The 115,343-nt window shown below is 53.3% G+C and carries 102 protein-coding genes, 1 pseudogene and 2 riboswitches (2 of these 105 running past the window's edge); of the genes and pseudogenes, 61 read left to right on the top strand and 42 right to left on the bottom strand.

Annotated features, from left to right (window positions below; genetic code table 11):
- The 5 genes from IPM31_04275 to IPM31_04255 form a co-directional block, all read right to left on the bottom strand.
- Window positions 1-1,348 carry the 5' portion of a hypothetical protein gene (locus tag IPM31_04275; protein ID MBK9006191.1) on the bottom strand. Its footprint begins 323 nt before the window's first position, so only the first 1,348 of its 1,671 coding nucleotides appear in the window; the start codon lies at window positions 1,346-1,348; the stop codon falls past the left edge of the window.
- Window positions 1,348-2,361, bottom strand: coding sequence for a P1 family peptidase (locus IPM31_04270; protein ID MBK9006190.1), 1,014 nt, complete (start codon window positions 2,359-2,361; stop codon window positions 1,348-1,350). Before IPM31_04270 ends, IPM31_04275 begins: the two co-directional genes overlap by 1 nt.
- An 86-nt stretch (window positions 2,362-2,447) precedes the next feature.
- Entirely contained in the window at window positions 2,448-2,633 is a 186-nt protein-coding gene (locus IPM31_04265) for a hypothetical protein (GenBank protein ID MBK9006189.1), read from the bottom strand.
- Complete coding sequence (locus IPM31_04260) at window positions 2,578-3,861, bottom strand: AI-2E family transporter (protein MBK9006188.1); 1,284 nt, start codon at window positions 3,859-3,861, stop codon at window positions 2,578-2,580. Before IPM31_04260 ends, IPM31_04265 begins: the two co-directional genes overlap by 56 nt.
- Window positions 3,862-3,984: 123 nt before the next feature.
- Window positions 3,985-4,557, bottom strand: coding sequence for an FHA domain-containing protein (locus IPM31_04255; protein ID MBK9006187.1), 573 nt, complete (start codon window positions 4,555-4,557; stop codon window positions 3,985-3,987).
- A 137-nt stretch (window positions 4,558-4,694) separates the two neighbouring features.
- Here IPM31_04255 and IPM31_04250 point away from each other — a divergent pair, with 137 nt between their 5' ends.
- Both IPM31_04250 and IPM31_04245 read left to right on the top strand, forming a co-directional pair.
- Complete coding sequence (locus IPM31_04250; protein MBK9006186.1) at window positions 4,695-5,711, top strand: isochorismatase; 1,017 nt, start codon at window positions 4,695-4,697, stop codon at window positions 5,709-5,711.
- A gap of 152 nt (window positions 5,712-5,863) precedes the next feature.
- The gene (locus IPM31_04245; GenBank protein MBK9006185.1) at window positions 5,864-7,207 is read left to right on the top strand and encodes a nicotinate phosphoribosyltransferase; all 1,344 of its coding nucleotides are present in this window, start codon (window positions 5,864-5,866) and stop codon (window positions 7,205-7,207) included.
- Window positions 7,208-7,214: 7 nt separating this feature from the next.
- Here the strand turns inward: IPM31_04245 and IPM31_04240 are convergent, their stop codons facing one another.
- Window positions 7,215-7,544 carry a type II toxin-antitoxin system PemK/MazF family toxin gene (locus IPM31_04240; protein ID MBK9006184.1) on the bottom strand — a complete coding sequence of 110 codons (330 nt, stop codon included), beginning with the start codon at window positions 7,542-7,544 and terminating at the stop codon, window positions 7,215-7,217.
- Window positions 7,532-7,780 carry an AbrB/MazE/SpoVT family DNA-binding domain-containing protein gene (locus IPM31_04235; GenBank protein MBK9006183.1) on the bottom strand — a complete coding sequence of 83 codons (249 nt, stop codon included), beginning with the start codon at window positions 7,778-7,780 and terminating at the stop codon, window positions 7,532-7,534. Before IPM31_04235 ends, IPM31_04240 begins: the two co-directional genes overlap by 13 nt.
- A gap of 166 nt (window positions 7,781-7,946) precedes the next feature.
- Between IPM31_04235 and IPM31_04230 the strand changes: the two genes are divergently transcribed.
- Entirely contained in the window at window positions 7,947-9,464 is a 1,518-nt protein-coding gene (locus IPM31_04230; GenBank protein MBK9006182.1) for a DUF1800 family protein, read from the top strand.
- Between the two features lie 476 nt (window positions 9,465-9,940).
- Window positions 9,941-11,194 carry a DUF1501 domain-containing protein gene (locus IPM31_04225; protein ID MBK9006181.1) on the top strand — a complete coding sequence of 418 codons (1,254 nt, stop codon included), beginning with the start codon at window positions 9,941-9,943 and terminating at the stop codon, window positions 11,192-11,194.
- 500 nt (window positions 11,195-11,694) lie between these two features.
- Here the strand turns inward: IPM31_04225 and IPM31_04220 are convergent.
- Window positions 11,695-12,521 (bottom strand): annotated as a pseudogene (locus IPM31_04220) (IS5 family transposase).
- A 294-nt stretch (window positions 12,522-12,815) separates the two neighbouring features.
- On the opposite strand from IPM31_04220, the gene IPM31_04215 reads away from it, so the two are divergent.
- From IPM31_04215 to IPM31_04205, 3 genes are all read left to right on the top strand, one after another.
- Window positions 12,816-13,790 carry an ABC transporter substrate-binding protein gene (locus tag IPM31_04215; GenBank protein MBK9006180.1) on the top strand — a complete coding sequence of 325 codons (975 nt, stop codon included), beginning with the start codon at window positions 12,816-12,818 and terminating at the stop codon, window positions 13,788-13,790.
- Between the two features lie 229 nt (window positions 13,791-14,019).
- Entirely contained in the window at window positions 14,020-14,502 is a 483-nt protein-coding gene (locus IPM31_04210; protein ID MBK9006179.1) for an Lrp/AsnC family transcriptional regulator, read from the top strand.
- A 125-nt stretch (window positions 14,503-14,627) separates the two neighbouring features.
- A complete protein-coding gene (locus IPM31_04205; protein ID MBK9006178.1) occupies window positions 14,628-16,040 on the top strand; it encodes a tyrosine phenol-lyase in 1,413 nt (470 codons plus the stop codon).
- 159 nt (window positions 16,041-16,199) lie between these two features.
- Here the strand turns inward: IPM31_04205 and IPM31_04200 are convergent, their stop codons facing one another.
- From IPM31_04200 to IPM31_04190, 3 genes are read right to left on the bottom strand one after another with little or no spacing between them, the layout of a single operon-like run.
- Window positions 16,200-16,646: a hypothetical protein gene (locus tag IPM31_04200; protein MBK9006177.1), complete on the bottom strand. Its 447-nt coding sequence runs from the start codon at window positions 16,644-16,646 to the stop codon at window positions 16,200-16,202.
- Between the two features lie 60 nt (window positions 16,647-16,706).
- Entirely contained in the window at window positions 16,707-17,537 is an 831-nt protein-coding gene (locus IPM31_04195; GenBank protein ID MBK9006176.1) for an alpha/beta hydrolase, read from the bottom strand.
- Window position 17,538: 1 nt separating this feature from the next.
- Window positions 17,539-17,904, bottom strand: coding sequence for a VOC family protein (locus IPM31_04190; GenBank protein MBK9006175.1), 366 nt, complete (start codon window positions 17,902-17,904; stop codon window positions 17,539-17,541).
- A gap of 193 nt (window positions 17,905-18,097) precedes the next feature.
- On the opposite strand from IPM31_04190, the gene IPM31_04185 reads away from it, so the two are divergent.
- Window positions 18,098-18,976: an NmrA family NAD(P)-binding protein gene (locus IPM31_04185; GenBank protein ID MBK9006174.1), complete on the top strand. Its 879-nt coding sequence runs from the start codon at window positions 18,098-18,100 to the stop codon at window positions 18,974-18,976.
- A 270-nt stretch (window positions 18,977-19,246) separates the two neighbouring features.
- On the opposite strand, the gene IPM31_04180 is transcribed toward IPM31_04185, so the two are convergent.
- The gene (locus IPM31_04180) at window positions 19,247-19,987 is read right to left on the bottom strand and encodes a class I SAM-dependent methyltransferase (protein MBK9006173.1); all 741 of its coding nucleotides are present in this window, start codon (window positions 19,985-19,987) and stop codon (window positions 19,247-19,249) included.
- Window positions 19,988-20,201: 214 nt separating this feature from the next.
- Complete coding sequence (locus tag IPM31_04175; GenBank protein ID MBK9006172.1) at window positions 20,202-21,635, bottom strand: glycosyltransferase; 1,434 nt, start codon at window positions 21,633-21,635, stop codon at window positions 20,202-20,204.
- Between the two features lie 136 nt (window positions 21,636-21,771).
- On the opposite strand from IPM31_04175, the gene IPM31_04170 reads away from it, so the two are divergent.
- From IPM31_04170 to add, 15 genes are all read left to right on the top strand, one after another.
- Window positions 21,772-24,330, top strand: coding sequence for a glycosyltransferase family 39 protein (locus tag IPM31_04170; protein ID MBK9006171.1), 2,559 nt, complete (start codon window positions 21,772-21,774; stop codon window positions 24,328-24,330).
- Window positions 24,331-24,556: 226 nt separating this feature from the next.
- Window positions 24,557-25,033 (top strand): winged helix-turn-helix transcriptional regulator, encoded by a 477-nt coding sequence (locus IPM31_04165; GenBank protein ID MBK9006170.1) that lies wholly within the window; start codon window positions 24,557-24,559, stop codon window positions 25,031-25,033.
- Window positions 25,030-26,034, top strand: coding sequence for an NAD(P)-dependent oxidoreductase (locus IPM31_04160; protein MBK9006169.1), 1,005 nt, complete (start codon window positions 25,030-25,032; stop codon window positions 26,032-26,034). The genes IPM31_04165 and IPM31_04160 overlap by 4 nt, the downstream gene beginning before the upstream one ends.
- Window positions 26,035-26,084: 50 nt before the next feature.
- Window positions 26,085-27,029, top strand: a complete 945-nt coding sequence (locus IPM31_04155; protein ID MBK9006168.1) for a GDP-L-fucose synthase — start codon at window positions 26,085-26,087, stop codon at window positions 27,027-27,029.
- Window positions 27,030-27,091: 62 nt separating this feature from the next.
- Window positions 27,092-27,922, top strand: coding sequence for an ABC transporter permease (locus IPM31_04150; GenBank protein ID MBK9006167.1), 831 nt, complete (start codon window positions 27,092-27,094; stop codon window positions 27,920-27,922).
- A 142-nt stretch (window positions 27,923-28,064) separates the two neighbouring features.
- Entirely contained in the window at window positions 28,065-29,357 is a 1,293-nt protein-coding gene (locus tag IPM31_04145) for an ABC transporter ATP-binding protein (GenBank protein ID MBK9006166.1), read from the top strand.
- 65 nt (window positions 29,358-29,422) lie between these two features.
- Entirely contained in the window at window positions 29,423-31,039 is a 1,617-nt protein-coding gene (locus IPM31_04140; GenBank protein MBK9006165.1) for a hypothetical protein, read from the top strand.
- 151 nt (window positions 31,040-31,190) lie between these two features.
- On the top strand, window positions 31,191-32,012 hold the full coding sequence (locus tag IPM31_04135) for a class I SAM-dependent methyltransferase (protein ID MBK9006164.1): 822 nt from the start codon (window positions 31,191-31,193) through the stop codon (window positions 32,010-32,012).
- Window positions 32,013-32,031: 19 nt separating this feature from the next.
- Window positions 32,032-32,832 carry a methyltransferase domain-containing protein gene (locus tag IPM31_04130; GenBank protein ID MBK9006163.1) on the top strand — a complete coding sequence of 267 codons (801 nt, stop codon included), beginning with the start codon at window positions 32,032-32,034 and terminating at the stop codon, window positions 32,830-32,832.
- A gap of 249 nt (window positions 32,833-33,081) precedes the next feature.
- Window positions 33,082-34,092, top strand: a complete 1,011-nt coding sequence (pseB, locus tag IPM31_04125; protein ID MBK9006162.1) for a UDP-N-acetylglucosamine 4,6-dehydratase (inverting) — start codon at window positions 33,082-33,084, stop codon at window positions 34,090-34,092.
- 85 nt (window positions 34,093-34,177) lie between these two features.
- The gene (locus IPM31_04120) at window positions 34,178-35,095 is read left to right on the top strand and encodes an SDR family oxidoreductase (protein MBK9006161.1); all 918 of its coding nucleotides are present in this window, start codon (window positions 34,178-34,180) and stop codon (window positions 35,093-35,095) included.
- Window positions 35,096-35,127: 32 nt separating this feature from the next.
- On the top strand, window positions 35,128-35,478 hold the full coding sequence (locus IPM31_04115) for a DUF4260 domain-containing protein (protein MBK9006160.1): 351 nt from the start codon (window positions 35,128-35,130) through the stop codon (window positions 35,476-35,478).
- 6 nt (window positions 35,479-35,484) lie between these two features.
- On the top strand, window positions 35,485-36,069 hold the full coding sequence (locus tag IPM31_04110; GenBank protein MBK9006159.1) for a hypothetical protein: 585 nt from the start codon (window positions 35,485-35,487) through the stop codon (window positions 36,067-36,069).
- A 4-nt stretch (window positions 36,070-36,073) separates the two neighbouring features.
- Window positions 36,074-36,292, top strand: coding sequence for a DUF4260 family protein (locus IPM31_04105; GenBank protein MBK9006158.1), 219 nt, complete (start codon window positions 36,074-36,076; stop codon window positions 36,290-36,292).
- A 3-nt stretch (window positions 36,293-36,295) separates the two neighbouring features.
- A complete protein-coding gene (gene add / locus IPM31_04100; GenBank protein ID MBK9006157.1) occupies window positions 36,296-37,366 on the top strand; it encodes an adenosine deaminase in 1,071 nt (356 codons plus the stop codon).
- A gap of 145 nt (window positions 37,367-37,511) precedes the next feature.
- On the opposite strand, the gene IPM31_04095 is transcribed toward add, so the two are convergent.
- On the bottom strand, window positions 37,512-37,850 hold the full coding sequence (locus IPM31_04095) for a hypothetical protein (protein ID MBK9006156.1): 339 nt from the start codon (window positions 37,848-37,850) through the stop codon (window positions 37,512-37,514).
- Entirely contained in the window at window positions 37,847-38,143 is a 297-nt protein-coding gene (locus tag IPM31_04090) for a hypothetical protein (GenBank protein ID MBK9006155.1), read from the bottom strand. Before IPM31_04090 ends, IPM31_04095 begins: the two co-directional genes overlap by 4 nt.
- Before the next feature lie 116 nt (window positions 38,144-38,259).
- On the opposite strand from IPM31_04090, the gene IPM31_04085 reads away from it, so the two are divergent.
- From IPM31_04085 to IPM31_04070, 4 genes are all read left to right on the top strand, one after another.
- Window positions 38,260-39,333: an N-acetylneuraminate synthase family protein gene (locus IPM31_04085; GenBank protein ID MBK9006154.1), complete on the top strand. Its 1,074-nt coding sequence runs from the start codon at window positions 38,260-38,262 to the stop codon at window positions 39,331-39,333.
- Window positions 39,334-39,349: 16 nt separating this feature from the next.
- Entirely contained in the window at window positions 39,350-39,649 is a 300-nt protein-coding gene (locus IPM31_04080; GenBank protein MBK9006153.1) for a hypothetical protein, read from the top strand.
- 18 nt (window positions 39,650-39,667) lie between these two features.
- Window positions 39,668-40,807 carry a glycosyltransferase family 4 protein gene (locus IPM31_04075; GenBank protein MBK9006152.1) on the top strand — a complete coding sequence of 380 codons (1,140 nt, stop codon included), beginning with the start codon at window positions 39,668-39,670 and terminating at the stop codon, window positions 40,805-40,807.
- A 179-nt stretch (window positions 40,808-40,986) separates the two neighbouring features.
- On the top strand, window positions 40,987-41,745 hold the full coding sequence (locus IPM31_04070) for an AAC(3) family N-acetyltransferase (GenBank protein MBK9006151.1): 759 nt from the start codon (window positions 40,987-40,989) through the stop codon (window positions 41,743-41,745).
- A gap of 35 nt (window positions 41,746-41,780) precedes the next feature.
- On the opposite strand, the gene IPM31_04065 is transcribed toward IPM31_04070, so the two are convergent.
- Complete coding sequence (locus IPM31_04065) at window positions 41,781-42,104, bottom strand: Txe/YoeB family addiction module toxin (GenBank protein ID MBK9006150.1); 324 nt, start codon at window positions 42,102-42,104, stop codon at window positions 41,781-41,783.
- Window positions 42,037-42,327, bottom strand: a complete 291-nt coding sequence (locus IPM31_04060) for a type II toxin-antitoxin system prevent-host-death family antitoxin (protein ID MBK9006149.1) — start codon at window positions 42,325-42,327, stop codon at window positions 42,037-42,039. Before IPM31_04060 ends, IPM31_04065 begins: the two co-directional genes overlap by 68 nt.
- A gap of 181 nt (window positions 42,328-42,508) precedes the next feature.
- Between IPM31_04060 and IPM31_04055 the strand changes: the two genes are divergently transcribed.
- The 19 genes from IPM31_04055 to IPM31_03965 all read left to right on the top strand — a co-directional run bounded on the left by IPM31_04055 (window position 42,509) and on the right by IPM31_03965 (window position 61,671).
- The gene (locus IPM31_04055; GenBank protein MBK9006148.1) at window positions 42,509-42,835 is read left to right on the top strand and encodes a hypothetical protein; all 327 of its coding nucleotides are present in this window, start codon (window positions 42,509-42,511) and stop codon (window positions 42,833-42,835) included.
- A gap of 11 nt (window positions 42,836-42,846) precedes the next feature.
- Window positions 42,847-43,464 (top strand): hypothetical protein, encoded by a 618-nt coding sequence (locus tag IPM31_04050; protein ID MBK9006147.1) that lies wholly within the window; start codon window positions 42,847-42,849, stop codon window positions 43,462-43,464.
- A gap of 169 nt (window positions 43,465-43,633) precedes the next feature.
- Complete coding sequence (locus IPM31_04045; protein ID MBK9006146.1) at window positions 43,634-44,959, top strand: DUF4910 domain-containing protein; 1,326 nt, start codon at window positions 43,634-43,636, stop codon at window positions 44,957-44,959.
- A gap of 31 nt (window positions 44,960-44,990) precedes the next feature.
- Complete coding sequence (locus IPM31_04040; GenBank protein MBK9006145.1) at window positions 44,991-45,812, top strand: glycosyltransferase family protein; 822 nt, start codon at window positions 44,991-44,993, stop codon at window positions 45,810-45,812.
- A 72-nt stretch (window positions 45,813-45,884) separates the two neighbouring features.
- Window positions 45,885-46,799 carry a hypothetical protein gene (locus IPM31_04035; GenBank protein MBK9006144.1) on the top strand — a complete coding sequence of 305 codons (915 nt, stop codon included), beginning with the start codon at window positions 45,885-45,887 and terminating at the stop codon, window positions 46,797-46,799.
- Window positions 46,800-46,813: 14 nt separating this feature from the next.
- Complete coding sequence (locus IPM31_04030; protein MBK9006143.1) at window positions 46,814-47,806, top strand: glycosyltransferase family 2 protein; 993 nt, start codon at window positions 46,814-46,816, stop codon at window positions 47,804-47,806.
- A 15-nt stretch (window positions 47,807-47,821) separates the two neighbouring features.
- Window positions 47,822-48,436 (top strand): DUF3800 domain-containing protein, encoded by a 615-nt coding sequence (locus IPM31_04025; protein MBK9006142.1) that lies wholly within the window; start codon window positions 47,822-47,824, stop codon window positions 48,434-48,436.
- Window positions 48,437-48,560: 124 nt separating this feature from the next.
- Complete coding sequence (locus IPM31_04020) at window positions 48,561-48,842, top strand: hypothetical protein (GenBank protein ID MBK9006141.1); 282 nt, start codon at window positions 48,561-48,563, stop codon at window positions 48,840-48,842.
- A 55-nt stretch (window positions 48,843-48,897) separates the two neighbouring features.
- Window positions 48,898-51,105, top strand: a complete 2,208-nt coding sequence (locus IPM31_04015) for a tetratricopeptide repeat protein (protein MBK9006140.1) — start codon at window positions 48,898-48,900, stop codon at window positions 51,103-51,105.
- 511 nt (window positions 51,106-51,616) lie between these two features.
- Window positions 51,617-53,074 (top strand): CDP-glycerol glycerophosphotransferase family protein, encoded by a 1,458-nt coding sequence (locus IPM31_04010; protein MBK9006139.1) that lies wholly within the window; start codon window positions 51,617-51,619, stop codon window positions 53,072-53,074.
- 91 nt (window positions 53,075-53,165) lie between these two features.
- Window positions 53,166-53,588, top strand: coding sequence for a hypothetical protein (locus IPM31_04005; protein ID MBK9006138.1), 423 nt, complete (start codon window positions 53,166-53,168; stop codon window positions 53,586-53,588).
- Between the two features lie 79 nt (window positions 53,589-53,667).
- Window positions 53,668-54,588 carry a dihydropteroate synthase gene (gene folP, locus IPM31_04000; GenBank protein MBK9006137.1) on the top strand — a complete coding sequence of 307 codons (921 nt, stop codon included), beginning with the start codon at window positions 53,668-53,670 and terminating at the stop codon, window positions 54,586-54,588.
- Window positions 54,585-56,408 (top strand): DUF2142 domain-containing protein, encoded by a 1,824-nt coding sequence (locus IPM31_03995; protein ID MBK9006136.1) that lies wholly within the window; start codon window positions 54,585-54,587, stop codon window positions 56,406-56,408. Before folP ends, IPM31_03995 begins: the two co-directional genes overlap by 4 nt.
- Window positions 56,409-56,422: 14 nt before the next feature.
- Window positions 56,423-57,748 (top strand): hypothetical protein, encoded by a 1,326-nt coding sequence (locus IPM31_03990; protein MBK9006135.1) that lies wholly within the window; start codon window positions 56,423-56,425, stop codon window positions 57,746-57,748.
- Window positions 57,749-57,763: 15 nt separating this feature from the next.
- Window positions 57,764-58,057 (top strand): nucleotidyltransferase family protein, encoded by a 294-nt coding sequence (locus IPM31_03985; protein ID MBK9006134.1) that lies wholly within the window; start codon window positions 57,764-57,766, stop codon window positions 58,055-58,057.
- Complete coding sequence (locus IPM31_03980; GenBank protein ID MBK9006133.1) at window positions 58,047-58,379, top strand: DUF86 domain-containing protein; 333 nt, start codon at window positions 58,047-58,049, stop codon at window positions 58,377-58,379. The genes IPM31_03985 and IPM31_03980 overlap by 11 nt, the downstream gene beginning before the upstream one ends.
- 158 nt (window positions 58,380-58,537) lie before the next feature.
- A complete protein-coding gene (locus IPM31_03975) occupies window positions 58,538-61,036 on the top strand; it encodes a transglycosylase domain-containing protein (protein MBK9006132.1) in 2,499 nt (832 codons plus the stop codon).
- Window positions 61,037-61,206: 170 nt separating this feature from the next.
- On the top strand, window positions 61,207-61,518 hold the full coding sequence (locus IPM31_03970) for a DUF3592 domain-containing protein (GenBank protein MBK9006131.1): 312 nt from the start codon (window positions 61,207-61,209) through the stop codon (window positions 61,516-61,518).
- 9 nt (window positions 61,519-61,527) lie between these two features.
- Entirely contained in the window at window positions 61,528-61,671 is a 144-nt protein-coding gene (locus IPM31_03965; GenBank protein ID MBK9006130.1) for a hypothetical protein, read from the top strand.
- 15 nt (window positions 61,672-61,686) lie between these two features.
- Here the strand turns inward: IPM31_03965 and IPM31_03960 are convergent, their stop codons facing one another.
- The 16 genes from IPM31_03960 to IPM31_03885 all read right to left on the bottom strand — a co-directional run bounded on the left by IPM31_03960 (window position 61,687) and on the right by IPM31_03885 (window position 78,816).
- The gene (locus tag IPM31_03960) at window positions 61,687-62,277 is read right to left on the bottom strand and encodes a hypothetical protein (protein MBK9006129.1); all 591 of its coding nucleotides are present in this window, start codon (window positions 62,275-62,277) and stop codon (window positions 61,687-61,689) included.
- Between the two features lie 63 nt (window positions 62,278-62,340).
- Entirely contained in the window at window positions 62,341-63,966 is a 1,626-nt protein-coding gene (locus IPM31_03955) for a cyclic nucleotide-binding domain-containing protein (GenBank protein MBK9006128.1), read from the bottom strand.
- A gap of 100 nt (window positions 63,967-64,066) precedes the next feature.
- The gene (locus IPM31_03950) at window positions 64,067-64,894 is read right to left on the bottom strand and encodes an SDR family oxidoreductase (GenBank protein MBK9006127.1); all 828 of its coding nucleotides are present in this window, start codon (window positions 64,892-64,894) and stop codon (window positions 64,067-64,069) included.
- Between the two features lie 154 nt (window positions 64,895-65,048).
- Window positions 65,049-65,972: a class I SAM-dependent methyltransferase gene (locus IPM31_03945; protein MBK9006126.1), complete on the bottom strand. Its 924-nt coding sequence runs from the start codon at window positions 65,970-65,972 to the stop codon at window positions 65,049-65,051.
- A 9-nt stretch (window positions 65,973-65,981) separates the two neighbouring features.
- Window positions 65,982-67,640, bottom strand: a complete 1,659-nt coding sequence (locus tag IPM31_03940) for a WD40 repeat domain-containing protein (GenBank protein MBK9006125.1) — start codon at window positions 67,638-67,640, stop codon at window positions 65,982-65,984.
- Between the two features lie 30 nt (window positions 67,641-67,670).
- On the bottom strand, window positions 67,671-68,375 hold the full coding sequence (locus tag IPM31_03935) for an alpha/beta fold hydrolase (protein MBK9006124.1): 705 nt from the start codon (window positions 68,373-68,375) through the stop codon (window positions 67,671-67,673).
- A 231-nt stretch (window positions 68,376-68,606) separates the two neighbouring features.
- A complete protein-coding gene (locus IPM31_03930; protein MBK9006123.1) occupies window positions 68,607-69,509 on the bottom strand; it encodes a DinB family protein in 903 nt (300 codons plus the stop codon).
- A 413-nt stretch (window positions 69,510-69,922) separates the two neighbouring features.
- Window positions 69,923-70,318: a glyoxalase gene (locus IPM31_03925; protein ID MBK9006122.1), complete on the bottom strand. Its 396-nt coding sequence runs from the start codon at window positions 70,316-70,318 to the stop codon at window positions 69,923-69,925.
- Between the two features lie 41 nt (window positions 70,319-70,359).
- A complete protein-coding gene (locus IPM31_03920; GenBank protein MBK9006121.1) occupies window positions 70,360-70,563 on the bottom strand; it encodes a hypothetical protein in 204 nt (67 codons plus the stop codon).
- An 89-nt stretch (window positions 70,564-70,652) separates the two neighbouring features.
- Window positions 70,653-70,796, bottom strand: coding sequence for a hypothetical protein (locus tag IPM31_03915; protein ID MBK9006120.1), 144 nt, complete (start codon window positions 70,794-70,796; stop codon window positions 70,653-70,655).
- Complete coding sequence (locus IPM31_03910) at window positions 70,789-71,766, bottom strand: aminopeptidase (protein MBK9006119.1); 978 nt, start codon at window positions 71,764-71,766, stop codon at window positions 70,789-70,791. Before IPM31_03910 ends, IPM31_03915 begins: the two co-directional genes overlap by 8 nt.
- A 68-nt stretch (window positions 71,767-71,834) precedes the next feature.
- The gene (locus IPM31_03905) at window positions 71,835-72,125 is read right to left on the bottom strand and encodes a nuclear transport factor 2 family protein (protein MBK9006118.1); all 291 of its coding nucleotides are present in this window, start codon (window positions 72,123-72,125) and stop codon (window positions 71,835-71,837) included.
- A 30-nt stretch (window positions 72,126-72,155) separates the two neighbouring features.
- Window positions 72,156-73,361 (bottom strand): sulfotransferase, encoded by a 1,206-nt coding sequence (locus IPM31_03900; GenBank protein MBK9006117.1) that lies wholly within the window; start codon window positions 73,359-73,361, stop codon window positions 72,156-72,158.
- Between the two features lie 12 nt (window positions 73,362-73,373).
- A complete protein-coding gene (locus tag IPM31_03895) occupies window positions 73,374-74,270 on the bottom strand; it encodes a hypothetical protein (protein ID MBK9006116.1) in 897 nt (298 codons plus the stop codon).
- Between the two features lie 16 nt (window positions 74,271-74,286).
- Window positions 74,287-77,337, bottom strand: coding sequence for an adenylate/guanylate cyclase domain-containing protein (locus IPM31_03890; protein MBK9006115.1), 3,051 nt, complete (start codon window positions 77,335-77,337; stop codon window positions 74,287-74,289).
- A 51-nt stretch (window positions 77,338-77,388) separates the two neighbouring features.
- On the bottom strand, window positions 77,389-78,816 hold the full coding sequence (locus tag IPM31_03885; protein ID MBK9006114.1) for an MFS transporter: 1,428 nt from the start codon (window positions 78,814-78,816) through the stop codon (window positions 77,389-77,391).
- Window positions 78,817-79,041: 225 nt separating this feature from the next.
- A riboswitch (cyclic di-GMP riboswitch) is annotated at window positions 79,042-79,133 on the top strand.
- Window positions 79,134-79,210: 77 nt separating this feature from the next.
- Window positions 79,211-79,303: riboswitch (cyclic di-GMP riboswitch) on the top strand.
- 57 nt (window positions 79,304-79,360) lie between these two features.
- Here IPM31_03885 and IPM31_03880 point away from each other — a divergent pair.
- The gene (locus IPM31_03880; GenBank protein ID MBK9006113.1) at window positions 79,361-80,017 is read left to right on the top strand and encodes a hypothetical protein; all 657 of its coding nucleotides are present in this window, start codon (window positions 79,361-79,363) and stop codon (window positions 80,015-80,017) included.
- A gap of 68 nt (window positions 80,018-80,085) precedes the next feature.
- Here IPM31_03880 and IPM31_03875 read toward each other — a convergent pair whose 3' ends face one another.
- The gene (locus IPM31_03875) at window positions 80,086-88,329 is read right to left on the bottom strand and encodes a sortase (protein ID MBK9006112.1); all 8,244 of its coding nucleotides are present in this window, start codon (window positions 88,327-88,329) and stop codon (window positions 80,086-80,088) included.
- A gap of 320 nt (window positions 88,330-88,649) precedes the next feature.
- Between IPM31_03875 and IPM31_03870 the strand changes: the two genes are divergently transcribed.
- The 9 genes from IPM31_03870 to IPM31_03830 all read left to right on the top strand — a co-directional run bounded on the left by IPM31_03870 (window position 88,650) and on the right by IPM31_03830 (window position 98,170).
- Window positions 88,650-89,879, top strand: a complete 1,230-nt coding sequence (locus IPM31_03870; GenBank protein ID MBK9006111.1) for a ribonuclease H-like domain-containing protein — start codon at window positions 88,650-88,652, stop codon at window positions 89,877-89,879.
- A gap of 31 nt (window positions 89,880-89,910) precedes the next feature.
- Window positions 89,911-90,321, top strand: coding sequence for an STAS domain-containing protein (locus IPM31_03865; protein MBK9006110.1), 411 nt, complete (start codon window positions 89,911-89,913; stop codon window positions 90,319-90,321).
- A 134-nt stretch (window positions 90,322-90,455) separates the two neighbouring features.
- A complete protein-coding gene (locus tag IPM31_03860) occupies window positions 90,456-91,739 on the top strand; it encodes a ferredoxin reductase family protein (GenBank protein MBK9006109.1) in 1,284 nt (427 codons plus the stop codon).
- A gap of 174 nt (window positions 91,740-91,913) precedes the next feature.
- The gene (locus IPM31_03855; protein ID MBK9006108.1) at window positions 91,914-92,462 is read left to right on the top strand and encodes a hypothetical protein; all 549 of its coding nucleotides are present in this window, start codon (window positions 91,914-91,916) and stop codon (window positions 92,460-92,462) included.
- Between the two features lie 27 nt (window positions 92,463-92,489).
- Window positions 92,490-94,988 (top strand): hypothetical protein, encoded by a 2,499-nt coding sequence (locus IPM31_03850; GenBank protein MBK9006107.1) that lies wholly within the window; start codon window positions 92,490-92,492, stop codon window positions 94,986-94,988.
- Window positions 94,989-95,018: 30 nt separating this feature from the next.
- Window positions 95,019-95,951 (top strand): zinc ABC transporter substrate-binding protein, encoded by a 933-nt coding sequence (locus IPM31_03845; GenBank protein ID MBK9006106.1) that lies wholly within the window; start codon window positions 95,019-95,021, stop codon window positions 95,949-95,951.
- A gap of 18 nt (window positions 95,952-95,969) precedes the next feature.
- Window positions 95,970-96,767: a metal ABC transporter ATP-binding protein gene (locus IPM31_03840; protein ID MBK9006105.1), complete on the top strand. Its 798-nt coding sequence runs from the start codon at window positions 95,970-95,972 to the stop codon at window positions 96,765-96,767.
- A 93-nt stretch (window positions 96,768-96,860) separates the two neighbouring features.
- The gene (locus IPM31_03835; GenBank protein MBK9006104.1) at window positions 96,861-97,217 is read left to right on the top strand and encodes a four helix bundle protein; all 357 of its coding nucleotides are present in this window, start codon (window positions 96,861-96,863) and stop codon (window positions 97,215-97,217) included.
- Between the two features lie 128 nt (window positions 97,218-97,345).
- The gene (locus IPM31_03830; protein ID MBK9006103.1) at window positions 97,346-98,170 is read left to right on the top strand and encodes a metal ABC transporter permease; all 825 of its coding nucleotides are present in this window, start codon (window positions 97,346-97,348) and stop codon (window positions 98,168-98,170) included.
- Between the two features lie 158 nt (window positions 98,171-98,328).
- On the opposite strand, the gene IPM31_03825 is transcribed toward IPM31_03830, so the two are convergent.
- From IPM31_03825 to IPM31_03815, 3 genes are read right to left on the bottom strand one after another with little or no spacing between them, the layout of a single operon-like run.
- A complete protein-coding gene (locus tag IPM31_03825) occupies window positions 98,329-99,282 on the bottom strand; it encodes a DUF4239 domain-containing protein (GenBank protein ID MBK9006102.1) in 954 nt (317 codons plus the stop codon).
- Window positions 99,283-99,308: 26 nt separating this feature from the next.
- On the bottom strand, window positions 99,309-99,488 hold the full coding sequence (locus tag IPM31_03820; GenBank protein MBK9006101.1) for a hypothetical protein: 180 nt from the start codon (window positions 99,486-99,488) through the stop codon (window positions 99,309-99,311).
- Between the two features lie 32 nt (window positions 99,489-99,520).
- The gene (locus IPM31_03815; GenBank protein MBK9006100.1) at window positions 99,521-100,234 is read right to left on the bottom strand and encodes a hypothetical protein; all 714 of its coding nucleotides are present in this window, start codon (window positions 100,232-100,234) and stop codon (window positions 99,521-99,523) included.
- A gap of 340 nt (window positions 100,235-100,574) precedes the next feature.
- Between IPM31_03815 and IPM31_03810 the strand changes: the two genes are divergently transcribed.
- From IPM31_03810 to IPM31_03800, 3 genes are all read left to right on the top strand, one after another.
- Entirely contained in the window at window positions 100,575-101,018 is a 444-nt protein-coding gene (locus tag IPM31_03810; protein ID MBK9006099.1) for an SRPBCC family protein, read from the top strand.
- An 89-nt stretch (window positions 101,019-101,107) separates the two neighbouring features.
- Entirely contained in the window at window positions 101,108-102,613 is a 1,506-nt protein-coding gene (locus IPM31_03805) for a M1 family metallopeptidase (GenBank protein MBK9006098.1), read from the top strand.
- Between the two features lie 150 nt (window positions 102,614-102,763).
- Complete coding sequence (locus IPM31_03800; GenBank protein ID MBK9006097.1) at window positions 102,764-104,287, top strand: M1 family metallopeptidase; 1,524 nt, start codon at window positions 102,764-102,766, stop codon at window positions 104,285-104,287.
- 6 nt (window positions 104,288-104,293) lie between these two features.
- Here the strand turns inward: IPM31_03800 and IPM31_03795 are convergent, their stop codons facing one another.
- Together IPM31_03795 and IPM31_03790 are read right to left on the bottom strand one after the other, a co-directional pair.
- Window positions 104,294-104,713: a putative toxin-antitoxin system toxin component, PIN family gene (locus IPM31_03795; GenBank protein MBK9006096.1), complete on the bottom strand. Its 420-nt coding sequence runs from the start codon at window positions 104,711-104,713 to the stop codon at window positions 104,294-104,296.
- Window positions 104,710-104,973 carry an AbrB/MazE/SpoVT family DNA-binding domain-containing protein gene (locus tag IPM31_03790; GenBank protein ID MBK9006095.1) on the bottom strand — a complete coding sequence of 88 codons (264 nt, stop codon included), beginning with the start codon at window positions 104,971-104,973 and terminating at the stop codon, window positions 104,710-104,712. The genes IPM31_03795 and IPM31_03790 overlap by 4 nt, the downstream gene beginning before the upstream one ends.
- Window positions 104,974-105,345: 372 nt before the next feature.
- Between IPM31_03790 and IPM31_03785 the strand changes: the two genes are divergently transcribed.
- The gene (locus IPM31_03785; protein ID MBK9006094.1) at window positions 105,346-106,227 is read left to right on the top strand and encodes an alpha/beta hydrolase; all 882 of its coding nucleotides are present in this window, start codon (window positions 105,346-105,348) and stop codon (window positions 106,225-106,227) included.
- Window positions 106,228-106,563: 336 nt separating this feature from the next.
- Here IPM31_03785 and IPM31_03780 read toward each other — a convergent pair whose 3' ends face one another.
- From IPM31_03780 to IPM31_03770, 3 genes are all read right to left on the bottom strand, one after another.
- Entirely contained in the window at window positions 106,564-108,186 is a 1,623-nt protein-coding gene (locus IPM31_03780; GenBank protein MBK9006093.1) for a serine/threonine protein kinase, read from the bottom strand.
- A 185-nt stretch (window positions 108,187-108,371) separates the two neighbouring features.
- Window positions 108,372-109,349 carry a hypothetical protein gene (locus tag IPM31_03775; GenBank protein MBK9006092.1) on the bottom strand — a complete coding sequence of 326 codons (978 nt, stop codon included), beginning with the start codon at window positions 109,347-109,349 and terminating at the stop codon, window positions 108,372-108,374.
- A gap of 4 nt (window positions 109,350-109,353) precedes the next feature.
- Window positions 109,354-112,557: an FHA domain-containing protein gene (locus IPM31_03770; GenBank protein ID MBK9006091.1), complete on the bottom strand. Its 3,204-nt coding sequence runs from the start codon at window positions 112,555-112,557 to the stop codon at window positions 109,354-109,356.
- A 199-nt stretch (window positions 112,558-112,756) separates the two neighbouring features.
- Here IPM31_03770 and IPM31_03765 point away from each other — a divergent pair, with 199 nt between their 5' ends.
- Window positions 112,757-115,343, top strand: the 5' portion of a protein-coding gene (locus IPM31_03765) for an amino acid adenylation domain-containing protein (protein MBK9006090.1). 7,220 nt of this gene lie beyond the right edge of the window; the window shows 2,587 of its 9,807 coding nt (coding positions 1-2,587); it begins with the start codon at window positions 112,757-112,759; its stop codon lies off the right edge, out of view.

Below are 115,343 nucleotides of genomic sequence, written 5' to 3'. Positions count from 1 at the left end.
CAAACACGAGCGCCCTGCCAAAACCCGCATAGGAACTGATGTGATAGGTCCCGCCCTTGTCGAAATAATAGACCATCGAGCACGGAAAGTTACAGCCGGTCTCCTCCAGCAAGATCAACGGCTGGGGCGCCACGAGGCTGAACATCAACATCGACCGCGCCAGCGCGTTGGCGCGTCCGCTCACGCTGTGGGGTTGCGCCTTGAAGAGGTCGAAGCGGTAATTTTCTTCTTGAGAATATGAGGAGGGGAGATAGAACGGGTCGCTGGATGGATAGAGCGCGTCTTGAACGAACGCGAGAGATACGGCAAGAAGCAGAACGATCAGAACATAATGGACGATGGCTTTGATCCGCGGGGTTGAGACGAAAAAAAGAATGCACGTTTGGATAAAATTCGTCATGGTGATGCCAAAGGATAGAAGCCCGGCAGGCGCAAGACGCGCCGGCGTTTTTTCTTCCCGTTGGAGCAAAAGCAAAAAGACGATCAATGCCGCCGCCGAAAACATGTACGACTCGAGAAAGACGCTCAGGATCAGATGCGAATTCGACAGGCCGAGCAAGCCCGCGATCAAAAGGGCGTAGGTTGAGTTGCTTGTCCGTTGGTTGAAGAATTTCCATGCGAGAAAGATGCACGCCCCGCCCAGCATCGAATTGAACAGGAGCGCCGCGTAGAATGTGTTGCCGTTTAGGACCAACGAAAACAGCCAGACTGGCGGACGAAAGATGAGAAAGGCGAGAGGGTGAACGGGCCGCATGACCGTCACATCATCCAAATTGGCTGTCAGGCGGTTCATCCAGTCTCCGGGGTCGGTGTCAAAGTAATTATCCGAGTATATAAATTCAGGATGACTGAATGTGGTTGCCAGGGCGAATGTGGCGGCGGCGATGGCTGACGCAAGAAATAAACCCGGCAGATTTTGAGACAACCATGCCGCAAAACGCGACTCGCGCCAACGACTCTCGCCTTGCTTTTGAAAGAGAAAAACCATCCCCGCCTTGGCGGCAATGGTCAAACCCAAAAACGCGGGGATGCGGCTTGGCTCAAGAAAAAAGAGTTCGCGCAAAAATAATTGTGGATAGTGAGACAGGAGTTGCATGGTGAGACCCAGGAAGACCACGCCCGCCGCCAACGCCAGCAGTCCAATCATCTCCTGCACCTTCCACAGAGCGACCATGCGCGCTTTGACGAGTTCAAAAAAATAGGCGCAGAGGATGTTGAGAAGAATTGTTAGCAGAATGAACCCCCAGAGCGATGGATAAAAGTGATGGAAAAAGCCTGCGGCAAAAAACGAAACGATCCCGCCTAACAATAAAGTTGCGACCTCCCAGCCTCTTATGCCGATCTTCATCAGGAAAAATTTTCGCGCGCCGAATCCATCAGCCCCGGCAACCCGCCGGCTGATTTTGCCGTTCGCGCCGCGCGGAGGATCGCCTCTGCCATCGCCTCGGCGGCGAACGCGCCAATCATGGAGACATCCGCTTGCTTTGTTCCCGTAGATAATGCAAAGATCGTGTCGCCGTCGAGCATGGTGTGCGCGGGTCGGATGGCTCGCGCGAGACCATCGTGCGCCATTTGCGCCACTTTGGTAGCCTGCGCTTTGGTCAAGCTTGCATTCGTCGCCACAACGCCGATGACCGTGTTGCCGCGCGATGCGAAACCGAGGATGCCGCGACCGATGGTTGTTTTCATCATTGCGAGCGTGTCGGCAAATGGATGCGTTTTCCCCACACGCAAGGGACCAACCCTGCCCGAACGAAGCCCCGCGATGATTTGCCCGGTGCGCGGATCGATCACATCGCCAATCGCGTTGACAGCGACCAGCGCGCCGACGATCACGCCCCCTCCCACGTGGAGGCTGGCTGTGCCCACCCCGGCTTTCATCGCCAGTGACGCGCCGAACATCTTGCCAACCGACGCGCCCGCGCCGACCCCGACGTTTCCCTCCGCAGGAGCGGCGGACGAGGCTCGGGATGCGGCGAGGTATCCCATGGCCGAATCGGGCCGAACGTCGGCGCGACCGAGGTTCAAGTCGTAGAGAATCGCCGCAGGGACGATGGGCACTTTCGCCGCGCCGGTGTTGAATCCGATTTTCTTTTCCTCGAGATATTTCATCACGCCGCTTGCCGCGTCGAGACCGAATGCCGAGCCGCCAGCCAATACAATGGCGTGAACTTTTTGCACGAGATTCATTGGATTCAATAGATCGGTTTCGCGCGTGCCGGGTCCGCCGCCGCGCACGTCCACGCCCGCCACCGCGCCTTTGCGGCAGAGGATGGCTGTGCACCCGGTGAGCGCGTCATCATCCTGCGCGTGCCCTACCTCGATGCCGCGCGCGTCGGTGATGGCGTTGTTGAGTTTCATTCTCGGATATGGAAAAAGTTTAGCCACAGAGCGCGTAGAGTTCTCTGAGTTTTTCTCAAACTCTCTGCGGTCTCTGTGGCTATGGGTTACTTCAGGTCGCGAATCAATTGCATGAACTCGCGCCACTCTTCCTCAAAAAAATGCACGGTGACGTTGTTCAACTCGATGTGATAGGTGGTTTCGCCGTCGGGCTCTTCGGCGCGCCATGCCATGAAGTTATCGGTTTCGGCGAGCGTTTCGGTTTGAGGTTCGCCGTGGTGGTTGTTGTTCATTGTTTTGCTCCTTGGGGATTTCGATCATCGGGACTTCTTGCGGTCCGAATTTCGATTTGAAAAATTTGGTAACGCGGCCGATCAGGTCTGGCTCCGTATCTTTTTGTTTGTCGTCTTCCGCCGGGAATGGGTCGAGGTCGAACATCTTGCGCGTGATGTATCTGCCCAGTAGCATGACTGTGGCAAGCAACGGCGCGGCGATCACCACGCCGATGATCCCCAGCAGGTTGGCGAAGATCAGCGCGGTGACCAACACCGCGGCGGGGTGCACCTTGAGCGCCCGCGCCATGATGCGCGGCGTGATGAGATTGTCGATGATATTGTCTATGGCTGAGGTGACAACAAGCACGATGACGGTATACCAGAGCGGCTCCAACCCAAAGGGTTTGGCAAGCTGGAAGTACGTGACCAGGGCGATGGTTGTGGAGGTGATGAGCGGTCCGATGTAGGGCAGGAACTTTGCCAGCCCCGCCATGAATGCCAACCCGATGGCGTACTTCACGCCCAGGATCGAGAAGAGGATGGTAAATACCACCGCGGCAAGCGCGAAGATGAAGAACTGCCCGCGCAGGAAGGCGTTCCAGATGCGGCTAAGTTCACTGCCCAGCCGGCGGAAATCCTCGTTGTAGCCGGGCACATCCACTTTGATCAAGTCGCTTTGCAAGCCGCTGGATTCCGCCATCACAAAATAGGAAACCAGCAGGATGAAGAACGTCCAGCCCAAGATCCCCGCCGCGCCGCCCGCGATTGTGCCTAGCAGGTTACCCGTTTGCCCGAGAAGCGGTTGCACGTAGGCAAGCAACCGCTGGCTGATGTCTTGCAAATCGACAGTGTGCATATCCAATTTGAATGGACCGATCTCAAAGACTCGCCCGGAAAGATCGCTGATGAAGCCGGGCAGATTCGCGAGGATATCCTGCACCGATGCGACCAGGCTTTGGATTTGCCCCACCAGCCCCACGCCGCCCAGCGTGAGCAGGCTTACGAGGAGGATCAGGAGCGCAAGAAACAGAAGGTTCACAGACGCCTTCCACGAAATGCGCAGGTTTTTTGAAATGAAGGAGGTGATCGGGTGCAGGAGATACGCAAAAATAAAGATGATCAGCAACGGCGTGATCAAGTTGGAGAAACGGGTGATCAAAAAGGTCACAATGCCGAGGATCACCAGCCCAGCCAGTAATTTTGTGGTTGACCCCCAGCGCGGGGAGGATGCAGAGTCTTGTGCCATGAGTTGTTCTCCAAGTGGATGCCCCTATTCTAGCCAAGAGAAGATGCTTTGGCAACGGTAAAAAAAGACTTCGGATGCCTGTTAGACATCCGAAGTCTCTATGGGTTTTACAATGGTTTTGGCTTAGCACCCGCCCAGGAACGGCAGGAAGGTGCACCACAGGAAGTTGGCATCGATATACCAAAGGATGCCGCCGCACACGCAAATCACCATCAATGCGCCGACGGCGATGATGATCGGGGTCAAGTTGGTTTTCTTCGCCGGCGCGGGCTCCATGACCGGGCTGGCTGGCACGTTCCCCGCGTATTGCGCGGGCGGAGGAGGCGGCGTCACCGGTCGTGACGCCGAAGGAACCGCCGCGGCGCGCGGAGAAGCAATCGTAGCGGCAGGATCGAACGTGGATGATTCAAACACCAACACGATCTGCTCGCCGAACGAAACCACCTCGCCCGCCTTCAACACGCGCGGACCCGCCAACCGCTGACCGTTCACAAACGTCCCGTTGGTCGAGCCGAGATCCTCCAACACGAATTTGCCGCCTTGAAACGTCAGGCGCGCATGACGGCGCGACACTTCCGCGTCGTTGATCGTGACCTCGTTGGTCGAATCGCGCCCGATGGTGAGTTGATCGCCCTCGAGGGCAAACACCGCGCCGGGGGTGGGACCTGTCCGCATGATGAGTTGGTACTGAGCCATGAGTTTTTCTCCTCGCTTCCGAAGTGTACAAGGTTCAAGAAAAAAAGTCAAACCCTGTTTATTAAAGCGTTATACTTGGAACAGGACGAATTGTATGCCAACAAGTTACCCTCGAGGCAGAAAATAACGGACGTGAAATGAACGAACGCAAATTGCCCATCCCTGAATTTTTCGATGCCGATAAAGTGGACACAGTTTGGAGAATTCCCTACGAAGAACGCGCCAAGCAAGCGCGGGACTGGGCGCGTCTGCACGCCCTTACATCTGCTTCAGTTTCCTCGACGCGTACTCACCTTCTGCTGATCGACGCGCAAAACACCTTCTGCATCCCCGAGTTCGAACTCTACGTCGGCGGTCGCAGTGGGCGCGGCGCCGTGGACGATAACATTCGCTTGTGCGAATTCATCTATCGCAACCTCGCGAACATCACCCACATCACCGCCACCATGGACACGCACCAGACGATGCAAATTTTTCACGCGATCTTTTTCGTGGATTCAGATGGCAATCACCCCACCCCGTACAGCGACATTCATGTCGCCAAACTACGCGATGGTACATGGAAATTCAACCCCGCCCTCGCCGATGAATTCAACCTCGCCCCCGAATACGGACAGCAAATGTTGATCCACTACGCCGAAGAGTTGGAGAAGAAAGGCAAATACGCGCTTACCGTCTGGCCCTATCACGCCATGCTCGGTGGAATCGGTCACGCGCTGGTCTCGTCTGTTGAAGAGGCATTGTTCTTCCATTCGATTGCGCGCAACACGCAATATGAAATCGCGATGAAGGGCGATAAACCCTTCACCGAAAACTACTCCGCGATCGGTCCCGAAGTGCTGACGGGTCCCATGGGCGAGACTCTTGGCACGCATAACCCAAAATTTATCCAGCAACTTCAACAAGTGGATAAACTCATCATCGCGGGTCAAGCCAAGAGTCACTGCGTCGCATGGACGGTGCAAGACCTGCTCAACGACATCCAAGCCACGGACTCATCCCTTGCGAAGAAAGTCTATCTGCTCGAAGATTGCTCCTCGCCCGTCGTCGTCCCCAACGTGGTAGACCACACCAACGCGGCAGACGCGGCATACGCGCGTTTTGCTGAGGCAGGCATGAACGTTGTGAAGTCGGTGGATGAGTTCTTGTCGTAAACAAGGAAACAAGTAGACAGGTAAGCACGTAGTAACTTGTAACCCACATCAGCCTCCAATCTCCAGTCTCTAATCTCAATCCTCCAATTCTCTAATTCTCCCAATTCTCCACCCCTCCTCAATTACCACTTACCAATTACTCCCCTCCCCCCATGACCATCTTCAACCTCTCCCGCCTCACCAACGACACCTTCAAACTCGATATCGAACGCATGCGCCGCGGCTGGTACTCGGACAAATATTTCGAGAACATCGGGCGGATGCTCACCGCGCTCGCCTCAGAAAAATATATCTATTCCGGTCAAAAGCATAATTTGCCTGTCGATGTTTCCGCGAAGAACATCGAAGTTGGCGACATCGAAGTGGAGATGCAATGGTTCACGCGCCGACTTGGCAACACGATCGTTGTCGGCATTGATAAATCGCTGGCGATGCTCCGTCATTGTACGGGGTATTGGGATGGCGATACTTTTGTAGACACGTCAGACAAACTCGAAGTGTGGGCGGTCCACGATGGGACGGTGGTCAAATCGGATGGCAACCCGTTGAACGCGGAGCCTGTTATCAAGGTGCGCGGGCGGTATCGCGATTTCGCGTTGCTTGAAACGCCGTCGCTGGGCGTGTTGACTCGTTCGAGTCGCGTGGCAACCAATGTCTACGAAACGCTGACCGCCGCGCGCGGCAAGCCAGTCCTATTTTTCCCTGCGCGGTTCGATCTGCACGAAGTCCAAGCCGCGGATGGATACGCCTACAATATCGCCATCAAACGCTTCAATGCAGATCACTCGCACGAGATCAGTTCATATGTTTCGACCGACGCGCAAGGCGATTGGTGGGGCGGCGCGGGCGGCGGAACGGTCGCGCACGCGGCGATCGCATCCTTCCTCGGCGACACAGCGGAAGCGATGATGCAATTCTCGCGCATCCTGCCTGCTGGCATCCCGCGCATTGCGCTGGTGGACTTCAACAACGATTCGGTGGGCGATACTCAGCGTGTGATGGAAAAAATGTTTGCGAAGTATAAAGAGTTGTGCGACCTCGGCGATGAAGCGGAAGCCTCGAAATATATTTTGTACGGAGTCCGTTTGGACACGAGTGGAACTTTGCGCGATGTGTCTGTCGAACCGCTGGGCGACCCCGCGCTCGATCTGGGAGTGAACCCGCGGCTGGTGTTCAACGTCCGTCAGGGGTTGGATTCGGCTTGGGAAAACTGGAGCATACCCCCCGTCTGGAAAGACGCGGCGCGTGAGTATTGTCGCAATGTCAAGATCGTCGTCTCGGGCGGGTTCGCTCCCGAGAAGATCCGCAAGTTCGAGAAGTTGGGAGTCCCTGCCGATATTTACGCGGTGGGTTCGTGGCTATTCAACAACAACGGCGGCACCGTGACGGATTTCACCGCCGACGTGGTGCGCGTGAAACTTCACGGCGAATGGGTGGACATGGCAAAGATCGGGCGAAGACCTTTGGCGAATGAAAATTTGGAACGCGTATGGTGAGGGGAATTTATTCTGCGAACATTTCAGCCAAAAGCGCAAGGACTTCTTTTTGTGTCGTTGTGCTAATCTGTCCCAGGCGCTTCACGAGACGAACTTTATCCACCGTGCGAATCTGGTCGAGAACGATCTGACCTCGCTTGCCTTGAAATGCGCATGCGACTCGAGTGGGGTATGCGTGACCGCGCGTTGTCATCGGCGCGATAATCACCGTGGAAATGTGCTCGTTCATTTCATTGGGTGAAACGATCAGGCAGGGGCGAGTCTTTTTGATCTCCCTGCCTTTGGTGGGGTCGAGACTGACAAGATAGACTTCGAATCGTTTGACTACCATACCCATTCGCTTCTATCCCACTTTGTTTGCGTCGGTTTATCGAGCAACTGATCGTCGCCTTGTTCCGCCATGGCGCGGAATTGCTCAGCCCAGCCGTTGCGCGGACGCGAAATAGAACGAATGACGATCGTCCCTCGTTGGACGGCGATCTCTACTTCGTTGCCGAGGCGCGTTTGATCGATGAAGGGTTTGGGGATGCGAACACCGCGCGAATTGCCGATCTTCACTACCTGGGTTCTAATGGAGTTCATAACTGCCTTTCCTGTTGTGTAAGCACATTGTACTTACGGAACGGAAATCGGTCAAATGCGAGAACGGGGAAATGGAACCTGCGTTTTTTACAAAGATTTTACAGCGGGGTAATTGCCTTTTCAAGGAATCCCTTTACACTTGGCGCAAGGAGTTGATATGACCCTCACCCGCCGCGATTTTCTCAAAATGTCTGGCATGTTCGCCGCATGGACCGCGCTCGCCTCCTGCGCGCCGAACGAGATGATGACGCACACACCGACAGCCGCGCCTGTCGGGACTGCGTTCCCAACCCTGCCGCCTCAACCGCTCGATGATGAAGCCTTGCTCGTTCACACGTTGAAGCGAATGACATTTGGCGCCACGCCCGCGATGATCGAGAAAGCGAAACGCATCGGACTCTCCGCATTCATCGAAGAACAACTTTTCCCCGAATCGATTCCCGATGACGCGACCGATAAGATGATGGATCAGTTCACCACATTCAGCATGACTCCTGCTGAGCGATTCAGATTGGAGAAAAAAGGCTTGCCCGTGCAGGAGTTGATCACAGCAACTCTGCTCCGCCAGCGATACAGCGAACGTCAACTCTTTGAAACGATGGTGGATTTTTGGGGAAATCACTTCAGCATCTACATTGCGAAGAACGCATGTAAAACTTTAAAGACCGATGACGACCTCAAGACCATCCGCCCGAACGCGTTTGCAAAATTCAGTGACCTGTTACACGCTTCCGCGCATAGCCCCGCCATGTTGGTCTTTCTCGATCAGGCGACCAGCATCGGCACAGCGCCGAATGAAAATTATGCGCGCGAGTTAATGGAATTACACAGCATCGGTGTGGACTCGGGATACTCGCATCATGATGTCGAAGAGGTGGCGCGCGCCCTCACAGGCTGGACGGTGGTTAGTCCGCGCGATCGAAAAAAGGAACCTGGCACGTACTTCTTCAATCCTGAGATTCACAACAGTGGAGAAAAACATGTTCTCGGCATGATGATCTCCTCTGGCGGCGAAGACGAGGGCATGATGATCCTCGATATGCTGGCGAGTCATCCCAGCGCGGCGAAGTTCATCAGCCATAAACTGGCGGTGCGATTCATTTCCGATTCACCCTCACCTGAAGTTGTGGACTCGCTCGCGCAAGTCTTTACCCAAACTGACGGTGATGTCCGTTCGCTTCTGCGCGCGATCGTTCAATCCGATTCGTTCAAGTCATCGGCGGGACAAAAATTCAAGAAGCCGTTGGACTTCTTCATTTCGACTTTGCGGCTCACCGATGCAACTCTGACAGTCAACGGGCGCAATGGACGCAAGATTCAAGAACATCTGCGCCTGCTCGGGCAGGTTCCGTTCACGTGGTCGCCGCCCAACGGTTTCCCCGACAACGAAGAATATTGGTCAACAACGAGCGGCTTGCTCGACCGTTGGAACTTCGGCTTGCTCCTCACCTCGAATCAGATCCGCGGCATGGAAGTGGACTTGAAAAATTTGACCCGCGACGCCGCCTCTGCCGAAGATGTTGTTGACGTGTTGAGCCTGCAATTCCTCGGTCAACGTTTGCCCGATAATGCCCGCGCGATTCTTGTTGACTTCGCATCTTCGGGTGATCTCGATAAAGATATTCCCTCCATCGCGGGCTTGATCCTCGGCTCGCCGCATTTTCAGATGAGGTAAGTGATGTTATGCAGTAGCAAACCATCCACGAATACTCACGAATAAACGAATAGGCGCGTCGCCATTCGAGAATTCGTGGCTTTATTCGTGGACGGTAGTCACTCTCACAAAAAATATTTCACGATCAGGAGCGTTCTTGCGTAACATCAGATGAGATAACTCACCTTGCGGAGAAATCGTGAGACCCCAAAGGGGTCAAATGATTATAGTAATGAAGGATGTATCACATTCAACCCCGAAGGGGTGTCAGTGCGTCAAAGAAATGTCATCTGTCGCCACGGCGCCACGCGACGCTTCGGGATTTGAATCCACAATCGCTATTTTCTATAACATTGCCATCCCTTCGGGATTAGAACGGGCATGTATTGAGGTAAGTTGGTCGTGCAAAGATCAGCCATAGAGGACACCGAGAGCATTGAGTTCCAAATTCTTTTCTCAGAGAACTCTGTGGCTAAGAATCACACAAAGGACAACGAATGAACACACAAATTTCACGCAGAGATTTTCTCAAACTCGCTGGCAGTTTCGCGGTCGCGCCCGCGCTCCCCGCATGGATGCCGCGCATGGCGTTCGCGCCGCAAGGCGTCCAGCCTGCTGGCGACATCCTCGTCGTCGTTTTCCAACGCGGCGGCATGGACGGCATCAGCGCGGTCATCCCGCACGGCGACCCGCATTATTACGAGAATCGTTCCGCGCTCGCGATCCCCGAACCCGAAGATGGAAGCGACAAAACTGGAATTGACCTCGATGGATTTTTCGGACTGCATCCCTCGCTTCGTCCGCTCAAAGATCTTTGGGATGAAAAGACGCTCGCCCTCGTCCATGCGGTTGGTTCGCCCGACCCGACTCACTCTCACTTCGACGCCATGGACTACATGGAGCGCGGCACGCCAGGCGAGAAATCAATTCCCACAGGCTGGATCGGTCGCCACTTGCAGACAGCCCCCTGGCAGAATGAATCGCCCTTCCGCGCGATCGGCATGGGAGGCGTGATGCAAGCCGCCCTGCGCGGACCGATCCCCGTCACGACTCTCAAATCCATTTCGGATTTTCACTTGCAGGGTGATGTTTCTCAACTGACGGAGATCCGCGCAAGACTCGAGTCGTTATATAACCTTGGCTCGTCGCTGGATGGGGACGCGGTGGAAACTTTTAACGCGGTGAACATTCTCGACAAGATTGACGTAAACAATTACACGCCTTCGGGCGGGGCGGCATACCCCGAAACGGAATTCGGCATGGCGATGAAACAAGTCGCGCAAATTGCCAAAGCCGAGATCGGACTCGAAGTCGCGTGCGTGGACATCGGCGGCTGGGACACGCACAACCAGCAGGGACAACTCGAAGGCGAATTGCCCACGTTGCTCAACGAATTTTCATCGGGCTTGGCTTCGCTGTATCACGATCTCGGCGATAGGGCAAAGAACGTGACCATCGTGACGATGTCTGAGTTTGGGCGGCGCGTGAAAGAAAACGCCTCCGACGGCACCGATCACGGACACGGCAACTGCATGTTCGTCCTCGGCGGCGGCGTGAACGGCGGAAAAGTTTATGGTCAATGGCCTGGTCTCGCGCCAGAGAATCTGTATGAAGGCATAGACCTCAACATCACCACCGATTACCGCGATGTGTTGGGAGAAGTTGTCGAAAAACGATTGAAGAATCCCGCGCTGGTTGATGTGTTCCCCATGTATACTGATTGGAAGAATCTTGGGGTCGTGCAGGGATAACAAGAGCATCTTTCACCGCCAAGTTCGCCAAGCACGCAAAGATTTAAAAAGTTCTTCTTGGCGAACTTCGCGCGCTTAGCGGTTAAAGAACTTACTTTTCATCATCCAAACCTCCCCGTCACGTAATCCTCCGTCTTCTTCTGCTTCGGCGCGGTGAAGAGTAATCGTGTGGTTGTCGTAAGAGAACGCGCCCTACACAGAATACGAGGTTATTTTCTCAAAGTTCATCAGGAGAGAGGGGAGAGGGATTTGAGTACCTCACCCCCGATTCCCTTGAGCAATCGGCTCATCCGTTAGCCTCTCTCTCAAGGGAGTTCAGGGTGGCGAGTCCTTTTCTGCGTGATGACGATGATGAATTTCCAAGTCAACGGTTTGTTTGAGGATGGTTTTTAGCTTCTCCCCCTGGAGGAGACGGAGGAGGGTTTTGAGACCTCACCCCGATTCGCTTGAATAATCGGCGCGCCCTTTTCCCCCTTCGAGCAGCGCTCTAAGAAATTATCTCAAAAGGCATTCTGAGCCAATCTGCGAAACCAAAGCATAGCGCAGGCAAACTGAAGCAGGGCGAGATAGTTTTTCGCTTTCTTTTCGTAACGGATCAACAAGCCGCGACACTTGGATAACCATGCTAACGTTCTTTCCACCACCCATCGTCGAGCAGGATGCTTTTTTTACCCCTGCTCAACTTCTCTTCACCAATACGGCGAACATGCCCCGTATAGCGGTGCTTCTCTATCGCCGCCTTGCCTGTTGGGTTGTCATAGCCTTTGTCCAAACAAAGATGTTGAGGCTTTGCTTTCGTTACTTTCGGTCGTTCCACCACAATGGCTTCAATCGTTTTGTCCAACAACTTCGTATCGTGAACATTTGCCCCCGCGACAATAATCGCAAGCGGCCCGCCCAACCGATCCGTCAAAAGGCTCTTTTTCGAGCCGTTTTTGCCTCGATCTGTCGGGTTGGCTCCAATTTCATCGCCTCCCGAACGAGCCTTGCCCAGCGTGCCATCCGCGGCTTGCCATTCCCAATCCACCAGCCCCAGTTCTTCACATTCCTCCAGCAACAATGCCCAAAGCTTGGGAAACAAATCGATTTCCACCCAATGTTGGAACGTTCGATGAATTGTAGAATCATCGCCATACACGCGTGGAATGTGATTCCATTGACACCCCGTGCGCATCCGAAAAATCAAGGCATCCAAAACATTGCGCGGATGGATGCGCGGTCTGCCCGTTTCTTTGGGTGGGTCAAATTCCAAGATGAGCGGTTCCATGCGCTTCCATAATTCATCGGGAACCTCCCAGATAGTGGGTAGTGGCGTCTTTTTCTTCATCGTTGGGTTTCCTTTGTTGGCACTGAAATTATATGCCCTCAAAGAGTTTTGAGATAGTTACTAAGGGCTCCAAACTTGTCCTGAGCCTGTCGAAGGGTGGAGAGGAAGTAGTGACGGATTCTTTACTGTGGGATGGCGAAGCAAGATTCCAAGCCTCTGAGTGATTCAATCCATCGGCTTTCTGTTTGGCGTAATTTACGGGTTTGTTAGCTTACTATTTTAAAAGTTGCATCAAGTAGATTGGTTTTACAATATTACTACTCGTGGTAGTTTATTCAAAAGGAGAAAACCATTATGTTCGCAAAACGAATTGTATTCTCTCTGTTGGTCATCAGCCTCCTCCTTGCTGGTTGCGGAGTGGCAAAACCCAAGACCTATACGGTTGGGGTGATCATGGAGTTGGCGTGGCTGGCGCCTGCCTACGATGGGTTCAAAACCTCAATGACCGAACTGGGCTATGTGGAAGGAGAGAACATTACCTACGTCTATAATGAAGAAGTGACAGGAGGCGACCAGGCGGCGTTCGATGCTGAAGCAAAAAGACTGGTGGAACAGAACGTGGACCTGATCTTTACGATTGGAACCCTGCCCACCAAAGCCGCCAAATCAGCCGTGGAAGGAACAGACATCCCGGTTGTGTTCGACCCGGTCATCAATCCAGTGGAAGAAGGCGTAGTGCAAAGCGTCGCCAATCCTGGCGGCAATGTGACCGGCATCCAAGTGGTGAACCGGGCAGATAAAGCCTTGGAGTGGGCGCTCAAGGTTATGCCGGAGACCCAATATGTTTATATTCCCTACAACCCTGATGATCCGTTTATCGTAATGGTCATGCAAAGCCTCTTTGACGGAATCCCACAACAGGGAGTGGAGTTGCTACCCGCCAGCGCGGTGACCACCCCAGAAAAGATGGCCGCGGCGGTGGAAACCCTGCCGGATGATACGATTATTTTCATCGGACTGCTTTCGGCAAACCTCGAAGCCGGCTTGGATATGCTTGTCGCGCAAGCCGACCAATACGATGTCCCCATCTTCGCCACTGGGCGCGGCGGAGATACAACATTCCCAATCACCGACTACACCACCACATTTTCCGGTCAAGCCGAACAGGGCGCCCAAATCGTAGACCGAATTTTCAAAGGCGCAAAGCCAGCCAACACACCGGTGGAAACGGCTGAATACTATCTCTTCGTCAACCTCAAAGCCGCCCAGGCGTACGGTGTCGAAGTATCCGACGATATTTTGAAGCAGGCAAACAGCATCACTCGTTGACCGTAGCCCGCGTTGTTGACTTACTTCGCTTCACTCCCAGCCGATGGTTGATCCCAACCATCGGCTTTTTGTTGCGTCTCGACTGAAGCAGGGAAAGTTTGCATTTCTTCGCCGTAGGCGCGTTTCCACTATTGAATTTGGAATGTTTATAAACTTTATCGGTTATGATTTCATTTTGTTTTGACTTTTCGCAAAAACATCGAATTTCCATTGAAATTGAGGTCTGAATATGATAAAAAATTCCAAGAACATGATGTTAGACCGCGTGGATAAATCGCTCTTGCGCGCGCTTCAAGCGGACGGGCGTTTGAGCAACGTCCAATTGGCGAAGAAGATCAGTTTATCGCCGCCCGCCACCCATTCCCGTTTGAAGCGGTTGGAGAAAGACGGCTACGTCCGCCAGTACGCCGCCATCGTGGATCGAGAAAAGGCTGGCTACGATCTGCTCTGCTTCATCCACATCAGTTTGCAAATGCACAAAGTGGAGCAAGTGGAAAAATTCCGCGAAGCCACGCGGCGGATGCCCGAAGTGCTGGAGTGTCATCACATCACGGGCGAGCATGATTATTTGTTGAAGGTCGTCCTGAAAAATCGCAAAGACCTGGAGCGTTTCGTGGTGGACAAGATCACCCCGATCCCAGGCGTGGCGCGGATTCAAACCAGCCTCGTCCTGACCGAAGTCAAAGCCACGATGGCGCTCCCGTTGGAATAAATTTTCAACCACGAAACTTGTAGTTTATAACCCGCCGCGCACAAGATTTCAAGAATGCGTCAGGCTAAAAGCCTGACCTACTTCGGACCCTTTGTGGTCAATCAAAAATTCAAGGAGAACATTTCATGACCAATCCAACGCCAAAGACCATGGGGCAACAATTCGGACGCCGCTCGTGGGCGGAACCCTGGAAGATCAAGATGGTGGAGCCGCTCACCGTCACCACCCGCGAAGAACGCGAGCAAGCCTTGCTCGAAGCGGGCTTCAACACCTTCCTGCTCAAATCGAAAGACGTATACATTGACTTGTTAACCGACAGCGGCACAGGCGCGATGAGCGACCGTCAGTGGGCGGGCATGATGCTCGGCGATGAAGCCTATGCGGGGAGCAGAAACTTCTATCACCTCGAAGAGGCGATCCAAAAATACTACGGCTATAAATATATCGTCCCCACCCATCAAGGGCGCGGCGCGGAACATCTCATCAGCCAGACGGTCATCAAAAAAGGGCAGATCGTGCCGGGCAACATGTACTTCACCACCACGCGTTTGCATCAAGAATTGGCGGGCGGCGTGTTCTACGATGTCATCATTGACGAAGCGCACGACCCCACAAGTTTGAAACCGTTCAAGGGCAACATTGATCTCAACAAAGTGCAGGCGCTGATTGATAAACACGGCGCGGATAATATCGCCTACATCAGCGTCGCTGGCACGGTCAATATGGCGGGCGGTCAACCCGTGAGTATGGAGAATATCAAAGCCTTGCGCGCGCTGTGCAACCAACACGGAATCAAAGTGTATCTCGACGCGACGCGCATGTTGGAAAACGCCTACTTCATTCAACAACGCGAAGAAGGCTATGCTAATAAGACCATCGCGCAAATTCTCAAAGAGTTTTGCAGTTACACCGACGCGGCGTGGATGAGCGCCAAAAAAGATAACCTCGTCAACATCGGCGGCTGGCTGGCGATCAACGATTACGAGATTTTTGAAGAACTCCGCAATTTGGTCGTTGTCTACGAAGGTCTGCACACCTACGGCGGACAAGCGGGACGCGACATGGAAGCGCTCGCCATCGGCATCGAAGAATCGGTCAACGACGACCACATCCGCACGCGCATCGGTCAGGTTTTGTACCTCGGTGAATTGCTCACGGAGTGGAACATCCCCATCGTTCAACCGATTGGCGGACACGCGATCTTCCTCGACGCGAAAGCGTTCTACCCGCACCTCAAACAAATTGAATTTCCATCCCAAACCCTCGCGGCGGAACTCTACCTCGATTCGGGCATCCGCTCGATGGAGCGCGGCATCGCCTCGGCGGGGCGCGACCCGAAGACGGGCGATCATTACTACCCCAAACTTGAGTTGACCCGCCTCACCATTCCGCGCCGCGTCTACACCCAAGCCCACATGGATGTCGTCGCTGAATCGGTCAAAGCCGTGTACGACCAACGCGAATCGACTCGCGGCTTGAAGATGGTCTACGAGCCGAAGTATCTGCGCTTCTTCCAGGCAAAATTTGAACGGCTTTAGCGCTTGAAATCAAAAGGTCATTGAGAATTTTCTCAATGACCTTTTGATCTCGCGAGTAGCCGCTATCGGAAATAATTCTTCGGATGCGGATTTGTTTTTTTTCAGCATCCATCCGCGTTCATCTGCGTCCCATAAAAGAACTTGGGCTTATTGATTTTCTCAATGTAATTTCTGCTTTGCAAAATATAAAAGCAAAACAGAATAAATTTGATGGAAGCCCAGCAGCGCGCGGAATCCGAAATCCAGACTCACGCTTCTCTTCGCAGGGACAACTGCCGACCCGAAGTAGAGTTTTGTCGCCGCCCCAACCTGGTCCACCATCAGCCATGAGCGCGTGCGAGTCATAAAATCGCACATCAGTAATTCGTGAGCGCCTCGCGCTTCGACAGTCCACGCCGCGAAAGAATCGATTTCAGCGTTCGCTAGTCGCCTCGCCTGTAAATCGGTGGATGGTTTATTGACAAGCGCTTTCAAAATCAAACGCTCTGTTTTGAAAAGCCAGGTTGTGTAAAACACCAAAATAAATTCAGGGAAGGAAACTTGCTTGTCAATCGTTGTAGTGTAACAATCTACGTAATTTCCATTTATCGAATACTTTTCAAGCAATGAGTTTTCAGGCGGCGGGCATTTTTCAATGGATGGCATGTTTGTTCAGCCGAAATGGCTTCAACTTGAAAAACTTTTCAAAAAATTTGTCACGATCCGCTGAAATTCTTCAGGGTGATCCATGTTGGGCAGGTGTGCCGCGTCTTCCATTTTCACTTTTTTCACGGAAGGAATATGCTCTGCCATATAGTCTGCCGCTCCCTGAATATACGGGACGTCATGCGCGCCGACGATCACCAGAACGGGAATCGTGAGGTTTGCCAAGCGATCAAACGCCAGAGTTTCCGTGTTCGGTAAGCGTTTGCCACGTTTCAGCGCTTCATACGCCAGCGCCTTCCGATTCATTTCATATAGCAATGTGCGCATTGCTTGATTCACTTGTTCGGACGTTCGATCCATGCCATCGAACCAGATCTGCGTTTCGATCTCACAGACAAGATCAAGATCGCCTGCCTCGAACGCTTTCTCTGCTTCGGCAAATTTCGCGGGCGTTGGCGCATCTAACTCCAAGCCGCTGGGACCTGAGCCAACCATGATCAACGCTTTGACTCTGGATGGATGCGTTAGCGCAAAATCCATCGCCAAGCCTCCGCCCATCGAACAGCCCATCATAATCAGTGGCTCGTGAATTCCAAGAGCATCAAGCGCCGCGACCAAATCACCCATGTGATTAAACTCGCCGTCAACGGGTTCGCTTTTCCCATAGCCGCGCATATCGTGGCGCAGAACCTGATACTTGTGTGCAAAAAATGCGAACTCGTTATTCCACTGGCGACTGTCCGCCACGCCAGCATGGATCATCACAAACGGCAACCCACTGCCAGCCGTTTCGTAATAAATCTGCGCGTTGCCGTTTTTCACAAAGCCAGAATTGAATTGCGGAGCGGTCACGTTATTGTCCAACCATTGGACTGATCAATTGAAAGAGATTTCCATCGGGATCAGCCAACGTGGCGATCCATCCGCCGCCCATATCGTATGGCTCTTTGACAACGGTTCCGCCAATGGACTTGATCCGCTCAAATTCCTCTCGGACCTGTTCTGTCTCGAAATTGATCATCACCCGCCCTGGGTCTTTGGCTCTGCCGCCCATCTCCGAATGCTCCAGCACGGACATGAATGCGCCGCCCACTTGCCATCCCCAAAAACCATGTTCTGCGTCCAGCATGTCCGCTGGCTTGCCTAAAACTTTTTCGTAAAATGCGGCTAATACTTGCGGTTGAGTCGTTCCGATCATTACCGAGTTGAGATTTAACATGTGTCACAGCCTTTCTGTTTGGAGGGGAATGGTAGACTTCTTGCATAAGTGAGTTTTGTTGAGCCACAGAGACCTTTGAGAAATGCTCTTTTTCTCCATGTTCTCTGTGGTGAAGGGCCTTTCGCAAGAAACCCATCGTGTTTCATTGTAGAACATATATTCTGATTTGGCAAGATGGAAATAGACTTCCAAAATGGATTATATTCAGAACATGATCCTCGTTACTGGCGCAAGTGGCAAGACAGGCAAGGCAATAACCAAGGCGCTTTCAAAAGTTGACAGCATATGCGCGTTTGTCCATCGCGAAGAACAGGTCGCTGTTTTGAAATCCCTCGGCGCGGTGAAGGTCATCGTCGGCGATCTGCGCCATCAGGTAGACATTCGGTCCGCGATGCGAGGCGCGCGGGCGGTCTATCACATTTGCCCGAACATGAGTCCCAGTGAAACGGTAATTGGTAAATCGGTAATCGATGAGGCAAAGAAAGCAAGTGTGGAGCATTTCGTCTATCACTCGGTTTTGCGCCCGCAAATCGAAGCGATGAATCATCACTGGCAAAAGATGCGCGTGGAGGAGTCGCTTTTCGAGTCGGGACTTCCCTTCACTATTTTGCAACCTGCTCCGTACATGCAAAATCTTCTGGCGGGATGGAAGCGCACTATGGGTGAAGGAGTTTTGCGCGTGCCATATTCCGTAGAATCTAAATTCAGTTTTGTGGATCTGGAAAATGTGGCTGAGGTAGCGAGAATCGTTTTGACCCAGCCTGATCATACAAACGCCATTTACGAATTGGCAGGGACAATGCCCACGTCGCATGTTGAGGCGGCGGAAACCTTCAGTCAAGTCCTGAGGCGAGATGTGAAGGCTGAGATCATGACGATTGAAGACTGGAAACTTGGAATAGCGGGATTGAGCGATTATGCTTTGGAGAATCTGGTTAAGATGTTCGAGTATTACGATAGGCGGGGCTTGATGGGGAACCCAAATGTGCTGACATGGATTTTGCGAAGAGAACCGAATTCTTTAGAATCCTTTGCGGAAAGAGTTATGAAGGAACATTACGCAGAGAATTAATGCTGTTTCTTTTTCGAGAGAAATCAGAGAAACGGCATCCGAAGATGGTACAACCTTGTTTTTTGATAAACTTCAGGAAAGGTATAGTTGCTCGTTTTGGAGAGCAAGGCGGCTATGCAGGTTGTTGGTGTATGTTCTGGAGGCTAGATCGTGCAGACTTTAAAAAATTGCGCGGCGGGGGCACAAAAGAGATACTTCTTCAAATGGCTGAAAAAAATCAACAAGCAGGGTTGCTCACCTGCCTCGCAGGAAACCTGTTGAAAGGTTCGCTCATTTCTCCAGCACCACCAGCAACCGCGTCGCAAACAGGGATGGGAACAGGTCGAGAAATTTTTCCAGTGATTTTACAGCCGAATACATCCCTGTCGGGTACAGTTGCGGACCTGAGTACCCGCCCGAGGCGGCGTACGCCAGCGCCGAGAGGCGGATGGTTTTGACGCTTTTCCATGCCGTGAGTTGGGAACGATATTTCTTTCCAACGAAGATGCGCGTGGCATTTCCCTGCGCGGCGTAATAATCCAAATGTTCGGGCGACCAATCTGCGGGGGCGAGCCACTCGATTTTTTTCGTGATGGCAATCGACTCGACGTGGAACGCGCCGTACACGAGCAGTCCCAGCAGGCTCATGCACGGTTCGAGCAGGATGATCCGTCCGCCAGGGCGGAGGACGCGATGAAGTTCGATCAACGCGGTGCCAGGGTATTTCAGGTGATGAAACACATCGGTCGAGATCAGGTCGGAAATTGATTCGTCCTCAAACGACAGTTTGTACGCGTTTTCGATCTGGTCGATCCACGGAAAGGGGAATAACTCGGTGGTGATGCAGTTGGGAATCACATCGCGGATGTGTCCCATGCCCGAGCCGAGTTCGACGATCTTTGAATCGGACAATCCGCTCAACTGCGTCGCCGCGATTCGATACATGTCTTGATACGCCGTTCGCAGAATCGGCTTGCGATTCCATAACTCGTGATTTTTGTTTATCAAATCCTGATGTAAATTAATTCCCATGATTGATTTCTTTGTAAGTGGTGTGTGATCTCTTGTGACCCCGAAGGCGGTGCGTTGAGCCTGTCGAAACGGGTCAAATGATTATAGATGGTTGTGTGAGTGGTTGATAAACCCCGAAGGGGTGATATTCTTTTCCACGTGTGTCATCCCTTCGGGATTTGGGAATCGGAATGCTTGATTCTATAATCGTCACATCCCTTCGGGATTTTTTGTTTCAAACAAATTTTATCCGTCTTGCCGCAAAAGCGACCATGCGCAGTAACAACAAACCGTGTTTCCAGCGCGAGATATTGGTCGAGCCGTATGTCCGTTCGCGGTAACGGATGGGGAGGTCAACGATTTTCAAATTCAATTTTGCCGCGCCAAAGATCAAGTCATAGTCGCCGAACGGATCGAAATCGCCGAAGTACGAACGGTTCGCAGCGATGCGTTCGTAATCGTCTTTCCACAACACTTTTGTTCCGCACAACGTATCTTTGATGGGCTGACCCAACAACCACGAGAACGCGAGACTAAAAAATTTATTGCCGAAAAAATTCAACGTCTGCATCGCTTCTTTTTCCATCGGGTACACCAGCCGCACGCCGTTGATGAATTCGCCCTTGCCCGAAACGAGCGCCTCATAGAAACGCGGCAGGTCTTCGGGCGGCACCGTCAGGTCGGCATCGAGGATCATCAGCACATCGCCAGTGGCTTTGGCGTAGCCGAGTCGCACCGCGTCCGCTTTGCCGATGCCCGACTGTTGGAGAATCAGGCTGGGGGTGGATGGATGCGCTTTCACTTCCCGCTGGATTGCCGCGTACGTGTCATCCTTCGAATGTCCCTCGACGAAGACGAGTTCTGTCGCGCGCCCCATTTTGGGAGTCCGTTCGAAAATAGATTTGATGTTGCCCGATTCATTCCGCGCGGGGACGATGACCGACACCGTCGGCTCTTGTGCGCGTTGGATGGTTGGTCGCGCCACCACGAAGTTCGACAACGCGAGATGATGCAGGGGCCACAGCCGCACGAGAAATTTATTCGCCAGCCCGCCCAACGGAAGCGGAAAAAGAATCTCTTGCGTGATCTGCACTGGCTCGAACCCCGCGAGGCGCATCAACCCACGGATGTCTTCGCGCGTCAACCAGTTTTGATAGAGGTTGCGCGTGGCAAGGTTGAGACTTTGCGCGATGCCCAGCGGCAATTGCCAAAGCCTGCTGTAAAAGTTAAGGAGGATGCGCGTGCGCGGCGTGCAAAGTTTTTTAATTTCTTGAAAGACGCGTTGCACATCCCACAAATCATTGACGAGGTCGGAGAGGATAATGATGTCGAATGTTTCGTTGATCGCCGAGAGATCGTGCGCGTCGGCTTCGATGAATTCGATGTTCGGATGTTTTACTTTGGCGCGGCGGATCATCTCAGGCGAAAAGTCCACGCCCACGCCTCGCGCGGGATTCAACACGCCGAGCAGTTTCCCGTCCGCGCAACCGATCTCGATCACGCTCAGGTTCGGCGCGATGTGAAAGCGATAGATCTCCGCCAGCCGCTGGTGATACCACCTGCCCATGCCGCGCCACGAATCCGTTTTGCGCGCGATGGAGTCCCAGTGGGAGATGCGAGATTGTTGGTAGGCGACGCCTGACGCGTCGAAGGAGGGAGAGGATTTCATGTCGGTTTTGAATATGGTAACTGACCTCACACAGAACGTCCCGCAGGATTGGTTTAATCAACCTTATTTTGCGAGAAAACCTGCGGGACGGTGTGTAATATCTGTATGGTAACATTTTATCATTCAAAGAATCACAATGGATTCGACAACATCCCCTCAACGGAAAACAACCGCACTGCGGCTGAGCTTGTCCCTTGCTTTGATCGAGGGACTGTTCGTGTTCTGGAAGTTTCTCACCGCGCCTAGCGAAGCGGAGTCGGTCGTCTTCTTGCAGTATTCCGCGCTTCGATTGATCCTACTGCTGGCTGTGCTTGTCCTGTCGCTGGCGATTTTGCTTTTACTGGTTGCATCTTTCAAAAAGAACTGGCTCGAACTGAAAACGGGAAGACTCATCGCCAACCTGTGGGATAAGACCGAAACCTTCTGGGCATGGCTCGCGTTGGGCAGTCTAACCTATTTCCTGCTGTTCACTTCAAATCAGAATTTGGGATCGCTTGCTTCCTATCGTGAGCGTTTGTATCCGATCCTTGTCTGGATTGCCTTGATCGCGGTTCAATTCATTGTAAGTTTTGTCTTCGTCAAAGGAAGCGGCTCGAATCTTTTTCAAACCTATCGCTCATCCCTTGTTCCGAGCGGAATTGCCCTTCTCCTGCTCGCGCTCCTCATCCTCTTCATCGCCCTCACCAAAATTGGACTCACTCCCGACGCGATCTACTGGCAGGGACCTGGAGTCCCGTTGTTGATCTCACAGGTGGTCGTTGCGTGGGGTATCGGATTATTGTTCAACGTACTTGTTCTGCGATTCGGCGAAGTGGGTCGAAACCGAGTCAACGTGTTGGCTTGTGTCGCATTGTGGGCATTGGCGGTTTTTCTCTGGTGGAATCAACCTGCGCGGTCGTCTTACAATGTGCTCGAACCTGCGCCTCCCAATTTTCAGAGTTATCCATTCGGCGATTCGATCCTATACGACACCGTCGCGCATAAATTTTTGACAGGCACAGCATTGCCGAACGACTTTTGGGTCAAGCCGTTGTATTCTTTCTTTCTGGCGTTCCTGCATTTGTTCGCGGGAGAAAATTATGGACTGCTAGTTTTTCTTCAGATTGCGATTCTCGCCATCATCCCTGTCTTGGTTTATCTGCTCGTCAGCCGCATCGGAAATCGGACTGCGGGCGTCGTTGCCAGTCTGCTCGTGATCCTGCGCGAACAAAACTCGATCGCGCTGTCGAACGTCATTCAAGTATCTCATCTGAAACTGTTGTTGAGCGACGTGTTTTCAATGGGACTCGTCGTCCTCCTGCTCTGGCTGATGCTCCGCTGGTTCGAGAATCCGCGCGAACGACGCAATTCTCTTTTGGCATTGGGCGGCGTGTTGGGGTTGTTGACCCTGACGCGCGGACACCCCATCCTTTTGCTTCCCGTTTTTCTTGTGATCGTCTTCCTGTTCAACGCGGAAAATTTCCGACAACGAATTGCACGCGTAGGTTTCATCGCGGCTGGCGTTGGTCTGGTCTTGCTTCCCTGGCTCGCGCAGATTTACCAAACTACAGGGCGCATCGCGCTTCAAAGTCCCGTCTCGCCGTACAGCGCGAACATGGCTGGGCTGTACAGCATTACGCCTCATCTTGCGGATCCCGAAGCGTTTACTACGGATGTTTCGAGTCGAACGTTGGAAGAGTCCGATGCGCAGAACAAACAAGTCACCGACTTTATCCTCCAGCATCCCGATGAAGTCCTGCGATTCGTCTCGGCGCATTATTTCCATAACGTGATTTACAGTTATATTTATTTACCGCAATCGTTTCGTATCGAAAGTTTGAAAGCATATGTCGCCTCTGAGCCGTTCTGGGGCGCGTGGCAGGGTGAACTTTCATTTCAAAGTTGGATTTTGTTATTCATCAACATGGGCTTGATCGCGCTGGGATTCGGAACCGCGTGGAAGAAAAACAAATACCTTGCCATCGCTCCCGTGCTGATCGGCATGGGATACAACGCCAGTGTTTCCGTGGGACGCATCTCAGGCTGGCGGTTCATCCTCCCAGCCGATTGGATCACCCTCGTCTACTTTTCCATCGGGCTGGTTCAGTTCTCCTACATCATTTGGTATGTTGTTACTCGTTCCGCACAGGATGTTTCGGCGAGGGACGAATCACAAACGGTTGAAAAGACTTCCGCAAGTTGGGTCAATGCAACGACGATTGCAGTTGTCTTTCTTTTAATCGGATCGTCTGTCACCTACGGGAATCGGCTATTTTCAAATCGTTATCCTGAAAAAACCGCCCCACAGTTGATGAGCGAGTATTTGGTTGCCGCCGAATCGCTTGATCAGTCGTTAACCAACGATGATCTCGAACGTTTCCTTCAAAACGACCGAGCCGTCATCGCGTATGGACAGGCGATCTACCCATACTATTTGAAATCCGATTCGGGTCCCATCAACCACGCCTGGCCCGCATACAAACCGCGACCATACAATCGCGTTGTGTTCTATCTTGTGGGTTCAGAATCGTCGAATGTTATTTTGCCGATACCCTCTCCGAAATTCGATTTTCCCGACGGCGCGGATGTGATCGTGATCGGTTGCGCCAACGACAATGGGGACGTGGAGGCGTTGTCCGTTTTGCTCACGGGCGAATCGCCGTCGCTGTTCACGCGCGAGCCGATGCCCGCGCTCAGTTGTCCATTGCCTGAATAAACCGTCCCGCAGGTTGTTGCTTAACTTGCCTTATGCGCTCATAACTCCGAAGGAGTGAAATGATGATAGGGTTGCATCAAATAGGCGAGTCAACCCCGAAGGGGTGTCATGGGGTTTTATATGGCGGCATATCATCCCTTCGAATGCTCTTCATCCGAATCCCTCGTTTGACACCCCCTCATTCTCGGTTATAATTCAGTCACTGAATTTTGAACCGATGAATCCTATGGAAACCACAAACGAAGAACTGCGCGAACTTACCCTGCTCGAAAACATCGAAAACGATCCAGATGTGAATCAGTCCACGCTGGCGACCCAGCTTGGCGTCGCGGTGGGAACCGTGAATTGGCATCTCAAGCGGCTCGTCGCGAAAGGCGCGGTCAAAGTCAAGCGCGCCGAACGCAAGAAGTTGCGTTACATCATCACGCCCGAAGGCATCGCCCTGCGCGCCCGTCTCGCGGTGGATTATGTCGAGCGGTCGTTTTCGATCTATCGCAAAACGCGACAGCGCGTGAAAGAACACATCGCAAAAATTCGCGCGGCGGGATTCGATCGCGCGCGCGTCGTCGGCAAGGGCGATGTGGTGGACGTGTGCAAACTCACCTGCATCGAACAGGGCGTGACGATCGTGACCGATAAAAACGCGCCGACGATTCAAGTAGATGGATTCAAAGTGACTCTCAACATGGATGGGACCTCATGAAACATATTTTGATCACGGGCGGCGCGGGCTACATCGGTTCGCTTCTGACCTCCGAACTGCTTCGGCTTGGATACCGCGTCACCACCCTCGACTCTCTGCTCTTCGGCGGTGAAGCCATCGTCCCGTTTTTGCATCATCCCAATTTTCATTTCGTGAAAACGGACGTGACCGAACCGCGCGCCGTGAAGGACGCGCTCAAAGATGGTTGGCAGAAACCTGACGCGGTGATCCATCTCGCCGCGATCGTTGGATTCCCCGCGTGTCAGGCGGTGGGGAAGCAGGTCGCGTGGAAGTACAACGTTGATTCAACAAAGATGGTTTATGAACAAGCGACAGACTTGGGCGTGGAGCGATTCGTGTTCGCATCCACGTACAGCAATTATGGATTATCTCAAGACGGCAAGCCTGTCACCGAAGAGTCGCCGTTGAATCCGCAATCGTTGTATGCTGAAACGAAGATCGCGGCGGAAGAATTTTTACTTTCACAAAAAGATTCGCCGACCGCGCCATTGTTGTTCCGATTTGCCACATTGTATGGATTATCCCCGCGCACTCGCTTCGACTTGATCGTGAATCAATTTGTGCTGGAGGCGTTCACCAAACGCGTGCTGGTCATCTACCAACGCGGCTACTCGCGTTCGTTCGTCCATATCCGCGACGTGGCGCGCGGCGTCATCATGGGACTCGAAGCGGAGCAGTCGAAAATTCGCGGACAAATTTTCAATCTCGGCACCGACAATGGCAACTACTCGAAAGACGATATCGTGACGTTGGTCCGCAAGCGCATGCCCGAAGTGGAAGTGGAATACAAAGACCTCACCTTCGGCGGCGACATGCGCGACATCACCGTGTCGTTTGCCAAGATCAAAAGCGTCCTCGGCTTCGACACCACCCTCGACGTGGACGACGGCATCCGCGAATTGTTGTTCGCGTTGAAGACGGGTCTCATCCAGAACCCGACCGATACGCGGTATCGTAATGCGCAGTTTATCGTTCAATAATAGTAGACCTCACAGGTCTCAAAGACCTGTGAGGTCTTGCTAAGGAAAATATGACCAACACCTTCTGGCAAACCAAAAAAGTCATCGTCACGGGCGGATCGGGCTTCCTCGGCTCGTTCGTCGTCGAGAAACTCCAGCAGCGCGGCGCGAAAGATATATTTGTCCCACGCAGTTCGCAGTACGATCTACGAAAATCGGAAGACATTTCGCGCGTCCTCACTGATTTCAAAGCCGACATCGTCATCCACCTCGCCGCCCTCGCAGGGGGAATCGGCGCCAACATGGGGCGACCCGCCGAATTTTTCTACGACAATTTGATGATGGGCGTGCCGTTGCTTCATCAGGCTTGGCAAAAGGGGATTGAAAAGTTTGTCGCGGTTGGTTCAATTTGTTCGTATCCAAAGTTCACGCCGCTTCCTTTCAAAGAGGAGACCCTTTGGGACGGCTATCCCGAAGAGACAAACGCGCCGTATGGTTTGGCGAAGAAAATGCTGCTCGTGCAATCGCAGGCGTATCGTCAGCAATACGGATACAACTCAATTTATTTGATGCCAGTGAATCTGTTCGGTCCGCGCGATAACTTTGACCTGGCGACCTCGCACGTCATCCCCGCGCTGATCCGCAAAACCGTCGAAGCGACCGAACGTGGCGAGGAGGAAATCCCCGCCTGGGGCGACGGCTCGCCGACGCGCGAATTCCTCTACGTGGAAGACGCCGCCGATGGAATCGTCACCGCCGCCGAAAAATACAACGGCTCCGAACCTGTCAATCTCGGTTCGGGTTACGAAATTTCCATCAAAGACCTCGTGGAGATGACCGCGAAAATGACAGGTTTTACAGGCAAGATCGTCTGGCAGACAGACAAACCGAACGGTCAACCCCGCCGCGCGCTCGACGTCAGCCGCGCGAAAGACTATTTCGGCTGGAGCGCACAAGTCCCCTTCGAGGAGGGGATGCGGCGCACGATCCAATGGTTTAAAGAAAATCGAAAATAAACGGAACGCGGACTTCAGTCCGCTTATGTTGCAAATAGCGGACTAAAGTCCGCAATCCGAAAATGACCGAACCTACCACCATCTACATCAAACCCACCAAAGGACTCGCCGCGCTGAACCTGCGCGATCTGTGGACGTACCGCGAGTTGGTCTTCTTCATGGTCTGGCGCGATGTGAAAGTGAAATACAAACAGACTCTGCTCGGCATGGCGTGGGCTGTCATCCAACCCGTGATGACGATGCTCGTGTTCACCTTCCTCTTCGACAAAGTGGCAAAACTTCCCACCGAAGGGATTCCGTATCCCGTGTTTTCGTTCACCGCGTTATTGCCGTGGGGTTTGTTCGTTGTCGCGCTCAATCAGGGCAGCCGCTCGCTCGTGGCGCACAACAACATGGTCACAAAAATTTATTTCCCGCGCTTGATTCTTCCCATGTCATCGGTCTTCGCAGGTCTTGTTGACTTCGCCATCGCGTTCGTCATTCTCATCGCGCTGATGATTTACTATCAAGTGACTCCCGCGTGGAATTTGATTTGGACTCTTCCGTTCTTCCTCCTGCTTGCGATCATCACCGCCCTGGGAGTCGCGTTGTGGCTCTCGGCGGTCAACGTGAAATATCGTGACGTGAATCAAGCCCTCCCGTTTCTGACTCAGTTTTGGCTGTTCGCCACACCTGTAGCCTACTCGGCGTCTGTGGTCTCTGCGAAGTGGCAGATCCTCTACTCGCTCAACCCGATGGCAGGCGTCGTGAACGGATTCCGCTGGGCGCTCCTCGGCGCAGGCAATGGACCTGACATCACATTGTGGGTTTCTGTCACCATCTCTATTCTGATTTTTATTTCAGGACTTTTTTATTTCAGAAGCATGGAAAAAACTTTCGCAGATACGATTTAGATAAATAGATAGTAGAGAATAGAGAGCAGAGGATAGAAAGTAGAAAGTAGTCAACCATCCAGTCTCCAATCTCTAATCCTCTATTCTCTAATTCTCTAATCCTCTAATTCTCAATCTCCAATTACCACTTACCTCTCACCCAATGACCACCGCTATCTCAGTGCAAAACCTCGGCAAGCAATACAAGATCGGCGCGGCGGAAACCAAGTTTCGCTATAACATGCTGCGTGATGTGATCGTGGATACGGTCTCGGCGCCGATCCGTTTGGCGAAAGCGCTCGTTGGAAAATCGGACCGACGCTTGAATCAAAATTTCATCTGGGCGTTGCACGACGTTTCCTTCGACCTCGACGAAGGCAAAGTGCTGGGCATCGTCGGACGCAACGGCGCGGGGAAAAGCACACTGCTGAAAATACTCTCCCGCGTCACCGAACCGACGACGGGGACTGTTTCCGTGCGCGGACGCGTCGGCTCGCTCCTCGAAGTGGGGACGGGGTTTCATCCCGAACTGACGGGGCGCGAAAACATCTACATGAACGGCGCGATCCTCGGCATGAAGCGCGCCCAAATTGACCGCAACTTCGACGCCATCGTGGACTTCTCGGAAGTGGGGCAGTTCATTGATACGCCCGTCAAACGCTATTCATCGGGCATGTACTTGCGGTTGGCGTTCGCGGTCGCGGCGCATTTGGAGCCTGACATTCTTGTTGTAGATGAAGTGTTGGCAGTGGGTGACGCGGAGTTTCAACGCAAGTGCATCGGCAAGATGAACGACGTGGCGCAACAGGGACGCACGGTTTTGTTTGTGAGTCATAACATGTCCGCGATTCTGCGATTGACTCAAGAAGCCATCGTCTTGAAAAAAGGACAACTCATCAAGCGCGCGCCGACTCCCGAAGCCGTTGATTTTTATCTCGCGTCGGGTCAAGCCGAATCAGGCGAGCGCGTTTGGGAGGCGGACGAGGTCCCAGCGGCGAGCGCGCCATTTAAACCCGTATCAATCAAAATCAAAGAAAGAAACGGCGCGGTCGTAGACACCGTCCGATCCACCGAGCCAGTCGTCATCGAATTCGAATATCAACTCGACGCGCCCGTCACGGGTCTGCGCGTGGGCATGTATCTCAACACGATGCGCGGCGAATATGTTTTTACCGCGTTCGACACCGACGATGCGCAACAGTTCGAGCAGTTCGGCGCGCGCGCGGCGGGACGTTACGTGAGTCGTTGCGAAATCCCCGCCGATTTTTTCAACGAGGGTCGTTACTATCTCGGCGTCAACGCAAGTTCGTTCGGCGTCAAGCGATATTTCATGGACGAGAATGCCATCTCGTTCAACGTGGATATTTCAGGCGCGCCTGGCACGCAATGGCCCGAACTGCGGCAAGGACCGATTCGTCCGCGTTTGAATTGGAAGATCGAGAAAATCAGCGGTTAGAGAATAGAGAGCAGATGATTAGTCATCGGACTACTCTCTACTCTCTAATTATCTACTCTCTCTTTATGAACAAAAATTCCCTCCGCAACTTTTTGGGCGCACTGCCTCTCGCCGCCGAACTCGATTATTCGCTTCGGCAAAAGAATCGCGCCCGCAAAGACCACTTCAACCTTTCGCGCCTAAAAAAATCACTCCCTCAAGCCGTTGAATCGATCAAGCCAATCCTTCAATCACCAATACGCAATCCGCAGTACGCAGTAAAAAACATCCTCTTTTTCGCCACCCTCCACTACTGGATCGAACAAGCCGCGTACATCTCCCTCGCCCTCGCGGGACTCGGTCACAAGGTCACGCTGTTGACTCTGCCCTATTCCGAATGGCACAAAGAGATGGATAAACTGACTCAGAAACAACGCGGACTCCACACAAGAGACGCCCTCTTTCCTCTTTCTTCTTTCGTTCCTCACGTTTCCATGCTAGACCTTCGACCTTCAACCTTCGACCTCCCAGCCCCTCTCCACACTGACATCGCCGAAATCTCCCTCTGGGACGCGCAATACACCCTCATGCGCGAAGAAGTGGACATGTCGAACGCGAAAGACAAAGCGTTGTACGATCTGCGGATCAAGCGCAACACCTTCGCCGCCCTCGCCGCGCTCGAGTGGATGCAAGCCAACAAGCCTGATGTTGTGCTTGTTCCCAACGGATTGATCCTCGAAATGGGAATCGTCTTCCGCGTTGCGAAATATTTGAACATTCCCGCCGTCACGTTTGAATTCAACGACCAGCGCGAACAAATTTGGCTGGCGCAGAACACGTCCATAATGCGGCAGGACACGGACTATCTCGTCGAAGCGCGTTGCAAACTGCCGATGACCGACGAAATGTACGAACGCCTCGCCGACTTGGAGAACGCCCGACGCGGCGCGCGCGTGTGGGGAAAATCAAAACGACTGTGGCAGTACGTCTCATCACAAGGCGCCGAAGAGACGCGCAAAGCCATGGGCTTGGACAACAGACCCATCGTCCTGCTTGCCGCGAACGTGTTGGGTGACAGTCTCACGCTTGGGCGAAACATCTTCGCCGAATCCATGAGCGAGTGGATCACCAAGACCGTCCAATACTTTGCGGAGCGGACGGATGTACAACTCGTCGTGCGGATTCACCCTGGCGAGAAAATTGTCCCGCAGGCGAAATCAATGGGGACTGTCGTGCGCGAAGCGTTGCCCGAATTGCCGAGTCACATCCACGTGATCGGCGCGTTGGACAACATCAACACGTACGATCTGATCGAGATCGCAAATCTTGGGTTGGCATACACAACCACCGTCGGCGTCGAGACCGCGATGAACGGCATCCCCGTCATCTCGTGCGGACAAACGCATTATCGCGGTCGCGGCTTCACAATTGACCCGAACTCGTGGGATGAATATTTTGCCGCGCTCGAAAATGTTTTATCCGATTTGCCCGCGCATCGTTTGAACGATGAACAAACCGCGAAGGCATGGAATTATGCATATCGTTTCTTTTTTGAATATCCGCGTCCATTCCCATGGCGGTTGATGAATTTTTGGGATGACCTTGACGTGTGGTCTCTCGAAAAAGTGTTGAGCGATGAAGGAATGAATCATTTTGGAGATACGTTCAGGTTTTTAGTCGGTGAGCCGTTTACGTGGAAATGAAACTCGGTGGTCGAGTAGTCCTGAGCGGAGCGTAGCGGAGACGAAGGACGTATCGAGACCACCACGCCGTAGAGTAATTTTTGTAACAAATATACTTTTGAAACTTGGTGGTCTCGACTGCTTGCGTCTCGACCACCGATGAAATAAAAACATGACAAACGAAACCAAACAAAAAGTCCGCGAGTTTTATGATGAGATCGGCTGGCAACAGGAAGACGACGGGAATTATCAAAACGCCCGTTACGAAGACCTGCGCCCCGTCTCGCGCGAATACATCCACAAAACGCGCCTGCGCGTGATGAACGGATTGATTCCCACAGGCAACCTCCTGCTCGACGCGGGTTCGGGTCCTGTGCAATACGAAGAATATAAAGTCTATTCGCAGGGATACCAAAAGCGCGTGTGCCTGGATATTTCCATTCAAGCCTTACGCGAAGCGCGGACACGCATCGGCGATCACGGACTGTTTGTCGTCGGCGACCTCGCCAATTTGCCGTTCAAAGCCGACGCGTTCGACGGCGCGGTTTCGATGCACGCGATCCATCACCTCGCGCTCACCGAACATCCGCGCGCGTATTCTGAAATCCATCGCGTGCTCGCCAGCGGACGAACTGCGGCGATCGTCAACGGCTGGCATGATCCTCTTTTGAGTCGCGTCGCCGAACCGTTGATCGGACTCATGCGCAAACTTTCGGGTCGCTCGGCGAAAAAGAAAAAAGAATGGCTCAGCGAAGAAGACCCCGCAGGGACGTTCGTGCAAAAGATGACTCCCGCGTGGCTCAAGCGCGAGATCGGTTCGAAGATGCCCATCGAAATCAAACCCTGGCGAAGCATGAGCACGCGCATCTTGCGTTGGTTCGTCCGTCCGTTCGGCGGGCGCGCGTTTTTGCGATTCGTGTTTTGGCTCGAAGCCGTGTTTCCAAATTTTTTTGCCGAGAACGGGCAGTATCCGTTGATCGTGATTAGAAAATAGAGACTGGAGACTAGAGACTTTGTCCAAGTTTACCGATCAGCAATATCTCAAGACCGATCAATACAAAGACTCATCGAACCTCGACGCGCGCGTGGCGATCCATCAACGCTTCAGCACAAATCCGTATGGCTGGATGAATTGGGTCTTCGACCATCTGTTGAAACTTCCAGCAAACGCGAAGATATTAGAACTCGGATGCGGACCTGGATATTTGTGGAAGGAAAACAGTCATCGCATCCCATCCACGTGGGACATCACCCTCTCGGATCTTTCCGCAGGGATGCTTGATTCGGCTTGGCGGAACTTGGTCGTCACTGGGAGAGCATACAACTTCAAAGAGATCGACGCGCAGGAAATTCCGTTCCCCGACGAAACCTTCGACGCGGTCATCGCCAATCACATGCTGTATCATGTCCCTGACAGAGCGAAGGCGATTCGAGAGATGAAACGAGTCTTGAAAACGGGCGGTCATCTGTTTGCAACGACTGTCGGCGAACGGCATATGCAGGAAATCACGGGCTGGTTGGAGGAGATCAGCAACGGGAATTATGTCAGCAAGGCGACGTTATCTTTTACTCTGGAGAATGGACTGGCACAATTGAAATCCGTTTTTCCGCAAGTGACCCTCTCTCGTTACGATGATAGTTTGCGCGTCACTGAATTGGAACCGCTGGTTGCTTATCTGCGTTCGATGACTGCTCTTTCTGACCTTCAGGAAGGCAAGTTGGAGCAAATTAAGCAAGCATCGCAAGATAAACTGGAGCAACAAGGCTCAATCTTCATCACAAAAGATTCTGGCGTGTTTGAAGCGATAAAGTAATTCATCCCAACTCGGTGGTCGAGTAGTCCCGCCGCGCTGAGCGGAGCGACAGCGAAGTCGAAGCGTGTGCGGGACGTATCGAGACCACCAGTGACATGTGAATATGAAATCAAAAGGTGTGGTCTCGATACGTGGCGCGAAAACCATGCGCCACTACTCGACCACCGTATGAAAACAAGAAGTGTGGTCTCGGTACGACACTCGCTATCGCTCGTGTCTACTCGACCACCAGAGGTAACAGGAGAAATCATGGACTGGAAAAATCAAGTCATACTCATCACAGGCGGGACGGGGTCTTTCGGCAAGAAGTTTACGCAGACTTTGCTTGCCGAGAAACAGCCGAAGAAGATCATCATCTTCAGCCGCGACGAGTTGAAACAGCACGAAATGCAGGTGGGCGGATTCAACCATCCGTCACTGCGCTATTTCATCGGCGATATCCGCGACAGGGAGCGACTCGTCCGCGCGATGCATGGCGTGGATATCGTTGTCCATGCGGCGGCGTTGAAGCAGGTCCCAGCGTGTGAGTACAACCCAATGGAAGCCATCAAGACCAACATCATGGGCACAGCGAACGTGGTCGAAGCCGCGTTGGATGCGGGCGTGAAAAAGGTGATGACCATCAGCACGGACAAAGCCGTCAGCCCCGCGAATTTATACGGCGCGACAAAACTCGCCGCCGAGAAGTTGACCGTCCAAAGCAACGCATATGCCGCGGGTTCAGCGACCCGCTACTCGTGCGTCCGATACGGGAATGTCGTCGGCTCGCGCGGCTCGGTCGTGCCGTTGTTCCTCAAACAACGCGAGAATGGGACAGTCACCATCACCGACGAGCGCATGACGCGCTTTTGGCTGTCGCTGGAGCAGGGAGTCAAATTCGTCATTGACTGCATCGAGCAAATGGAAGGCGGCGAAGTGTTCGTGCCGAAGATTCCCAGCACGAAAGTCGTTGACCTTGCCAAAGCCATCGTGCCGAATGCAAAGATCAACATCATCGGCATCCGCCCTGGCGAAAAACTCCACGAAGACTTGATCTCGGATGATGAGGCACGTCACACGATTGAACTCGACAAGATGTACGTCATCCAACCCGCCGAAGCAACGTGGTTCGGTTACTCGTGGAAAGACAAAGGCAAACCGCTCCCCGATGGATTCACCTACACCAGCGACAATAACTCCGAATGGCTCGATATTGACGGAATCAAAAAATTCGTTGCGCCGTTTGAGGAGTTGTTTAAGCAGGGGAAGTTGGAGGGGTGATGCGTGATACGGGATACAAGTTACGGGTTACGAGATACGTAACCTGTAACTCGTACCTTGTAACGTGTATCATGGAACTTGACACATGGCACGAATACTCATAACTGGCGCCAGCGGACTGCTCGGAATCAACCTCGCACTTGAAGCCAAGCGCGTGCATGATGTCATTGGCGTGGACAGGGGTAAATTGAAATCCGCTCCGTTTCGGGTGCTTCATGCAAATCTGCTCAGGTCGGGCAGTGTCAATTCCATTCTCGATTCGACAAGACCTGAGTGGCTCGTCAACTGCGCCGCGTTGGCGAATCTTGAAATGTGTGAAGAAGATCCAGAACAGGCGAGGCTACTGAATACAGAACTTCCGAGGGAGTTAGCCGCCGCTTGCGCCGAACGAAATATTCCCTTCGTCCATCTTTCGACCGACTCGGTTTTTGACGGCACAAAAGAGGGAGTGTACACAGAGGAAGATGAACCAAATCCGCCAGGTGTTTACTCTCAGACAAAACTCGATGGCGAACGCGCCGTGCAACAAGTTAACCCGCAGGCAATTATTGCCAGAGTTAATTTTTTCGGTTGGTCATTGGGCGCAAAAAGAAGCCTCCCCGAATTCTTCATCAACAACTTGAGCGAGGGCAAAAACGTCAACGGGTTTACGGATGTCATCTTCTGCCCGATGTGGGTCAATCATCTGGCGCAGACGCTCATTGCCATGCTCGAAAATGATTTGCACGGTTTGTATCACGTCGTCGGCGCGCAGGCGATGAACAAGTATCAGTTCGGGGTGGAGGTGGCGCGAAAGTTCGGGCTGAGAGAAAGCCTCATCGAGCCGCAATCAGTCGAAAGGTCGGGTTTGACCGCCAAGCGATCCCACAATTTATGGCTGTCTGTCCACAAGTTGTCCACAGATTTGGGGCGCGAAATCCCCTCGTTCTCCACTGGTTTGGACGGGTTCTATACACAGTTCCAACAGGGTTATCCACAGAAAATCAGGGGTTATCAACAGTAACGCAATTTGCCAAATTGCGCCACAGGAGACACATGAAAAATCTGCTCAAACTCGAAGAACTCTTTTTGTTCGGGCTCGCCCTTTTTCTTTTTTCTGGATTGGACTACGGGTGGGGATGGTACGCGCTGTGGTTTTTTGCGCCCGATCTGAGCATGATCGGCTATTTGGCAAACCCCCGCTTCGGCGCCTGGACGTATAACTTGGTCCACCACAAGGGGCTTTCGGTTGCCCTTTATGCCTTGGGCGCCCTAACCTCCACGCCGTGGCTGATGTTCGCAGGGACAGTCCTTCTCGGTCACTCCAGTTTTGACCGCGCCCTCGGCTACGGGTTGAAGCACGAAGACGCGTTCCAGAATACGCACTTGGGGAGGATTGGGAGGTAATCTGAGATGGATAAATTCATCAACAATTGGGTAGCCCCCTATTATCTTCATATCCTGCATGGCAATTATTATTACTTATTGAAAGATGACGAACAAGTTTCATTCAATGAGAAGGTGAGAAAAGCCCTATTGGTTTTGGATGATGAAATCATTCAACGGCTTTTGTCAGGTGATTGGCGCGAGCAAATAACTGGAAGTTGGTTTTGCGGATTAAAAGGCTGGTCACAGTATGCTGATGAAATTGGCGCAAAACTTGTAGAAAGCAAAATGACATATGCTGGTCAGGGTCATTGTTTTGCGCTTGCATGTTTTGCAAACGATAAAAGCGTAAAATACCTTACAGAATATCTAAACATCTACCTTCCCAGAACGAATCTTCATTATGATCAAGCATGGGTTATGCCTGCTCTACTGTGGGTGGATAAACAAAACAATACCAATAATGCGTCCCAATATCTTGATTCAGGCGGTTTGTGGGAGAAATTTATTGCAGATAAGGATTCTGATTTATGGCAAATAGATTATCGCCAAGAGTATTTTTGGAACCTAATGAATTATTGTAGAGAAAATTTTATGCAACCAAAGAAATAAGCTTATGACCCTTGAACTGCTCAAATCCAAAACAGGATGGCATGATTCACGCGGAATCAATGACACCCCTTCGGGGTTGGTAAATCATCGAACCCGAATCTATAATCATTCCACTCCTTCGGAGTTTTTGCTCGGTCACTCCAGTTGTGATCGCATCATCGGCTACGGGTTGAAACACGAAGACGCATTTCAGAATACGCATTTGGGGAGGATTGGGAGGTAGGTTATGAATCTCGATGAACTAGTGAGAACTTTGCCTAAAGCTGAACTTCACATTCATTTAGAAGGTGCCATCCCTTCAACGACGGCTCTTAAACTAGCTCATAAATATTCACATCTAGGAGTTGTCGAAAGAGTTGAATCATTACAAAGGTCGGTTACATTTCAAAATTTTGAAGATTTCCATTCCTATTATCAGCTATGTATGCAGTTGATTCGCTCCGCTGAAGACTTTGCTCTTGTCGTGTACGAGTCTGGACGCGATATGATGCATCAGAATATTCGTTATCGAGAAGTGTATATTTCTATCTATCAACATCTTCACGTTTGGGAAAAGAATTTGCATTTTCAAGATGTTATTGACGGGATTACTGTCGGTCGTCAGAAAGCTCGTGATGACTTTGGCGTAGAAATGCAATGGATATTTGGCATTCCCCGCAATCGCCATTTCAGTGGCAGCAACCCTAGAGTTTTTGATCCTACAATAGCTAACGTTATTTTAGATTACGCTATTCAGGGACAAAAGCGTGGCGTAATTGGTATAGGGCTTGGAGGAAATGAGGTAGATGCGCCTCCAGAACCATTCCGCGACATCTTTCAGAAGGCAAAACAAATAGGTTTGCGAAGTATTCCCCATGCTGGAGAAACCAGTGGAGCTAGTAGTGTTTTGGGTGCCATCAAAGAGTTACAAGCAGATCGCATATGTCATGGCGTTCGCTCAACGGAAGATAAAAATGTAGTTAATAAATTGGTGGAACGCCAAATCCCACTTGATATTTGTCCAACAAGTAATATTCGCCTCAAGGTTTATCCAAAAATGAGTCAACACCCTTTTCGTGATTTAGATCAGTTGGGTGTATGTGTCACAATTAATAGTGATGACCCCTCAATTATTGGTAGTACATTATGTGACGAATATATCGCTGTAGCCAGAGAATTCGGATACACAATAAATGACCTTGTGCGTTTCGCTAGAAATTCAATCAATGTATCCTTTGCAACCATTGAGTTGAAGACAAAGTGCCTTCAAGAAATCGAACAATGGGAGAAGTCCCGCTTTGTCCATATTCAACGGTGATATCTCGAAAGTGACCTATGCCTCTTGAACTTCTCAAATCCAAAACCGAAGACCTGACAGGTTTTACGTGGCGCTTGCCCATCGGACTTCAGCGGATGGAATACAACTTGCTTAATCACGGTGCTGCGGAAACCTGTCAGGTCAGCTAGGTTAACAACCCTGAATATTCTAACGCTTGGTCAGACCATTTCCTTGCCTGTACGGATAAAAGCGTTCTGAGGCGTTCGTCAGTTTGAGCGTGTTCCCAACCCTCACGCCATAATTTGAGCATGAGGCTAATATCCTTTAGTTCTTTGCTGGCGGCTTCGGTTTGCTGAGAGAGAGTCCATTCGATGAATTGGACACATTCGTCCAGCATCGGGATGATCGCCTTGGCGCGAGCGGTTTTCTCGGCGGAGGAGGCAACCCGTCCCAGCGTGGCGGCGAGCGCTCCCAACTGCCGAGCGGGCGATTCTTTTGTAAAGGATTCGGCATATATGGTCATGGCTTTACTCCTTCAAAGTAATTCCGTGTGATACGTTCAACTTTATCGCAGATCGTTTTATCTTGAATAATAATGCTTCTGTTTTGATGCGGACGAATATTGATCAGCGATTCGAACTCGATTTCCTGCTCGTCAGGAAACCAGTTTGCGCCCCAAAGATCTTTCTGTTCACTGCCATCGTTCAACAGCAGTTGCTCGCATTCGTAGTGCATTCCGCTTCCACCTGCAAGGATTTCCCGTTCGATGTCAACGACGATCTTGATCATGCGCATTTCGGAAAACGACTCCAACATCTCTTGCATTTGCGATGATGTCGCTTTGCTGGTGAAAACATGAATGGGCATGCGCAGATTATAAGCCGAAAAATGTAATACGATAAAATACAATTCAACCCTTTTCGGAGGAACACATGGAAATTAAATTTGGAAATCGCACGATCGGATCGAACCATCCCACCTACTTCATCGCTGATATTGCGGCGAACCACGATGGCGATTTGGAACGGGCGAAACTGTTGATCCGTTTGGCGAAAGAGGCGGGAGCGGATGCCGCCAAATTCCAGAATTTCGACGCGCCGAAGATCGTCTCGGATTATGGCTTCTCGCACATGAACTCGCAGGTCAGCCATCAGGCGACGTGGAAGAAATCGGTGACCGAGGTCTATCGCGCCGCGTCCATTCCCTTCGAGTGGACGTTGACGTTGATGGAGGAATGTCAGGAAGCGGGCATTGATTATTTCTCGTCGCCGTATGATTTCGCCGCGATTGATTTCCTCGACCAATATGTGCCCGTCTACAAGGCTGGCTCTGGCGAGATTGATTGGATCGAAGCGCTGGAACGCATGGCGAGCAAGGGCAAGCCGTTCTTTATCGCCACGGGCGCGTCCACGATTGGGGAGGTGCAGAAGGCTGTCCATGCGGTTCTCAAGATCAACAAGCAACTCGTGTTGATGCAGTGCAATACCAATTACACCGCGTCCCCGAACAACTACGACCATTTGCATTTGAACGTATTGAAGACCTACGCGACGATGTTCCCTGATGTGATTCTGGGACTCTCCGATCACACGCACGCGGTCGCTCCCGTTCTCGGCGCGGTGACGCTTGGCGCGCGCGTCATCGAGCGTCACTTCACCGACAGCAACGACCGCGAAGGTCCCGACCACAAGTTTGCGATGGATCCCGCCAAATGGGCGCGCATGGTCGAAGAGACGCGCCTGCTTGAGCGTTCGCTTGGCTCTGCCGATAAATTTATCGCTGAGAATGAAATTGATACCGCTGTTGTGCAACGTCGCTGTCTGCGGGCGGCGCGGGAGATCAAGGCTGGCGAAGTGTTCACGCGTGAGATGATTGACGTGTTGCGCCCCGCCACTGTCGGCGCGATCAAGCCTGACCAGATTCAAGATGTCATTGGAACTAGAGCATTGACCGACATGCCGATGGGTAAAGAGTTGAGATGGACTGACCTCGGCGCGGCTTCTTGAGAGAGGAGATAGGAAAATGGACATCGCAGAATTCCGAAGCATAACTATGACTGTAATTCGAGAAAGCGGTATTGCTGATTACATACCCACCCTGATTCTCCCTGCTGAAGGGGTGGTAATGGCGCTCGAAGGAATTCCAAGTGATATAAGCCATGAAGATGCTGCCCGACAATGGATCAGAGAGAATGGTTACGAATCAGCGGAATATTTTTTGGCTTTTAGAGCGGCTGGTGATGAAATTTATCTCGAACACCGTAAAGACAATTTGTTGATTGGAACGGCTGTAATCGATAGTAGCCTGAAACTTGACACCTGACACTTGGAACGTGAAACTTTGAAAGTCATTTATTTCAGCAAGAACTACACTCCTCACGATTATCGGTTTCTGTCTTCGTTGGCACAAACGGAACATGAAATCTTCTTTTTGCAACTCGAGGCGACGACTCGGCAAACGGAGGATCGTCCTGTCCCTGCGAATGTTGAGCAGATTTTGTGGGCAGGCGGGCGGAGCGAATTCCGCTGGCGGGATGTGCCGCGTTTGACCTTCGATCTTCGACGTGTGATCAAAGAAATTCAGCCTGATCTGATTCACGCGGGTCCGATTCAGAATTGCGCGTTTCTCGTGGCGTTGAGCGGATTCCGTCACTTGCTGACGATGTCGTGGGGGTATGATTTGGTGATGGATGCGGAGAGCAGTTGGTGGATGAAACGTATTACGTACCACGTACTGCGTAAGTCGGCGTTCTTTACGAGCGATGCGAGGGTTTCAAGAGATAAGGCTGTTTCTTTTGGAATGAATCCAGAAAGAACGGTTATTTTTCCATGGGGAACGGATATTGAGCATTTTGTTCCGCGCAGAATGGAAAGTGGAAAGTGGAAAAAGACGAGAGGTAAAAAGAAGTTATCAGTGAGCAGTAAACAGTCGAAAGTGATTACTCTTTTTTGTAGTAGGACATGGGAATCAATTTACGGTGTGGATGTTTTAGTGAAAGCGTTTGTCAAAGTGGCGAATGAAAACCCGAATGTGAATTTGATTCTGCTGGGAGGCGGGTCGCAGGGAGCCAGCATCCGCAAGATATTGATGAATGGCGGTGTGATGGATCGAGTTCACTTCGGCGGACAGGTCGGTCAACGCGATTTGCCGCGCTGGTATCACATGGCGGATGTTTATATTTCCCCGTCGCATGTGGACGGTTCGTCCGTGACGTTGATGGAGGCGATGGCGAGCGGGCTTCCGTGTTTGGTGTCTGATATTGCGGGGAATAAAGAATGGATTGAGGATGGAGTCAATGGGTGGACTTTCCGTGATGGGGATGTGGATGATCTGGCGGAGAAGATTCTGTTTGCGATAAAAAAGAAGAGAGAATTTAGGAGAATTGGAGAATTAGCACGGAAGACGGCGGAGGAGAGGGCGGATTGGAGGAGGAATTTTGGTAAACTACTTGAGGCATATGAGATGGTCAAGAGCGGTTAGCCACAGAGCGCACAGAGACTCTTCGACTGCGTGCCGTCCTTCGACTGTCGCTCAGGATCGGCACTTCGCTCAGAGCGAAGGGGAGAAAAGGTTGATCGAAGCGAATCAATTGTCGGCTGGGAGCGAAGCGTGCGTCAGTGTGGATAAAAGTTGAAGAGTTGGAATTCTGGAGAATAAAGATGCTTACGTTTGAAAATCTTGTCGAGGGGTTTCGCTCGCTGGGCGTGGAGGAAGGGGATACGTTGCTGGTGCATAGTTCGTATAAATCGTTCGGCGAGGTGGACGGCGGACCGCAGACGGTGATCCGCGCGTTGGAGGTTGTGCTCGGTGTGGACGGGACGCTGATCATGCCGACGTTCAATTTTGATTTCAACAAAGGCGCGGCGTGGGATGTGCGGACGACGCCGTCGAAGATGGGCGTGTTGACGGAACTGGTGCGGCTCGACCCGCGCGCGAAGCGGGTGTTTCATCCGTTTTATTCATTTGCGATTTTGGGGAAGCACGCCGAGATACTGGGAAGTTTGCGATACAAGAGCGCGTATGAACGGAACTCGGTGTTTGGGAAGTTGCGCGATCTCGATGCGAAGATTATGGTGATCGGACTGTCGTATACGAACAGCATGACGTTCTTTCATCATATCGAGCAAATGGAGGGCGTGGATTATCGTTTCCTGAAACAGTTCACAGGCGAGGTGACGGACGAGAATGGAGTCACGTATACGGATACGTTCGAGATGCTCGTGCGCGATATTGATAAGGGCGTTGTGACGGAAGTTAACCCGATGGGCGCGTTGATGGAACAGGCAGGCGTGATCCAGTCGGCGAAGATTGGTAATGCGGATGTGAAGTTGATGAAGGCGAATGAGGTGTATGAATTTACGGCACGCGAGATGAGGCGCGATCCGTTTTTGTTGTATTATGTGAAGAAGGAGAAATAGAGAGTGGAAAGTAGAAAGCGGAGAGTGGTTGTGACTTATTTGCTGTAATGATATCTCGCTTGCAGAAAGTCAATTCGATTATCGCGCACGAGATAGACAATGCGATGTTCCTGTGTCAACCTGCGCGACCAACAGCCCGCGCCAAGATATTTGAGCGGCTCGGGTTTGCCAATGCCTTCAAATGGGTCTCTCAAGATTGAGTCAATCAATTCAAAGACGCGCAAAGCAAGTTTGCGATCTGTCCCGACCCAAAAACGGAGGTCTTCAATAAATTCAGGTTGAAAGACCGCCTCACGCTTTTTCTGCTTCAAGACCCACCTCTTGGCGCAAGTCGTCCATGCTCTTGGCTTGACCTTCATTCTTCAACGCCCGCGCCAAAGCGGACAATATCCGCTGGGCGTTTTGTGCTGAACGCATTAGATATGCAGTTTCGGTCAGGCTGGCAAGTTCATCGGCTGAGATCATGGCAACATCCTCAGAGCCGCGCCGTTGAATGATGACCACTTCACGGTCTTTGGTGACACGGTCTAGCAGGTTGGCGAGTTTCTCGCGTGCGCTGGTGTAGGTAAATTCGATGGTCATATAGGTCTCTCCAATCTGTACAGGAATACTGTACGACGAAAGTAGAGGATTGTCAAGATAAAATTGTTGCCAAAATGGGTGATGGTTCAAGGGCGTGCGTGCGGGATGAAGGGGGGCCGTTTTTGTTGTGATATAACAAGAAAAAAACCATTGCTGAAGGGCAATCGATAGGAGTATCTCTATGGGTGAACTTGTTACCACATTACTAGGTACCCCAATACCTACCCTGCTGGTTATCGGGGGGATTATCTTTTTGTTTATTTCAATTTTTCCAATTAAAAAAATATCTGGATCGAAGCCATCGCAAGGTCAGCGAATATCTTCGACGCTAATAGGTGTCATCTTGCTCTTAGGCGGTATTTCTCTTTATTTGCCAGTTTTTCAAACAGAATTACCTGTTTCCACTGAAACGAAAACGCCAACACTGCCCACAAACACCTCTGCTGTTCTTCCAATTGATACGCAACCAATTCCATTTACACCGATAGTTGGGGAGGGGAAATCGTAATATCTGAGGTCATGTCTGTTCCTTGTAGTTTTGCTTTTAGTGGTCCAAATAAAAACGAATACGTTGAAATATATAATTATGGGACTGGTGACGTAAACGTGAATGGATGGTGGATTGCGACTAATGCGAATGGTCAAGGCACGCCAGATGTAATTGTGTCTTGGGATGCCGTAAATCCTAGTGTGGATATGGGTGAAGATGTTATTACTGACACCACGATCATTCCCCCAAATTCCTATGCGATTATTCTGTCTCCACTATACTATATTGATGATGGAAAATACAGTTTGCCTTATAGGTTTCCGAAAGGTACGATACTTCTATCTCTTGGAAATTCTGAATATCTTGGACTTGATAGCATTAGTTTGCTCGGAAATTCTCTTCCTTACTCAGTGTTGGTTTTGTATCAGGGAACTCAAGATTTTATGAACGAAGTTATGTCAACCTATGGCGCTCCTTCGTATGGCTCTTCACCTCATAACATTCAGAGTGAAAGACAGGATAATTTCCCTTTTCCAATTAATGATTGTTATTCGGTAGAGCGAATTGTTTTATCATCACCTGATAACAAAAATAATTGGCGAATTGTGGAGAATGGCAATCCTGGTGCGGGGGATTATTATCCTTGATGTATCTTCAGGTGAAGCCTTCTCCCTCAAATCCATCCTCGCGGAAAAACGAGCGGGGCTAAAGCCGCCTGCTCAGTACATGGAAGCCCTTCGGGCTGGCGTAGCCAAGTCCGCTTTGAGCGGACTTTCAAGAACTGAGGCAGGGCTTTAGCCCGCTGAATCAAAGATTATGAAACCCTACTCCTCCCTCAAATCCATCCTCGCGGAATTCTTTCCTCTGCACCGCACCCTCGCCTCCGACGACCATGACAAGACGTTGGAGATCGTCGGCTCGTATATGCCCGACTCGTCCAACTACACCATCGAGACCTACGCGCCGCTGACTCAAGTCTGGACATGGAAAGTGCCTGAGCGATATGTTGTCCATGATGCGTATTTGGAAACCGAAGATGGCGAGCGCATCGTGGATTTCAAGGACAATCCGCTTCATATTGTTTCGTACTCGTTACCCGTTGATAAAGTACTGACCTTTGAAGAACTCCAGCCGCATTTGTATTTCAACGAGAAGCGTCCGCACACCGTGCCGTGGGTTTTCAAATACTACGAACGCGACTGGGGATTCTGTCTGCCGAAGAACACGTTCGACAAACTCCCACGCGACAAGAAGTATCACGCGGTCATCAAGTCTGAATTCATCACCGATCCCAGGCAGGGATTCAAAGTCGCTATGGCTGTTGTCCATCCGCAGGGCGGAGCGAACCCCTCAGCGGGTGAGTTCCTTGTGCAGGCGCATACGTGTCACCCGATGCAAGCCAACGACGACGGCGCGGGCGTAGTCAGCGCGATCGAGTTGGCGCGGCGACTCGCAGAGAATCCGCTTCCCGCTGGCTCGATGAGCGTCCGCTTTTGGTTTGGACCCGAGACCATCGGCACGATCGCCTGGCTCGCGCACAACGAGTCGCTCATCCCGAATCTGCGCGGCGGAATTTTCATGGAGATGACGGGCAACAAAAATAAAATTGCATGGCATCATACGCGGCAACACACACATCTTTTAGATCGAGTTACGAGTTACGTGTTACGAGATACGGATCATGAGGTGCGAGAATTTGCGGCGGCTCCCGCCAACGACGAGCGCGTCATCAACGGACCTGGCGTCAACGTGCCATGCATCTCGCTCAACCGTTTCCCATACGACGAGTATCACACCACCGACGATAATCTCGACATCATCCACGAGGACATGCTCATCGGCGCGGCGCGAATCGCCGAAGACATCATCCGCATCTACGCCAGCAACTACATTCCCAAGCGCACCTTCCGCGGTCCCGTTTTTCTCAGCGGTCACGGTCTCTGGGTGGATTGGCGCGACAATTGGGCGCTCAACCGCGCTATCGAAAAAATTATGATGCGCTTCGAAGGTCAGCACAGCATCTTCGACATCGCCGAGCAGGTCGGTCTCGATTATCAAACTGTTTACGAGTATGTTGAAAAATTCAGCGTGAAAGGATTTGTGACTCCGCTTCCCATTCCATTTGAAGGAGAGACATCGTAGGACAAATTGCCAATTTGTCCTACTAGAAACCATGAAACCAAACGTAGTCGCCATCATTCAGGGACGCATGTCGTCATCGCGTTTGCCTGGGAAGATTCTCGCCGACATCGCGGGTCAACCGATGTTACAACGCGTCTTCGTTCGGACCTCGCGGTCTGCTTCTGTTTCCCAAACCTTGTTCGCCACGACGACGGACGCGTCCGACGACCCCGTCGCCGAATACTGCGACTTCAGCGGAATCCCGTTCACGCGCGGCAGTCTCTACGATGTGCTCGACCGTTACTATCAAGCCGCCAAATCCACGAAGGCGGATGTGGTTGTGCGTGTCACGGCGGATTGTCCAGTGATTGACCCTGAGTTGATTGATAAGGTAGTTAGAACAGTAATCAGTGAACAGTCATCAGTGGATTTTGCGGCGAATCGGCTTCCGCCTCCATGGAAAAGAACTTACCCGATTGGTCTGGATACCGAAGTCTGCACGTTTACCGCATTGGAGCAGGCGTGGAAAAAAGCCAAAGAGCCTCAACACCGTGAACATGTAATGCCCTATCTCTACGAAGGTGTACAACTGATCACTGATAACCGATCACTCCAAACTGGCACCTCCCCGCGCGGATATAATATCGCCCTGCTCCACCACGTCACTGACTTCGGCGACTACCGCTGGACGGTGGACACGCCCGAAGACTTGGAATTCATGCGCCAAGTCTATGCCCACTTCAACGGACGCGATGATTTCTCGTGGAAGGAAGTTTTGGACCTGGTTCACGATCATCCCGAATTGATGAAGATCAATGCGGGCGTGCAACATAAGACGTTGAAGGATGTTGATAAACGCGCGCTCAAGAAGTAAACGTACCGCAACATTCATGTTGCCGCTGGGGGGGCGCAAGATAAATCTTGCGGTACTAAAAACTGATCACTGATGACTTTACTCACCCTCTTCTCCGCCCCCAAACCCTTTACCAACCCTCACATCGCGATGATTCAGCGCAATGCTATCCGCTCATGGACTCTTCTCTACGATGTCGAAGTTATTTTGCTTGGCGAAGAGACGGGTCTTGCCGAAGCCGCGCGTGAATTGGGTGTGAAGCACATCCCCAACGTGGCGCGGAATGAATCGGGCGTGCCGCTGATCTCATCCATGTTTCAACTTGCCCGCGAACACTCGGACAGCGACCTGCTGTGCATCGTCAACGCGGATATGATTTTGATGGATGATTTTATTGAAGCCGCAAAGCATGTCAAAAGTCAAAGGTCGAAATTCGTCCTTCTTAGTCAGCGTTGGGATCTCGATGTAACTCAACCGCTTGAGTTCGCCAATGACTGGCAAGACAAATTACGCAGTATGGCTTACGCAGTAGGCTCTCTCCACCGTCCCGCAGGAAGCGATTTTTTCCTCTTCCCAAAATCCTGTTATCAAGATGTCCCGAACTTTACGATCGGTCGCGCGGGCTGGGACAATTGGATGATCTACAAAGCGCGGAAGGAAGGCTGGGCTGTGATTGATTGCACGCCGTCGGTGATGATCGTGCATCAAAATCACGATTACTCGCATCTGCCTGATGGCAAATCGCACCACGAACATCCCGAAACGAATGAAAATATCCGTCTCGCGGGCGGACAGGCGAATGTGCGCTACACAATTTTAGACGCGACGCATCAACTCGCGGATGGTAAACTTATCCGCCCGAAGATGACGTCGCTGAGATTGACGCGCAAGTTGGAATTGTTTTTGCGTGCGATCTTTTTCTTTTTGCCAGAAAATATGATCGAGAATGTTGTAAGACCGAAGAGATGGCAGAAGCGAATCAAAAAAATCGTAAATCGTAATTCGTAAATCGGAAATCGAAAATGCGTAAAGGTCAAAACCCTGCCAAGTTCGTCAAAGATGTTGCCAAGCCCGAACGGATCACCGTGGCTTTGTTGAACTACATCCCCTTCCTGAGCGGATTCTACGCTGAGACGCTCGAGGTGCTGAAAGTCTCGCTCGAATCCATGCGCAAGGACGCGGGTCTGCCCTTCGACTTGATGGTCTTTGACAACGGTTCATGCGCCGAAGTGCGCGACTTTCTCGTGAAAGAAAAAGAAGAAGGGCGAATCCAATATTTGATTCTGTCCGAAAAGAACATGGGCAAGGGCGGCGCGTGGAATGTGATGCTGGTGGGCGCGCCTGGCGAGATCATCGCCTACACCGACAGCGACGTGTTGTTCTCCCCGAAGTGGCTCTCGCGTTCCGTTGAAATTTTAGAGACTTTTCCAAATGTTGGCATGGTGACGGCGCGTCCCTTCCGCACGCCGCCTGAGTTTTACGAGTCGACTCTCAAGTGGGCGCGGGAAAACGCGAAGTTGGAAGAAGGTCAATTCATTCCGTGGGAAACGTTTTTGGAATTCAACTTGTCGCTGGGGCAGACTGAGGAAGAGAATAGAAAAGTCTATGCGGAGACTAGAGACTGGAGATTGACTTACCGTCCTGAGCGGAGCGGAGCGCAGTCGAAGGACGTGACCGCGATGGTTGGCGCGAGTCACTGGCAGTTCACCGCGTATAAATCCTCACTGAAACAATTCCTGCCCTTTGACATGGACAAGCCGATGGGACAGGTCCGCCAGTTGGACAAGCGCATGAACGACGCGGGTTTGTTGCGGTTGATGGTCCCTGATCCGTTGGCGATGAATATGTCCAATACGCTGGGGTATTTGAGAGGGGAGTTGGGGAAGGAAAGAGGAAAGACATCGTCCCCGAAGGGGAAGAAAGAAGGCTTGGGGAAGCGCGTGTTGGAAGTTGGAGTTGTCAAGAAGATTTTGCTGGCGGTGTATAACAAGATCTTTGGTTGGTACTATTCATAGCGGAAGGTTAATCCAATGACAACTTTTACACTTGCAGGCGATGAAGCGGGAGATGCCAGTCTCAACTTTGAAAAGGGAGCCTCTCGTTATTTTGTGGTTGCGCTCGTTGGTACTCAGGATGCCGACGGACTTCGTTCTGTTTTGGAAAATTTGCGTAAACGCGAACACTACGCAAAAGGGTTTGAATTTCATTTCAATGTGTTAACTACAAAGAAATTGCGCGAGAAGACTCTATCTGCTCTTCAAGCGGCCAACTTCAAGGCTTGGGCGTTGATTGTGGATAAGACTACAATCCCTGAGCCTCTTCGCATCCTCGACGGAATGGATTTTTATCTGTATCTTGTTACCGAATTGATAGACCGTATTCCCATAAAAGTCCGCGAGAAGGGAACCCTGATTTTGGATGAAGTTGGCTCTGCCAATGTCGCATTGGTCAAATTAAAACGCATGTTGAAAGTGCGTGGTATTCAGCATGGGTTTAGCCGCGTTTTCTTCCGACGCTCCCGAAGTGAAGACTTGATTCAAGTTGCAGATCTAGTGGCGGGAGCAATCCTTCGCCGTGATACAAAGAACGACAGCGAAGCCATTGATTATATAAAGGACAAGTTGGTAGAAGTATTCGAGTATTAAAGCAACCCGTCTCGCTAGCCTTGTCCATCAACATAGATGGGGGCAGGCGGCCACAGGCGGCCACTTTTCGCGAGACGGGGTAAGCCTTGCGGCTTTTATACATGCATTATACTCACTTGTAAAAATGAATTCAAGCCAACTTTTCCTGCCCTTTGACATGGACAAGCCGATGGGGCAAGTCCGCCAGTTGGACAAGCGCATGAACGATGCGGGCTTGTTGCGGCTGATGGTCTCCGATCCGCTGGCGATGAATATGTCCAATACGCTGGGGTATTTGAGAGGGGAGTTGGGACAAGAAAGAGGAAAGAAGAAAGTTGGATGGGGAAAGCGCGTGTTGGAAGTTGGGTTTATCAAGAAGATTTTGCTGGCGGTGTATAACAGGATTTTCAGTTGGTATTATTCGTAGGGTTAAAGATGACATTTTCAACGAATGTTAGGTATAAATAGTATACGGAGCGATTATGCCAGACAAACCGCCTGATAACGATCTCTTTGAACTGCTCAAGAAATTGTGGCTACCTCTTGCAGGCTTTATTGGGGTGATTACTTTGGTGTATAACTACTATAAGATGTGGTTGGGGGATCAGGAGACGGTGACATCTATAACAGCAGGCGCAGCATTAATCATCATCGTCATTATGTTGGGATGGGTGGGGTTCAGTAAAAAGACTGTATATTTGAAGGTCTCATTTCCAATAGGAGCCAAGATCCCAGAAACAAGTCCTCGATATTCTCAACCTGCTAGGCGAATTGTAAGGGTTGGTTTAGTGATTTTATTATTGAGCGCACTTGTGGGAATGTATTTACTTGGGAAACACAGACAGGAGCTCAAAGAAAAATTAGTAATAATGATTGCCGCCTTCGAGGGGCCGGAAGAAGTATATGGATTACGTAATGAAATCATAGAAAATCTGAATGCGGATTTTTCAAATGATGAAGATGTCGAAATTGTAATTATCGATGATGTTATTACATTAACTCAGGGTAGCGATTATGCACGCAAATTAGGCGAGCGTTATCTAGCTGATATTGTGCTTTGGGGATGGTATCGTCCCACTGAAAACCCGAATATCACCGTGCATATCGAAAATCTGACTCCTGAACAACTTTATCCTCTTGAAGAAAGTACAACCTTACAACCATCTACAACATTAGCGGAACTCGAATCATTCTCTTTTCAGCAACAGGCAGGTTTAGAGACAAGTGCATTAATCTCATTTTTGGCTGGCATCATTGATTACGAATCTTACCGCTACGACTCTGCTATTGCTCGGTTTGATCTGTCAATTCAAAATATGAAAGAGAAACCAGAGATTCTTGAGAATCTTGCTAATATCTATTTCTATAGGGGCATCGCAAAGAGTGATATCAATAAATTAGACCAAGCTGTTCTAGACTTTGACCATGCTATTGAACATAATCCCCAATTTTCAGCTGCTTATTACAACCGTGGCTTAGCTTATATGTTGTTAGGAGACTACGAGCGTGCTATTCAAAGCTATGACAAAGCTGTTGAGATCAACCCTCAATATGCACGAGCTTATCTTAATCGTGGTTCGGTCTATGCGATTTCAGGAGACTACGAGCGTGCTATACAAGATTTTGATAAGGTGATTGATATCAACCCTCAATTTGCAGAGGCTTATCTCAATCGTGGAAGCGTTCATAGAGCTTTAGGAGAATATGAACGTGCCATTCAAGATTACAATAGAGCTATCGAAATTGATCCTCAATTGACAGGCGTTTACAATGATCGCGGAAGTGCATATACCAATTTAGGAGAATATGAACGTGCTATTCAAGATTTCGATAAGGCTTTAGAGATTGACCCCAAAAACCCACTTGCTTATCTCAATCGTGGTTCGGTTTATTTCGTGTTAGGGGAATATGAGCGCACCATACAAGATATTGACAATGCCTTCGAATTTGGTATCCAAAACTTTCAAGACAAGCGGGCTTATCTTAATCGTGGTTTAGCTTATGCTTATCTGGGGTATTATGAGCGTGCCATCCAAGATTATGATAAGGCTATAGAACTTGATCCACAAAACCCATTCATTTACCGTAACCGAGGCGTAGCCTTTGGCTTCCTTGGAGAATATGAACGTGCTATTCAAGACTTTGATAAGGTTATAGAGCTTGACCCTCAAGATGCGACAGCTTATATCAGTCGCGGTTTAGCTTATAGTGATTTGGAAGAATATCAACACTCTATTCAAGATTACAATAAGGCTTTAGAACTCAATCCCCAGGACGCAAATGCATACCTCTTTCGTGGTCGAGCTTATTATTTTTTAGAAGAAAACGAGCAAGCGATTCAAGATTTCAACAAAGCGATAGAACTTAATCCTCAAGATGCAGAGGCTTATCTTAATCGCGGCTTTGCTTATGATAACCAAGGAAAACACGAGCTCTCAATTCAAGATTACAGCAAAGCAATAGAACTTAATCCTCAAGATGCATATGCTTACTTCAATCGTGGACTTGCTTATGCGTTGCTTGGGGAATATGAGCTTGCTATTCAAGATTTCGACAAAGCAATAGAACTTGATCCCAAAAATGCAGATCCTTACTATCCTCGTGGTTTAGCTTACCAAGCGCTTGGCAAAACTGTCGAGGCTGACGCCGATTTCAAGAAATACGAAGAACTTACTGGGCAAAAGCCATAGTTGACAATTTTTCCCGCACTCTTGGCGAATCTACAAGTCGGTATGTGTGTTTTGCTAAGTCTCAAAACGGGTAAAATCCATCAAATATGAAACGCATTTTCATCTCCGACGACCACGGTATGGCAAACGCTGGGCTGAAGCCGCACGCTCAGTACATGGAAGCGCTTCGCGCTGGATGCGCGAGTCCGCTTTGAGCGGACTTTCACGTACTGAGGCAGGGATTTATCCCGCCGAATCTCGAAGCGAGTAAAACCCATCAGATATGAAACGAATTTTTATCTCCGCCGACCACGGCATGGCAATCCCGCACGGACGTGAACGTCCGTGCTACATTTACAAAGCCGACTGAAAGTCGGCTAGGACGCTTATAGCGTCCTTTGTAGGAATAGCCCGATGGTTCATCGTCGGGCGGGGTTGAAGATGAGATAGAATCTCCCGAAGCCGAATCAGTTCAAACCAGGAAAGAAGCGGATCATCTTCCGACTATCCAACCACGCGACCACCAAACTACATGACTAAAAGAATCTTCATCTCCGCCGACCACGGCATGGCGATCATCTACTTCCTGCAAAGCGACGTTATCCCAACATTGCTCAACGCGGGCGTCGACGTCATCCTCCTCACCGATGATGCGATTGTCGCACAGCTCGCCTCACGCTTCACGCTTCACGGTCTTACATTCGAAAGCCTCCGCCTCCAACAAGCCAACGACTATGCCAAAAAAATTCAACCCCGCCTCCAATGGCTCCTCGCCTACCTGCGCCGCGTCGGCGGTTCGCGCCGCATCAACACCGAAGCCATGGACAGTCACATCTGGGAAGTGTGGGCAGAGAACGGTTGGAAGTTTCGCTTAGGGATTTGGATTCCATCTGCATTGATGATTTTGTTATTGCGAAATTTTTCATGGGCAAGAAAACTCCTTGTGAAGATTCAAAATCGCTTCACAACAAATATTTATTCTGACTTATTCGACAAATACGAACCCGATTTAGTCATCGCTTCGACTCCAGGCTGGCGCATGGATCGTTACCTCCTGCGCGAATCCGCCAAACGCGGAATCCCAAACATGACCGTCATCGTCGGCTGGGACAATTCATCGTCGTACAACGTCTCAGGCGCGGGTGTGCAGTATGCAACGTGTTGGTCGCAACTGCAAAAGGATGAACTGGTCTACGGCTCGGACTGGCAGCCTGAAAACGTCAATATCGGCGGCATCCCATCGTATGATGGATACTTCCGCAAGCAATGGCTCATGCCGCGTGATGAATATTTCAAGTTACATAAACTCGATCCCAATCGCAAATTAATTTCGTACGCCAGTAGTTTTGTCCATTTCGCGCCGAACTATCCGAACATCGAAGCATTGGCGAAGTTGGTCTCATCCGATTCGTTGGCAGAACCTTCGCAGTTGTTGATTCGACTGCACCCGAGTCATTTTCAGGATAGGCCGAAGATCTTCGCCGAAGAACGCGCAAGAGTATTTGATTTAGAGAAGAAATATCCGCACGTCCACGTTGTCCAACCCGTCGCGTTGGGCGGATCGCTCGGCTACTACGGCGGCGAAGACATGGACGAGAAATCCTCCATGATGGCATATTCGGATGTAGTGGTGACGGTCTATTCGACGATGCTGGTCGAGACCGCTGTCCACGATACGCCGATGATCGCCGCGACGATTGATATCCCTGGGGGGTGGAATAAGAAAAATAAATTTTCACTGTCACTGAAAGAGATTGGCGACTGGCCCACGCACAAACGATTCCGCGAGGCGAAAGCAGGACGCGTCGCCGAAAACGAGAGTCAGCTTCGAGACGCGTTAAATCTCTACTTGGCGAATCCAACCGTCGACGCGGAGGAGAGGCGGAAATTCGTCGCGGATGAGATCACCTTCACCGATGGAATGTCGGGCAAACGCACGGCGGAATACATCCTGAGTGTGTTGGAAAAAACGAACCGCAAAGACCGCTAAGGTCGCAAAGAGTTAAAGGTTTTCTTCGCGTTCTTCGCGCGCTTCGCGGTAAAGAGGTTTGGTACGATATAATCACCTCGGAGGCATTCCCATGACTGAAATCAAACCCCTCAATTGGAAACCCAAACCCGGCGTCGGCATGACCGTCGTGCGGCGCGGCGATGGCGGCATGACGCTTACCTTTACCGATCTATCCGACGCGACTCTCAACGATTGGCGCGAATTTGCGATGGAACATTTGCTTGGCGCAACAGGACGCACGCGAAATTTATACGACTTACGCGCGGTGAAAGAGATTCCCGAAAAAGCCATCCGCGCGGCGGTCGAAGCGAACAGCGATCCGTCTGCAAGAAATATTCGCGTCGCGGTTGTCGTCGCCGATGAAAAAGTGGCAGGCTCGATCCGCGAAGTTGCCGCGCTCGCGCTGGCAGGCACCGCCGCCGCGATGAAAATTTTTTCCGACATCAACGAAGCCGAAGCCTGGCTCGCGCGCCCGTTGGATCAGATCCCATGATTTCCGCGCTGAGCGGAGTGGCGCGTGATGTTCGCGCCGCGCAGTCGAAGCGCAAGTTGCATACAAACAAACACGCGCGATGAAATCCGACTCTCTGCAAGTTGGAAACTTCACATTCAAGTGGGGAAGCAAAACATACGTGATGGGCATCCTCAACATCACGCCCGATTCATTTTCAGGCGACGGGCTGATACCCCCTCTCCCCTCGGGAGAGGGACGGGGTGAGGGCAAGTCTCCCGCACTCGAACAAGCAAAACAATTTTTGAAAAACGGCGCAGACATCCTCGACATCGGCGGCGAATCGACTCGCCCCGGTTCGCAACCCGTCACCGCCGAGGAAGAACTCGCGCGCGTGATCCCCGTCATTCAAGACATCCGCAAAAATTTTCCCGACGCGCTCATCTCGATTGACACCTCCAAAGCGGATGTTGCCGAGGCGGGATTCAAAGCAGGCGCGAACATTCTCAACGACGTCTGGGCGCTTCGTGCCGACCCTCGGCTTGCTTCGGTTGCGGCGGCTTTTCGTGTGCCAGTGATCCTGATGCACAACCGCAGTAATCCCGCGAGTGTCGAAGTCCGTGAGCGGCTTGGGAATGCGTACATTGGCTCCGAGTATGAAGATCTGATCGAAGATGTGAAGCGCGAGCTACTCGTCAGCGTGGAGATCGCGAAAAAGGCCGGGGTGGAAGAGTCGCTCATAATCTTGGACCCAGGCATCGGGTTCGGAAAGAAGCGCGAGCATAATCTCGAGTTGATCAACAGGCTGGATGAAATCCGCGCGTTGGGGTATCCCGTGCTGTTGGGCTCATCCAGAAAATCGTTCATCGGCTTCACGCTCGATCTGCCCGCCGACCAGCGAGTCGAAGGGACAGCCGCGACCGTGGCAGTGGGCATCACGCGCGGCGCAGACATCATCCGCGTGCATGATGTGAAAGAGATGACGCGCGTGGCAAAGATGACGGATGCGATTGCGCGCAAGCGAAAGGAGAACGCGGAGTGATCGAACGAAAAAATAAATTGTTTGACGCGGCAAATTTTTTTCTGATCGCTGGCTTGCTGATCGGAATTTTTTATTGCGTGACAATTCCGTATGGAGCGGGCTTCGACGAAGAGCGGCATCTCGTGCGCATTTATTACATGTCGGAGAATGAGTACCTGCCCGTTTTTTCAAACGTGAGCATTCACCAGGAGGTGTTTGAACTTTCGTATCAACGCAGGCTCGCGCAGTCGCCTGCCTTCGACTTGTTCAGCCGCGAAAATTTTCTGCGGCGGTTTGGCGCTTCTGATAATCTTCGTTACGGGCAGGGGACGCAGTCCATCTATTCGCCTGTCATTTTTTTACCGCAGGCATTGCTCGGCAGATACTTATGGTGGAAGTTCGATTTCCCAATTCTGCCGACGATCATTCTTCTGCGGATCACTGGGTTGATGATCTATGTCCTGTGCGGATATTTCGCCATCCGCAAAATTCCGTTCGGCAAGTGGGTCTTTGCTTTGCTCGCGCTTTCACCCAGCGCCATGTTTCAAGCGTCCACGCTGAACGGGGACGGCTTCACGAACGGACTTAGTTTCGCCTTCATCGGTTTGGTCCTCGGAATCTATCTGAACGAAAAGCAGGAGATTAAGTCTTCGTCTCTTTGGGCGTTGGTCCTTCTTTCATTGTTGCTGGGATGCGCAAAGCCCGGCGCGATTATTTTGTTTCCGCTGTTATTGCTTCTCGTTCGGCATCCTTTCCCCTCAAAAAAATGGATTCTATTGTTAGGCGTCGTGTTGGCGGCATCGGCTATATTCAATGTTGGCTGGTCGGTCTACGCGACCAATGTTTCGACATACGGACAAGGCGGAGAGCAAAGCGTCCCGCGCCAGATGAGTTCGATGCTTTCGGACCCGATGGGATTCATCACGCCGCTCGTGCAGGGAATGGTTCTGACGTTTCCGTATCAAGTCCAAGGCTGGATCGCCGCGTATGGATATTGGGCAGGCAAAGTCCCCAGTCCGCTGTATCTGATTTGGCTGATCGGTCTCATCGCCGCATTCGTTGCCGAGCCGGGACGTGTGACGATCCCTCGCGGGGTTCGATTCTTTTTGATCGGGTTCTTCGTGTTTGCTTGTATCGTAACCTACACGGTCGCCTTCGTTGGGAATTACGCCACCGGCGGAGTCCTTGCCCTCGCAAAGCATGGACGCTATTACATCCCATACGCGCCGATGTTTTTTCTGGGTCTCGCAGGGTTGGTCGCGGCGAATGAACAAAGACGACGGCTCGCGGAATTTTTTAGTCTCGGCTCGATCCTGCTGACCGCTGTGTTTTTCTCCATCGGCATCTACACAACCTATTACACCTACTGCGGCTATGACGCCTATGTAGGAGGGATGTGCGCCCTGCCCACCTACAAAAATCTTGAAAAGGAAGACGCCCCGCAAGCCGAAATTTATGATGGGGTTGAAGTCCGCCAGTCGTTTACGAATTTCTGCGGCAGATTGCAGTCGGTGTCTGTGTTCATCAAATCTGTGCCTGATGATTCGGATGGAAAATTGTTGTTCACCATCTTGGACGAGAGGCAAAATATCGTCGCTCAAAAAGGGATACCCTTCCGAGAGATCGTGCCGGAGGACTACCTGACGATTCCTGCCGACCTTCCGCCTGATTCGCGCGGCGGGGAGTTTGAGATACAACTGATGGTTGATACTCCCAATCCGCAAGATATGGTCATTGCGCTTCTCACGCGCGGAGATTATTATCCCGGTGAATTGTCCATAGATGGAAATGCGAGAGATCGAAGCGACTTGTTGATCCATTATGTGTGCGCGGGTCCGTAAAGGAGATTTAATTGATGTTCAGCGATTACGGCAGAGAATTATTACGCAGTGGAATCATCGAAGCGAAGGCGGGACACAAAGACGCCGCGCTCCGCTACTTGGATCGCGCCGCCTACATGAGCCACGATCACGATGTCCTCGCCGAAACATGGTTTTGGATGAGCCAGTTGATTGACGATAAAGCCGAAAAGCGCAAAGCGTTGGAAAATTGCCTCGCGCATAATCTGCAACACGCGCGGGCGCGGCGCGCGCTGGCGATCCTCGACGGCAAACTCAAAGCGGACGAGATCGTTGACCCCGACCATCTGCCTCTCCCGCCTGAGGGATTGCGCTCCGCAGACGCCGAGCGATTCATGTGTCCCAAATGCGGCGGGCGGATGTCGTTCTCTCCCGACGGTCAATCGCTGACGTGCGAATACTGTTCGCGCAATCAAAAGTTTGTTGGGCAACCCGGCGCCGCCCCCCTTGCGGGGGAAAAGGATTTCATCGTCGCCATGGCAACCGCGCGCGGACACGGCAAGCCGTTGAACCAGCAAGTCTTCCACTGCGAAGGTTGCGGATGCGAGTTCATCCTGCCGCCGAATCAAATTTCAACCACATGCGTCTATTGCGGCTCGCCTCACGTCGTCAACTGGGAATCGGAGGAGCAACTGCTCGCGCCCGATGGCATCATCCCGCATCAATTCGATCAACAACGCGCGATCAAATATTTGGTCGAATGGGTGGAGAAAAACAAGATTCAACCCGAAAAGAAAGTTGATCTGCCGCGCGGCGTTTATCTCCCGTTATGGACATTCGACATCGGCGGTGAAATTCAGTATGTGGGCGAAATGTATGAAAATGATAAAGGTGTTTTCGGCCAACCAACATCTGAAATGCGGATGAAGCGCGTCTCCGATTCGTATCCCGTTTTGATCAACGACCTGCCCATCCCTGCCGCGCGAAAACTTTCAGGCGTCTTCCAACAATTGATTCCCACCTTTGAATTGAAAGCCGTCAAGCCATACGAAGCGGGTTATCTTGCGAACTGGCCCGCCGAAGTGTACGACATCCCGATGGCGGAAGCCTCGCTCGACGCTCGCGTGCAAGCGCTCGCCCGCTACAAACGCGAACTGCCTGCGCTCATCGCCCCCGCGCAACTCATTTCCACATCATCGTCAAAGATGATGGTCGAATCCTTCCGCCTCACCCTGCTCCCTGTGTGGATGACCGAACTTCCCTTCGGCGGGCGCGAGCATCTCGTGTTGATCAACGGCTGGACTGGAACCGTGAAGAGCGATCTGCCAGAAAATGGCTCAGGCGGGTTGATGGAATGGCTGGGAGATTTGATCGAAGGATAGCGTATAATATTCGACATGAAACAGGAAGCCGTTATTCAACTCTTGAGGCAAAAGAACGCCGAAATGGAAAGACAATTCGGCGTCAAATCCCTGTTGCTGTTTGGCTCTGTCGCGCGGAATGACGCCACAACCTCCAGCGATGTGGATTTGCTCGTCGAGTTCAACCGCCCCGTCGGTTATTTCGGCTTGTTCGCGTTGCAGGATTACCTTGAAAAATTACTCGGCTGTCCCGTTGACCTTGGGACTCCCGACAGCTTGAAACCCTACATTCGCGAGCGCGTGATGGGGGAATTGATCCATGTCACCTAGAGGCTGGCAGGACCGTATTCGTGATATTCTCAGCGCGATTGCCGAAATCCAGAAATTCACAGCGGACATGGATTTCGAAACATTCAAGGAAGACGATAAATCGATTCGCGCGGTCGAGATGAATTTCATCATCATTGGCGAGGCGGCGAATCAAATTCCCGAAGAAGTGGAAGAAGCGCACACTTCCATCCCATGGAGTTTGATGCGCGCCATGCGGAATCGGATCGTGCACGTGTATTTCAAGGTGGATGAAAAAGTAATGTGGGATACAGTCCAAAACGACTTGCCGCCCTTGATCCCTGAATTAGAAAAGCTACTTTGATGAAATGACAGGGGGAATTGATCGAGGGGTGAAATTCACAATAACACCATAATCCACTTTCTACTTTCCACCATCTTTCCTCTTTCGTCTTTCCTCCATAATCATCCTTCCTCCTTCCTCCCTTCGACAAACTCACGACAAGCCTTTACAATTCCCCCATGCCCTCCACCCTCCCCATCCTGCGCGCGCGGCGCGAGCGGCGACTCGCCAAACAACACGCCAGCGACTCTCGCAAGCGCAGTCTCTTCGTCAGCGCGGGGATGATCCTTTCGTTGGTGATTGCCGCGCTCATCATCGTCACTGCGTTTGCGTATGTGAGCCTCACGCGCGACCTGCCCTCGATACAAACTCTCCCAATTCTCCTCAATCCTCCCAACGGGCTCCTCCTCCAACCCACGCGCATCTATGACCGCACGCGCGAACATATTTTATTCACCTTCGCGCCCGATGATTCTCCGCGCCGTTACATTCCCCTCAGCGACGCAAACCCGCAACATCTTCCTCAATCCCTCGCCGACGCCGTCATCGCCACCTCCGACCCAAATTTTTACGATCACGCGGGCTACGACCTCGCCACAATTACCAATTACCAATTACACACCACCCTCGCGCAACGACTCGTCTCCGATCTCCTCCTCTTCAACGAGCCGCCATCATTCCGACGCGCGTTGCGTGAACGCATCCTCGCCGCGCAGATCACGTCGCAATTCGGGCGCGCACAAATCCTCGAGTGGTATCTCAACTCGGCGCACTTCGGTCGCTATGCGTTCGGCGCCGAAAGCGCGGCGCAACTCTACTTCGGAAAATCCGCCACGCAACTTTCCACTGCCGAGTCCGCCATCCTCGCGGCGGTGAGCGACTCGCCGAGTCTGAATCCGCACGACGCGCCGCAGACTGCCATCGAACGCGGACACGAAACGATTCGGAAGATGTCGGCTCTTGGATTTTTATCGGACGAAGCGACAGCCAACGCGCTGGGAGAATCTCCCTTCTTTCAGCCACCGCCTCCTCCCGACGTTCAACCTGCCGCGGCTTTCGTCAACCTGCTCCTCGCCCAATTGGATTCGCAATTCCCGCGCGCGCGTATCGAACGCGGCGGCTTGACGATCATCTCAACATTGGATTTCAATGTGCAACAACAAGCCTCATGCGTCAGCGCGTTTTACGCGGCGCGACTCGCGGGTCTGCCTGATCCATCCATTCAATGTGACTCGTTGCGATTCTTATCCGCTCTGCCGCCTTCGGTCACGATTCCCGATTCATCTGCCAGCGCGATCATCACCGATCCAACAACGGGACAAATCCTCGCGGTGGTCGGCGAAACGTTCGAGGGGCGAGAAACGCCTCTCGTAGGCGCGCACAGGTCGGGGTCCGCGTTAGACGCGTTTGTCTATTTGACTGGATTCACCCGAGGCTTGAGTCCCGCTTCATTAGTGTGGGACATCCCCGGTAAAACGGAAATCCAAAATTTTGACGGCGCGTATCACGGACCCATCCGTTTGCGGACAGCGTTGGTGAACGATTATCCCGCGCCCGCCGCGCAAGTGCTATCGCAAATGGGCGTTGAAAATGTGGACAACATCATGTCGTCGTTTGGAGTCGCGCGTAACGTTGATCTGTCGTTGGTGGACGCGGCGAGCGCGTATGGCGTGTTCGCGGAGCAGGGCGTGCATTTTGGGCAGAGCATCAATGATGAATTTACGTCGGTGACGATTTTGAAAGTGGAGGGCAACGACGACAGCGTGTGGCTCGATTGGACGACGCCGCAAGCGAAGCCTGTGGTCACGCCCGCGCTTGCGTATTTGATCAATCATTCGCTGAGCGATGAATCGGCGCGTGTGGATCATTCAAGCGCGTTCAACGTAGGCAGACCCGCCGCGGTGATGTTGGGTCAAACTGAAGACGCGCTCGATGCGTGGACGATCGGTTATTCGCCGTTGCGCGTGGTTGCTGTGTGGGCAGGTTCGCGCGAATCAACAAATTTATCGCCGCGCATTTCCAGTGTGTTGTGGAACGCGTTGATGCAAGTTGCCTCGCAAAATTTACCCGCCGAAGATTGGTCATTGCCTGCGGGTGTTTCGGTGATCAATGTGTGCGATCCGTCGGGCATGTTGCCGACATCGGATTGTCCCAACGTGGTGAATGAAGTTTTCTTGCAGGGCAACGAACCTGTGCAAGCCGATAACATGTATCGCAAGTACGCCATCAACCGCGAGACAGGTTTGCTTGCCACCGTGTTCACGTTGCCGCAATTAATTGAGGAGCGCGTGTATCTTGTCGTTCCGTCCGATGCGCGCGCGTGGGCAGAGAGCGCGGGCGTGGCGATTCCGCCTTCCTCGTATGATGTCATTCAAGCCCCGCCGACGAATCCCGATGTGAATATCACTTTCCCCGAATTGTTTGCGGAGGTGGGCGGAGTGGTGCAAGTCAACGGCACCGCGGCTGGCGCAGACTTTGCATCATATCGCGTATTGATCGGGCAGGGACTCAATCCGCAAGAGTGGATTCAGATCGGCGAAGGCAACGCGCCCGTGACCAATGGTCTACTCGCCGAGTGGAACACGGATGGCTTGAGCGGGTTGTATGCCATACAGTTGCAGGTAGTGAGAACCGATCAGCACGTGGATAGCGCGGTGGTGCAGGTGACGGTGAGGTGAGGGAGTTATTGGTAAGTGGTAATTCGTAATTGGAGAATTGGAGATTAGAGACTGGAGATTGGAGACTTTTGTTCAGGGATGAGGGATGAATACTGCGTACTACGTAATACGCGGTGCGGAATACGCAATACGAAGTACGTAATACGAAGTACAAACAACAAGGAGCAGATATGAGCAACGAATCCATGCTGACAGTTGGAATTCTTGGTTGTGTTTTCGTAATATTGAACGTGGTCTTTCTTGCGATTATTTTTTTCACCCAGCGGAAAATGAACGCGGTGCAAGGTTGGTCGTCTGCGATGGGAACGGTGCTGGCATCCTATTTGGAGCGCAGGCGTTCAGGCGACAGCGGAAGCGTGAATTATCCCGTTGTGCAATATTCGTATCAAGTCGGCGGGCAGACGTATCAAGGCGCAAAGATCGCGCCGGGGATGGAAGTGGGCGGCACGGGCGCGGGGCGGGTGATCGCGAAATATCCCTAAGGCGCGCAGGTGATAGTGTTCTACGATCCGAACAACCCCTCCGATGCGGTGCTGGAGAAAAAGGCGCACGCGCAGTGGCTGATGTGGCTGTTGCTGGTTGTCTTCGATGTGATGCTGTGCGGGATGGCGATCGCTTTTGGGTTTGCGTTTTGAGTGAAAGCCCGCATCCTACGGCAAAAAGTGAATCGTTCCCACAATCGTCGCATATAGATTTTCCAGCGGCGTAGGTTGGCTCGGGTCATTGGAAGGAAACCACGGCAGGAACGCCAAGGTGTAGAGACGCTCGTTGCCGACCACGAAAACCTTGCGTTGCGAGTCCGGACCGGGGAGTCCGTCCACCACAATTGCCTGCTGACCGTCCACCAGAATCTCGCTCCGCGTGATGCCGAAGCCCTCACCCCATTCTGCAATTTGAGCGTCCGCCACTTGCGCCGCGGTGCGACCCGACGCTGGCTCCATCACGATTTCCGCCCAAGCCTCCCCAGGGACATCCCCAGGCGCATTGACGGGATTGATGACAATCAAATGCGGCAGAATCACGGAGTGGTCAGCGGAGTACAGCAGGCAGTATCCATTCTCCTCGTTTATCAGCAGTTTCATGCCTGCTATCTCAGCAGGGCAACCGTTCCCCTGCGCGGTTGGGCTTTCTGTCGGCGCTTCCGTCACAGGCGCAACGAGGGTATTTTCGGGTGTGGATAGCGTGGATGGCGCGCAGGCGGCTAACGTAATCATTACCAATGCCAAGAACAGTTTCTTCATATTGATCGTGAATATCCTTTGATGTTGTGTTTGTGTTGCGTTGGATGTTAAATCTTCGCGTCTCTATTCCGTCATCAGCGTTTCGGCGGCGAGGATGCCCGACGTGGCGGCTCGCCCCACGCTGTAGCCTGGGGAGGTGGTCTGCCCCGTCTGGTACAAGCCTTGAATCGGCGTGCGATGTGGGAAGTGATTCCACGGCGCGATCTGCGGCGACAAACCGTACACTGCTCCGCGATACAAATTCAGATTGACGCTGAAATCCTTCGGGCTGACGATGCGCTTGACGGCAATGTCCAATGGATGAACGCGCGACAGAGCCGCCACCGCTTTTTCGAGAACCGCCTCTTTTTTCTCTTCGCTCCAATCGTCGAGCGGCAAGTCGCGGCGCACGGGCGGATACATTTCGATCACGCTTCCGCCCGCGGGCGCGAGTTCGGGCAGAGTCACCGTCGGCGCGTCGTACACCAGCCACTTTACACCTTCGTCGCAGGGAGTGAACACATCGCTTTGATTTTCCATCGGCGGCAGGAAACAATGCGAATGACTGGGCGCGTCTATTTTGTTCCGCAAACCGAGTTGCACCGAAAACGCGCTGTGCGATAGATTCGCTTCTTTTGCCATGCGCTTCAAGCGAGGCGGGGAATCCTCGTCAGCGAGTAAAGAGCCGAAGGTTAGCATCCCGCTGACCGTCGAAAGAACCGCATCCACTTCCACCAAGCCCTGCCCGCGAATTTCCAAGCCGCGCGCGCGACCATCCTTGACGATGATTTTATCCACCCGCGTATTCAAATGGATTTCTCCGCCGTGCGCGAGCATTGCCTGACTGAGCGCCTCGGGCACTTTGCCCATGCCGCCCTCGGGCAAATGAAAGCCGTCGCCAAAGAGCGTCACCAGACCCATCACCGAAATGGCGGGCTGTTTTTCAGGTGGCAGACCCGTGTACAGCAAAACGCCCGACATCGCGGCGCGAACTGAATCGTCGCTAAAGAGGCGCTTCAACTCGTCTGCTACCGTGCCGCCAAACTTGGGCAAGTGCCGCCAGCCTCTGGTGAGAATGCGCGAGAACGAAAGCGGATTGACCAGGATGTCTTCGGTGAGCAGGCGCAGGGCTGGCTCCCAGCGTTTCATCATGTTGTCCAACTCTTTTTTCAGCGCGGCTTCGTCCACCCTGCCATTTTTCTTTTCGACGGTCACGCGCAAGCCGTCGCCAAATGTGACCTTGTCGCCGTTAGGCAAAACCGTCGTCTGCGGCGCGGTGATTCGCTTCAGCAGCAAGACTGCTTTGCGATCCAGCCCGACCTTTGCAAAAACATACTCCAGCATGGCTGGCAGGGCGAGATACAACGCGCCGCGCGGAATCAACCACAACCCCGATTCTTCCAGCGCGATGGCGGTGGCGGGGTTGGGTTTGCCCGCAAGCGCGGCAATTTCGTTGAACACCTCGCCCGCGTTAATGAAGCGTAACACCTGCTGCCGCCCGTCGGGCGCGGACTTCAACACCTTCAACGAGCCGTATTGCAGATAATACAAATTTGATTGCTGGTCGCCTTCCCAAAAAATGACTTCGTTGGGCGCGTACACCTTCCACGCCGATTTACCCGCCAAATCTTTTAGTATGGCAGAATCCAACCCGCGCAGGAATTCGAAGGATTGCAGGCGTTTGAGGAGGGGTACGTGTTGGCTTTTCATATATGGGCAATAATGCAGACGCGTTTATAACATAAACGCCAACGCTGCACGGACGCCGCGTCAATTAATTTTACAACATCTGTAAAGCGATTCATTGACCTTACCCCGCCTGATTTTTCAAGCCACGAATGCTCCAGGCATACAACCCATCCTTCTCCACTTCCTCGATCCGTTTCAGCATGTCATCCAAATCATCCTCAGGGCTGACCCAGCGTCCCGTCAGCGCGTCGTACTTGCCCGAAGCGAGAGTCACCGCCAGCGTCCCCGCCAACTCGGCGGGCTGCCATTTGCCTTCGAGCCATTTCGACAGGTCGGGCAGCCACTTGCGCCCGGCTTCGGATTCGATCATGTAATCCATCATCTCGGTGTGCGTGGGACCCACGGTCATGGCAAAAACGGAAATGCCAAATTCTTTGACTTCGCTTGCGAGCGTATCCGTAAAGCGCGTGACCGCGACCTTCGAGCAATCATACGCCGAGACATTGGGCATGCCCGAACTGGTGAAGTTGATGATTCGTCCGCGTTTGCGCTGGGTCATGCCTTTCAAGACGGCGTGACAGCAAAGAAACACGCTGCGGATGTTCACTTCCACATCGCGCCACCATTCATCGGGATTCGCCTCCCAGACGGGCGCAATGGACGTGAGCCGCCCCGCGTTGTTGACGAGAATATCCACCGCGCCGAGTTCGCGCTCGACCTGCGCGACCATCTTGGCAACGGCGGAAACATCGGTCACATCGGCGGTGACGGGGATTGCCTGTCCGCCTTCGTTTTGAATCAGCGACACGGTCTCCGCGAGTTGATCCGCCGAACGCGCCACCACCGCGATCTTGACTCCTTCCTTCGCCAACGCGCGCGCGATCTCGCGCCCAAATCCGCGCCCGCCGCCTGTGACGATGGCGGTTTGTCCTGTGAGTTTTGATTCCATGTTGGTCTCCAAAGAGTTTTCCGTTATTGCGAGAAGAGTGTTCTCCCCGACGAAGCAATCCCTTTGTTGAATGCAGAGATTGCTTCACTCGGTCTCGATACGGGCTGAGAAGAACACTCAGCCCTACTCGACCATCGTTCGCAATGACGAAGAATTAGGTTTTTCTCGCAAACGTCAAATATAACGCAAACGACCCCGTCGCGGCAAACGTCCCCTCGTCAATCGCGCGGACGATTCCCGCGCTGTCTATGGCGTGATGGAACCAGCGACCGTCCTCTTCCGTGCCGCCGCCAGCCATCACGGTTTCGATATCCAGCCTCAGCCATTTTTCATCGTCGTCAACGATGTTCGCTGTTTTGACGAGTTCGAGATAATTCCTCTGCTTCTCGTGGCGATAGGGAGGGAAGCCGTGCATGGCACGGTCATTGAGACGGACGTCGTACACATCCAATCCAGCCTGAGTCGCCAGCAACGGCACGCGCACGCCGACGGTATTGTCCCCGCGTCCCAACGCCTTCTTGCCTTTCATGAACAGCAGGTTGATTCGATAATACTCGCGATACCAGGCTTCGTCGTATTTGTCGAAGTGGACGTTGTCGTAGTTCGCCATCGCGGAGTTGGTGTATTCCGCCGCGAAGAAGATTCCGCCAGGCTTGAGGACGCGCGCCATTTCCCTGATGACCGTTTCCGCGTCGCGGACGTGAGTCAACACGGTCTGACAGACAACTGCATCAAACGTCGCGTCGTCGTATTTCAAGTTGTGCGCGTCACCCTGCTCGAAGGTGAGATTCTTGAGTCCGTTACGCGCGGCATACGCGGAAGCGTCTTCGATGGGTTTCGATTCGTAATCGGCTCCCGTGATTTTCAGGTCGGGGCGATGTTCCGCGAGAAGAAGCGAAATGCCGCCGTTGCCGCAGCCCACGTCGAGGACGCGCCCGCTTTGGGGCAGGTCGAGAAGCGGGAGGATGATCCGCTCGAAGTAGTCGCCATTCCAGAAGGTCTTCATCCGCAGGCGCAGAAAGACAGAGTTGTCGTCGTCCGACCAGGGGTTGACGGTGGTGGATGTTTGTTGGGTCATTTAATACTCTCACTCCAATGCCCCAGGGTGCAGGGACATGATCTTCCCGTCCGCGCCGACCCAGATGATGAACTCGTCTGTGCCGTCGGACGCGATAAATTGCGAGCCGTCGGGCGCGGTGAAGGTGACAAAGAATCTGTATACCACGCCGTCTTCGCCCGCGGGTTCGCGGTAGCCCAGGACAATGTCACGCAGGGGCAGGCACGGAAAGCCGTCCTGCACGGCGCAGGCGCCTTCGAGCGCAGTGGGCATATCCGTGGGGTCGAAGCCGTTGCTGACGAGTAACTCGTATGCGCTATTTTCGGGCAGGAATAACATATCGGCGGCGGTGACGTAATCGCCCGCGCTGACGGCGTCGAGATATTTCTCCACGCTGGCTTGCGCGTCGAGAAAATCCGCGTCGGGGAGGGTGAAGCGCATGATCTCCACCCTGTCCGCGGTGATGAACGATTCGCCCGACTTGTCGAACCAGATCCAATCCGCGTCTTTGTGACTCCCGTACACGTAGGCGGTATGCTCCCACGTGGACGTATCCCACGCGTTCAAGGCGGGAGGCGACCAATCGAAGATGTCGGGATCCCAGACGAAGGCTCCATCCGCCAACAGCAGGCGGCTGTCGGGACTGAAGCGGGCGTCGCGAATATCGAACATTTCTGGCTCGCTGAGGGTGGCGACCAATTCGCCGCTTTCGAGATCGTGGACTTTCAGGGTCGAGTCTCCATACCAAAAGAAGACAATCCATTTCCCGTTGGGCGATATGACGTTCAGATAACTAGGCTTCAGGTAATTCTCATCGTCGAAACGCGCCACTTCCACAACCTGATAAGTAGTCAGGTCAATGCGGAAGACGACGAATTTGAACGCGGCGGGGTCATACCCATAGCCGTACGCGATGTTCGGGTCGTCGCCAAACACGATGTTCTCGTAACTGAATACGCCCAGTTTGGAACCGAGCAATTCCCAATCCGAAGCCCTGCGAATCTCCAGTATATCGTCTTCGCCTTTGTAGTTGTATAAAATCAACTCACCGTCGGGGCTGAACTCGGCGGTGACATAAGACCAATCTTCCGCCTTGCCGTCAAAATACGCGCGCTCGCGCTTGCCCGTCTCCAGGTCGTACAGCGCCATCACAAAATCGAGCGACATATTTTTCAGGGTCGCCAGCAGTTTTTTTCCATCGGGCGAAAACGACACCGACTGAACGCTCAGGTCGCCCACAGGGAGAGTCTGAATCGCCTCTCCCGTCAGCGCGTCCCTCACCGCGATCACGCTATCCGCCAGGCAATACCCTGTCATCGAATGAGTCCCTCCCTTGCAGAATCCCATCGCAAACCTGCTCCCATCCTGGCTGATGACAAAATCAAAAATCACCCCGTCAGTCAATGGCATCCCGATCTGCTCGCTCACCTGTTCCCAATAATTGTAAACCTGCACAAACTCGCCGATATTTTCGGGACTTGCGACGCGGCTGACGGGAGTCGGCGTGAACGTGGGGAGGGATGTGGCGGTGGGCGGGATCGGCGTCGGGCTGGCGTTCGCCTCATTCCCCGACGGGGGAGCGGATTCTGTTTCCCCAGCCTTTCCCGTCGGGGCGGCGACGGTCGAGCAGGAGGAGAGCAGGAATAGAATCAATACAAAGTTCAAAGTCATCACAGATTTTGGCAGCATGAAACATCCTTGGCAAGTGAAGTTTGCGAATTATGCAAGTTCTAGCAAAATCTTTGCCAGTTCCTTCGGCATGGTGATCATCGCGTCGTGACCCGTCGGCAGACTCAGAAATTTCATTCCCAAGCCTGTGAACTTCTTTTCTTCGGCGGTGATCTCTTCCTCCGTCATCCCTTCGGAGCAAAGAATGAAAGTAGACGGGATGGATTTGGCGCGTGGGTTTTCGAGCGCGACGGGCGTGGACAACGTCCTCAGCGGGTGCGGAGTCAACTTGGACTGCGCCCATTCCAAGTCCGCGCCAGAGACGCCGAACGTCCATTCCAGAATCGGCGGACACCACCACTCGTCACCGCCTTCGATTGCTTTCTTCTTGAAGAAGCCCCACGTCTCGCCGATCAGGTCAGCCAGCGACTTGCCATTTTCGGGAACCATCCCATCGAGATTGACGATGTGCGCGACGCGCTCGGGGATTCTGTCCGCGACGATGGGAGCCATGAATCCGCCCAAACTGTGACCGACGAGAATCACATCGCGCAGATTTTCGGCTTGGCACAAATCAACCACATCCTGAATATGGGTGTTCAAGTCAATATCGTCCCCGCGCATGTTTGCGCGTTCGGCGAGTCCCGCCAGTGTGGGCGTATAGACTTGATGTCCCATCGCGTGAAGAATCGAAGCGAGTCTCTCCCAACACCAGCCGCCGTGCCACATACCGTGAATGAGTATGAAGGTTTTCATATCTCTCCTTTGGCAATTTCGAGAATAATATGTAAGTGTATTGGTCAAAGGAAAAAATGTCCAATGACTTTTGTCACACAGCGCGACCACAGGATGAATACACTTCAATCAGCTAAACATGACCACGGCGCGAAGATATCGAGAGTCAGCGCGAGGCGAATTTATTGGGGTTTGAAGATGCCCCAAAAGAGGTCGCCGACGAGGTCGGGGTTGGGAGTTGGGTTATTCATGTCAGCGACGTTCACTCCGCCAATGGACGGCTTGCGCTTCGATCTGCGCCAGATGCGTGCCTTCGTGCGCGGCGAAATAACTGACCTGCTGGCGGAGAGTGACCGTGCCGAATTCTTCATGCTCGCCCACGCGCTCCCAATCGGATGGGGCGAACGATTCCAGTTTGCGGAGAGTCTCCGCGCGCGAGGCGCGATAGGTCTCGAAGATGTCGCGCCCCGAGGGCGGACGTTCCGATTCATTTTTTGCCCATGCGAAGACGGCTTTCGATTCAAGGATGGGATGCGCCTCTTTGAGGAACAAGTCCACGCGGAAATCGAGCACGCCCTGCGCGTCGCGCAAGTGACTCAACGTGTTGCGGATCGCCCAGCCGCCGTCGGACGGTGATTGATTCATCGCCTCATCGGATAACCCCGCGATGAGTTTCTCCACCACGAGCGGAGTCTGACGCAGGCGTTCCCGCGCCGCCTCGGGCTGGAGCGCGTCGAACCAGTAGTTGGGCATGAACTTTTGGAAGGTCTCGGCAAATGCGCCGCAAGTTGGGCACGGCTCGACGGGCGGAGAAAGCGTGACGTGTCCGCACCCGCGGCAGACGTACGGGTGAGGCGTGGCGGTGATGGGCGAAAGTTTTCCCTGAGCCATGAACTCCGCGCCCTGTTTCAACGCGGAAAGCAACTCCGCGCTCACGTTCAGACGGGATAACGCCTCAAGCGCTTTTTGGACTTCGGCGCTTAGTTCGTCTTTGTCGGTGGGAATGTCGAGCGGATACGTTTCCTGGCGGCACAACGAATCCGCCGCGGCGCGAGTCAGCTTGGCGAGGTTGTATTGTCCCTCCCCTTCCAGCCGCGAAGCGAGGGCAAAGAGGTGGATGAGGGTGTCGGTCCATTGCGATTTATCGTTCAACATGGAATATCTCCCAATTCATAATCAGTAGATTACGACTAGCAACCTGACAGTTTGTTTCAAAAACACGCCGTTGGTCGAGCGTTGTCCTGAACCTGCCGAAGGGTAGGCGGCAGAAAATGCCAATTGTTTTCAAGAACACGTACTGTTGCCGCCGTATCGAGCGCTTTTTCAACAGACCTCCTGCAAAAATGCGCAACAACTGCCCTGGCGGGCGTTGCCAGGGGAGAGCGCACAATACGCTTTGCATAGGAGACGTTTTCAAACGTCGGGCAACTTATGCAAGAGGTGAGACCAACAATAGGTGAAAATTGCCAGAATCGTGGTCTCGATACGCCCCTCGGAGTACCTCGGGGCTACTCGACCACCACTTGATTCAAAAGTGTCAGGTGGCTGGAACAATTACAACTCACTTTCTAGTCACCTAACAGTTTGCTCTTCTCCGCAAATGCCAGCGTGTGACCGTCCAAATCGAGGCAATAGGCGACATCATCGCCCCAATCGCGGCGGGCGAGTCCGCTCAATTCGGTCGCGCCCGCTTCGAGCGCGCGGCGATGATACGCGGAGGCGTCTTCGACGCGCAGGTAAACCTCGCAGCGTGGGATCCCGCCCGCGCGCGCTGGATCGGGGAGGCGGTCTCCGAGCAGGCGTTTGATCCCCGCTTCGGGCATGACTCCCAGGACGCAGGTTTCAGAGAGGGTAAACTCCGTCATACCAGGCTCGTTGAGCGAGGGCTGGCAATCCAGCGCGTGAGTGTAAAATTCGGCGCTGCGGACCTGTTCTTTGACGTAGAGGATAAAATGGGTTTTGATCATGGGGATATGGCTGCCTCATTTTCACATAGGATCGGCTTTTAACTCTTTTTACCAATTAGCCCGACGAGGATGATGACGATGCTGACTCCAGTGACAATGCCAGTCACCCTGCCTGCGATTTGCATCGCCATCACAGGGTCGGTGGAATTCGGCGCAATGGACAGCATCAAGAAATAGAACCCAAGCGCCAGGGCGATAAACAAACAGCCCGCAATGACCAATCTCCAATTTTTCTTTCGCATGATGATTTTTTCTCCTTTTTGAAAATTTTATTTTACAAAGGCTTTCGCTGAGATTGCGCAAGCCCGATGTTCATTCAATTTGTTTCGCTTTACTTCAACCCATCCCGCAATTGACCTGCGAGACTCGCCAACTCCTCCAACTCAGACTCATTCAAGCACGACCGCGGCGCGAACGCTTCGACCTCCGCCCGCGCCTGCCTGCCCGCCGATGTGATGAATCTTGCATTACACATGCTTCCCATTCTCAATCACAACCTTGCCGTCAATCTCTAGCGTAGGCTGACTAACCACACCGTCAATGTGAGTGGTCGCGACATTTTTGCCGCCGAGAAAATCGCTGCGCCCCACCGCAACGTGGATCGTGCCTAGAACTTTTTCATCGGTGATGATGTTGCCCTGTAACCGCGCCAGCGGGTTTGTGCCGATCCCCAATTCCGCGATGACACGGGCTGAATCGCCGTGTTGGGCAAATGCGCTTCGGAGAAACTCCGCGCCCGCGCCGCCTTCGATGTGAGTTACACGTCCCTTTTCAAACGTCATTCGCGTTGGCTCGGATAACAACATGCCAGGAAAACACTTGTCCACGACCAGTAAACCTTCCGCGCTGTCTTCGACGGGCGCGATGTATGTCTCACCTGCGGGTAGATTTCCAAACGCTTTCTGAGCGCGCAATATGCCTGTGTCTTTTTTCCATTCCCTGCCTGCCAGTGACAATCGCAGGTTGGTTCCCAGCGCTGTGGTGATGTGCGCGGTGGAACTCCCTTGCAAACGCTGCGTCAACGAATCTGTGAATGTTGCAATCTGTCCATAATCTGCGCTCATCTCAATATCCAGAATGCTTTGATCAATAAAAGCGCCCAAACCCGCGCGAGCGATTCCTTTCCCAATTGCCGCGCGCCCCGCGAGCAAGGCAGGCGATTCTTTTAGCTGATTCACCGACGCGAACAGAAAGACAATAGCGTCCACTTGTGTCACCAATGCCAATAACGGCGACGGGTATTCACTTATTGGGCGACTCGCATTCGGGAAGGTGTAATTCCACAACTCGGCGGGGTCGGTCTGCGCGGCTTCGGCGAGCAGTGCGTCACGCGCATAACCGAGCGGCTCGTCCACAACAATGAGAATCTTCTCCCCTCGTTGCAGTCCCATGCAGGTGTGGATGACATTCGTCGCCCATCGCGGTGTTTCAGTTTTTTCTGTCATTGGGAATCCTTTCGTTTACTTAACCAAATTTCCTAATCCATCATACAGTCGCATTAACAGACTGGACACTACATACCGTATTTGGCGAGCAACTCTGCATTGGGGATCGCAATCGAAACGTGATGTCGAACGATGCGCCATTCCCCGTCTTCCCTGTGAAAAAGAGCCGCCCCTCTTCCAGTTGCCACGTCAAGCACATGCGCGCCACTTGGAATATGCGCCAGTTCAACCAATCGGCGCCCAAAATGAGAAAAGAATCTGGGACCGACATGATCGAATGTATTCGCGACTCGGTCGAAAAGACCCGACACCCGCTGTTTTTGTTGTGACGTTTCGGAAGATTCATTGTTGTTCGTCATAATTCTCCTCTTACTGGGGCGACATTTACATTATTGGATCAATGACGCAAAGTGCCGATCGAGTTCCTCGGCAGATTGACCGAACTGCTCTGGGGTATAGCGATGCGCGCCATGCTTATCTTTGGGGTGCTGGCTCATGAACGTCTTTAATCGTTCTTCGTATTGAACCGTCCATGAAACGCCAAAATGAGAATAAATGTCTTTGACGGTTTGCATGGGATCCGCCACCATTTGATCGTATTGGACATCCAGGACAGCATTGTTGACTACGGGATCTTCACGGCATCGCCGTCCGCCCTCCAGATAGCGGGTGTACATTTTCTTGTTGGTCTCCGCCATGCGCTTCACGTTGAGATCGCGAGTCGCAGCCCGATGGGCGGAATAGAACATGCTGTTTGCGCTGGTCAGGCAGGTGGTTGGGTTGCGATGCAATTGGATGATTCTGGCATTGGGCACAGCCGACAGTAAAGCGTCAAGATGATGCGTATGATCGGGCGCTTTCAAAACCAGCCGTTTGTCAGGGGTTGCCTGTTGCTGGACCTTTAGAAGCAAACCGTATTCTTCGTAGCATTTTTTCTGATCCTGGGCAACGAGCCATTCGGCGTACGAAAAGACAGGCGTAACCACCCAAAACGAAACCGAATGGAAAGTCAGCGCCTGCATCCAGATGCACTCCTCCTCCGTGTCTTCGCGGATGACATGCTTCGAATCCATTTCGGGAAACATGGGTCGGCGAAACTCCAGTTCCCAGCGCGTCAATGCCAGGCGATCGTCTTTTTTTCCGTCAATAGCAAAGGGACGGTAAAGCCGCCACATGGGAATCCCCGTGTTATCGGGATCGGCGGAGAGCATACGCTGTAGAATTGTGGTGCCAGACCGCGGGACCCCAACGATGACAAAAGGCGGGTTGATCTCCGAACGGAAAACGTCGGGCTTCCGTTTCTGCGCTTCGACAAACAACAACCGCTGGCTCAGATTACTGAGGAGCACCATGCGAGCGCCAAACCTGCCGAAGAAATGCAGGTTGGCGTCCTTTTCAATGGACTGCAACAACGTGTCGAGCCCAACGCGGTAATACGGATCGCCAAAATCGCTCAAGCCCGTTTCGCGTTCGGCAAGTTGATGCAATCGTTCGGCGTCCATTCTAGTGAGCGGTATCCCCAACTTCTCCATACCCGAACCCAGAGCATCGATGATTCTGTACCGCAACGGCATGGGAGCGTAGTTTGGCAACATAAGCACCTCCTTTCATTTCTTCAATCCATCCCGCAATTGACTTGCGAGACCGGACAACTCTTCCAACTCCGACTCATTCAAACACGACCACGGCAGGAAGAAGAGCCGTTCCGTCTCCGCCTCGACCTCCACCCGAACCTGTTTGCCCGCTTCGGTGGCTTTGACCACGCCCGAACTTTCCTCCACCCACCCGCGCCGCGCGAGTTCCCTCACATCCTCCGCGTGGACTTCCTCCGTCACGCCGCGACGGCTGAGTTTGCTGTGCAGATCATCGAATGTCAGCGCGTCGTTCTGTGAGAGAAAGTCGAGCATTTCCCACGTGTGGCCCTCGACTCCATACGCGCTCCATGTGGGAATGTAACAATCGTCGCGGTGACCCTCCAACAGCAGGAAGTGGGCAACAACGCCATCGAGTGTCGCGAATATTCCCGCCCGCTCGTAGAGGTCTTGTTTGGCTTTTATCAAGACATGCGCGGGCGGTTCAGGAAAGCTAAAAGCCGTGTCTGAAATTCTGGCGAGAAGATTGCCAAGCGTCTGCAAAGACTCTTTGGGCATGGGAGCGAGAGCCGCCATCAATTCATTCCCCTCTTTGATGAGTCGAAACGCGGCGGTTCTTCCCGACTCGGTGGCGCGATATTTTCCCTGACCATCAGATACCAAATATCCCTGCTGAACTGCGGCGGTCAACCTTTCATCGTTCGCCTGTGCGAGTCCGTATGGAAAACACCGCATGAGCTGGGCGATGGTAAACAGATTAGTATCGAACAGCCAAATCGCCTGCACCCAGTTGTAGAAATTGTCAGGCAATGAAAGTTCCTCTGCGGCTTTGTCTGCGGCGGGATAGGCATAATTGCCAAACAAAATTTCAGAACTTTCTTCGAGCGCCGACCAAACAGATTTCAGGTTCATTCCTCAACTCCTTTTCTCAACTCAAAGCCAACTCAATCGCCTGTTCCGTTGACAACGCGCAACCGTCTTCCCACATGGACTGAAAATCCCCGCCCGCCTCTTCCCGCTGTGCAGACAGAAGCGCGTCATACTCCGCCGTTTCGAATTGCATCCGCGTCAGATAGATGCGCCCGCGCAACGCCTGCGCCGCGCCCAACAACAGAATTGCGTTTCGTGTTTGCGAGGATTGCGCCAGCGCGTTCGCCAATCCCTCCAGTAATGACGGGAGTTGGCTGACTTCTTTCGAGTCCTTCAAGCGCGATATTCCCTCTCGAAAATGTTTTTGCGCTTTGGGCAAGTCGCCCTGCGCCAACGCGACGCGCCCCGCCACATCGAGCGCGCCGATTTCTGCCGACATTTCTCCCACCTCATGTAAAACCTTCATCGCCTCCTGAACGATTTCCTCTGCGCGCGCCGCGTCACTTCCGCCGAGAACATGCCGCGCCCACACCGAGAGAGTCAAACCCAAACAAATACGGTCTCCCAGTTGACGAAACAACATCACGCCCTGCTCCGCCGCCATCTGCGCCTGCTGAACGTCGCCCTGATTATGGGATGCGATGCTCAACGTCTGCAAAGCAGTAGCGACGCCGTGCTTGTCGTCCAAGTCACGATACAACGCCAGGCTTTCCTCCGCGGAGGCGCGCGCCGATTCATCGTCGCGCCGCGCTAACGCCACCTCAGCCAGGTTTCCATACGCGCCCGCGATCTCTTTTGTGTTTTCCGCCTCGCGGAACAACGACAGACTCTCGCGATAGATTTCCTCCGCGCGCGCATACTCGTACCGTTTGAGCGAGCATCCAGCCAGCGGTCCCAATAACTGACCGATGAGAAGTTTTTCGTTCAGTTTACGTCCGTATTCCAATGCGCGGCGGTAAAACGATTCAGCCGCTTCGAGATCGTTCTCGAAATACTCCTTGAAGAGTCCCTGCGACACAAGCCCCTGCGCGATGCCCCGCGCATCCTCAAGCGACTCGGCAAGCGCAAAACCTTCGTCTTGATGCGTTTTCCATCCCTCCGCATCGCCCTGACGCGAAGCGAACAACGCTCTCGCAAAGAGCGCTTTCACGCGTAACGATGTCGGCGGAAGTTCCTTCGTCGCATCCATAAAAATTCCCAGCCACTTGCGCGCCTCCGTCAAATGTCCATGCGTATCCCAAAATTCCCTGAGCGCCACCGCGATCCGCAAACCCGTTTCAGGTTGAGACTTAAGCGACCACTCCAACGCACCGCGCAGGTTATCGTGTTCCGCTTCGAGCCGCGCCAGCCATTGCTTTTGCGCGCGTCCCTGCAAGCCGTGTTCGGCGCGTTCGGCAAGCCCAGCAAAATAGGCAAGATGCGCGTCGCGCAGTGAAGCGACTTCATCGGTCTCGAACAATTTCTCGCGCGCATATTGTCGGATGGTTTCGAGTCGGCGGTAACGGGATTCGCTTCCGCTATGCTCGACGTTGATGAGAGATTTATCCACGAGACGAGTCATCAACTCCAGGATGTCCAACCCGCTTCCCCCTGCGGGGACGATGCGCTCCTCACCGCAAACTGATTCGGCGGCGTCGAGCGTCCACCCGCCGACGAAGACCGCCAGCCGTCTGAACAAGAGACGTTCCTCTTCGCTGAGGAGTTGGTAACTCCAGTCTATCAACGCGCGCAACGTCTGCTGGCGCGGCAACGCGGCGCGACTCCCGCCCGTCAATAAACGGAAGCGGTCGTCCAATCGTTCGGCGATTTGTTCCACCGAAAGCGCCCTGACGCGCGCCGCGGCTAACTCTAAAGCGAGGGGAATGCCGTCGAGGCGGGAGCAGATTTGGGCGACCAATGAGGCGTTCGCATCCGTGAGTTGAAACGTCGGCAGGGTCAGAGTCGCGCGTTGGACGAATAACTTCACCGAGTCGAACGTTTCAAGATGTTTGATATCCGTCGCCTCATTCGGCGTCGGCAGGGACGGCACGCGATAGGCGACCTCGCCCGCGATGCCCAACGCCTCGCGGCTGGTGGCAAGGATGCGCGCGCCGCGGCAGTTCTGCAAAACCGTGTTCGCAAATTGCGCGCAGGCGTCAATGAGATGCTCGCAGTTATCGAGAATCAGCAGGGCTTCTTTGTCGCGCAGCCAATCCATCACTACATCCATCAGCGGACGCGAATCCTCCACGCGCAGACGAAGAACATTCGCCACCGTGTTCGGAACCAGCGCAGGCTCAGAGATGGGCGCGAGTTCGATGAGCCACACGCCGTCTTTGAATTGTTCAAGGAGGCTGGATGCCGCTTGTAATGAAAGTCTTGTTTTGCCCGTTCCGCCCGAACCAGTGAGCGTGAGCAAACGCGATTGCTGCAACATTTGAGTCGCTTCGAGCATTTCTTTTTCGCGCCCGATGAAACTTGTGAGTTGTGTGGGGATGTTGTTCGGGAAAACATCCAGCGCGCGCAAGGCGGGGAAATCGCTTTGCAAATCAGGCGCGACGACTTGAAAGATTCGCGCGGGCTGGGGAATGTCTTTGAGTTTGCGTTCGCCCATGTCTCGCAGGGACACCTCCGCTGGCAGTTGTCCGCGCAGGAGAATCTCGCTCGCGCCCGATAACAAGATCTGCCCGCCATGCCCCGCCGACATCACGCGCTGGATCATGCTGAGCGTGAGATAGCCGCGATATTCTCCGTTGCGCGCTTCGGCTTCGCCCGTGTGAATCCCCATGCGGACTTTTAAGAGCAAGGATGAATTATGAAGGATGAATGATGAATTCGTCCTTCCGCCGTCATCGTTCATCCGTGAAAGCGCGCGCTGACCATCTATCGCCGCGCGAAGCGCGTCGCCCGCTGTATGAAATGCCACGCAAAATGAATCGCCGATGATTTGGAAGATATGACCGCGCTTCGATTCAATGGCTTCCTTCAACATGGCGTGATGTTTCTCACGTAGCGACTCCCACCTGTCAGGATGCGCCTGCGCGAGTTTGGTCGAACCTTCGATATCAGTGAAGAGGAACGTGACGGTGCCGGAGGGAATGTCTACCATCAAGTTTTCCGTTTGACTCATTATAGGTCAACTCGGTTGATTTGCCTCCCACCAGTTTTCATATTGGGTCTGTTATTCGGATACTTTTGCTCGCCTTTTTTCCAACAACTCCTGAATGCGATGATGCTTCTCGCGCGAGAGTGGGAATAGCCATGCGAGGATGATCGTCCCTGAAAGCATGATCGCCCCGAAGGGTGAAACCAATAAGCGGATCATGCGCAATGCCGAGTCGCTTTGCGTGAATTGAAGCGCGCCCTCAGGAGGAGAAACATAGCCCGACCAGCCCAATGCCTGCAGAGTCAAAAAGAGGACAAGCGCCCCGGTCAACTTGCGGATGAGCGTGCGGATGCCGTAGAAGATTCCCTCCTGCCGCCTGCCGGTCCGCAGTTCATCCCATTCGATCACGTCGGCGAACATCGCGTCGGGCAATGTGTACGCGGCTGAGATGCCGATCCCTGCGAGGGCGGAGAGCGTGAATAATTCCATCGTGTTGCCCGGTTGAATCAAATAGATAAGAAATGTGACGACCACCCAGAGGATCATACCGATCGCGTACGCTTCCTGCTTGTTGCGGATCTTTGAGATCCATAACCAAATCGGCACGAACAGGATGCACACCAACATGAGGATGCCGAAGAACGCGGATTCGTATGCCAGGTCAATGCCCAAAAATTTGACAGATGCCAGCAAGTTTCCGTTCGCCACCCAATAAAGTAAAAAGTATGGAAAAACCACAGCCACCATATCCACTGCCGACCAGTTCAGCATGTGGATGCCGACCGCATAGCGAAACGGGATGTTCTTCCATGCGGCGCGTAATGTTTCTCGAAAGGGCAGGGATTCTTGCTGTTCGGGCGTGGAAGTTTCCCGGAGCAGAAGCCCGATCAACAGCAGGGGAATCGCGCCGACCGCGCCGAATAATGCGCCCACGGTCATAAATCCCTGTTGTTGCGAGCCGCCCGCCTCGATCACCATGTCAATAATTGTCGGCGCGGCGATGACCATGGCAAGCGCGCCGACCAGTTGGAAGAACGATCGGAAACTCGTCAGGCTGGTGCGTTCGTCGTAATCGGGGGTCAGTTCGGGGGTCAGCGAAAGAAACGGGACCGAGACGAGAGTCGTCAACGTGTCGGAGATCATGAAGGAGAGAGTCACATAGATCAACAACGCGATCTGGTTATCCCAATTTGGCGCAGACCAAAGAATGACGAAACTCAAGCCGAAGGGAATGGCGAACCACAGCAAAAACGGACGCCGCCTGCCCCAGCGCGATTGCAAGCGGTCGCTGAGGATGCCGATGATGGGATCGTTCACCGCGTCCCAGACGATGCCGACCAGCGCGCCGAAAGAAGCCAGACGCGGTTCCAGCCCGACCACATCGGTGAGATAGATGGCGAGGAAGATCGAGCGCATCATGCCGATGCTCGAGATGCCCCAATCACCTGAGCCATAGAGCAATTTGATCCACATTGGGAGCCGCTGATTTGAGTTGTTGTTCATCTGAATTTGAGGATGCAAGTGTAGCACGGAGGGATGTATACAGGTAGACACGGAGTTACGTAGACAAGTAGACACGGAAACACGTATACAAGAACCACTTGTTTACGTGTGTACCTGTCTACCTGTTTACTTGTTTTCGCCCGCCCCCATTGCACTCCTGTAAGCCGTTATAACCGAAATGCAAAGTGAAAATCTGTAACCTTCTGCTATACTGCGATTAACAAAATCCGATAAGGGCAAACCCGTCGAAAGATGGGGACGCAAAGCCATGGATCTACCGTCGCGCATCGCGCGACCATGATCGCCAGGTTGCCGAAGAAATAACGCTTTGTTTATTTCCGCGAGCCTGGCAGTCCTTTGCCCGGCTCGCTTTGTATCGGGTCAAATTCAATTTGTTCGATAAAGGCAAACCCGCCGAAAGGCGGGGACGCAAAGCCATGGGTCTACGGTCACATGCGAGTGTGGCTACGATTGCCAGGTTGCCGAAAACATTACCTAACCATTAGGTTGCTGTTGAGCGCTTTTATCGAAACGGAGGTTTCGAATGGCGCTCACTCAAAAACATATACGCTGGCTCACGCGAGCCGGTATTCTGCTCAGCCTCGCCGCATCGCTTTTGCTGAATGCGATGCCCGCGCTGGCAATGAAGAAACAAGACGCCGCCGCGCTACCCAATTTTTCAGAGTTTGTTCAATCCGTTCACACCGGGGAGGAAAATGTAGTGCGCGGCGTCTATGTTCCGAATGTGATGGCGTATCGCGTGGCGCAGCAACCGCTCGATAACCCGGGCTTTCTTTCGAGTAAGGAGGACCGCGTCACTCAATTCCGTATGGCGGCAGGGTATGGCACGGTAGGGCTGGTGGCTCACAATTACCTCGCCGGTGAATCCTTCTTCAACCTGGAAGCCGGCGATGAAGTGCGGATCGTATACGGCGACAGCAAGGTGGAAACTTTTGTTGTGTATGAGATCCTGCAATATCAGGCATTACAACCCAACAGTCCCTACAGTTCCTTTCAGAATTTGGACCGCGATGAAACCCTCACGGTCAACCAGATGTTCAAGCGCGTCTTCGTGAGCGATGGATACGTCACCTTTCAGACCTGCATCGAAAAAGACGGTATTTCGACCTGGGGCAGGCTGTTTGTGATCGCCATCCCTAAAGCGGAATATGAGGAACTTTGGGAAGCAAATGGTTTGTGACCTCAATGTTCCATGAATCAGAAAAGCCGCCCAATGTTGAGCGGCTTTTCTGATTCGTGAAATGATCTTTACTTTTCCGGCGTGACGCTTACCAGCACAGCTCGCACCATGCGGCGGTGGGTGTAGGTGTCGGTCTCTGCGATGTAGTTTTCGCAGGTGAGGAGGGTCAACCAGGGTGTTTCTTCATGTTTCAACGCGGCTTTTGTGTTGCTCGGCAGGATCAGGGCGCTGGCGGTTACTTCGAATGTGTAAACCTGACCGAATGCGTGGATCTTGATCTTGTCTCCGTATTGCAGGTTGACGAGGTTGGCGAACGGACCGGGGTTGTTGTTCGCATCCCATACGTGACCGGTAATGACCGAGTTGCCATCCCAGCCGGGGAATGCCGAACCGTTGAGCCAACCGCCTTTGTTTCCAAGCCATGACACGTCCCATCCGTTCTTTGTTTGCGGAATGCCCACGATCGGGATCTTTATTTTGAGGCGCGGGATTTCCATCCAAACGTCGGTGGCGGCGTATTGCTGATCTGCGGGTTGCTCCGGAAGTATGGTAATCTTCCCCGGCGCGAAGCCCGTCACAGGGATAAGGAATCCGGATCCCAGGTTTGAGTTATTGCCGCGTCCATTACCGTCGCCGTCTCCGTCACCGCCGGGAACGCGCGGCACGACGGTGAAGGTGATCGCCGTATCGTTGAGTCCGTCGTTTAATTCGTTGCCAGCCACATCCAGGATGGAAGTCGTTCCGCATACGAACAGTCGATAATTGCCGTCCGTGAGACCGATCCCACCATTGATGACAAAGGTGGCGATGAACGGACCCGCTCCCGTGCCATTGCTATACGTGGGGATGGCGATCGGGATGAGTACATCATCGGCAATCAAACCGCCCGCGCATGAAACGGTATCGAAGGTTTCGTTGGGACCATCATCCACCAAGAGGTAGTTGGCAGGGTTCGTGGCAGACCCGAGATCTGTGTTGCTAACCTGATTCACGTCTTTGCTGAAATTCACCGTTATTCTCGTGGTGTTGCGTCCCGTTACGCCGTTGTTGGCGGGCTCGCTCCCGATCACGGTTGGGTAGCCGAGGTCGACCATCCAGTTGTACGATGCGGGGGTGGGGTCTGGGTTGCCGGCATCGTCGATCGCGCGCACTTCAAAGATGTGAGGTCCGCCTGCCAGCGCTAGATAATTTTGCGGGCTTGTACATGCGGCGAAACCGCCGCCATCTAGCTGGCATTCAAAACTGGCGGTGTCTGGTGATGGACTGGAGAAGGCGAACGCCGCGTCCACGCTGTTTGTGACGGCGGGCGGGGATGAATCGATATCGGTGTCTGGTGTGGAGGTGTCGATCGTCCAAACGTACAATGCGGGCGTCGGGTCGGTGTTCCCGAAGGTATCCACCGCGGCGACTTCAAAGGTGTGATTCCCCGCGACAAGCGGACCAAACGAATTGCCGGAGTTGCACGGGGCGAAAGGCGCGCCGTCGATGCGGCAGACGAAAGTGCCTGTGGCGCTGGTACTGCTGAACGTGAATATCGGGGTCAGGTCGTTATCTGGGTCGGGCGGCGTAGTGTCGATGGTCGTGTTCGGGATGACGATCTGCGTGAGCACAGCGGATACGCTCCCGAAGAAGTCGGCGTCTCCGCCATAGGAAGCGGTAATGTTGTGCGACCCGGAGGTGAGAGCGTTTGTTGTGAAGGTCGCTACACCGGCGTTCAATGCGCCAGTTCCCAAGACCGTCGCGCCATCGTTGAATGTTACTGTGCCGGTTGGAACGCCGGTCGATGCGGTAACAATCGCGTTGAATGTAACCGCTTGACCCAGAACGGAGGGATTCGCGTTCGAGGTGACAACGGTGTTCGAGACTGTTTGTCCCACACCCTGAACATACGGCGCGGAAGTGCTGCCGGCAAAGTTGGCATCACCGCTATACACCGCAGTGATGGTATGCGAACCCGCGTTCAACGTGTTGGTACTGATGGTCGCCACCCCGCCTGCCAGGGTCACGGTGCCCATTGAGTTTGCGCCATCGTAGAACGTGACGGTGCCGGTGGGCGTTCCCGCGCTGGAGGTGACGGTGGCGGTGAAAGTGACAAGATCGCCCACGCCCGCCGGGTTGTTGTCGGATGTGACGCCGGTCAATGTGGTTGCCAGCGTGACGCTGAGCGTGCCCGTTCCAAGAATTACGTTGTAGTTCGGGAGCCGGCCGCTCGGGTCGTTCAATGTGGCGGTGATCGGATAATCACCCACTGCCGCCGCGGCGGGCGCCCCCGCGCTGGCGTAGGTGACGGTGATCGGATCGCTGTTTTGAATGCCGGTGATCGTGCCGGTAAACGCCGTGAAGACCGTTCCGTACACTTTGGATTTATCTGCGGGCGTCACGGTCAGGTCGCGTTGAGTCACGGTGAGCGTGCCCGTGTTGGATGTGACGGTGTAGTTGTTGAGTACGCCGGCCGGCGCGTTCAATGTGGCTGTGATCGGATAGGCTCCCACAATGGCGGTTGCCGGCGAGCCGGGGCTTGTGTAAGTTGCCGTGATCGGGTCGCCATTCTGAATGCCCACGATCGCGCCGGTAAAGGCGTTGAACACCGATCCGTAGACCTTGCTTGCGTCCGTCGGGGTAACAACCAGCCCTCGGGTATTTACGGTGAGTGTGCCGGTATTCAAGGTGACAGTGTAGTTCCCAAGCCGCCCACCGGGGTCATTGAGAGTTGCCGTGATCGGATACGATCCAATTCCCGCGGTGGCTATGGCGCCGGCGCTGGCGTAATTGGCGGTGATGATATCGCCGCCTTGAATGCCGCTGATCAGGCCGGTGAAGGCGGTAAACGTATCGCCATAGACCTTTGTCTTGTCATCCGGGGTGACGGTGAGGGCGCGCGGTGTGACCGTCAATGTGCCGGGTGTGTATGCAAAGACATAGTTATCGTCGATTCCGCCGGAGCAGGTGATCGGGAAAGCGCCTACGTTGTTATGCGGAACGGCAACTTGACAAGTTGGCGGCGTATCGACGACTGCCGGGGTGTCTCCATTGACGAAGCCTGAATAGGTGAAGGTGAAGACCGGGTCTGGGCTTCCATACACAATGCTCTGATCGTTGGCTGAGATGGTGAGAATGGATAAGCCCACCGACAGCGTGCCTGTGTTGAGCGTGATGGTGTAATTCGGCAGTCTATTGTCTGGGTCGTTCAACGTCGCGGTGATGGGATACGTTCCCACCGGCGCCGCGGCTGGCGCGCCGGGGCTGGCGTAGGTTGCGGTGATGTTATCGCCGTTTTGAATGCCGGTGATCGTGCCGGTGAATGCGGTGAACACAGTGCCGAATACTTTGGACTTATTGTCCGGCGTGACGACCAGCGCGCGCGGGGTGACGCTTAACGTGCCGATGTTCAGAGTCACCGTGTAGTTGGGTAGACGGTTCCCCGGATCGTTGAGCGTGGCGTTGATCGGGTAATCACCGATGGCGGCTGTGGCCGGCGCACCGGGGCTGTCATAGGTGACGGTGATCGTATCGCCTGCTTGAACGCCTGTGATCGTTCCAGTGAATGCGGTGAAAACCGCGCCGTAGATTTTCGTCTTATCGGCTGGCGTGACGGTGAGGGCGCGCGGCGTCACAGATAGTGTGCCTGTGTTGAGCGTTACGGTGTAGTTGCCGAGTTTGTTGTCGGGGTCGTTCAAGGTGGCTGTGATCGGGTAATCGCCAACATTTGCGGTGGCCGGCGCGCCGACGCTGGCGTAGGTGGCTGTGATGTTGTCGCCAAATTGAATGCCGGTGATCAATCCGGTGAATGCGGTAAATACATCGCCATAGACCTTCGTTTTGTCGGTCGGTGTGACGATGAGCGCGCGCGGTTGGACCGTGAGAGTTCCATCCACATAGACAAACGTGTACGCGTCGTCGGAGCCGCCGGAACAAACGATGGGGTAGGTACCCACGTCGGTGTGAGGACCAGACACACTACAGGTCGGAGGCGTGTTGATTACGCCCGGTCCGTCACCGGAGGCGAATCCTGTGTAGGTGAAGGTGAAAGTCGGGTCGGGATTTCCATACGTGATGGTCTGGTTATTGGCGGTGACGGTCAATACGGAGGAGGTAACGGTTAGCGTGCCGGTGTTCAAGGTTACGTTGTAGTTGCCAAGTTTCCCGGTGGGGTCGTTCAAGGTGGCGGTGATCGGGTAGGTGCCAACGGCGGCGGAGGGCGGCGAACCGGCGCTGGCATAATTGGCGGTGATGTTGTCGCCGTTTTGAATGCCGGTGATGGCGCCAGTGAACGCAATGAACCATGTGCCGTATTGTTTGGTCTGATCGTCGGGGGTAACGATGAGGTCGCGTTGGGTCACGGTCAATGTGGCAGTTCCGATGGTGAAGTTATAGTTGCCTAGTTTATTCGTGGGGTCGCTCAGTGTAATTGTGATCGGGTAAGTTCCCACCGGGGCAGTGGCAATTGCGCCAGGGCTCGAGTAGATCGGCGTGATGGCATCGCCGTTTTGCAAGCCGGTAACCGCGCCGGTGAAGGCGCTGAATGTATCGCCATAGATCTTCGATTGATCGTCGGGCACGAAACTCAGGTCGCGGCGATTGACCGTGAGGGTGCCGATGTTTTGTGTGACTGTGTAGTTGCCCAGTTTGTTATCAGGATCGACCAAGGTGATGGTGATGGGATACGAACCGAACGGGGCGGTGGCGGGCGCGCCGAGGCTGTTGTAAACGGCGGTTATGTTATCGCCGTTCTGGATACCGATGAAAGAGCCGGTGAACGCGGTGAACACTTCGCCATAGAGTTTGCTTTGGCTGTCCGAGATTGCGGTCAGGTTTCGTCGCGTTACAGTGAGTGTGCCGGTGTTGAGGGTGATGTTGTAGTTGCTCAACATGCCGTCGGGGTCATTCAACGCGGCGGTGATCGTATAAATCCCTACATCCGCAGTGGCAGGCGCGCCAGCGCTGTTGTAAGTGGCGGTGATATTATCTCCATTTTGGATGCCCGAAATAACGCCGGTGAACGCGGTGAACACTTCGCCGTACACTTTGGTTTGATCGTCCGGTGTGACAGAGAGCGCGCGCTGGGTGACGGTTAATGTGGCGGCGGGCGCCGGGTCGATCGTGACGATGTAGTTGCCCAACTTCCCATCGGGATCGTCCAGTGTGACAGTGATTCCGTACACGTCGACAATGGCTGTGGCGGGCGCGCCGAGACTGTCGTAGATCGGGGTGATGTTGTCGCCTGCGCGCAAGCCTGTGAACGCGCCGGTGTAGGCGCTGAACACGCTTCCGTAGACTTTTGTTTGCGCATTGGGGTTGAATGTCAGACTGCGCTGATTGACATCCATTTGCCCGTCGCTATACACGATCACATAGTTGCTCAAGCCGGTTCCCACTGCGGCGCTGGGCGTGATGGGATACGTGCCAACGACAGCCGCGGAAGGAGCGCCTGCGCTGGTGAGAGTCACACTGGTGACGCTGTCGCCGGGCTGGAGACCGACCACGCTAAACTCTGTGCCATTAAACGTGAATACATCGCCATAGGTCTTGGTTTGGTCGTCTGCGGTAATGGTCAACACGTTCGTGCCAACGGTCATTGTGCCGTTGACATACGTGATGGCATAGTTTGACAGCCCTGTGCCGACAGCCGCGCTCGGAACGATCGGATAGGTCCCAGCCGGCGCGGCGGCGGGCGCTCCGGCGCTGGTCAACGTGACGCTCGAAACCGAATCGGTGAAGATCAAGCCAGTGGTGGTGAACTCGGTTCCGGCGAAAGTGAATGTGGTTCCGTAGATCTTGCCCTGATTGTCGGCGGTGATCGTCAATGCTTTTTGCAGGACCGTCAGGGTTCCATCCACGTATGTGAAATCATAGTTATCATCCAAGCCGCCGGAACAATCGATGATCCCGTTATACACGCCGGCATTGACGTGGGGAGTCGGCGCATCGCATGTGGGAGGCGTGTCGATATCCGCCGCGTCATCGCCGAGCACGAATCCGCTGTACTGGAAGGTGAAGACCGGGTCGGCATCGCCGTAGGTGATGGTCTGCGGATCTGCGGTCACGGTCAAGGTGGCTTTATTCACCACCTGGCTCACGATGTTTGTTGTGCTGGTGGCGAATGTTCCGTCGCCGCTATAAACCGCGGTGATGGGGTGGGTTCCCACCACGAGCGAGTTGATCGTTAGGGTTGCTTCCCCGCCGACGATTGTGTTGTCTGTGCCGATGACAGTTGCGCCGTTGTAGAAGGTCACTGAGCCTGTGATCACACCCGGCGAGCCGGAGGTGATGGTGGCGGTAAACGTGACGTTCTGCCCATAAATGGACGGGTTGTTATCGGATGTCAGCGTTGCAGTGGTGAAACGCCGGACATTTTGAACATACGGGTTTGAAGTGTTATTGCTGGTGGCATAGTTATCGTTGCTATTGACGAAGCGCGCCGAGATGTTGTGCGAGCCGAATGTCAGCGTGCTGATGTTGAATGTGGCGACTCCGCCGCTCAAAATGGTTGCTGAGCCAATTTGTGTTGAACCGTCCCATAAGGTGACGGACCCAGCCGGAATGCCAGTGCCCGGCGCCGTTGGAGTGACGGTTACCGTAAAGACCACCATCTGGCCTTCGGCGGAGGGATTTACATCGGAGGTAACATTCACCTGGGTTGGGGCAGGCAGAATGGTGTGAGAGACCGCTTCCGAATCCGTATTGAAGTTGGCATCCCCGCTGTAGCTGACCGTCAGCCCATGCGGAACAGGGGCTCCAAGGAATGTGATCACATTCAAATTGCTGGTGGTGATCAAGGCAACGCCGGCGGCATCGAGCGTGGCGGTGATATTTTGCGCAGGGTTGCCACCGGTCAATGTAACCGTGCCGGTTGGCGTCCCAGCCGCAGAGGAGACGGTCACCGTGAACGTCATCGGATGGCTGTAAAACGACTGACTCGGGTTGGCGGCGGTATGCGGCGCCGGGTCGACAGAAACCGTTGTCGTTGCTCGCGATGCCGCAACAGTGCGGACCACATCCGGCGCGGGGTTGTAGTCATCGTTGCCCGCTTGTGAGGCGGTCAGGGTGCAAGTCCCTGTTCCGCTTGTCATCGTGACGGTATTTCCCGCGAGCGTGCATACGCCGCTTGCCACTACGGTGACGGGCAAACCAGAAGACGCCGTCGGATTGATCACAAAGGTCGAGCCATATGCCCGCGGGCTGGAGATTGCGGGGAAGTTGATTGTCTGATTGCCCTTGATGATCGTCAGCGTAAAGTTCTGGGTCGCATCAGGACTAATGCCGTTGGTGGCGGTAATTAAGAAGTTATACACGCCAACCGTGCCCGATGCGGGCGCGCCGCCAAAGACACCGGTATTGGTATTGAAGGTTACTCCGCTCGGCAAGGGGTCGCCGCTTAGAGTAAACGTTGGCGCAGGGAAGCCGGTGGTGGCTACTGTGAAATTGCCGGCTGTTCCCACCAAGAACGTTGTGTTATTCGCGGATGTGATCGTCGGCGCCTGATTGACATTCTGCACAAGGATGGCGGATGTGCTCGTTCCAAAATTGGCATCCCCAACATAAACAGCGGTAATATTGTGCGAGCCAACCGTTAATGTATTGGTGCTGAATGTAGCCACCCCGCTGCCGTCGAGTGTTCCGGTGCCGATCACGGTCACGCCGTTACGGAAGTTGACTGTTCCAGTGGGAGCGCCGCTGGTTGATGTAACCGTGGCGGTGAACGTCACCGTTTGACCCGCAACGGATGGATTAATATCGGAAACGACAGTGGTGGTCGTGCCGAAACTATAGGTAACTCTCACGCGAACGAGATCAAGAGAAATGGTTCCAGAGGTTGGAAAACCCGTTGATGTGAGGCGTACTCTGAAATTTGCGGCTGTAAAATCTCCCACTGCCCAGGCTCTTCCCCAAGTGTTTGCCGCGCCTCCAAGCGTGAATGTTGTTTCGGTTCCGCCGAAGGTGGTGCTGGGGTCGCCGCCGGTAAAGTTCCCGCCCGCATTCCATGAGAGGTCCACATCCGCCTCGCGCGATCCGCTTGACATACCCTCAATGGATACTTCGATCCCATTGATCACAGCGCCAGCCGGAATTGCCGGAAGGTTGAACGCGCAAACCAACTGGTTATTTCCGCCGGCGGTGGTAGCGTACACGTTGTTGGAGGACAACGCATTTGCGGGGTTGGTCCAGCCGGTACAGGATGTGGGGCTTTGCAAACCTGTATCCGCCGCGCGAACCGGGGCGGGTGTGGCGGCGCTCAATACCAAGAGAACCGCCAAGACCGCGGCAAAAAAATGTACATACAACTTCTTTGGGGCGAAGGACGAAATATTCATTTTTTCCTCACAAGGAATGAGAATGGTTGGGAAAGACGCGAAAAAACACTGCCGTTTTTACGGGAATCCCAACAACGCGCTTCAATTGCCACCCAAATTGCTGTCCGGTCTCGCTATCCCGGCCTTCTGTAGCGTAGACCAACCCAATCTCTCCCCTACCTGACAGCTTATAATCTGCTGAATAGTACTTATGGATACATTACAGCTTTGTTATTTTACGACGGAGTACTCGTGGAAACGTTACAAAAAGTTACATTTTCTGCAGGACGTTTATCACGAGAACTCGGGTGGCTCTGGTTATAATCGCGCGTAAGGATCGAATGAACTCCAAGCCCTCTCTTGCGGATAAACTCAAGTCGCTCGGCGTGAAGAAGGGAATCTCGCCTCTTCCTCCAGGGAAGCCTGATTCGCCCACCATCGACTCGATCGTGCGGGGTAGTTTTCTCTCCACTCCGCGCGGAGAGGTGTTCACCACAGAGCAAACCTTTCCTCAAAACCATCATTACGGCAATTCGGCTCTTCTTTCCTCTTTCCCTCTTTCTTTAGTTTCTCAGTGGGCAAATGATGTAAAAGTCGCCAGTCTTCCAGTCTCCAAATTTGCCTTTCTCGATACGGAAACCTCGGGTCTCTCCGGCGGGACCGGCACATACGCATTTCTCATCGGTGTGGCTCGCTTCATGGAAGGTCAATTCGTGTTGCGGCAATTCTTCATGCGCGATCCTGCCGAAGAAGCGGCATTGCTCGAAGGACTGGCGAATTTCCTCGCGCCGTGCGAAGCGTTGGTGACGTTCAACGGCAAAGCCTTCGATGCGCCGTTGCTCAAGACAAGATACGCGTTACACGATACGCCTTGCCCGTTCAATGGATATTCCCACGTGGATTTATTGCCTCTTGCGCGGCGGTTGTGGCGTGACCGGCTTGAATCGCGCGCATTGAAATACCTCGAAGAGCATGTGCTGGGGCTGAGACGTTCGAGCGAGGAAACGCCCGGGCACGAGATCCCCTGGTTGTATTTCGATTATCTGCGCACCGGCGACGCGACTCCACTGGCAGGGGTGTTCTATCACAACGCCATGGATGTGGCGGCGATGGCGGCATTGCTTGCGCATATGAATGATATGCTGGAGAATCCGTACGATGGCAATGTGCAACACGGGTTGGATTTTATCGCGCTTGGCAAATTGTTCGAGGATCTCGGTCGCGTGGAGGAAGCCGCGCGTTTGTACGAGCGTGGGCTTGAGTCGCCTATGGGCGAGATAGATTTCCACGTGGCGGTGAAGCGGTTGTCCATCCTGCAAAAGAAGCGCGGCGGGTATGAGGAGGCGGCGCGCTTGTGGAAAAAAGCGGCGCAGGCGGGTCATATCTACGCACATATCGAACTGGCGAAGTATTATGAACATAAAACGCGCGATGTGAAAGCCGCGCTTAAGTGGACGGTGTCGGCGCGCAAGCAGGCAGAACGCGCCGACTTGCCAGCCTACGAGCGCAAACACTGGCTGGATGAAATTGCTCATCGGTTGGCGCGTTTGGAGCGCAAAGACGGTTTATAATGGGCGTATTCTCTGCTTTGAAGGAGGAGCCATGGAGATCGTCGTTTCGAAACAAACGAGCCGTGTGGAAGTGACCATCGTGGGGTTGAGCGGCGAGGTGGATGGTCAGAATTTTCAGCAGGTGATCGACAAGGCGAAGGAGTTGTACGCTGCCGGCGCCCGTGATTTTTTGGTGGATATGAGCAGTCTAACGTATATCTCGAGCGCGGGTTTGGTGGCAATCCACAGCATTGCGCTGATGGTGCGCGGCGAGCCATTGCCGGATACCGAGGCGGGCTGGTCGGCATATCGCTCGATGGGAAAGACCAGGGAAGCCGGCAAACAGCAACATATCAAATTGTTGAACCCCATTGAACAGATCACAAGCGTTTTGGAGATGGTCGGGTTCGATAATGTGTTCGAGATCCATAAAAGCCTCGACGAGGCTGTGAAGTCGTTCTAGGCAATACAAGCGATGTGGAAGTTCCCACGTCGTTTTGATTTAACGGGAAATATTCCCATGCGGTATGGAATTCACCGCCAGCCGCGCGCGCGTTCGGGCTCGGCATGATCAACTTGTAATTTCGGGAGCGTCGAATGAAGCGCGGAACTCTTGGCAACTGGTTCGTGATCTTTCTGATTCTTCTCACAGTGATCGTCTGGCTGGTATTTCCGCCTGACGATAATGGACAGGAGAATTTCATCCGTCAGTACGCCGGTGAAATCATCGGCTCGGTCAACATTGTGTTGATGTCGGTGTCGTTGTTCCTCTCCACGCGCCCCAAGTGGGCGGAAAAATATTTCGGCGGGCTGGACAAGATGTATGTGACGCATCGCCACACTTCGACCGCCGCCCTGCTGTTGATCTTTGTCCATGTGTTGACCGTGCCCATCTCGTTGAGCGGCTGGGCGTTGGGCAACTATCTGGGTGTGATCGCTTTCACAGGGATCGTTTCCATCGCGCTGGTCAGTCTTGCGCCGCGCGTCCCGTTTTTGAACAAGATCACGGGCGGCACCTACGAGGGCTGGAAGAACCTCAAAAAATATGTCGGCATTTTCTTTATTCTTGCTTTCTTCCACTCGCTGACCATCAGTCATCCGCTGGATGCGTTCATTGCCATCAACTATGTGCAAATCTTTTTCGTGATCGGCGCGGTGTCGTATCTGTACACGGAAGTGTTTGGCGGGTGGTTCAAAAAATATATCCCATACACGGTGGAGGCGGTGAATCATCCGAACGGTTCGACCACCGAAGTGATTCTGCGCCCCAAAAAGAATCCGATTCAACGCCAGCGGGCGGGACAATTTCTCTTCGCGCGTTTCCCCAATGAGAAGAACCTGAACGAGTCGCATCCATTCACCATCTCCAGCGCGCCCGGCGAGGATGTGTTGCGTCTCACCATCAAAGCCTCCGGAGACTTCACCCGCGCCTTGTTCCATGAACTCAAACCCGGCGCGGATGCCATCGTGGAGGGCGCGCATGGCATGTTCGACTATAAGACCGGCGGGCAAAAGCAGATCTGGATCGGCGGCGGCATTGGCGTGACGCCATTCCTCTCATTCATCCGCGATATGAACGGCGATCTTCACCGCGACGTCGATTTTTACTTCACGGTGCGTCATCCCGAGGAAGCCATTTTTAAAGAGGAGATCGAAGCGGCGGCGAAGATAAACCCGCGCCTGAAGCCGCGTATCCGTTTCTCGTCTACAATGGGATCGTTGACCATCGAAGAAATTGCGGCGAATGCGGGCGGAAACGTCAGCGGGCATCACGTCTACCTGTGCGGACCGCTCCCCATGACGCAGGCGTTCGAGAAGAAATTCATCGAGCTGGGTGTGCCGCCCGAAAATATCCATTATGAAGAATTCAATTTCAGGTAATTCACTCGCGTTACGGGTTAACTGCGTAAGGTGAGTGAATACATCAGAACTTACGCAGTTGGCGGGCAGTTGTACTGCCGCCGCAACGCAACCACGGCGCAATAGGTTTAACTGCGCGCATCCTATCAATGTGGGGTTGTTTCCGGGGGGTTTTTATATTCCCCGGAGGAAACCATGACGCAAATTGACGATCTCGTAAAAATGGGCGACCGCGAAACCCTCTACGAACTGATGACCGAGGATGACGAATGGCTGACGCGCCTCGAATCTGCCGAAGGTCTGATCGAACTCGGCGACCAGCGCGGTTACGAATTCCTCATCTTGGTTACGATGGGCGACGACGAGGAAATGCTCGAGGTGGCAAATGAGATCCTCGCCTCGCCGCCAGCGATGAAGATGAAACGCCAGATCGAGTCGGAGCAACAGGCTGAACGCCGAACCCGTATCGAATCGGCGAAGAAGCGCCTGTCGCAGGGCGGAAAAGTCTATCGCTATAAAATGGTACACCTGCCGTCGAACGCGCTGATGGGCGAGGACCCGTTCAGCAAGGGATACGAAGTCCCCGCGCTCGACAATATCGGGCTGGATGGCTGGGAGGTTGTCCACGTCCTTCCGATACGACGCGCCATCGCCACGGGCGGCGAAAATGAATTGTTCACCGGGGTCTATTGCCTGCTCAAAAAAGAAATCCTGCCGGGCGAAAGCATTGACCTCGAAGGCTGATGAACTTTTTCCGGGCGCGAACCATCCATGCGGAAAAATAAAAACCGAATCCTCGTCCTGCTTGCCCTGCTGGCAATCCTGACGACGCGCGCCGAAATCGCGTATGCGCATCCCGCCGATGGGTACACTCACGTGATCCGCGCGGAGGTGACAGCGAAAAAACTTTCTGTCGATTGGGAGGTGAACCCCGGTCTGTTGTTGGTTGCCTATGCCTGGCATCAAGTGGATATAGACAAAGACAACGCCCTCAGCCAACAGGAAAAACAAACTTGGGCGCAAGCCACAGCGCGATTTCTTTCCGCTTCTATCGACGGGGTGAGCCTGCCTCTCCACCTGGAGGATTCAGCCTTCCCGTCGAGCCTGGAGGCGTTTCAATCCGGCGCGGAAACGATCGCGTTGCATTTCTCCGCAACCTGGGCGGCGCGCCCCGATGAATCGTTCGAACTGGTTCTGTTGAACATGCTGGAACCGGCGAAATCGACCAATTGGTATTTCATCGCCGCGCAAGACGAACTGAAATTTCCCACCCCGTTGCAGGAGGGCAACCGCATCGCAGTGACGTTCCTCCCGCCGGGGAAACAGCCAGCGGGCGAAACATCGTTATGGGCAGAATGGGATTCCGGCCTGCCATCGATTCCATCCGCGTCTCAAGAGTCTACTTTTCAGCCTGCCGAAAACGCCCCCCCCAGTCTTTCGGATGCCAACTCGCGCGAAGTTCTGCTGGACCTGATTCGCAAGCAGGAAGTTTCCACATCGTTTTATTTTCTGGCGCTCGCCATCTCGCTGGTGTTGGGCGCCCTGCACGCGCTCACGCCCGGTCACGGCAAGACGATCGTGGCGGCGTATCTCGTCGGTTCGCGCGGCACGTCCTGGCATGCGGTTGTGCTTGGGACGGTGGTGACGCTGACCCACACCGGCTCCGTGTTATTGCTCGGCGTTGTCACGTTAGCCGTCTCGCAATATTTTTTGCCCACCGTATTCATCCCGCTCCTCGAACTGCTCTCCGGCTTGTTGATCCTCGGGTTGGGATTGTATCTTTTGTTGCAACGCTATCGGGCTTGGAGGAAAAAGCCCGCCCCTCTCACGCGGAAGGTTTCGCTATCGCCGGTATCCACAAGGAAAGTTTCGGGCGCGATCACCATTCAAGCCCCTGCCGCCGGCTTGCACCATCATGGCGACGGCAAACTCCATTCGCATGATGTGCCGGAGACCATCACGTGGCGGTCGCTGATCGCGTTGGGCGTCAGCGGCGGGTTGGTTCCATGCCCCGATGCGATTGCCATCCTTTTGGTGGCGATCGCCATCAACCGCATCCTGCTTGGGTTGGCGTTGATCGTATCGTTCAGCCTGGGGCTTGCCCTGGTGTTGATCGTCATCGGCTTGGTCATGGTGAACAGCCGCCGCCTGTTCGACCGTTTCGGCGCGTTCGACCGCATTACGCCGGTCTTGCCGGTGGTGAGCGCCGTAGTGGTCTTTGCCCTCGGCGCGGCATTGACCGCCGGCGCGTATGCCTGGTTTGAGGATGAACTCGAGGCGGCGAGAGCAGGCTCCACTGGGGGAAACGAAGCGCACATCCTGTATCTTTCGGGAGGGGAAGAGGATATCCAACAATTATTCGTCACATCTCCCAACGGGACGATTCTGTTAAGCGGCGAACGCGACAACGTGGCGGGATACGCGCTTTCACCAGACGGTTCGCAAGCGCTCTACACCACCCGCACAGAAAAACTCGAAAACAGTCTCTGGCTGGTAAACCTGAGGGAGCGCGAACGAACAAAATTAATCGATTGTATGCAAGCGCTCTGCTCGCGTCCGGCCTTTTCTCCCGATGGCAACGAGATCGTCTACGAATACCTCAACTATCCGGATGGCAAGAACATATCGATCAGCCCGCGATGGATGGACCTGCGCTCCGGAGAAAACAAGCCGTTGTTCAAAACGATGAACTTCCCCGGCTCGGCTCCGCGTTGGTCGCCGGATGGCGCGTGGCTGAGTTATTCCGCCGCCGGCGGTTTGCGGCTATACAACACCAAGACCGGCGAAAGCCGCCTGGTGGAAAGTTTATATTCCTATGCCGCAGAATGGGCGCCGGGCGGCGATGCGATTTTGTATCTCGATGCGATCATCAAAGACGACCAGCAAGTTGTTCCGCAAGTATTCGTGTACCGGCTGGCTTCCGACACAACGCGCAACCTCAGCCCGGATACCGATCATGAGATTCTCTTCGCCGACTGGTCGCCGGACGGCAACTGGATCGCGCTGATCCGCCGCAACCTCGCCGACGAGCGCGGCAACCAGATCTGGCTGATGCGCTCGGATGGGAGCGAAGCGCGCGCCCTCACTGCTTTGCCCAGCCGGGCATACGGCAGTCTTGCCTGGTCGCCGGATGGGAGCCAACTGTTGTACGACGTAGAATTCATCGATTCGGAATCGTCCGAACCGCAACTGCAATTGATCGACATCCACACCGGGCAAATCACAGACCTCGACCAGCCAGGTTTCGGCGCAATGTGGCTCGCGCCGTAGCGCGCGCCGTTATTTTTTGGGAGACGTTCCATGCCTCGCTATTTTTTCATCATAACTATTTTTTTGACGGCGCTCTCTGCCTGCGGAGGAAGCCCCGCCTCATCCCCCAGTGAGGCTGTTTCGCCCGCCTCCACCGGGTCGCAACTTGAGGCGTTTGCCACCACCTCCATGCTTGCCGACATCGCGCAACGCGTGGCGGGCGAACGTGTCCGCATCGAATCCATCCTCCCCATCGGCGCGGATCCGCATTCCTATCAATACACGCCGCAAGATGTGACGAAAGTCGCCGATGCGAAACTGCTCATCCTGTTCGACTATAAAACGTACGAAACTTTTCTGGAACCGTTGCTTCTCACCGCAGGCGGCAACGCGGAATTTGTGTCCGCCGGCGCGGGTGTGAGCAAACGCGCCGATCTCGACCTGGGCGGATTCGATCCTCATATCTGGCTCGACCCGAACAACATCATCGTTTGTGTGGAAAACATCCGCGAAGGATTGACGCACTTCGACCCTGCCGGCGCGGCGGAATTCAAATCCAACGCGGACGCCTATGTCGCTGAATTGCAGACCCTCGACGCATGGATCGTCGAACAGGTGAATCAAATCCCCGCCGAGCGAAGGTTGCTGATCACGAATCACGAATCGCTCGGTTACTTTGCGGAACGCTATGGTTTTACGGTCGTCGGGTCTGTGCTGGAAAGTTTCAGTTCGGGCGCGTCGCCGTCCGCGCAACAGATGGCGGCGTTGATCGACCAGGTCAAAGCAAGTAATGCGCCCGCGATTTTTCTGGATGCCGGCGATAACCCCGCGCTCGCGGAACAAATCGCCGACGAAACTGGCGTCCGAGTCGTCGCTAATCTGCATCTTGAATCGCTGACCGATGGCGCGCCTGCCGCAACCTATATTGACCTTATGGAATACAATGTAACGCAAATTGTCGCCGCTCTCAAGCGTAACCCGTAAGTTGTAACACGTTTCCCCATGTATCCAAACTCGCCACACCAAACCAACCAACCCATCCTCGATGTGTCGCATCTCACCGTCCGCTACAATGGAAGGAATGCTCTCGAAAATCTCACGTTCCATCTGCACGAAGGCGAGCGCGTCGCCATTGTGGGACCGAACGGCGCGGGGAAAAGCACGCTCATCAAAGTGATCGCCGGAGTTTTGCAACCGTCTTCCGGCGATGTGAACATCTATGGGTCACACCCCGATAAGCATGTGTGCATCGGCTACATTCCCCAGCGCTCGCAAGTGGACTGGAATTTCCCTGTCACGGTCGCCGATGTGGTGATGATGGGACGCTCGGCGAAACTCGGTCCGTTCAACTGGCCCCGCAAAAAAGATTGGGACTTTGTGAATCACGCGCTCGAAACGGTGGAGATTCAAAACCTCGCCTCGCGCCAGATCAGCCAACTCTCCGGCGGACAGCAACAACGCATGTTCATCGCCCGCGCCATCGCGCAAGAATCCGAACTGATGTTGATGGATGAACCCCTCACCGGCTTGGACACGCCCTCGCAGGAGGGAATTTTGAATCTGCTCGACCGCCTCAAACAGGATAAGGTCACCGTGATGGTCGCCACGCACGACCTCGACCAAGCCGCGAGTCATTTTGATCGAATCCTATTGCTCAATCATCGCATCGTTGCGTTTGGCGTTCCGCAAGATGTGATGCAAACGAATAATCTCATTAAAGCTTATGGCGGGCGCTTACGATCTACAGATAATGGAAATGTATTAACTTTGGATGATTGTTGCGACGACGAACACGCATAATTTACGATTTACGATTGCCGATTTACGATTGTTTCATGGCGTAGTTGTTTTCCAGGATTATCTTGACTGATGATATTTCAAAAGGAGTTCACCATGGATGAGAAAATGTTCAAGGCACGGACGAAGAAGTTAGCTGTGGCGATCATCAAACAAATGGACAAACTTCCAAATTCGCGCGCGGCAGATGTCGTTGCAAGGCAGGTTATCCGCTCGGGTACTTCCGTCGGAGCGAACTACCGCGCCGCGTGTCGAGCCAAATCCACGCCTGATATGATCAATAAGATGAAGATCGTCGAAGAAGAAGCCGATGAGACCGAATACTGGCTTGAAATCCTTGTTGAAGCGGGACTTGCTCCTGAAGAGCAACTTGCCAGCATCCACAAAGAGACCGACGAAATCTTAGCCATGACCGTCGCCTCCCTCAAGACCCTCCGCAACCGCAAACCGTAAAATTAATCCTTCACGCCTCGTTACCTGCTTTTCATCAGAACGACTGAAGTCGTTACTACGGTCTCGCAATCTACAAAATCAATCGTAAATCGTAAATCCAAAATCGTAAATCGTAAATCGTAAATCGAATGTCTTTCCTCCTTACCCCTCTCTCTTACGAATTTATGCAGCGCGGAATGATCGCCGCCGTGCTGGTTGGGATCATCTGCGCGGTGGTTGGCACGTTTGTCGTGTTACGCGGCATGGCGTTCTTTGGCGACGCGCTGGCTCACACCATTTTGCCCGGCATCGCGCTTGGTTATCTCGTCAGCGGCGGCGCGCGTGAACCGCTGTTTTGGTGGGCGCTTGGCACAGCCGTCGTCGCGTCGCTGGGAATCGGCGCGATCAGCAAAAACTCTCAGATCAAAGAAGACACCGCCATTGGAATTATTTTCGCCGGCATGTTCGCGCTCGGCATCGCGCTCATTTCCACTGTCCGCAGTTACGCCGTGGATTTGAGTCACTTCCTATTTGGCGACGTGCTGTCCGTTTCGGCTCAAAGTTTGTGGCTGATTCTCCTCTTCGGCGGGATCGTCCTCTTCATCATTTTCGCCTTCTACAAGGAATTCACCACGCTGTCGTTTGACCCCATCCTTGCCGCCACGCTCCGCCTCCCAGTGGACTTGCTCAACAACCTTCTGCTCGTGCTGATCGCCGTCACCGTCGCCGTCTCGCTTCAAACGGTCGGAGTCGCCCTCATGGTCGCCATGCTCGTCACCCCCGCCGCGACGGCGTATTTGCTCACGAATCGTTTGCCAAAGATGATGCTTCTCGCCGCGATCTTCGCGTCGCTTTCTGGGGTGATCGGGCTGTATCTTTCCTATTACTTGAGTATCGCTTCAGGCGCGGCGATTGTCCTTACAGCGACGATGCTTTTTGTGGTTGTGTTTGGGTGGAGGAGGGTGAAAAGGTAATTAATTCAAAGAAAATTTATTGTTCCTATTAACCATATTTGCCTCACGTTGTAGTAACGACTTCGGTCGCTTACTTGCCGCAAATAAGCGACTGAAGTCGTTACTACAGTAAATCAATTTATGTTACTCTAATAGACGTTAAATATTTTTTCTAGACATCATCGTTTTTTTAAATTTTTTGGGCGGCTTCGAGGGAGTGGCTTTTCACCATAGATGGTTAATAAACTTTTCATGTGAGGGTCTGCAACCATAGATTTGCGTTGATTGGCGTTGATGTCGTTTAATAGGTTTTTCCATGAATCGTCGCTAACTTTCCATGTGCCATGAAAAGGTTCATCCAAATCCTCGATTATCATATAAATAAATATCACGAGTAATGTCACGCCAATGATTAAGATGATATCTAACACCCCGGTTTTGCTGGTAAAAACTGCAAAGTAGAAAGGTATAACGAATAAAATTGATGTAATCAAAGCTACGATACGTAGGCTGTCAAAAAGCCGTTGGCTTGCGAGAGAAATTCTATCACCTCGAATGTCAGTTATTTCTTTAAGTCTTTCAAACAATTCTGGCACGAGAAATTCTAGTAGCTTGTTGTTCATCATGTTTGAATGCATTAGTTGTCTAAATTGCTCTCTGATTTCTATCAATATTTCGTCCCCCGCAGTTCTTTCAGGTGTTGTACTTCTAACTAGACTTTCCTGAGTTTTTATCTCTTTCGGATAGTTTTTGATAACATGTTCCACATAACTTTTGAGTAACAACGAAATATTCTGCCCGGTTGCCGAACCTTCTTCTTTTAAATAAGACAAGTCCTCATATAGAATTCTAACCGCGTCTGCTTCTCTGTCGAACTCTCTGTCGATATCGTCAAGTTGCTCCCAAACGCGAACTAGTATTAGTGGAAGAAGGATGCCATAAAGAACGCCAAACCATTCAATGAAATTTGAAACAAACCAATTTGCTCCATCCGGCGGTGAAGTAAATTCAATACCGAAATATTGAAATCCAATATCTAAAATTTTCGCTACAAGAATTGCAAGCGGAATCAAATACAGTGATTTGAATTGTGGCGCATTGCCATTCTTTTGTTGCCTCATTTGGTTTTTCAAGAGTTTCAACTTGCTTTACTGACTGCTTAAATTTTTGACTTGGCACTTAAAAGATAAATAATTGAACTTGCCCAAATAGAGCCAATGGCTATGAGTCCATTGCTGCCTTGGGTGGTTTGTGTTGCTGAAAAGATTATGTTAGTTAATAACATTGGTACAACAACCAATGCGGTAAGTAAAACAGATTTCTGAAAAGGCTTAAACATTTTATATCTCCTTTGTCGATTTGTTAATATACTTACTGGCTGATGTATTGTGGGCAGCCAGGGGTAAATTCCGGCCTGGGGTAATAAAGATCATCAATCCAGGTAACCAAAGTTCCGTTTTCTCGCTGGAATGTCATGATAACATGAATATACGATCCCTTACTAACGACAACTGGTGTTTCTTGATCGAATTCCACGTATTTTTCACTTGAGTCTTCTGTGTCAGTGAAAGGTTCTATCATGTTGTTCATTTGCCAAAACGTAAATTTATATGGAAAAGTTCCATGGGCTATTTCAACGCCATAAATACGGACTGTATAAACTTCTTGTCTCGGATCACAAATGATGTAGTCGTCATGCCAAGGTCCGATCTTGAATTTGTCGGGTAAATTAGTCCCAACTGCATTTTTTACAGGTGATGGAAATAGTGAAGGGAAAATTATTACGGGTGATGAAGTTGAAGAAGGTTCTACGATAGGCGTAATCGTGATTGTAGGTGTTTGGCTTTGTGGAGACTCGGCAGATAATGTTATTACTGTGGTCGGGGATGCGGTGTTGGTGGCATTCTGTGTAGAACTTGCTTCTATTGAAGGCGTTGGGGTAAAGTGGGTATTATTAAAGAATGAAACTAACGAAGAAAGCAAAAGAATAACTACCACAATTATCCCTGCTATGATAGTAGCATTCCATAAAAGGCCGTTTTGACCAAGTTGTTTCCCATTTCTTTTTTTCGATTCGTGTTTCATAAATTTTATTCCAGCCCAATAAAGGAATTATTTTGGGAGAGGCTACAACGCCTTGCCCAATAACTATTCGATAGTACCATAGTCCTATCCATTTGTTAATAATTTTCGCAGGTTGCGGTTGGTTACGCACACACGGATTTGTATAGGCGTATTTGACTTGATTACGCTGTCAACCTGGTAATCTTGCTTCAAAAAGCGGATGCGTTCGTGTCAAATAAACTGAGCGATTTATGATTATTTCGCTCAGCTAGTGATTGCGTGAGAGCTATAACTTGGGTAAAACAGAGCCTTTCATTGATTTAATCCTCCCACCCTCATTCCCCACCCAAAGGAGTATCCCATGCCAACCATCGAAACCAGCGTGACCATTAGCAAGCCCGTCGAGAAAGTTTTTGAATACATCACCAATCTCGACAAACAGAAGAAATTGAGCGCCTACATCACCGGCGTCGAAGTGGACGGACCTGTCAAGTTGGGGACGAAGTACAAGATCGAGACCACCTCCATGGGGCATAAAAACACCACAACAAACGAAGTTGTCGCGTTTGAGCCGAACAAGAAATTTGGCGTAAAGACCTTTGCCGCGCCTCCCGCCTCAGATGTGACCAACACGTACCTCTTCGAAGCAGATGGCAACAATACAAGGCTCACCCTGCAAATGGACGCGACGCTCGTTCCCGCGGGAATGCCCAACGTCCCCGGTATGGAAGATATGATGAAGAAGCAAATGATGTCAGGTTTGGAAACCACCATGCAAAACATGAAAAAACAGATTGAAGGATAAGATGAATTGATGCAAGAACCTCCCGCCAGGAAACATTGCGGGAGGTTTTATCGTTAAAAGGGAACTTTCAATCGGTTAAAATACTCCCCATGTCCAAACCCATCGCAACGCGCATTCTACTTTCCACTTTCTACTGTTTACTCGTCACTTCTTGTTTCCCCTCAACCCCTCCTCCTCTCCCCACCGAAACACAATCTCCATCCGCAACCATTCCTCCTTCTGAAACCGCGCTTCCAACTGAAACCCCAACCGCCTTCCCTACCCTCGCGCCTGAATTGGAGCGTCCGCGATATACGATTGACTTGCGGATGAATTACTCGTCCAAAGCGGCGGAGGTGAACCAGACCATCACCTATCCCAACTGGACCGGCGAAACGCTCACGAATCTTGTGCTGGCTGTTGAACCCAATTTATGGAGCGGCGGATTCACCCTCCGATCCCTTTCTGCGGATGGCTTGCCGATTCTTAATTACACGCTCGAACCGCTCAACCAGCGGCTGGAAATTGTCCTGCCTCAGCCGTTGCCTCCAAGCGGATCACTCACCCTCGCGATGACCTACAGCCTGATCCTCCCGCAGATGCAGGCGTACAGCAACCCGAACGAAGTCCGCCCGCAGATTTATGGGTACTCGGACAGGCAAGTCAACTTTGTGGATTGGTATCCGTTCATTGTGCCGTATCAAGCAGGCGAAGGATGGATATTGCACAACCCCTGGTTCTATGGCGAGCATCTTGTGTATGATGTGGCGGACTTCGATGTGACAGTCACATTCACCGATGGGACGACTCCGCAGATCGCCTCGTCGGGGGCGGAGGTGGCATCAGGGTTAGCGACCAGCCGCAAGTTCGAGTTGGACGCGGGGCGCACGTTTGCCCTATCCATGAGCACCGATTATAAAGTCGCCACGCAGACCGTCGGCGATGTGAAAGTCTTCGCGTATTATTTCGCGTTTTACGATGAAGAGGGCGAAGCGTTATTGCAAGCGACCGCGCAGGCGTTGCAAGTGTTCACTGAAAAGTTCGGACCATATCGTCACAAAACGATGACGGCAGTGCAAGGCGATTTCAACGACGGCATGGAATATTCTGCGTTCTATTTCATCAGCCGCGATTATTTTAATTTGTACGATGGCACGCCTGTGAATTACCTCGTGGCGATCGGCGCGCACGAGACCGCGCATCAATGGTGGTTCGACGCGGTGGCAAACGATCAGGGCATCGAGCCGTGGCTGGACGAGGCGCTTGCCACCTACAGCGAGCGTATGTATTACGAAGCGCTCTACCCCGATCTGGTTGCATCGTGGCAGAGTTATCGTTATTTTGAATTTCAACAAGCGGGCTTTGTGGATACGCAAGTGTATGATGGCGGCGGGCAAAGGCCGTATTGGGATAAAGTCTATTTAACAGGCGCGCGATTTTTTCAAGAGTTGCGCGAGCGCGTCGGCGATGAAATTTTCTTCGCGTTCCTCAAAGATTATTACGCTCAATACGCAGGCAAGCGCGCGACGGGCGCCGATTTCTTCCGCGTCCTGCGCGAGCATACCTCGGCGGATCTATCTGACCTGATGGCGAAGTATTTTAAAAATACATACTAACTCCGCTGGTTGAGTAGTCCCGCGATGCTCGTCGCAGGAAATATCGAAACCAGCAAGTAACAAATATGCTTTTGTTAACTGGTGGTCTCGATACGGGCGGAGAAGCATCCGCCCTACTCGACCACCAAAGCAGGGATGTAATATATTTTTATGAAAATTCCACTTCGATTTAATTTTCTCCTCCTTTTATTTTTTCTCTCCTCCTGCAATCTGCCTCAAAGGGGACAGGCGCTTCCTCCCACGCTTGCGGTTGTTACCCAGGACCCGGGCGCGTCGCCAACCCCCACGCCTTTCCAACCGGTGACGTTGACGCCGTCTTTCACGCCCGAACCGCCGACGAACACGCCGCCTCCGACGTTGGCTTTCACTGCAACATCCCTGCCACAGCCAACCTCGCCCCCAACCTCAGCGCGGACTCAATACACATTGTTTGCCTTGCTCGATTATTACGGACATCAACTCGCGGTGGATGAAACGATCCGATACACGAATCAAACGGGAGTGACGCTCAACGAACTGGTGATGGCGGTCGAGCCGAATCATCACGGCGGTTTTAATCTCGAGAATATACTGCTCAACGGCAATGCTTTGAATTATGATTTGAATGGTCATCGACTCATAGTCTATTTGCCGCAACCTCTGGCGCCGGGGACGCAAATCGCGTTAGCCATGCGCTTCCATGTTTCGATACCCGCCAAGGTGAAGGATCATCCATATGGCTATGATGTGGATCAGGTCAATTTGACGGATTGGCTCCCGTTCGTCGTGCCGTATAGCAACGGCTGGGTGTTGCATGACGATTATTATCTCGGCGAACATCTTGTCCAAGATGCGGCAGATTTTGAAGTCAACGTCCGCGCAACGGATGGAGCGCTCTCGTTTGCCACCGGCGGAGTGGGAGAGCCGAACAATGAATGGACTCGCTATCGCCTCTTCGGCGCGCGGACGTTCGCGCTGTCGGCGAGCGACCAGTTCCGGTTCGTGGAAGCCGCCGCAGGGGCGGCGGTGATCCGCGCGTATTATTATCCCGGTTACGAAACGGAGGGGCTTGCCATCCTGAATGCGGCGGTGCGTGCGGTGGGGTTGTTCGAGTCGCTGTTCGGTCCGTATCCGTATGGCAGTCTTAGCATTGTGCAGGCTGACTTGAACGACGGGCAGGAGTTCGATGGCTTGGTGTTTTTAGCGACGAAGTTTTACAACGAATACGACGGTTCGGCGCGCAGTAATCTGGTGGCGATCGGCGTGCATGAGATCGCGCATCAATGGTGGTATGGGTTGGTGGGGAATGATTCTGCCACCGAGCCGTGGCTGGATGAGGCGCTGTCGGTGTATAGCGAGGCGCTGTTCTATGAGCATATCTATCCCAACTCGTACGATTGGTGGTGGCAGTGGCGCGTAAATTATTTCGGTCCATCGGGCTATGTGGATGCGAGTATCTACGAAGCGCCGACCTTCCGCGCCTATGTCAACGCGAGTTATCTCAACGGCGCGAACTTTTTGGAAGCGTTGAACTATCGCATGGGAGACGACGCGTTCTTCGCATTCCTGCGCGATTACGCCTCGCGCTATGGGCGTGGTCGCGCCACTGCGTATGATTTTTTCGCGGTCGCGAGGCAGAACACCACTGCCGATATTTCGGATCTGATCCGGGCGTATTTTAGGGGAGGGTATTGAGGGAATTCAACTCAAGTATCTGTCTACAAATTCGCGCGGTTTCAACACTTCAATTCCTTCATAACCTGAAACCTTCAACAAATGCTTATCCCCGCTGATGATGATCTTGCTCTCGCTTGCCAGGGCGCAGGCGAAAAACTTATCATCGTCCGGATCCTCGCAAACAGGCCCATTGAGTTTTGCAGGCTTATAAACTTTTGCATGGTCAATGACAAAGTTGAGCATCGGCTTCAAGCCGATATTGGAGTATTCTTCCGCCAAAACTTCTCCAACCCGCCGATATTCATCCAGAATTTCCTGCGAAACGGCTAATTCAAACTTACCCGATTGCCATGTGTTGAGGATTTGAAAGGGAGGTCCGCTGAAGAAGACTGCTGAGACGAACACGTTGGTGTCCATCACAACTTTGTCCAAAGCGATCCTCATTTACGGGCTCTTGCTTTAGCAATGGCAGATGTAATGTCTTTTGGTTTCAACCCCGCTTCTTTTGCTTGTTGACGCGCTTGTTTGATAAGAGCATTGAATTCATTCATATCAGGCGGAGCGACCATTTTTAGAATGACAACATCTTCCTCGCCTACAACGAGGAACTGCGCGCCCTCTCTTAGATCGAGCCGCTTGCGAATGGATTCGGGAATCACAACTTGTCCTTTGGATGACATACGAGTGGTGGCTACGCTGTCCATGTTTTCTCCTTTTCTTACTAGTAAGATTGTATCATGGTTTTGATTTCATCAGGTGAAGGATGGCAAGATCGAACCACTTAATCATGATCGTCGCACAGTAGAGTACCACCGCGGATATTTCGGATTTGATCCGGGCGTATTTTGGGGGAGGGTATTGAGGAAAACGCGCGTTTCCTCCATGCCTCCCCTACGAAACCTACGCATGACCTAAACTCTCACTAAGAATTTTCTTTCACGCGCAATTCTTTGGTACAATCCCGCCCGCCTCGCTGTAGAAAAGTCGGGACGCTGAAAAAACGCTGAGAATGCTGATTAAAAATACATCCGCATTTTTCGCGCGAATCACCGTCCAAAGATTGAGACGAAACCCCAATGGAACTTGAACATAGTTATCTCCCAACGAACGGAATTCGCTTGCACGTCGTCCAGGCTGGACCGAAAAGCGGAACTCCTGTCGTCCTTTTACACGGCTTTCCTGAGTTTTGGTATGGGTGGAGGAAACAAATTCCCGCATTGGTGAACGCGGGGTGCCGGGTGATTATCCCTGACCAGCGCGGCTACAACCTGAGCGACAAGCCGAAAAATAAGAAAGACTACAGCGTTTTTACGCTTGTGGACGATGCGCTCGGCTTGATCAAAGTGTTGGACTACGACAAAGTCAACCTCGTGGGGCATGACTGGGGCGGGGGCGTCGCGTGGATGCTTGCCATGACGTATCCCGAAAAGTTGCACAAGCTTGCCGTGCTCAACTCGCCGCACCCGGCCGTGTATCGCAGGTTTGCGCGGCGCGACCCCGATCAAATCCGTCGCTCGTGGTATTGGCTCTTCTTTCAACTGCCATGGCTTGCGGAAAAAATATTGTCCGCGAACGCTTTCCGCGAGATGGCTCGCGGTCTGCGCAGTTCATCCGTGAAAAACACATTCACCGATGCGGACCTCGAAAAATATAAAGAGGCATGGTCGCAGCCCAACGCGTTGACCTCCATGCTGAATTGGTATCGCGCCGCATTTCAATTCCCGCCGAAGATGCCTGCGGATATGCAGGTCAAAGTCCGCACGTTGATGATGTGGGGGATGAAGGACTTCGCGCTCAGCCATCGCCTCGCGCGCCCGAGCATGGATTATTGCGACGACAGGAATTTGATCCTCTTCCCCGAGTCCACGCATTGGGCGCATCTCGACGCGGCCGATGAGGTGAATCACTATTTGATCGATTTTCTATTCGACTCGATCACGAAGCGGGCGATTAAATAACTCACCTTACGCAGTACCGCAAGATTTATCTTACGCCTGGCGTGGCGAGCGCAACTTGAAAGTTGCGGTACTGAAACTGCGTAGGTGAGTCAATAACTCGCCTTACGCGCTTGCCACTCCCGAAGGGATGACATGCAGTAGACTTTATCGGATATAACTTTGAGGCGCAGATGGACTGATTCAAAGAAGAAAAATCTGCGTTTATCAGCGTCCAGCATTGGTTTTGACTTATTACCGATAAAATTTGTTTGTCCCTTCAAACACCCCTTCGGGGTCTCCTGATAACTAAACAATAAAACGGCGATCTGATGATCGCCGTTTTGCATTCAACACTGTTTACGGGCTTGGCGGCAGGTCCACACAGTTGCCGCTTTCGAATCCGTTCAGCGAATGGTTGCTGTTTGCCACGCGGGCGCACAACTGCGTTGCGGCGGCGGGCTTATCGGAGACGCGATAGAAGACGAACGGTCGCGGACCCCCCCAGAGTTTCCACGGACCTGAACCCGGCGAACCGGCGTTTTCCACCGGCACGTTGTTGAAGAAGAAGTGAATGTGCATGCCGGGCAATGATTCTGTGAATTCAAACGTTTCATATTCCACAACATAGTAATTGTCTGAGTTAATCGTGATCGAATTGATGCGCACGTACGGTCCCGTCGGGATTGCTTCAGTTGGGGTGGCGGCGGGGGTGTCGGTCACGCTCAAGGTTGGCGACTCGACGATGACCAGCGGCGCTTCGGTGGCGGGCGCTTGCGTACTCGTCGGGATGACCGGCGGCTCCGTCGCATTACCTCCGCCGAGGAGTTGATTGAAGAGGAAAAACCCGCCGATCGCAAGACAGACAAACACAACGACCACGCCGGCGAAGATCGGCACGAGCGAGCGCGATTTCGGTTTTGACGCGGGTTGACTTGGCGCGGAATACGGAGTCTGTTGCGGCGCGCTTTCAACCATCGTGCCGCGCGCTTGTTGATGCATCGGACTGCTTTCGACCACCGTCCCGCGCGGGGCGCTGACCGGTTCAACTGATGTGGCTTTCTTATTTTTCGCCATGGTCGGCGCGTCTTCGACCATCGTCGAGCGCGAGGATGGGACAGGTCCCGCGGCGCGACCCGCCAACACATTACGGAGCGCCGCCGCCATTTGCGCGGCAGTTTGGTAGCGGTTGGCGGGATCTTTCTCGAGCGCCTTATTCACCACATCCACCAAGGCTTCGGGGATCTCCGGGTTCAGCTTTTGCGGGTTGGGCACCGGGTCGTTGATGTGCATCATCATCAACGTCATCGCCGAATCGGCGTCGAAGGGCGGCTTGCCGCTGAGCATTTCGAACAACGTCACGCCGAGCGAATAAATATCCGAGCGGCGGTCGGGTTGTTCGCCTTTGATCTGCTCCGGCGACATGTACATTGCTGTGCCCACAACCGCGCCGGTGGCGGTGTGCCGCGTGCCGCCGACGATCTTGGCAATGCCAAAGTCCATGAGGATGGCTTGACCGGAGGTGGTGAGCATCAGGTTGGCAGGCTTGATGTCGCGGTGGATCATGCCGCGCTGGTGGGCGTAGTCCACCGCGTCGCAGATGCTTGCCATGTATTCCATCGCTTTGGAAACGGACAATTTTCTCCCCTGGTCGTTAAGACGCTTGAGATGGTCCTGGATGGTTTCGCCCGGCACGAACTCGAGCACCATATAATACAGGTCGAGTTCCTCGTCTTTGTTGAAATCATGCACGAGAATGATGCCGGGGTGACGCAACTGCGCCACAGACGAGGCTTCCTCCTCGAACCGCCTGACAAAATCCGGGTTATCGGAAAGATGCGAGTGAATGACCTTGATGGCGACCACGCGCTTCAGGTTCGGGTCGGTGGCTTTATAGACCGCCGACATGCCGCCCTGCCCAAGCATCTCCTCGATCACGTAACGTTTGCCAATGGTTTTACCGATCAGTGATGACTTTGCCATTTCGTTCTCTCCGAATGAAAGATACCTCTATATAGAAAAATTCTGCAATGGAAGCGTTCATGATAACACAAATTATTTATGGGATTCGCCCCGCTTCCATCCCCCATGGAGGGCTGGTTCCCGTACCGCAAAGTTCACTTTGCGCTTGCGCGGCGCGCGGCAAGCAAACGACACGATGCCCCGCCTTAGTCGATCAAATACAACCATCCGTTGTTGAACTGACATTGCGTTTTGCGTCCCGATTCGCTCAACGCCACCATGGCAATGAATCCCCGGTCGAAAATTTTATCCGAGGTCTTGAAAGCGTTCAATCGCTGGGCATATTGCGCGTTGATCTCATCCACCACATTATCGTAGTCTGCTTTGTTTTGTTTGTAGGCTTGCATTGCCTGGGCGTTGTTCGCATCGGCGGGCTTCTCCGGCTCCGGCGGCAGGATGGGCAGTTTCGGCGGCTGGGTTGGGTCCACTTCGCCGATGAGCGTGTCGTTGGTGTAGATGTAGAACGTATTGCCGCGCCCGACCACGGTCAGACGGTTGGTGGCGAGATTCTCCCAACTGAAACTTTTATCGGTATAGCGGGCGTAGATGTCGCGGTAGTTCACCACCTCGCCATTCGACATGGTGACGAACAGCACGTGCCCGCTTGCCACGCGCGTCATGATGACCATGTATTGATTGAGCGCCAGGCTGTTACCGTCTGAGCGCAGGACGAACCCGCACCCGGCGATACTGCCGACAATATCCCACGTGATGTCCATCGAAACGACGAAATCTGTGGCAACCGTGCCGATGAAATAGTTGATGTATTCGAACTGACGGAAACCGGACGCGTCGAGCGTGACGGGAGGATGGACCCACCCTAGATGCCCCTCCGCCGGGTCGACGCCATACTTGCTTAGTTCTGACAGGCGCGGCGCGAACGCCTGGGCGGTGGCGGTGAGTTCGGCAGGCTTGGATTGGCTGATGGCTTGCGCGCGCGCGGTTTCAGCGGCGGCGTTCGCGTTCACATCTGCCAGCGCGGCGGCGGTGGCGGTTTCGAGGATCTGCGTGTTGAGCGCCTGCACGGTGGCATCCGCGTCGGTGGCGGGACCAGACCCACAGGCGAGAGAAGCGGTTAACACGGCGAGCAGGGCGGCGATGATAGGCGTCCGATTCTTTTGCATGGCGTTAGACCACATCCTTCCGCTTTTGCAGGTAGAGAATGGCGACGAACAGGATCAGGCAGATGGCGCCTTGGATCACCCAGGTTTTGCCGATCTTGGCGTAGTAGGTGGCTGTGTCCTCTTTGTTCACATACATGAACGGGAAGTTGGTGTAGAAATTTCGCACCACGCCTTCGGCCGGCGCGACCGCCACTTGCAATTCGGCGCGCCGGGTTTCATAGGCAACGCGATCGCGCTGATATTGTTCCACCTGGAGTTTATACGCCTCCACTTTGATCTCATACTCTTGCAGTTTGGCGAAGAATTCCGCCATGGCGATATTGTCGGATTGATTCTCAGGCTGGACGGGTTGCTCGGGTTCCGGCGGGAGGGGCGCAGGTTCGACCGGTAACGGCTCATCGATGGCGGGGATGCGGAACCTGCCCAAGCCCGGGTGGTTGCAGGATTCCTCGTGGAGCATGTTCACGCCCATGCACCGGCAGCCCTGCGGTTGGTCGCCGATGGGTTTGAGTTTATCTTCGAGGGTTAACGCGTTTTGCGCGGCGGGGTCGAGTTTCCAGCACAGGTCTGCCGCCACATCCGAACCGGGGCCGGTGATGCTCATGAGCGCTTCGAACGCCCAGCGCGTGGAGGTGGGCGCGCTGATAAACTCCGGCACGGGGATGAGCGCGCCGCCCAGCACGATCTGCGGGAGCATGAGGATGATGACCATAAGCGGCGCGGAACTGGCGTTCGGCGCGAGCGCGGAGGCGAAGAGCCCCAGCATCATGCCGGCGAGGGTGGCGAGCGTCATCGTGATGTAGATTTGCGCGAATTCCAACGCGCCGCCGGGCATTTCGAAGGCAAGGTAATGGACAATGGTGTACGCCGCCGCCTGATAGAAAGCGAGCAACGCGGCTACCCAGATCTTCGACATCACGTAAGGGAGAATCTTCAAGTTGACGAGTCGCTCGCGTTTGTAGATATCCTGCTCTTTGACGATCTCGCGCATTTGCGAGATGCCTCCCACCATCACGCCGTAGATCGTCATGAGGAAGAGGGTGATCATGACGCGGGCGATGTCCCCATCCGCAAAGGCGAAGGGGTTGCGTCCCATCACGCTGGCGAGCACCACGTCGAGCAGGCTCACGAGCGGCGCGGTGGCGAGCATGAGACCCAGGGCGAATTTATCGCGCGTGAGAATCTTGATGTTGCGCGCGGAAAGCACGAAGAATTGCTTAAGCGAGGAAACTTTCTTTGCCGAGGCGCCCGCTTTTGGCTGGGGCTTTTGCGGGGTTTGTTGAATCGTCGGCGAGCCTTCGGGCGAGAGTTTCCCGGCCAGCGGCTTGACGACATACTCTTGATATGCCTTGCTTTCGCGGTATCTCTGCGCCCATTCCGGCGCTTTGCCTTTGCTTTGGTCGTCGAGGATGGCGTAGATCTCGTCGAACTCGATCTTGCCGGCGCGGCGGTCGCGTTCGGAGCGATATTTGTCGAAGTATGCCAGCGCTTCATCCGGGGGACCGAACCACGCGAGGAAACCTCCGCGCGCGAGGAAGATCACTTTGTCCGCGAGCATCACGTTCTTGGTGGCGTGCGTGATGAGGATGATCGTGCGCCCCTGGTCGGCGAGGCGGCGCATGAGTTGCATGAGCGCGGTCTCGGTGCCGGGGTCGAGACCGGAGGTGGGCTCGTCGAGGAAGAACAGGCCGGGTTTGGTCAGCAACTCGACGCCGATGGAGACGCGTTTTTGTTGTCCGCCGCTCAAGCCGCTGATCTGCACATCCTTGCGATGGGTGAGATCGAGATCGGCAAGCACTTCCATCACGCGCTTTTCGCGTTCTTCGGCGGACGTATCGGCCGGCATACGCAATTGCGCGGCATAGTCCAATGCCTGATAGACCGTCAACTCCATGTGGATGATGTCTTTTTGCGGGACGAAGCCGATCTCGTTGCGGATGGCGTCGAAGTGGGTGTAGATGTCCACGTCGTTGACGAGCACTTTCGACGGGGAGGTGGCGGGGCGGTAGCCGGCGACCGCGTCTACAAAGGTGGATTTTCCGCCGCCGCTTTGCCCGACCACCACAATGAATTCGCGCGGCTTGAAGACCACCGATATATTTTGCAGGATGTTCAGGTCTTTGCGCACCCATTTGTTCAAGCCGAGAACTTCCACTTTCAAGCCGTTACTCTCGTCGAACTGGGCGAGCTGGTCTTTGCCCATCACGAAGTGATACTGACCGATGCGGATCGAATCGTCGGGTTTGAGCCAGAACGACCCCTCGACGCGTTCGCCGTTGACGAATACGCCGTTGGAACTGCGTAAATCCTCCACGCGATAGCGTTGACCCACGCGCTGGATCTGCGCATGGAAGCGCGAGACATTCGGCGAGGCAAGCGCCACGTCGTTGCTCGGGTCGCGCCCGATTGTGATGAGCGTCTTTTCGCCGAAGACGATATCTCGCGCGCCTTGCCCCGCTTCGGAGGGCGCTTCATAGGTCAGCGTAACCATCACGCCGGGATCCTGCCCGCCGATGCGCAACACATCGCCATGGCGCAACATGCGCGACCCTTCGATAGATCTGCCTTCGCAAAGCACCGGGTTCCGCGCCTCTGCCAGCACAACGAGCATGTACCCGCCTCCGCTTGCGGCTTCGAGACGGGCGTGTTTACCGGAGACGATCGGCGAGGGGATGACGATATCGTTCTCGTCGAGCCTGCCGATGCTGAGCGCCGAACGGGTGAGGTTGTACGATTTCGGCGGTTCCCCCGCCACTGTGACGATCAGTTTCCGCGGACCTGCCGCTGTGGGGATGATCGGTTCATCGCCGATGGTAGTTTGCGCCACATGCGAAACGACGACCGGTGTCGGTTTTTTTGCGCCCACCACCGTCGCATTCGGTTCGTCTGCTTCGGTGGGGGTGGTATACAGGAGCGTGATCGCCTGCCCTAAGCGGATCTCGTCGCGGTGGTTGAGCGTCTGCCGCCCGATCAACCGGTCGCCGTTGACGAAGGTGCCGTTGGAACTGCCGAGGTCTTCGATGATGTACTCGCCGCCTTGCATCATGAAGCGCGCATGGCGGCGCGACACGGCCGGCGTGGCGATGATAATATCCACGCCTTCATCTCTGCCCACCACAAGCTCAGATTTGGTCAATTCGAATTCTTTTGGGGGAGCGCTGCTCTGTGTGTTGACAAGCGTCAACTTGAATTTGCCAGATTGTGCCACGGGTCTGTTCCTTTTCCTTGTTGATAGAGGTCGATCCAACAGACAATCAGTTCCAGAAATAACCAATGCTTCCAATGTCCGCCCTCGTCCCTGATGTTGAAAAGATTATACGGTTGCGAAAGTGGCATGTCAAGCAAACTTTTGGCGGAACGGCGCTCCGGGCTTTTATGATATAACTCGGACGCATAGGTCTCATTCGATGCAATCGCTATTTCAGAATCACCCCATACCCGGTACGCTTCTCGATCTTCTGCGATTGCGGGCAGACCTGCAACCCGATTTTCTTTCCTATCGTTATTTACAGGATGACGGGACGGAAGGCGACTCGCTCACGTATGGCGAACTCGACCGCCGCGCGCGCGGTATTGGCGCGTGGCTCGAGGCTCACGGCGCGCGCGGCGAACGCGTGTTGTTGCTCTATCCTGCGGGGCTCGATTACATCGCCGCGTTCTTCGGGTGTTTGTATGCCGGCGCGGTGGCGGTGCCAGCCTACCCTCCGCGTTTGAATCGTCCCGTCCCGCGCATCCAAGCCATCGTCGCGGACTCGCAGGCGAAGTTCGCGCTCACTACCTCCTCCATCTTGCACAACATCGAACAACGCTTCGAGCAGTCGCCCGAACTGCAGGCATTAAGCTGGTTAAACACAGAGCAGGTTGCCCCGGGGTCGGAAGCGGAATGGCGCGACCCGAACATCAACGCGGACACGCTTGCCTTCCTCCAATATACGTCTGGCTCCACGAGTCAGCCGAAGGGAGTCATGCTCACGCATGGCAACCTGATGCACAACCTCAAAGCCATCCAGCGCGGCTTTCAAATTGACGGAAATGATTCGGGCGCGTTCTGGCTCCCGAGTTATCACGACATGGGTCTCATCGGCGGCATTCTCGAGCCGTTGTACATTCGATGCGTATCCACGTTGATGTCGCCTGTGTCGTTCCTGCAAAAGCCGTTTCGCTGGCTCGAGGCGATCAGCAAATACAAAGTGACCACGAGCGGCGCGCCGAACTTTGCGTATGACCTGTGCGTGGACAAGATCACGCCCGAACAACTTGAGACGTTGGATTTAAGCGCGTGGAAACTTGCCTTCTGCGGAGCCGAACCGATCCGCCCTGAGACTCTCGAACGCTTCTCGCGGACCTTCGAGTTGGTCGGCTTTCGTTCGACATCTTTCTACCCCTGCTTCGGCATGGCGGAAAGTTCTCTCATCGTTTCGGGAGGCGACGGTCCCGCCGAACCTCGCACGCTGACGATCGATCGCAAAGCCCTCGAGCGCGATGCCGTGGTTGAAGTCTCGCGCGAGGATGCCAACGCGTTGACGATGGTCAACTGTGGCAAATCCATCGTTGACCAAAAAATCATCATCGTCAATCCGTCCACGTTGAATCAATGTGGTGAAAACGAAGTGGGCGAGATTTGGGTTGCCGGGCCCAGCGTGGCGCGGGGATATTGGGGACTCGCCGAAGAAACGCAAAGAACCTTTGGCGCGTTCATTGCCGATACGAATGAAGGTCCATTCATGCGGTCGGGCGATCTCGGTTTTCTGCAAAACGGCGAACTCTTCATCACCGGTCGTTTGAAAGACCTCATCATCATTCATGGAAGCAATCATTATCCGCAAGATATTGAGTTGACTGTCGAGGCGAGTCACTCCGCGCTGCAATCGAGTTCTGGCGCGGCGTTTTCAGTGAACGAAAATGGAAAAGAGCAACTCGTCATCGTGCAAGAGGTGACTCGCGCAGGTCGCCAGGCGGATGTGAACGAAGTCGCCTCCGCGATCCGTCAAGCCGTTGCAGAGAAACACGATCTGCAAGTCTTTGCCATCGTTCTCGTCAAGCCGATGAGCATCCCCAAAACCTCCAGTGGAAAAATCCAACGCCGCGCAACGAAGACTGCGTTTCTCGAAAGTGAGCTGGATGTGGTGGGTGAGTGGAGGAGGAATGCACCCTCACCCCTAACCCCTCTCCCAAAGGGAGAGGGGGACTCTGGCTCCCTTCTCCCCGCGGGAGAAGGGCTGGGGATGAGGGAGAGTCAAACCTCTCAACCAACGCCCTCATCTCAATCCATCCAATCCTTCCTCCTCACCCGCATCGCCTCCATGCTCGAAATGGACGCCTCCGCGATTGACCCGCGCCAGCCGTTCACCTATTACGGACTTGGCTCCGTGCAAGCCGTCAGTCTCACCGGCGATCTTGAAGTTTTCCTTAACCGCAAACTTGCTCCCACACTGGCATGGGATTACCCGACGATTGAATCGTTGGCGAATTTTCTCGCCGACGATTCAAAGCCAGAAAAAAAATCAATCCAGACTCCCCAACCAACATTCAACAACATCAACGAACCGATTGCAATCATCGGATTAAGTTGCCGCTTCCCGCAAGCCAACAGTCCGCAAGCGTTTTGGGAACTCCTCCGCAACGGCGTGGATACGATCACCGAGGTGCCGTCCGACCGCTGGGATGTGGACGCTTTCCATTCCGAGACTCCCGAACGGGGAAAAGTGATGACACGTTTCGGCGCGTTCCTCGACAACGTGGACTTGTTCGACCCCGCCTTCTTTGGGATTTCTCCTCGTGAAGCCGCGCGCATGGACCCGCAACAACGTCTCTTGCTTGAGGTCAGTTGGGAAGCTCTCGAAAACGCTTTTATTCCTCCGCCTTCCCTCGCAGGGACGCGCACAGGCGTGTTCGTCGGCATCAGCAGTTACGATTACTCGCGCTTGCAATTCGATAATCATGAAATGATAGACGCCTACGCAGGCACAGGCAACGCGCACAGCATCGCCGCGA

Origin of the sequence: Candidatus Defluviilinea gracilis (genome assembly GCA_016716235.1) — a bacterium.
Taxonomy (GTDB): domain Bacteria; phylum Chloroflexota; class Anaerolineae; order Anaerolineales; family Villigracilaceae; genus Defluviilinea; species Defluviilinea gracilis.
The sequence above is the reverse complement of the archived record's forward strand: the minus strand, read 5'-3'. Positions and strand labels throughout refer to the sequence as shown.

Coding starts and splice junctions, on each gene's coding strand:
- IPM31_04115 (MBK9006160.1), top strand. CDS start 35,128: ATGAAAAATCTGCTCAAACTCGAAGAACTCTTTTTGTTCGGGCTCGCC.
- IPM31_04055 (MBK9006148.1), top strand. CDS start 42,509: ATGGGTGAACTTGTTACCACATTACTAGGTACCCCAATACCTACCCTG.
- IPM31_04170 (MBK9006171.1), top strand. CDS start 21,772: ATGGATTCGACAACATCCCCTCAACGGAAAACAACCGCACTGCGGCTG.
- IPM31_03880 (MBK9006113.1), top strand. CDS start 79,361: ATGGCGCTCACTCAAAAACATATACGCTGGCTCACGCGAGCCGGTATT.
- IPM31_03915 (MBK9006120.1), bottom strand. CDS start 70,796: ATGTGTAATGCAAGATTCATCACATCGGCGGGCAGGCAGGCGCGGGCG.
- IPM31_03830 (MBK9006103.1), top strand. CDS start 97,346: ATGTCTTTCCTCCTTACCCCTCTCTCTTACGAATTTATGCAGCGCGGA.
- IPM31_04265 (MBK9006189.1), bottom strand. CDS start 2,633: ATGAACAACAACCACCACGGCGAACCTCAAACCGAAACGCTCGCCGAA.
- IPM31_04020 (MBK9006141.1), top strand. CDS start 48,561: ATGAATTCAAGCCAACTTTTCCTGCCCTTTGACATGGACAAGCCGATG.
- IPM31_03855 (MBK9006108.1), top strand. CDS start 91,914: ATGACGCAAATTGACGATCTCGTAAAAATGGGCGACCGCGAAACCCTC.
- IPM31_04110 (MBK9006159.1), top strand. CDS start 35,485: ATGGATAAATTCATCAACAATTGGGTAGCCCCCTATTATCTTCATATC.
- IPM31_03900 (MBK9006117.1), bottom strand. CDS start 73,361: ATGTTGCCAAACTACGCTCCCATGCCGTTGCGGTACAGAATCATCGAT.
- IPM31_04250 (MBK9006186.1), top strand. CDS start 4,695: ATGAACGAACGCAAATTGCCCATCCCTGAATTTTTCGATGCCGATAAA.
- IPM31_03930 (MBK9006123.1), bottom strand. CDS start 69,509: ATGTTGAACGATAAATCGCAATGGACCGACACCCTCATCCACCTCTTT.
- IPM31_04230 (MBK9006182.1), top strand. CDS start 7,947: ATGACCCTCACCCGCCGCGATTTTCTCAAAATGTCTGGCATGTTCGCC.
- IPM31_03920 (MBK9006121.1), bottom strand. CDS start 70,563: ATGCGAAAGAAAAATTGGAGATTGGTCATTGCGGGCTGTTTGTTTATC.
- IPM31_04135 (MBK9006164.1), top strand. CDS start 31,191: ATGACAAACGAAACCAAACAAAAAGTCCGCGAGTTTTATGATGAGATC.
- IPM31_04225 (MBK9006181.1), top strand. CDS start 9,941: ATGAACACACAAATTTCACGCAGAGATTTTCTCAAACTCGCTGGCAGT.
- IPM31_03890 (MBK9006115.1), bottom strand. CDS start 77,337: ATGAGTCAAACGGAAAACTTGATGGTAGACATTCCCTCCGGCACCGTC.
- IPM31_03980 (MBK9006133.1), top strand. CDS start 58,047: ATGTCACCTAGAGGCTGGCAGGACCGTATTCGTGATATTCTCAGCGCG.
- IPM31_04045 (MBK9006146.1), top strand. CDS start 43,634: ATGAAACCCTACTCCTCCCTCAAATCCATCCTCGCGGAATTCTTTCCT.
- IPM31_03785 (MBK9006094.1), top strand. CDS start 105,346: ATGGAACTTGAACATAGTTATCTCCCAACGAACGGAATTCGCTTGCAC.
- IPM31_04080 (MBK9006153.1), top strand. CDS start 39,350: ATGGACATCGCAGAATTCCGAAGCATAACTATGACTGTAATTCGAGAA.
- IPM31_04180 (MBK9006173.1), bottom strand. CDS start 19,987: ATGGGAATTAATTTACATCAGGATTTGATAAACAAAAATCACGAGTTA.
- add (MBK9006157.1), top strand. CDS start 36,296: ATGAATCTCGATGAACTAGTGAGAACTTTGCCTAAAGCTGAACTTCAC.
- IPM31_03795 (MBK9006096.1), bottom strand. CDS start 104,713: ATGAGGATCGCTTTGGACAAAGTTGTGATGGACACCAACGTGTTCGTC.
- IPM31_04065 (MBK9006150.1), bottom strand. CDS start 42,104: ATGAAGGTCAAGCCAAGAGCATGGACGACTTGCGCCAAGAGGTGGGTC.
- IPM31_03975 (MBK9006132.1), top strand. CDS start 58,538: ATGCCCTCCACCCTCCCCATCCTGCGCGCGCGGCGCGAGCGGCGACTC.
- IPM31_03870 (MBK9006111.1), top strand. CDS start 88,650: ATGAACTCCAAGCCCTCTCTTGCGGATAAACTCAAGTCGCTCGGCGTG.
- IPM31_03850 (MBK9006107.1), top strand. CDS start 92,490: ATGCGGAAAAATAAAAACCGAATCCTCGTCCTGCTTGCCCTGCTGGCA.
- IPM31_04150 (MBK9006167.1), top strand. CDS start 27,092: ATGACCGAACCTACCACCATCTACATCAAACCCACCAAAGGACTCGCC.
- IPM31_04015 (MBK9006140.1), top strand. CDS start 48,898: ATGCCAGACAAACCGCCTGATAACGATCTCTTTGAACTGCTCAAGAAA.
- IPM31_03840 (MBK9006105.1), top strand. CDS start 95,970: ATGTATCCAAACTCGCCACACCAAACCAACCAACCCATCCTCGATGTG.
- IPM31_04030 (MBK9006143.1), top strand. CDS start 46,814: ATGCGTAAAGGTCAAAACCCTGCCAAGTTCGTCAAAGATGTTGCCAAG.
- IPM31_04240 (MBK9006184.1), bottom strand. CDS start 7,544: ATGGGTATGGTAGTCAAACGATTCGAAGTCTATCTTGTCAGTCTCGAC.
- IPM31_04190 (MBK9006175.1), bottom strand. CDS start 17,904: ATGTTAAATCTCAACTCGGTAATGATCGGAACGACTCAACCGCAAGTA.
- IPM31_03810 (MBK9006099.1), top strand. CDS start 100,575: ATGCCAACCATCGAAACCAGCGTGACCATTAGCAAGCCCGTCGAGAAA.
- IPM31_03950 (MBK9006127.1), bottom strand. CDS start 64,894: ATGGAATCAAAACTCACAGGACAAACCGCCATCGTCACAGGCGGCGGG.
- IPM31_04025 (MBK9006142.1), top strand. CDS start 47,822: ATGACAACTTTTACACTTGCAGGCGATGAAGCGGGAGATGCCAGTCTC.
- IPM31_04270 (MBK9006190.1), bottom strand. CDS start 2,361: ATGAAACTCAACAACGCCATCACCGACGCGCGCGGCATCGAGGTAGGG.
- IPM31_03910 (MBK9006119.1), bottom strand. CDS start 71,766: ATGACAGAAAAAACTGAAACACCGCGATGGGCGACGAATGTCATCCAC.
- IPM31_03970 (MBK9006131.1), top strand. CDS start 61,207: ATGAGCAACGAATCCATGCTGACAGTTGGAATTCTTGGTTGTGTTTTC.
- IPM31_03985 (MBK9006134.1), top strand. CDS start 57,764: ATGAAACAGGAAGCCGTTATTCAACTCTTGAGGCAAAAGAACGCCGAA.
- IPM31_04085 (MBK9006154.1), top strand. CDS start 38,260: ATGGAAATTAAATTTGGAAATCGCACGATCGGATCGAACCATCCCACC.
- IPM31_04145 (MBK9006166.1), top strand. CDS start 28,065: ATGACCACCGCTATCTCAGTGCAAAACCTCGGCAAGCAATACAAGATC.
- IPM31_04205 (MBK9006178.1), top strand. CDS start 14,628: ATGACCAATCCAACGCCAAAGACCATGGGGCAACAATTCGGACGCCGC.
- IPM31_04060 (MBK9006149.1), bottom strand. CDS start 42,327: ATGACCATCGAATTTACCTACACCAGCGCACGCGAGAAACTCGCCAAC.
- IPM31_03800 (MBK9006097.1), top strand. CDS start 102,764: ATGAAAATTCCACTTCGATTTAATTTTCTCCTCCTTTTATTTTTTCTC.
- pseB (MBK9006162.1), top strand. CDS start 33,082: ATGGACTGGAAAAATCAAGTCATACTCATCACAGGCGGGACGGGGTCT.
- folP (MBK9006137.1), top strand. CDS start 53,668: ATGAAATCCGACTCTCTGCAAGTTGGAAACTTCACATTCAAGTGGGGA.
- IPM31_04255 (MBK9006187.1), bottom strand. CDS start 4,557: ATGGCTCAGTACCAACTCATCATGCGGACAGGTCCCACCCCCGGCGCG.
- IPM31_03790 (MBK9006095.1), bottom strand. CDS start 104,973: ATGGACAGCGTAGCCACCACTCGTATGTCATCCAAAGGACAAGTTGTG.
- IPM31_04175 (MBK9006172.1), bottom strand. CDS start 21,635: ATGAAATCCTCTCCCTCCTTCGACGCGTCAGGCGTCGCCTACCAACAA.
- IPM31_04095 (MBK9006156.1), bottom strand. CDS start 37,850: ATGACCATATATGCCGAATCCTTTACAAAAGAATCGCCCGCTCGGCAG.
- IPM31_04040 (MBK9006145.1), top strand. CDS start 44,991: ATGAAACCAAACGTAGTCGCCATCATTCAGGGACGCATGTCGTCATCG.
- IPM31_04160 (MBK9006169.1), top strand. CDS start 25,030: ATGAAACATATTTTGATCACGGGCGGCGCGGGCTACATCGGTTCGCTT.
- IPM31_03960 (MBK9006129.1), bottom strand. CDS start 62,277: ATGAAGAAACTGTTCTTGGCATTGGTAATGATTACGTTAGCCGCCTGC.
- IPM31_04070 (MBK9006151.1), top strand. CDS start 40,987: ATGCTTACGTTTGAAAATCTTGTCGAGGGGTTTCGCTCGCTGGGCGTG.
- IPM31_04165 (MBK9006170.1), top strand. CDS start 24,557: ATGGAAACCACAAACGAAGAACTGCGCGAACTTACCCTGCTCGAAAAC.
- IPM31_04185 (MBK9006174.1), top strand. CDS start 18,098: ATGGATTATATTCAGAACATGATCCTCGTTACTGGCGCAAGTGGCAAG.
- IPM31_04210 (MBK9006179.1), top strand. CDS start 14,020: ATGATAAAAAATTCCAAGAACATGATGTTAGACCGCGTGGATAAATCG.
- IPM31_04140 (MBK9006165.1), top strand. CDS start 29,423: ATGAACAAAAATTCCCTCCGCAACTTTTTGGGCGCACTGCCTCTCGCC.
- IPM31_04010 (MBK9006139.1), top strand. CDS start 51,617: ATGACTAAAAGAATCTTCATCTCCGCCGACCACGGCATGGCGATCATC.
- IPM31_04005 (MBK9006138.1), top strand. CDS start 53,166: ATGACTGAAATCAAACCCCTCAATTGGAAACCCAAACCCGGCGTCGGC.
- IPM31_03875 (MBK9006112.1), bottom strand. CDS start 88,329: ATGAATATTTCGTCCTTCGCCCCAAAGAAGTTGTATGTACATTTTTTT.
- IPM31_03990 (MBK9006135.1), top strand. CDS start 56,423: ATGTTCAGCGATTACGGCAGAGAATTATTACGCAGTGGAATCATCGAA.
- IPM31_04215 (MBK9006180.1), top strand. CDS start 12,816: ATGTTCGCAAAACGAATTGTATTCTCTCTGTTGGTCATCAGCCTCCTC.
- IPM31_04120 (MBK9006161.1), top strand. CDS start 34,178: ATGGCACGAATACTCATAACTGGCGCCAGCGGACTGCTCGGAATCAAC.
- IPM31_04260 (MBK9006188.1), bottom strand. CDS start 3,861: ATGGCACAAGACTCTGCATCCTCCCCGCGCTGGGGGTCAACCACAAAA.
- IPM31_03885 (MBK9006114.1), bottom strand. CDS start 78,816: ATGAACAACAACTCAAATCAGCGGCTCCCAATGTGGATCAAATTGCTC.
- IPM31_03865 (MBK9006110.1), top strand. CDS start 89,911: ATGGAGATCGTCGTTTCGAAACAAACGAGCCGTGTGGAAGTGACCATC.
- IPM31_04105 (MBK9006158.1), top strand. CDS start 36,074: ATGACCCTTGAACTGCTCAAATCCAAAACAGGATGGCATGATTCACGC.
- IPM31_03780 (MBK9006093.1), bottom strand. CDS start 108,186: ATGGCAAAGTCATCACTGATCGGTAAAACCATTGGCAAACGTTACGTG.
- IPM31_03845 (MBK9006106.1), top strand. CDS start 95,019: ATGCCTCGCTATTTTTTCATCATAACTATTTTTTTGACGGCGCTCTCT.
- IPM31_03945 (MBK9006126.1), bottom strand. CDS start 65,972: ATGACCCAACAAACATCCACCACCGTCAACCCCTGGTCGGACGACGAC.
- IPM31_04035 (MBK9006144.1), top strand. CDS start 45,885: ATGACTTTACTCACCCTCTTCTCCGCCCCCAAACCCTTTACCAACCCT.
- IPM31_04245 (MBK9006185.1), top strand. CDS start 5,864: ATGACCATCTTCAACCTCTCCCGCCTCACCAACGACACCTTCAAACTC.
- IPM31_03835 (MBK9006104.1), top strand. CDS start 96,861: ATGGATGAGAAAATGTTCAAGGCACGGACGAAGAAGTTAGCTGTGGCG.
- IPM31_04050 (MBK9006147.1), top strand. CDS start 42,847: ATGTCTGTTCCTTGTAGTTTTGCTTTTAGTGGTCCAAATAAAAACGAA.
- IPM31_04090 (MBK9006155.1), bottom strand. CDS start 38,143: ATGTTGGAGTCGTTTTCCGAAATGCGCATGATCAAGATCGTCGTTGAC.
- IPM31_04155 (MBK9006168.1), top strand. CDS start 26,085: ATGACCAACACCTTCTGGCAAACCAAAAAAGTCATCGTCACGGGCGGA.
- IPM31_03815 (MBK9006100.1), bottom strand. CDS start 100,234: ATGAAACACGAATCGAAAAAAAGAAATGGGAAACAACTTGGTCAAAAC.
- IPM31_03895 (MBK9006116.1), bottom strand. CDS start 74,270: ATGAACCTGAAATCTGTTTGGTCGGCGCTCGAAGAAAGTTCTGAAATT.
- IPM31_03805 (MBK9006098.1), top strand. CDS start 101,108: ATGTCCAAACCCATCGCAACGCGCATTCTACTTTCCACTTTCTACTGT.
- IPM31_03860 (MBK9006109.1), top strand. CDS start 90,456: ATGAAGCGCGGAACTCTTGGCAACTGGTTCGTGATCTTTCTGATTCTT.
- IPM31_03935 (MBK9006124.1), bottom strand. CDS start 68,375: ATGAAAACCTTCATACTCATTCACGGTATGTGGCACGGCGGCTGGTGT.
- IPM31_03905 (MBK9006118.1), bottom strand. CDS start 72,125: ATGACGAACAACAATGAATCTTCCGAAACGTCACAACAAAAACAGCGG.
- IPM31_03820 (MBK9006101.1), bottom strand. CDS start 99,488: ATGTTTAAGCCTTTTCAGAAATCTGTTTTACTTACCGCATTGGTTGTT.
- IPM31_03955 (MBK9006128.1), bottom strand. CDS start 63,966: ATGAAAAGCCAACACGTACCCCTCCTCAAACGCCTGCAATCCTTCGAA.
- IPM31_03940 (MBK9006125.1), bottom strand. CDS start 67,640: ATGCTGCCAAAATCTGTGATGACTTTGAACTTTGTATTGATTCTATTC.
- IPM31_03775 (MBK9006092.1), bottom strand. CDS start 109,349: ATGCAAAAGAATCGGACGCCTATCATCGCCGCCCTGCTCGCCGTGTTA.